At 38.1% G+C, this 86,173-nt stretch carries 79 protein-coding genes; 48 read left to right on the forward strand and 31 right to left on the reverse strand.

The window, feature by feature from the left end:
* Positions 1–679, reverse strand: a 679-nt coding sequence (locus ASG01_RS14720; protein WP_202966987.1) for a hypothetical protein, incomplete at its 3' end; no start/stop codon positions are given.
* Positions 680–944: 265 nt separating this feature from the next.
* Between ASG01_RS14720 and ASG01_RS14725 the strand changes: the two genes are divergently transcribed.
* The gene (locus ASG01_RS14725) at positions 945–1,136 is read left to right on the forward strand and encodes a hypothetical protein (RefSeq protein WP_055865377.1); all 192 of its coding nucleotides are present in this window, start codon (positions 945–947) and stop codon (positions 1,134–1,136) included.
* Between the two features lie 150 nt (positions 1,137–1,286).
* Here the strand turns inward: ASG01_RS14725 and ASG01_RS14730 are convergent, their stop codons facing one another.
* The 5 genes from ASG01_RS14730 to ASG01_RS14750 form a co-directional block, all read right to left on the reverse strand.
* Complete coding sequence (locus ASG01_RS14730) at positions 1,287–3,365, reverse strand: TonB-dependent receptor plug domain-containing protein (RefSeq protein WP_055865382.1); 2,079 nt, start codon at positions 3,363–3,365, stop codon at positions 1,287–1,289.
* 188 nt (positions 3,366–3,553) lie between these two features.
* The gene (locus ASG01_RS14735) at positions 3,554–4,000 is read right to left on the reverse strand and encodes a PepSY-like domain-containing protein (RefSeq protein WP_055865385.1); all 447 of its coding nucleotides are present in this window, start codon (positions 3,998–4,000) and stop codon (positions 3,554–3,556) included.
* Positions 3,997–4,230 (reverse strand): hypothetical protein, encoded by a 234-nt coding sequence (locus tag ASG01_RS14740; protein ID WP_055865388.1) that lies wholly within the window; start codon positions 4,228–4,230, stop codon positions 3,997–3,999. The genes ASG01_RS14735 and ASG01_RS14740 overlap by 4 nt, the downstream gene beginning before the upstream one ends.
* Before the next feature lie 52 nt (positions 4,231–4,282).
* Positions 4,283–5,164, reverse strand: coding sequence for an NAD(P)H-binding protein (locus ASG01_RS14745; protein WP_055865391.1), 882 nt, complete (start codon positions 5,162–5,164; stop codon positions 4,283–4,285).
* A gap of 2 nt (positions 5,165–5,166) precedes the next feature.
* Positions 5,167–5,610: a nuclear transport factor 2 family protein gene (locus tag ASG01_RS14750; RefSeq protein WP_055865395.1), complete on the reverse strand. Its 444-nt coding sequence runs from the start codon at positions 5,608–5,610 to the stop codon at positions 5,167–5,169.
* A 93-nt stretch (positions 5,611–5,703) separates the two neighbouring features.
* Here ASG01_RS14750 and ASG01_RS14755 point away from each other — a divergent pair, with 93 nt between their 5' ends.
* Both ASG01_RS14755 and ASG01_RS14760 read left to right on the forward strand, forming a co-directional pair.
* A complete protein-coding gene (locus tag ASG01_RS14755; RefSeq protein WP_055865399.1) occupies positions 5,704–6,117 on the forward strand; it encodes a winged helix-turn-helix transcriptional regulator in 414 nt (137 codons plus the stop codon).
* A 113-nt stretch (positions 6,118–6,230) separates the two neighbouring features.
* Positions 6,231–6,776 (forward strand): hypothetical protein, encoded by a 546-nt coding sequence (locus ASG01_RS14760; RefSeq protein ID WP_055865402.1) that lies wholly within the window; start codon positions 6,231–6,233, stop codon positions 6,774–6,776.
* A 34-nt stretch (positions 6,777–6,810) separates the two neighbouring features.
* On the opposite strand, the gene ASG01_RS14765 is transcribed toward ASG01_RS14760, so the two are convergent.
* Positions 6,811–9,180, reverse strand: a complete 2,370-nt coding sequence (locus tag ASG01_RS14765; protein ID WP_055865408.1) for an outer membrane beta-barrel family protein — start codon at positions 9,178–9,180, stop codon at positions 6,811–6,813.
* A gap of 169 nt (positions 9,181–9,349) precedes the next feature.
* On the opposite strand from ASG01_RS14765, the gene ASG01_RS14770 reads away from it, so the two are divergent.
* Entirely contained in the window at positions 9,350–10,657 is a 1,308-nt protein-coding gene (locus ASG01_RS14770) for a sensor histidine kinase (RefSeq protein ID WP_055865412.1), read from the forward strand.
* Entirely contained in the window at positions 10,647–11,327 is a 681-nt protein-coding gene (locus ASG01_RS14775; RefSeq protein WP_055865415.1) for a response regulator transcription factor, read from the forward strand. Before ASG01_RS14770 ends, ASG01_RS14775 begins: the two co-directional genes overlap by 11 nt.
* 45 nt (positions 11,328–11,372) lie before the next feature.
* Here the strand turns inward: ASG01_RS14775 and ASG01_RS14780 are convergent, their stop codons facing one another.
* Positions 11,373–11,594, reverse strand: a complete 222-nt coding sequence (locus ASG01_RS14780) for a hypothetical protein (protein ID WP_055865419.1) — start codon at positions 11,592–11,594, stop codon at positions 11,373–11,375.
* Positions 11,595–11,833: 239 nt separating this feature from the next.
* Here ASG01_RS14780 and ASG01_RS14785 point away from each other — a divergent pair, with 239 nt between their 5' ends.
* The 4 genes from ASG01_RS14785 (at position 11,834) to ASG01_RS14800 (ending at position 18,850) form a co-directional block, all read left to right on the forward strand.
* Positions 11,834–13,810, forward strand: coding sequence for a PAS domain S-box protein (locus ASG01_RS14785; protein ID WP_055865422.1), 1,977 nt, complete (start codon positions 11,834–11,836; stop codon positions 13,808–13,810).
* A gap of 907 nt (positions 13,811–14,717) precedes the next feature.
* Complete coding sequence (locus tag ASG01_RS14790) at positions 14,718–15,743, forward strand: rod shape-determining protein (protein ID WP_055865584.1); 1,026 nt, start codon at positions 14,718–14,720, stop codon at positions 15,741–15,743.
* An 862-nt stretch (positions 15,744–16,605) separates the two neighbouring features.
* Positions 16,606–18,195, forward strand: a complete 1,590-nt coding sequence (locus ASG01_RS14795; protein ID WP_131725386.1) for a hypothetical protein — start codon at positions 16,606–16,608, stop codon at positions 18,193–18,195.
* A complete protein-coding gene (locus ASG01_RS14800) occupies positions 18,188–18,850 on the forward strand; it encodes a response regulator (protein WP_055865428.1) in 663 nt (220 codons plus the stop codon). Before ASG01_RS14795 ends, ASG01_RS14800 begins: the two co-directional genes overlap by 8 nt.
* A gap of 181 nt (positions 18,851–19,031) precedes the next feature.
* Here ASG01_RS14800 and ASG01_RS14805 read toward each other — a convergent pair whose 3' ends face one another.
* The 4 genes from ASG01_RS14805 to ASG01_RS14820 all read right to left on the reverse strand — a co-directional run bounded on the left by ASG01_RS14805 (position 19,032) and on the right by ASG01_RS14820 (position 22,965).
* On the reverse strand, positions 19,032–19,325 hold the full coding sequence (locus tag ASG01_RS14805; protein WP_055865431.1) for a DUF3817 domain-containing protein: 294 nt from the start codon (positions 19,323–19,325) through the stop codon (positions 19,032–19,034).
* A gap of 324 nt (positions 19,326–19,649) precedes the next feature.
* Positions 19,650–20,195: a hypothetical protein gene (locus ASG01_RS14810; protein ID WP_082498400.1), complete on the reverse strand. Its 546-nt coding sequence runs from the start codon at positions 20,193–20,195 to the stop codon at positions 19,650–19,652.
* 13 nt (positions 20,196–20,208) lie between these two features.
* Entirely contained in the window at positions 20,209–22,290 is a 2,082-nt protein-coding gene (locus tag ASG01_RS14815; protein WP_055865436.1) for a hypothetical protein, read from the reverse strand.
* 78 nt (positions 22,291–22,368) lie between these two features.
* Positions 22,369–22,965: a hypothetical protein gene (locus tag ASG01_RS14820; RefSeq protein ID WP_055865439.1), complete on the reverse strand. Its 597-nt coding sequence runs from the start codon at positions 22,963–22,965 to the stop codon at positions 22,369–22,371.
* 574 nt (positions 22,966–23,539) lie between these two features.
* On the opposite strand from ASG01_RS14820, the gene ASG01_RS16040 reads away from it, so the two are divergent.
* Positions 23,540–23,689, forward strand: coding sequence for a hypothetical protein (locus ASG01_RS16040; RefSeq protein ID WP_157844205.1), 150 nt, complete (start codon positions 23,540–23,542; stop codon positions 23,687–23,689).
* A gap of 273 nt (positions 23,690–23,962) precedes the next feature.
* Here the strand turns inward: ASG01_RS16040 and ASG01_RS15795 are convergent, their stop codons facing one another.
* Positions 23,963–26,104, reverse strand: a complete 2,142-nt coding sequence (locus tag ASG01_RS15795) for an ATP-binding protein (protein WP_082498397.1) — start codon at positions 26,102–26,104, stop codon at positions 23,963–23,965.
* 130 nt (positions 26,105–26,234) lie between these two features.
* On the opposite strand from ASG01_RS15795, the gene ASG01_RS14835 reads away from it, so the two are divergent.
* Positions 26,235–26,729 carry a DUF4385 domain-containing protein gene (locus ASG01_RS14835; RefSeq protein ID WP_055865447.1) on the forward strand — a complete coding sequence of 165 codons (495 nt, stop codon included), beginning with the start codon at positions 26,235–26,237 and terminating at the stop codon, positions 26,727–26,729.
* A 265-nt stretch (positions 26,730–26,994) separates the two neighbouring features.
* Here the strand turns inward: ASG01_RS14835 and ASG01_RS14840 are convergent, their stop codons facing one another.
* Positions 26,995–27,387, reverse strand: coding sequence for a Crp/Fnr family transcriptional regulator (locus ASG01_RS14840; RefSeq protein WP_055865450.1), 393 nt, complete (start codon positions 27,385–27,387; stop codon positions 26,995–26,997).
* The gene (locus ASG01_RS14845; RefSeq protein WP_055865453.1) at positions 27,388–27,591 is read right to left on the reverse strand and encodes a cyclic nucleotide-binding domain-containing protein; all 204 of its coding nucleotides are present in this window, start codon (positions 27,589–27,591) and stop codon (positions 27,388–27,390) included. It lies immediately after the preceding gene.
* Positions 27,592–27,834: 243 nt separating this feature from the next.
* Here ASG01_RS14845 and ASG01_RS16045 point away from each other — a divergent pair, with 243 nt between their 5' ends.
* Complete coding sequence (locus ASG01_RS16045; RefSeq protein WP_157844206.1) at positions 27,835–28,002, forward strand: hypothetical protein; 168 nt, start codon at positions 27,835–27,837, stop codon at positions 28,000–28,002.
* A gap of 89 nt (positions 28,003–28,091) precedes the next feature.
* Here the strand turns inward: ASG01_RS16045 and ASG01_RS14850 are convergent, their stop codons facing one another.
* The gene (locus tag ASG01_RS14850; RefSeq protein WP_055865457.1) at positions 28,092–28,319 is read right to left on the reverse strand and encodes a hypothetical protein; all 228 of its coding nucleotides are present in this window, start codon (positions 28,317–28,319) and stop codon (positions 28,092–28,094) included.
* Between the two features lie 39 nt (positions 28,320–28,358).
* Positions 28,359–28,904, reverse strand: a complete 546-nt coding sequence (locus ASG01_RS14855) for a ferritin-like domain-containing protein (protein ID WP_055865586.1) — start codon at positions 28,902–28,904, stop codon at positions 28,359–28,361.
* A gap of 245 nt (positions 28,905–29,149) precedes the next feature.
* On the opposite strand from ASG01_RS14855, the gene ASG01_RS14860 reads away from it, so the two are divergent.
* The 9 genes from ASG01_RS14860 to ASG01_RS14900 all read left to right on the forward strand — a co-directional run bounded on the left by ASG01_RS14860 (position 29,150) and on the right by ASG01_RS14900 (position 38,117).
* Positions 29,150–30,010 (forward strand): ROK family protein, encoded by an 861-nt coding sequence (locus ASG01_RS14860; RefSeq protein WP_055865459.1) that lies wholly within the window; start codon positions 29,150–29,152, stop codon positions 30,008–30,010.
* A 26-nt stretch (positions 30,011–30,036) separates the two neighbouring features.
* A complete protein-coding gene (locus ASG01_RS14865) occupies positions 30,037–30,537 on the forward strand; it encodes a phosphoheptose isomerase (protein ID WP_055865462.1) in 501 nt (166 codons plus the stop codon).
* Positions 30,538–30,726: 189 nt separating this feature from the next.
* On the forward strand, positions 30,727–30,987 hold the full coding sequence (locus tag ASG01_RS14870; protein ID WP_055865464.1) for a SemiSWEET transporter: 261 nt from the start codon (positions 30,727–30,729) through the stop codon (positions 30,985–30,987).
* Between the two features lie 116 nt (positions 30,988–31,103).
* The gene (gene egtD / locus ASG01_RS14875) at positions 31,104–32,084 is read left to right on the forward strand and encodes an L-histidine N(alpha)-methyltransferase (RefSeq protein ID WP_055865467.1); all 981 of its coding nucleotides are present in this window, start codon (positions 31,104–31,106) and stop codon (positions 32,082–32,084) included.
* 17 nt (positions 32,085–32,101) lie between these two features.
* Complete coding sequence (gene egtB, locus ASG01_RS14880; RefSeq protein WP_055865470.1) at positions 32,102–33,280, forward strand: ergothioneine biosynthesis protein EgtB; 1,179 nt, start codon at positions 32,102–32,104, stop codon at positions 33,278–33,280.
* Positions 33,281–33,306: 26 nt separating this feature from the next.
* On the forward strand, positions 33,307–34,464 hold the full coding sequence (locus tag ASG01_RS14885) for a MalY/PatB family protein (protein ID WP_055865472.1): 1,158 nt from the start codon (positions 33,307–33,309) through the stop codon (positions 34,462–34,464).
* 172 nt (positions 34,465–34,636) lie between these two features.
* On the forward strand, positions 34,637–34,855 hold the full coding sequence (locus ASG01_RS14890) for a hypothetical protein (RefSeq protein ID WP_055865475.1): 219 nt from the start codon (positions 34,637–34,639) through the stop codon (positions 34,853–34,855).
* 122 nt (positions 34,856–34,977) lie between these two features.
* A complete protein-coding gene (locus tag ASG01_RS14895) occupies positions 34,978–37,305 on the forward strand; it encodes a TonB-dependent receptor domain-containing protein (RefSeq protein ID WP_082498398.1) in 2,328 nt (775 codons plus the stop codon).
* 2 nt (positions 37,306–37,307) lie between these two features.
* On the forward strand, positions 37,308–38,117 hold the full coding sequence (locus ASG01_RS14900; RefSeq protein WP_055865478.1) for a DUF4249 domain-containing protein: 810 nt from the start codon (positions 37,308–37,310) through the stop codon (positions 38,115–38,117).
* A gap of 1 nt (position 38,118) precedes the next feature.
* Here the strand turns inward: ASG01_RS14900 and ASG01_RS14905 are convergent, their stop codons facing one another.
* Together ASG01_RS14905 and ASG01_RS14910 are read right to left on the reverse strand one after the other, a co-directional pair.
* A complete protein-coding gene (locus ASG01_RS14905) occupies positions 38,119–39,420 on the reverse strand; it encodes a helix-hairpin-helix domain-containing protein (protein ID WP_055865480.1) in 1,302 nt (433 codons plus the stop codon).
* A gap of 217 nt (positions 39,421–39,637) precedes the next feature.
* A complete protein-coding gene (locus ASG01_RS14910) occupies positions 39,638–39,982 on the reverse strand; it encodes a MerR family transcriptional regulator (protein ID WP_055865484.1) in 345 nt (114 codons plus the stop codon).
* A gap of 81 nt (positions 39,983–40,063) precedes the next feature.
* Between ASG01_RS14910 and ASG01_RS14915 the strand changes: the two genes are divergently transcribed.
* Entirely contained in the window at positions 40,064–40,960 is an 897-nt protein-coding gene (locus tag ASG01_RS14915) for an SMP-30/gluconolactonase/LRE family protein (protein WP_117613470.1), read from the forward strand.
* Positions 40,961–41,016: 56 nt separating this feature from the next.
* Here the strand turns inward: ASG01_RS14915 and ASG01_RS14920 are convergent, their stop codons facing one another.
* Complete coding sequence (locus tag ASG01_RS14920) at positions 41,017–42,324, reverse strand: DEAD/DEAH box helicase (protein WP_055865486.1); 1,308 nt, start codon at positions 42,322–42,324, stop codon at positions 41,017–41,019.
* A 260-nt stretch (positions 42,325–42,584) separates the two neighbouring features.
* Between ASG01_RS14920 and ASG01_RS14925 the strand changes: the two genes are divergently transcribed.
* From ASG01_RS14925 to ASG01_RS14945, 5 genes are all read left to right on the forward strand, one after another.
* Complete coding sequence (locus ASG01_RS14925; RefSeq protein WP_055865489.1) at positions 42,585–43,007, forward strand: PaaI family thioesterase; 423 nt, start codon at positions 42,585–42,587, stop codon at positions 43,005–43,007.
* A gap of 68 nt (positions 43,008–43,075) precedes the next feature.
* Positions 43,076–43,414 (forward strand): phage holin family protein, encoded by a 339-nt coding sequence (locus ASG01_RS14930; RefSeq protein WP_055865491.1) that lies wholly within the window; start codon positions 43,076–43,078, stop codon positions 43,412–43,414.
* Between the two features lie 210 nt (positions 43,415–43,624).
* Complete coding sequence (locus ASG01_RS14935) at positions 43,625–45,619, forward strand: S9 family peptidase (RefSeq protein WP_055865494.1); 1,995 nt, start codon at positions 43,625–43,627, stop codon at positions 45,617–45,619.
* A 166-nt stretch (positions 45,620–45,785) separates the two neighbouring features.
* Positions 45,786–46,274, forward strand: coding sequence for a DNA-deoxyinosine glycosylase (locus tag ASG01_RS14940; RefSeq protein WP_055865496.1), 489 nt, complete (start codon positions 45,786–45,788; stop codon positions 46,272–46,274).
* Positions 46,271–46,939: a hypothetical protein gene (locus ASG01_RS14945; RefSeq protein WP_055865499.1), complete on the forward strand. Its 669-nt coding sequence runs from the start codon at positions 46,271–46,273 to the stop codon at positions 46,937–46,939. The genes ASG01_RS14940 and ASG01_RS14945 overlap by 4 nt, the downstream gene beginning before the upstream one ends.
* A 41-nt stretch (positions 46,940–46,980) precedes the next feature.
* Here ASG01_RS14945 and ASG01_RS14950 read toward each other — a convergent pair whose 3' ends face one another.
* On the reverse strand, positions 46,981–47,673 hold the full coding sequence (locus ASG01_RS14950) for an AIM24 family protein (RefSeq protein ID WP_055865502.1): 693 nt from the start codon (positions 47,671–47,673) through the stop codon (positions 46,981–46,983).
* A 194-nt stretch (positions 47,674–47,867) separates the two neighbouring features.
* Between ASG01_RS14950 and queA the strand changes: the two genes are divergently transcribed.
* From queA to ASG01_RS14975, 4 genes are all read left to right on the forward strand, one after another.
* Complete coding sequence (queA, locus tag ASG01_RS14955; protein WP_055865505.1) at positions 47,868–48,917, forward strand: tRNA preQ1(34) S-adenosylmethionine ribosyltransferase-isomerase QueA; 1,050 nt, start codon at positions 47,868–47,870, stop codon at positions 48,915–48,917.
* Positions 48,918–49,358: 441 nt separating this feature from the next.
* Positions 49,359–50,393, forward strand: coding sequence for a 23S rRNA (adenine(2503)-C(2))-methyltransferase RlmN (gene rlmN / locus ASG01_RS14965; RefSeq protein WP_055865507.1), 1,035 nt, complete (start codon positions 49,359–49,361; stop codon positions 50,391–50,393).
* Between the two features lie 37 nt (positions 50,394–50,430).
* The gene (locus ASG01_RS14970; protein ID WP_055865511.1) at positions 50,431–51,309 is read left to right on the forward strand and encodes a hypothetical protein; all 879 of its coding nucleotides are present in this window, start codon (positions 50,431–50,433) and stop codon (positions 51,307–51,309) included.
* A gap of 71 nt (positions 51,310–51,380) precedes the next feature.
* Positions 51,381–52,358: a polyprenyl synthetase family protein gene (locus ASG01_RS14975; protein ID WP_055865514.1), complete on the forward strand. Its 978-nt coding sequence runs from the start codon at positions 51,381–51,383 to the stop codon at positions 52,356–52,358.
* Here ASG01_RS14975 and ASG01_RS14980 read toward each other — a convergent pair.
* Positions 52,355–52,651 carry a hypothetical protein gene (locus tag ASG01_RS14980; protein ID WP_055865518.1) on the reverse strand — a complete coding sequence of 99 codons (297 nt, stop codon included), beginning with the start codon at positions 52,649–52,651 and terminating at the stop codon, positions 52,355–52,357. The two genes, ASG01_RS14975 and ASG01_RS14980, sit on opposite strands and share 4 nt — an antisense overlap.
* 139 nt (positions 52,652–52,790) lie before the next feature.
* Between ASG01_RS14980 and ASG01_RS14985 the strand changes: the two genes are divergently transcribed.
* Together ASG01_RS14985 and ASG01_RS14990 are read left to right on the forward strand one after the other, a co-directional pair.
* Positions 52,791–55,223: a transketolase C-terminal domain-containing protein gene (locus tag ASG01_RS14985; protein ID WP_055865522.1), complete on the forward strand. Its 2,433-nt coding sequence runs from the start codon at positions 52,791–52,793 to the stop codon at positions 55,221–55,223.
* A gap of 132 nt (positions 55,224–55,355) precedes the next feature.
* A complete protein-coding gene (locus ASG01_RS14990) occupies positions 55,356–55,697 on the forward strand; it encodes a hypothetical protein (RefSeq protein ID WP_055865523.1) in 342 nt (113 codons plus the stop codon).
* Here the strand turns inward: ASG01_RS14990 and ASG01_RS14995 are convergent.
* Positions 55,694–56,083, reverse strand: coding sequence for a winged helix-turn-helix transcriptional regulator (locus ASG01_RS14995; RefSeq protein ID WP_055865527.1), 390 nt, complete (start codon positions 56,081–56,083; stop codon positions 55,694–55,696). The two genes, ASG01_RS14990 and ASG01_RS14995, sit on opposite strands and share 4 nt — an antisense overlap.
* Positions 56,084–56,218: 135 nt before the next feature.
* Here ASG01_RS14995 and ASG01_RS15000 point away from each other — a divergent pair, with 135 nt between their 5' ends.
* The 14 genes from ASG01_RS15000 to ASG01_RS15065 all read left to right on the forward strand — a co-directional run bounded on the left by ASG01_RS15000 (position 56,219) and on the right by ASG01_RS15065 (position 80,601).
* Entirely contained in the window at positions 56,219–57,280 is a 1,062-nt protein-coding gene (locus ASG01_RS15000; RefSeq protein WP_055865530.1) for an NADH:flavin oxidoreductase, read from the forward strand.
* A gap of 187 nt (positions 57,281–57,467) precedes the next feature.
* The gene (locus ASG01_RS15005; protein WP_055865533.1) at positions 57,468–57,986 is read left to right on the forward strand and encodes an RNA polymerase sigma factor; all 519 of its coding nucleotides are present in this window, start codon (positions 57,468–57,470) and stop codon (positions 57,984–57,986) included.
* Between the two features lie 12 nt (positions 57,987–57,998).
* Positions 57,999–60,554 carry a vWA domain-containing protein gene (locus ASG01_RS15010; RefSeq protein ID WP_055865535.1) on the forward strand — a complete coding sequence of 852 codons (2,556 nt, stop codon included), beginning with the start codon at positions 57,999–58,001 and terminating at the stop codon, positions 60,552–60,554.
* A gap of 67 nt (positions 60,555–60,621) precedes the next feature.
* Positions 60,622–63,390, forward strand: coding sequence for a hypothetical protein (locus tag ASG01_RS15015; protein ID WP_055865538.1), 2,769 nt, complete (start codon positions 60,622–60,624; stop codon positions 63,388–63,390).
* A 3-nt stretch (positions 63,391–63,393) separates the two neighbouring features.
* A complete protein-coding gene (locus tag ASG01_RS15020) occupies positions 63,394–67,902 on the forward strand; it encodes a TonB-dependent receptor plug domain-containing protein (protein ID WP_055865541.1) in 4,509 nt (1,502 codons plus the stop codon).
* Between the two features lie 359 nt (positions 67,903–68,261).
* A complete protein-coding gene (locus ASG01_RS15025) occupies positions 68,262–68,765 on the forward strand; it encodes a GbsR/MarR family transcriptional regulator (RefSeq protein WP_055865544.1) in 504 nt (167 codons plus the stop codon).
* 583 nt (positions 68,766–69,348) lie between these two features.
* The gene (locus ASG01_RS15030) at positions 69,349–70,161 is read left to right on the forward strand and encodes a DCC1-like thiol-disulfide oxidoreductase family protein (RefSeq protein ID WP_131725388.1); all 813 of its coding nucleotides are present in this window, start codon (positions 69,349–69,351) and stop codon (positions 70,159–70,161) included.
* Positions 70,162–70,244: 83 nt separating this feature from the next.
* Positions 70,245–70,703, forward strand: a complete 459-nt coding sequence (locus tag ASG01_RS15035; protein WP_055865596.1) for an SRPBCC family protein — start codon at positions 70,245–70,247, stop codon at positions 70,701–70,703.
* Between the two features lie 20 nt (positions 70,704–70,723).
* Positions 70,724–71,626, forward strand: a complete 903-nt coding sequence (locus tag ASG01_RS15040) for a TIGR01777 family oxidoreductase (protein ID WP_117613472.1) — start codon at positions 70,724–70,726, stop codon at positions 71,624–71,626.
* A gap of 317 nt (positions 71,627–71,943) precedes the next feature.
* Entirely contained in the window at positions 71,944–73,386 is a 1,443-nt protein-coding gene (locus ASG01_RS15045; RefSeq protein WP_082498399.1) for an alpha-L-fucosidase, read from the forward strand.
* The gene (locus ASG01_RS15050; protein ID WP_055865552.1) at positions 73,386–76,043 is read left to right on the forward strand and encodes a glycoside hydrolase family 3 N-terminal domain-containing protein; all 2,658 of its coding nucleotides are present in this window, start codon (positions 73,386–73,388) and stop codon (positions 76,041–76,043) included. The genes ASG01_RS15045 and ASG01_RS15050 overlap by 1 nt, the downstream gene beginning before the upstream one ends.
* 107 nt (positions 76,044–76,150) lie before the next feature.
* On the forward strand, positions 76,151–77,461 hold the full coding sequence (locus ASG01_RS15055) for a PQQ-dependent sugar dehydrogenase (protein ID WP_055865555.1): 1,311 nt from the start codon (positions 76,151–76,153) through the stop codon (positions 77,459–77,461).
* Between the two features lie 85 nt (positions 77,462–77,546).
* Positions 77,547–78,935, forward strand: coding sequence for a dihydrolipoyl dehydrogenase (lpdA, locus tag ASG01_RS15060; RefSeq protein WP_055865558.1), 1,389 nt, complete (start codon positions 77,547–77,549; stop codon positions 78,933–78,935).
* A 112-nt stretch (positions 78,936–79,047) separates the two neighbouring features.
* Positions 79,048–80,601 (forward strand): membrane dipeptidase, encoded by a 1,554-nt coding sequence (locus ASG01_RS15065; RefSeq protein ID WP_055865559.1) that lies wholly within the window; start codon positions 79,048–79,050, stop codon positions 80,599–80,601.
* Between the two features lie 382 nt (positions 80,602–80,983).
* On the opposite strand, the gene ASG01_RS15070 is transcribed toward ASG01_RS15065, so the two are convergent.
* The 8 genes from ASG01_RS15070 to ASG01_RS15105 all read right to left on the reverse strand — a co-directional run bounded on the left by ASG01_RS15070 (position 80,984) and on the right by ASG01_RS15105 (position 85,365).
* Positions 80,984–81,676, reverse strand: a complete 693-nt coding sequence (locus ASG01_RS15070) for a hypothetical protein (protein ID WP_131725389.1) — start codon at positions 81,674–81,676, stop codon at positions 80,984–80,986.
* Between the two features lie 165 nt (positions 81,677–81,841).
* A complete protein-coding gene (locus tag ASG01_RS15075) occupies positions 81,842–82,099 on the reverse strand; it encodes a hypothetical protein (protein ID WP_055865566.1) in 258 nt (85 codons plus the stop codon).
* A 7-nt stretch (positions 82,100–82,106) separates the two neighbouring features.
* Positions 82,107–82,400, reverse strand: coding sequence for a hypothetical protein (locus tag ASG01_RS15080; RefSeq protein WP_131725390.1), 294 nt, complete (start codon positions 82,398–82,400; stop codon positions 82,107–82,109).
* 147 nt (positions 82,401–82,547) lie between these two features.
* Positions 82,548–82,922: a hypothetical protein gene (locus ASG01_RS15085; protein WP_055865572.1), complete on the reverse strand. Its 375-nt coding sequence runs from the start codon at positions 82,920–82,922 to the stop codon at positions 82,548–82,550.
* Positions 82,915–83,172 carry a hypothetical protein gene (locus tag ASG01_RS15090; protein ID WP_055865600.1) on the reverse strand — a complete coding sequence of 86 codons (258 nt, stop codon included), beginning with the start codon at positions 83,170–83,172 and terminating at the stop codon, positions 82,915–82,917. The genes ASG01_RS15085 and ASG01_RS15090 overlap by 8 nt, the downstream gene beginning before the upstream one ends.
* 153 nt (positions 83,173–83,325) lie before the next feature.
* The gene (locus tag ASG01_RS15095) at positions 83,326–84,120 is read right to left on the reverse strand and encodes a hypothetical protein (protein ID WP_055865575.1); all 795 of its coding nucleotides are present in this window, start codon (positions 84,118–84,120) and stop codon (positions 83,326–83,328) included.
* Between the two features lie 143 nt (positions 84,121–84,263).
* Positions 84,264–84,743 (reverse strand): CPCC family cysteine-rich protein, encoded by a 480-nt coding sequence (locus tag ASG01_RS15100; RefSeq protein WP_055865578.1) that lies wholly within the window; start codon positions 84,741–84,743, stop codon positions 84,264–84,266.
* A 178-nt stretch (positions 84,744–84,921) separates the two neighbouring features.
* Positions 84,922–85,365 carry a hypothetical protein gene (locus ASG01_RS15105; protein ID WP_131725391.1) on the reverse strand — a complete coding sequence of 148 codons (444 nt, stop codon included), beginning with the start codon at positions 85,363–85,365 and terminating at the stop codon, positions 84,922–84,924.
* Positions 85,366–85,625: 260 nt separating this feature from the next.
* On the opposite strand from ASG01_RS15105, the gene ASG01_RS15110 reads away from it, so the two are divergent.
* Positions 85,626–86,173, forward strand: a 548-nt coding sequence (locus ASG01_RS15110) for a tyrosine-type recombinase/integrase (RefSeq protein WP_157844207.1), incomplete at its 3' end; no start/stop codon positions are given.

The raw sequence follows: 86,173 nt of genomic DNA on the forward strand, positions 1-86,173 counted from the left end.
AGCAAATTCCTACGAAGGTTGTTGGCCCGACATTGGAAAGGGATAAACCRTTGGTTGAGGTTCCTTCYGTTAAAGTTACCGTTCCGTTTGCTGTAGATGTTGAAGTAACCGGATTGTATGTTGAGGCAGCAAGTCCGACAATGTACACTTCGGTTCCTGCCGGCAATGCTGTGCCGCTGATCCATCTGATGGTGGACTCCGTGCCGCCGGTTGTCTGCCAGCCTGCCGAGGAATACCCACGGTCTGTAAAACCGATGGCGGTTCCTGCCGATGTGGGTGTAAGTAACACAAAGGAAAATATATCTCCYGTGGTTCCGGACAGTGGCGAAGAATCATAAGAGGTGAAGATCAGATCGCCTGCTGCGAGCGAGGTCTGTGCGGATGCTGCCGCTCCCGTAAAGAGCAGTGCCGAAGCGACTGCCATCTGACCGGTGAGCCGTCTGGCTAAACTGAGTTTAGCCAGACCGATGGCGGTTCCTGCCGATGTGGGTGTAAGTAACACAAAGGAAAATATATCTCCYGTGGTTCCGGACAGTGGCGAAGAATCATAAGAGGTGAAGATCAGATCGCCTGCTGCGAGCGAGGTCTGTGCGGATGCTGCCGCTCCCGTAAAGAGCAGTGCCGAAGCGACTGCCATCTGACCGGTAAGCCGTCTGGCTAAACTGTAGAATTTTTTCATCTTGTCATTTTTATTTAAGTTATTTATTAAAGGGAAAGAAGTTTCTGTCAGAATAAACACACAATCAAATCCGGTTTGCATCCGGTTTTTTAAAGATTTATCTGAATGTAAATAATCACTGAAAAATCATCTCACTAAAAGATGATCCTCAGATCGGGCATAGCTTCGGGATTGTATGTTTATGAAAATGTGTTTTTTAAGCGTTAAGGGAATACTACAAATCTACACTTATTTTTAAATCAACGGTAAGTTATTTATAAATGGAATGCTGCCACAGTATTTTTCATACATCGCACCTGTTTTTCAATTACCGCAGAAGGGTGGAAATGCTGCTTTTTCTATGTACCAATATGACGAAGCGATCAATTCCTTAACATGGAATTATTTTAAAATAGAGACTTTAGAACGTTATGTTGAAAACTTCGCAACGACCGAGCTGCATTTGCTTATCTGCTGATCAATTATGGCTTTGGCGAGACCGCCGGAAGTAAAGAAAAAGTCCGCCGTAGAGAATCAATTAAGCTGATTTAATTTGCTTTGATCAATCTGTATAAATGATTTTGGAGGTTTTCATTTCTAATAAAGCAAGTTATTATATAGTGAAGAATTAAAAAGTCGCGGCAGGTGACGTGTTATTGTTCAGTTTTTTTTCAATCTGTGTCTTTTTACCTTTTGAGAAATCATAGCTTACACCGAGGACAAGCATCGATTTGTTATTCAGAATCCGTCGGTCCGAAGTGTAGTTGACAAGACTCTCCGGCAAACTTTTGTTGCGGTATTCTGCCGGCATACCAATCCAGTACATACCGGTGGTGAATGTCCATTCTTTGAGTTTGTAACCGACAAAAGCGTGGTTGGCGTTTTCATTTGTTCTCAGAAAAGCTCCGTCCAGTTTATATACCGGAATATTGAACTGATACTGTACCGAAAAAGATTTGTATTCGGAAGTCAGCGTGAATTCATTTTCTATATAATTATTTTTTATATGAGTTCCCGATTTGGTTCTCAGGTTTTCCGAAGTCGGGGTAAGCGCAGCTTTTATAACCAACAAGCTGTTGCCTAAAGGTTTATACGATCCTGAAACCTGAAGGCCATAGCGCTGAGAATTTCCTGCATTTTCATACGTCAGTGCGTATCCGCCAAGGGTATTATCGAGAATATAATATTGATTGAAAGCCCCGTCGGTATACGTGTAAAAAGCATTTGCATTAAAATCAAAATGTTTATTATTAAAAGAATAGATTAAATTATTACTCAATTGTTTTGCAGTTGTAAGATAGGGATTTCCGCGCTGAACAATATTTGGGGCGATCTGTGTCACATTACTGCTCAACGCTGCAGAACCGGGATTTATCGGTTTGTAGCTACCGGTAAACCGCAGGTTCTGATTGTTTTTTACTGCATAACTGAGGATCACTTTCGGACTGAAAACCCATTCGTTTTCGATATTTTCTGCACTTTTGTTGTGTATGTTCGTCATTCCTGCGCCAAGCCTGTACATCAGTTTATTGATCTTCCCGGAATATTCTGTATACAGATACTGCTCAAGATAATTGACGGTGTACTGAGAATAGCCTTCGAGATTAATCAGATCATTGGAAATTCCGGTGTTCGAAATACGGTAGCCGGAAGACAGCCTGCCTTTTTTAAAATTGTGGATATGCGCAATTTCCCCAACCATTCCCGTTTGCTTCGCCTGCAGATTCAGATCATTATTATAAACCAGTGCGCCTGAAGTAATGATCCGTTCCTGCGCCAGTTCAGAAGTATTCGTTTTGAATTGAGAGGCTACAAGATTTACAGTCAGCTCATCATTTTTACCGATATTTTTAGAATAATAAAGATCCACAGTTGGCTTTGCATATTCTGAATTTCCGTTTTTAAACAGGGTGTGATTCTCCGAAATATCATTAATTTTAAAAATACTGCTGCCTAAGCCTTTATAAAAGCTGGAAAATACATTCACATTTACTTTTGCCTGAAAGGCATAACGGTCAGCAACGGCATGGGTGTACCGCAGGCTGATATTCTGGAACGCGTATCCAAAATGATCTCTGCGCTGTTCCTCAGAACGGTAACGCGAACTGTCTAAACGGTAATCATAGGTGCTGCTGACCTGGCGGTTATCGTAATCCCTGTATTCTAAAGAATATTCCACTCCAAAATCGTTTTTCCCACGCGTGTAATTTCCGTAAGCCGAAGCGTTAACAAATCCTGTGGTGAAAGCGGCCGAAGTATCGCTTCCAAATACGTAGCCGGTTTCAGGATTTCTGGTTACCAGATTGACTACCTGATCAGCTCTCGTGGCCCATCTTGCCGGAGGAACGTCGAAATATTCAACACGCACCACTTCTGATGGCTGAACGCTTCTTACCTGCATATCTGTGGATTCAATTCCGTTAATTAAAAAAAGCGTGGTACCGCCTTTTGTGCTTCTGATGGTGTTGGAGACTGGGTCTAACTGTAATTCGGGAAGTGATTTGATTAAATCTTTGGCGTATCGGGCTTTTTCGATGGCTTCCTTATCAAATGTATATACCGATTTATCTGAGTACTGTTTCTTTTTCTGCGATTTTAAAATCACTTCTTCTATATCTTTTGTCTGTGTAGCAGAGTCGGTTTTTGATTGTTGGGAAAATATCAATGTGATGCATAGTACGCCCGCCAGTCCTAAAAATTTTTTCATAGATGTTTTGCTCTGTTTTTAAAACATTCCGGTGGTGATTTTCATTACCTGCCATTTTCAACATTCCTATAGACTGACAAGACAAAAATAGTTTATGATACAAAAAAGCCTCAAAATATCCGGAAAGCGACTTCCAATATTTTGAGGCAAATATTTCAGACAGTAAACTGTCAGGATAATGGCAGTTTTTAATCCATTCTTTTTTCCAATACTCTTCCCTGAGCATCAAAAGCCACTTTCCATTCCTGGGTACCGTTTTTCAGTTCGGTTCTGTACGTCACCTTTTTGCCTTCGGTAATTTTCTTTGCATCATCCACGCTGTAGCCGGCGAATGATTTGCTGATGGATGCCGAAACCGTTTTAGGAAGATTACTGTTTGCGATTTCCTCTTCATGTTTCATAAGTCTGCCGTCTTTTGAGAAATATGCGGTATGATCATCACCCAAAGCGCCGGTTTCAAAATCGACTTCATAAAGATTTCCCTTCATTTCCCATTCTGCATCAGATGCTTTGGGAAACATTTTCTGGAAGCTGCTGCGAACCGCTGCCGGAACATTGTCTGACTGAATATCCTGCGCAGAAAGCTGACTGAAAGACAGCGCTACAATGCTGCATGCTAAAACTAATTTTTTCATAATGTACTGTATGTTTGGTTTATTAATAATGCCGGAAGTTTTGGAGAATTAAGATCTATGAACTTTACAGAAGCCTCCTCTACAGATTCTATTCCCATAATATAACCTGTATCAGGTAACAAATACATAACCAAACTTACAGTACTGCAGTACCATTTTATTTCAACCGTTAAAACCTCCAGTGAAACCTGATGAGCAAGACTTAAGTAAACGGTTTCGGCTTTTAGCATATTTTTATCTTCTATTTTGTACCGAAAAATCAATTCAATTGTCCAAAATATATTATAAAAGCGGCAACAGTTTCTTCGCTACAAATTCTTCAAAAGTCGTAGGAGTTTTGGCTTCCGGTGTTCGCGGTGTTGCGTATGCACCATCGGGATCGCCCAAAGCGGCATAAAGTTCTGTCAATTCCTGCTGTTTGGTGCCTACTATTCCCCAAGAATTAAACATTTCTCTGAGATTTCCCGCTGACTGTTTTTCGTAGCGAATCGGTTTATTTAATGAAGCAGTTAAGCGCGCAGCGATTTCTTTCGGTGTGATATTTTCAGGTCCCATCAGATTCAGTTTCCATTTTCCCGCCCACGTCTCATCCAGTAAATACCGCGCAGCTGCGTCACCAATATCATCGGTGCTGATAAAAGGAATGTCGTGATCTTCACTATAAGGAAAGCTGAATTTCCCCTTGGTTTTTATTTCTTCCGCCTGGAGCAGAAAGTTTTCCATAAAATATCCAGGTCTCAAGGCTAATACACTGGCTTGAAGCTGATCAAAAGCGACTTCCATAGATGCGCAATAGCTTACCGTACCCAGATTCGGAGCTGTTGTCGCACCAAGAGACGAAATTAAAACCACCTTCTTAATTTTATTTTCTTTTACGGCAGCAACGCCAGCTTCAGTGACTTTCTGATACCATTCTTTAAGACTTTCGGTATTCGCAACGGGCGGAACCAGCAGAAATAAAGCATCAACATCTCTGGTTGCAGCGATCATCTGTTCCGGACTGCTGATATCAGCGACCACCGGAACTGAATTTTTTAATTTTAAACTTTTGAGCTTTTCCAGATTCTGTCCCAACAAAACAGCGGTTGTTTTGCCTGCCGTAATTTTTTCGGCGACTCTTTTACCGATATTTCCGGTCGCGGCGGCGATTGCTATTTTCTTCATAATTAATTGGTTATTGTGTTGTCGATGATATGATGAGCGTCTTCTTTATTCATTAATCTTTGGAGCACAGGAAGAACATTCCAAAACTCGCGGTACAGACTGAACTTTCCATTGGTCAACCGGAAATTGACAACGTATTCCTGCCGATATACCAAGCCGGTTTGGGGAACTGTGGTTTCTGCCTGAAACTCGCCCCAATACCAGTTTTCTTCCTGAAGAGCATACACCTTCAAATCATTAAAAACGATCTCCGGCATCTGCAATAGTATAGTATTGAGATGATTTTTATAATCCTCCATGTTGAGTTCGTGCTGAATTCCTAAAGATTTGGCGTAAGGATATTCTACGGTTGCATCGGGCGTAAACAGAGATAAAACATTTTCTGTATTCTGATTAAATGCAGCGAGCAGATTCTCCATGATTTGAACTCCTTCATTATTTTTCATTCGGTATTTATTTTATGTTCAGCAAAGCTAGATTCAATTGTATACATTTGCAAGTAGGCACCCGAAAGTGGTGTAGGCACTTAAAAGTTAGAAATGGAGAAAACATTAACAGAAGGCAAAAAAAAGAATTTAAATTATCTGAAATTGCAGGAAGCACTTCATTTAAAATCAAATTTAGATGAAAGCTGCATTTTAAATCAGTCTCTTTCTCTGATTGCCAATAAATGGACGCTGCTCGTTCTAATGGCACTGATGCAGGGTACCAAAAGAAACAGTGAACTGCAGCGCCAGATTAACGGCATTTCGCCGAAAATGCTGACCCAGACTTTAAAAACTTTGATCGGTTACGGAATGGTCACCCGAAAAGCCTATCCAGAAGTTCCGCCAAGAGTGGAGTATGATCTTACAGAATTTGGCAGGAGCACCGCCGATCCACTGATGGCTCTACTGAACTGGTCTGTAAGCTGGGAAGATCAACTGACAAAACTGTATGAGGAAAGTCTGTAATTATGGTTTCGGTGTATGTTTAAAATTTTTATTAATCTCTATTAATCTCAAAATATCACCGCTATGAAGAATTTCAACACAACTAAAATTTCTTTACATTGCAAAAAAAATTAATGAAAGTTCTGTTGTTTTTAATGTTCGGGGTTTTTGCTTTTGCTCAAAATTCTGCCAGAGATACATTGATGTTAAACGGTTCGCAGCCAGCCACCATTCTGAAAATTAATCAGCACAAAGTCACTGTCTTAAAAAAGTCACCATCCGAATCACCTTATACGTTGCAGAAAGACGGCTCTTTTGTTTTTAACGGAAATCCGAAAGTGACCATTTCGGTTAGTAAAAGCAAGAAGGGAAGTCCAAGACAGTATCTCGAGCATATTTTTCAGACAACCGAACTCGAAAATGGTGAGTCAAAATCGGTTGCGCCGCGTGAAGAATATCCGTTTTATACGAGGATGAGTAAAAAAGGAAATCTATTGATTTTTGACACGTTATACGCAATGAAAGATGAACTGTTAGCCGTACAATGCACCTTTTCAACTCAGTCACCAAAAGACGAATATAAGTTGAGCCAGGATATCAGTGATTTTCTGTGGAACAGCATTTTAATTTCCGAGAATTTTTATGCGAAGGAACTTAAGCAAGAGCCAGGTAAAAAGTAAAAAGAGCAGTAAGCAATAAGCAGTAAGCATTACATTACAGTCGATTCTGTTCGTCGGTTTTGTTTCCTGATTTTGCATCTTTTACTTTCTGGTTTCCGAAGTTGTAGCGTAAGGTGAAAACAAAATTCCGGGAGTCGCGGTAGTCTTTAAAAAACTGATTCTGATCGGCATAGCGCGTGGAAATCGTATTGCGGTCGGTGCGGAAAATGTCATTCAGTACCAGTGCCGCTTCAAGACGGTTGTTCAGCATTTTTTTATTAATAATCAGCGTGGTGCGCTGCGAAGCACTGATGTCAAAAGATCCCTGAATGGTTTTCGAATTGTACACATACGAAAGATTGAGATCCCATGTTTTCGCTTTGTCGAGGGTAATCTGCGTCGAAATATTGGTGTTGTAAAAGAATACTGAATTTCTGTACAGCATCTGATCGGTCCCGAAAAAGTAATTCTCCTGAAATTCGCCCATCCCGAAGAAATTGATCTTCCACGAAGGCAATAGCGTAAACACTTTTGATACGTTAATGCCCAGGTTTTTATTGTGGTCGATATTGGTGAAACGGTAGACGGTCTCGAAGGTTTCAGGATTCTGCAACGAGATTTCCATTGAAGGATCTTTGGTGTAGCTGGCATAGGTTTCAAAATTCCAGTTTTTTACGGTGCAGCTGAGGCTCAGGTTGTGAATAATGGCAGACTTCAGCGCTGCATCGCCCTGAAAATAAGAATAGAGATTATAGTAAGATTTTGATGGATTCAGGAAACTGTAATTCGGCCGTTCGATCCGCTTTCCGTAGGAAAAACCGAGCTGCTGACCGTCTTCAAAACTGTACATCAGAAAAAGCGTAGGAAAGAGTCCGGTGCGCAATGTTTTACTGCTTATTTCGGGATTGTCAGAACCTGAATTAATGGATGTCGTTTCAGATCGCAGACCTGCTTTGGTTTCCCATTTTTTCCATTTGTAAGAGGTAGAAATGTAGGCGGCGGCGATATTTTCAAGATAATTAAAACCGTTGCTTTTTGCCGGAACAGGCTGCAGATTGCCGGTAATTTCCTCAAAGAAACCAAGCGTATTTACGTTTTTTACGGTGCTGTATTTCAGTCCGCTTTCGATAATTAAATCCTTATTTGTGTAGCGGTAATCAGCCTGCGCAGAATAAAGCGAAATATCCTGAATATTCCGGCTGGCAAAGCGGTCGTGGTTCTGAGGCTGATTTTTAAAATTGAGCAGCGTTTTCACATCCTGATTTTCTCTGAAATGCCGGATGCTCGTATTTTGAGTAAAAGTAAGATTGCTGCGCTTCCATTTTTTATCGTACGCAGCAAATGCATTGATGCTGTTATTATATGTGAGACGTTCGTTAGAAGTCAGAAAACAGGATTCTACATTTTGGGTTTCGGTGTTGTAAATATTGGTGGGAACGCTGTACTGGCCGAAATTTTTGGGTGCGTTGCTGCCGTCAAAACCAAACTGTACCGATGACAGACTGTCGATTTCATACCGCCCGGAAAAAGTGTAGACGTGCTGCTCGCGCGAATTGGTTTTCCGAACCAAATCACTTTCCCAGCGTGTTTTCTGCTGATAAAAAGTCACGACATCAAAATTGTAGCGTACAAAATCACCCGCCGAAAAACTGTAATTAGACGTCAGCTGCCATTTTTTATTGTTATATGACTGTGCAAAACCGGCCAGTCCGCGCGCATAAGTCGCCTGTGTGTACCGTGAAGAAAGACGTGCTTTGTAGCCGGAAAGTACATTCTTTTTCATCCTGATATTGATCACCGCGCCGCCCTGAGCGTCATATTTTGCTGGCGGATTGGTGATTACTTCAACGGAAGAAACATTATTTCCTTCCGTATTTTCAAGCAGCTGTTTCAGCTGTTCGCCGGTCATCAGCGTTCTTTTGTCATTGATGGTCACGACGATTTGGGTGCTTCCGCGAACGCTGAGTTCGTCATTTTTAAGCAAAACACCGGGTGTGTTTTTCAGAATATCCCAGGCAGAAAGATTCTGCAGCGGTGTATTTTCGATGTTAAATTCGAGGCGGTCGATTTTCTTTTTTAAAACAGGTTTTGAAGCTTTTAAATTGACGGTTTCAATTGTCATTAAAGAATCTTTATGCAGAAAGATCTGTAAGGGTTCGGCATTTTCAGCGTCTGTAAAAAGCTCAAGATATTTTTCTTTGCTGATTTTTAAAGCTATCGGCCAGGAAGCAATGCTGTCTATTTTAAAATTTCCCTGGTCATCTGACTGCACTTTCTTTTTCAAAGAAATGATTTCGATTTCTGCTCCGGAAACTGCTTGCTGATTTTTATTCTTGACAGTTCCGTGTAAAGTCTGCTGCGCGCAAACCAGCGTTGGAACGCTGCTGATGATTACTGCAAGGAATATTGCGGGTCGAATTTTCATTTTCTTATTTTTCTTCAAAATTGAGTGTAAAGGCCAGTATGTTTTGTTAATGAAGGGTTAATGAGCGGTTAACGGTCTTTGCGCATCAAAAATCATTGTATTTTTGAATCACAGTTGGAATTAAACAGTTTCGCAAAGCTTTTACACTGACTGATTTTAAAAATTTCTGATGAAAGAAAATAGAAATTTTACCGTGACTGCATATTCTGTCAGCCTGCTTTTTCTGCTGGTTTTGCAGGGATATCTGCTGTACAATTCTTACCGGCTGGAAGAAAAAGATCTGAACCGCCAGGCAAAAATCATTGCCGAGAAAACGCATCTGATGATGGAAAATTCGGAGATTGCGGCGCGTGAAGATTTACTGGTGGCTGATTTCGAGCGTCTGCAAAACGGCGCGACCGTCGAGCGTGAACGACTCGTGCATCCCGAAAAATTTAATGTGCAGAAACTTAAGCACAGCGAGCAGCTTGAAAATATTCTAAAAAGGAATCTCGTCGATTCTCCGTTCCGGATTGCCATGAAAAACGAAATCTATTCCATTTACGATCAAAATACGCAGCGTGAACTTCTGCCCAAAGGATCGTCGATCGTTCTTTTTCAGAGCACGGAACCAATGAAAAATCCGCTGATCCTGCAGGAAGGTACGTGGTCTAGCCGCCACAGCAGGCACGACAGCGAACTGAATACCGACGAGCATAATTTCTACATGGTGCAGTCGAAATCGACCTACGAAGTGGTGAATCTGAATCTGCTCGTCCTGCGGAAAATTCTTCCGCTGATTGCGGTGAGTATGCTGATCATCGCGCTTCTGATTATTCTTTTCAGGAACAGTGTGCGAAATCTAAACCGTCAGCAGCAAAAAGTAAGGGAACTTCACACCACGATCGATTCGATTGCGCATGAGCTCAATACACCGATAACTACGCTGAAATTTTCGGTTGCGGCAAAGCCAAATGATCCTTCAAAACCGGTTTTGGAACGGCAGATTAAAAGACTGGAACAGATCGTATCTTCGATTCACGGTTCTTCTGCCGATGATATTTTACTGACAAAAGAAGATGCTGAATTTTACTTTGATGAACTTAAAAAGCGCTTTGATCATCTCCATTTTAAAATCAATCTCCATCTGAATCATCCGCAAAAACTCATGCTGCACGACTTTAAACTGATCATCGACAACCTCACCGATAACTCATCGAAATACGGTGCCCATCAGCTTTTAATCAATATTGAATCTGAAGAAAAAGCGCTGAAAATGGACGTTTCGGATGACGGCATCGGTATTCCCGCATCGGAAATGAAATCTGTTTTTGAACGCTATTACCGTGTTACACGTAAAACGCATCAACACGTCACCGGATTGGGGATGGGACTGTATCTGGTGCGAAAAACCGTCGAAAAATATCAGGGAAAAACAGAATTCATGCAGAAAGAAAGAGGCGTTCAACTCCATATTTTGATTCCGAATGAAGCATAAAATCTTACTGGCAGAAGATGATGCGGATCTCGGCCCGGTTTTGAAACAGTATCTGGAACTCTCCGATTTTGAAGTCGATCTGGTTCCACATCCGCAAAAAATTCTTGATCATCTGGAAACCGTCTCGCAATATCATCTGGTGATTCTTGATGTGATGATGCCTGAAGTTGACGGCTTTGAACTTTCGAAACAGATCCGTAAAAAAAGCCCTGTTCCTTTCCTGTTTTTAACTGCAAAAGGGCAGAGTATCGACCGGATTCTTGGTTTAAAACTCGGTGCAGAAGATTATATTACGAAACCCTGCGAACCTGAAGAATTGATTCTGCGCATCCATAATATTCTGAAAAGGCAACAACCGACCGAAACCGAATCTATTTCGATTGGTCTCTACCGATTCGTTCCGTCGCAATTGAGTTTAACATTTGAAAATGAGAATTTTACCTTAACAGAAAAAGAATCTGAGCTACTGCTTCTGCTTTCAAAAAACAATCATCAGATCGTCAACCGCAAAGAAATTCTCGAAACGCTTTGGGGAGAAAATGATTACTTTCTGGGCCGCAGTCTCGACGTTTTTATGACGAGGTTGAGAAAATATCTAAAGCATGATAACCGGATCAAATTTGAGTCGGTGCGGGGAATCGGTTTTCGGGTGGAAATCCCAAAGATTTAAGAAAATAACAGATTTTATCTTGTGTAGGCTTGTATTTTTGCGGGATTACTTCGGCCGCATGATCTCATACTCGGTAACGTCCATCTTTTTTTCATCTTTTTCCACTCTTTTCTGCAACTGTTCAACATTGCGCTGCATCTCGCTCTGTTCGCTTGCGGAATTTTTATTTTGCGCTTTGCACGATGTCAATAAAAATACTGAAGTGAGAAAGATGGAAAATTTATATTGATTAAGCATGATAACTTTATTAAAAGATTCTAACTGCATTTCAAAAGTATTGTAAAAAAGCGTAATCTAAAACTCCGAACATCAGAAAATGCTTTCAGATTTTAAGAATGGAATTCATTTATCATCAATTTTTTTCTGAAAACAGTTGTGCCTGCTGGTTTTAAATCAGCCGTTTAAAATTTAAGAATAAAATACTTTTAAATTATTCAACGGAAAGACTTTCTTGAGGTACCTCATTAATTTCAGTTCACAGACTTTTTCCTAATTTTGTCAGGTCAATGAATACTCCAGAAACTACATCAAAAAACCTTTTCAGTCAGGATTTAATTATCCAGGCATTAGCATCGTCACCATCGCCGACTGCCATTTATTCGGGGGAAGAAATGGTCATTCATTTTGCCAATGCCGGGATGCTGGCTTTATGGGGCAAAGATTCGTCAGTGATTGGCAAACCTTTGATAGAAGCGATACCGGAACTTGAAGGACAGCCATTTTTAGAATTGCTGCATGAAGTATGGCGTACCGGAGAAACGTATTCTGTACATGAAGCTCCGGCAAAACTCGTGAAACAGGGCGTAGAAACTCTTGATTATTTCGATTATGAATACCGCGCCCTGACCGACAATCAGAACAAAACCTGGTGCATCCTCAATACGGCACTCGAAGTGACTTCGCGCCGTGAATTTATACTTGAGATAAAAGAAAAAGAGGAGCGGGAAGATGAGCTGAAAGAGGAAATGGCCGCAACCCTCGAAGAATTAACGGCGAGTAATGAAGAACTCAGCGAAATTATCCATCAGCTCGATCAAAGCAGGGAATACATACGCGCGATTATCGAGCAGGCGCCGGTAGGAATTGCCATGCTGAAGGGACCTGAGCATATTATAGAAATCGCCAATCCGGCAATTCTTAAAATCTGGGGACATGCCGAAAAAGAAGTTATCGGACTGCCCAATGAAGTTGCACGGCCGGAACTGCGTGATCAGCCTGTTACAGAATGGCTGAAAGAAGTTTACCAAACGGGAACGCAAAAAACCAATACTGAACTTACCGTCCGGTTAAAACACAAAAACGGTTTAAGAGAAGCCATCGTAAACTCTGTTTATCAGCCTATTTTCTCTGACCGTGGTGATATTACCGGAATTCTGATGATTATTGAAGAAATCACAGAGCAGGTTCTTGCCAGAAGGAAAAACGAAAATGACCAGCAAATGCTTGCTCTGGCCATTGATGCTGGAGAACTCGCGACGTTTTATTATCAGCCGGAAACCAATCTCTTTTCCGGAAATAATCTTCTGAAAAGCTGGTTTGGACTGTCTTCAGAAGAACAGCTGGATTTGTCGGTTGCCCTGGAAGGGATTCTGCCGGAAGACAGAGATCGTGTAAGTACCGCTATCGCCAAGTCTCTTGAAAAAGATTCTGACGGTCATTATTTTATTGAATATAAAATTCAGAATAAATCAGACGGAAAGGTCAGACTTCTTCAGGCAAATGGAAGGATTTTTTATGATAATACGGGACATCCGCAGAGTTTAAACGGAACTTTACGCGATATTACCGAACAGAAAAAAGAACAGGAACGCAAGAATGATTTTATGGGGGTTGTAAGTCACGAACTTAAAACGCCGCTTACGTCCCTCAAAGCATATATTCAGTTGCTGCAACGTCTTCCGGAAGATAAAAGGCTTGCCAAACAGGAAGATTTGCTGGAAAAATGCCTGAAGCAGGCGGATTATATGAACAGTATGATTTCCGGGTTTCTGAATGTTTCGAGACTCGATTCCGGGCAGCTTCATATTGATAAAAAGCCTTTCGATCTTCAAACTCTATTTTCTGAAATTGAAGATGAAGTTTTGCTGTCGAATCCTGCGCATCAGTTTGTTTTCAAAGGATCGGGAAGCATTTTTATTAATGCAGACCGGGACAAAATATCTCAGGTTCTTCATAATCTCATTGGCAACGCTGTAAAATACTCACCTTTCGACACCTCAGTTACTGTTGAATATATTGCTTTAGATCATAACCAAATACAGATCAGCGTTCACGATAAAGGCATCGGTATCTCTGAAAAAGATCAGAAACTGATTTTCGACCGCTACTACCGCGTGCAGGACATCAGTGTAAAATCGATATCCGGTTTTGGGATCGGACTGTATCTGTGTAAAGAAATTATCGAACTTCACAAAGGATCGGTCAGCGTATTCAGTTCTAAAGATGATGGAACGGTGTTTTCTTTTATGCTGCCTATAGGATGACGAGATGAATTTATAGAAAACACGGGAAGGTTATAGATGCCGTTTTTACATTTCTGTTTAGTATTCTTAAAGAAAAGCCTTCCGATAAGATACCGATTGATCACAACGCTTAAGGATTAAAGTTATATAGCTTCAGAATAAAGATGTGTAAAGTGATATAAAACCTCATTTGTCTGTTGGAGCTATAAATTATAAATAATTTTCTTTAGAGCAGAAAAAATCTTTATTTTTTATCGAAATACCGGTCAGGATTCCCGAAATAAGACTGCCTGTAGATTTGATAAAAACATTTTATCACCTACCACATTGATGCTCTATCCATACACTATCTATGCTTTACCTATGCTTCATCCCTACCGATGCTATCCATTATTGGTATCTGAATGCGCTTAGATACGGTTTTTTTTCTCGTTTTAAACAATTATTCTGACAAATCCGCCGATAATTCCAGATTATTCTTTGATTAAAAAATTTTAATTAAACCTGCTTAAAAATACTGATTAAGCATAATTGCTTTCCTCTTTATTGCTGAAAATCTACTTGTTTAATCCCCAAAAATGTCAGTCAACCTCCAAATTTGACCGCTGATTTAAGTGAACAATCCACTTCCATTTTCGCGATAATTAAATAAGATATGAAGAAATTAAGAAATGTCAAAAGTTAATTTTTGATAAAATGAATACACAATAAAGAAAATAAGCATCTGGCTATCCTGTCGGATCTATCATTCCCGATTCTATTCTGAAGTGAAATATCAGTACAAAGCATTTGTTATTCTCCCATTTAAACTACATTGTATAATATACTATCATTACTTTAACGTATGTTTAACAATACATCGGTCTTTTCCAATCTAAAGCGGGCAATTAATAGACGTACATTTACCACCTTATACAACTGAATGATGATGGGGATATACGATATGTTTACGGAAGAGATTGCTATTGATCTGGGGACGGCCAATACCCTGATTATTCATAACAATAAAATAGTAATTGATGAGCCTTCAATTGTTGCTATTGACCGTATTACCGGAAAAGCTATTGCCGTAGGAACGCAGGCAAAACTGATGCAGGGAAAAACACATGAAGACATCAAGGTAATCAGACCTCTGAAAGATGGTGTTATTGCCGACTTCCATGCGTCAGAGCATATGATCAAAGAATTTATCAGGCGAATTAGTGAGATCAAAGGAAAATTCATCCGGCCGGCTCTCAGGATTGTTATCTGTATTCCTTCCGGAATTACGGAGGTTGAAAGAAGGGCGGTGCGTGATTCTGCACAAAAGGTAAATGCCAAAGAAGTCATTTTGATCTATGAGCCAATGGCTGCAGCCATCGGGGCAGGTATCGATGTAGAAAGTCCTGTAGGAAATATGATTGTCGATATCGGTGGCGGAACGACCGAGATTGCCGTCATTGCCCTTGGCGGAATTGTTGTTGACAGATCGCTGAAGATCGCCGGTGATGTTTTTACGCACGATATTTCCTATTTTATCAGATCGCAGCATAATCTTGATATTGGGGAACGGACTGCCGAAAGGATAAAACTGGAAGTAGGATCAGCTCTGGAAGAACTGGATTTTCCGCTGGAAGATATACCGGTTCAGGGCAAAGATCTCCTTACCGGTAAACCCAAGGAAATTATGATCAGTTATAAAGAGGTATTCAGAGCGCTTGATAAATCTATTATGAGGATTGAGGATGCCATCCTGGAAACGCTTTCCATTACGCCTCCAGAACTTGCCACGGATATTTATACAACAGGGATTTTTCTTGCGGGTGGCGGTGCACTGCTCAACGGTCTGGCAGAAAGAATTCATAAAAAAACAAGTCTGCCGGTTTTTGTCGCGGAAGATCCGCTTCGGGCAGTAGTCCGCGGAACCGGTATCGCGCTCAAAAATCTCAATAAATTCAGATTTTTAATGAAGTAATACTATTCGTGACAAGAAGGTGCTGGCGCTACGGCAGAGTGCCTGATACGGTAATGCACCAAAATCGTATAGATTGAGAGGAAATGAGTTTAACCTCAAAGGATTTGCGAGTGCCTTGTTTACTCCACTTTCTGGCTTAGATTAAAACCAAAAGGAAAAATCTCAACAGGTTTTGAAGAATAATTTTCCGCAGATTTTTCGCCGTTCAGATAATTTCTCAAACAGAAATTTCCGGAATAAAACGTATGCTTTTATAGCTGTTGGCTAAAACATTATGACCTTCTCCAGTCTTCAAACCGATGTTTTCCGCGATTTCTTTTAGATATAAAAATATGACGTGCCTTTTTGCTCTTAAGTGCAGATTTTACAATTTTATTTTATTGACAGGAATATGTTTTACCGTTGTTTTCGAACGCGATCAAACATTTAGTGCCTTCCAAAGTATAAGAATCAATTTCTTCCGTCCCATCACTACCGTCAATATAAATGGCTGATTTTCCCAAATTCTGTGCTTCCGTATTCCGCATTCATTAATCGTTGCTGCAAATATAACAACATGTTGTGAATATATTGGGTTCAATTTAAAAATCACTGAATGAGCCCAAAAAACACAATTTATGTAAAAAGAAAACATAATAATAACGCCTCAGTACTTTCTGTACCTTTAAATCTAACAGTTTTGATACAGTATAGTCTCTTTTCTGTAAAAGCATATTCTGTCCAGAGATCTTTCCGTGCTCTCAAAAAAATAAAAACAACCACTCCGAATACTGAGGGGTTTTCTTACTTTAGTGAAATGTTAAAATATTTTATCTTTTTATTTCTTGCAATTTGTTCCTGTAAACACGGGGAGATAACAGATGTGAATATATCGACAGGCGATAAGTTCTACAAAGAAGGTGAAGCGTTGCTTTTAAAGGATCAAGTGGATTCCTATAAAATGTTTCAGGAAGCAATTACCTACTACAAAAAAAGTCAGGATTCGTCTAATATTTCAAAAAGTTTAATCTATCAGTCGATCGCTCAAAAATATTCCGGGGATATAAACGGCGCTGAAATCACCTTGGTTGAAGCATTAAAAATGATGAAGGAAAATGATGAGAATTTATATTCTGTTTACGGAACTCTGGGGGATTTGAAATATGATCAGAAAGAATATTCCGAAGCTACAATCTGGTATGATAAAGCACTGAAGAGCGTTCAGGATGAAGGGGGTTACAGATATAATATTTTAAATAATATGGCAGCGGCAGCATTCCGGCAAAAAAAATATCATGTGGCTTTACAGATTTTGGAGAATCTCGATAAGCAGGAAATTGAAGATATCATATTGAAATACCGTATCAAGGAGAATATTGAATATGTAAGGTGGCTGAGTGACAATGATTATCCTGCAGAAGATCAGATTCTAAAACTTTTGCAGTTGAAGATAGAAAGTGATGATAGCTGGGGCATGAATGCAAGTTATGCACATTTGGCAGAGATTAATCAGGTCAAAAATCCCGAACAGTCTCTGTACTACGCGCGGCAAATGTTAGAAACAGCTCAAAAAAATAAAAGTCCGGACGACAGACTGGAGGCAATGTCGAAGATAATGCTTGTTGGTAATTCATCTCAGTTTAAAGATTTGTTTAAAGAATATGCAAAGCTCTCCGACAGCATTCAGAACAGCAGAAATAATTATAAAACTAAATTTGCTTACATAAAGTACAATACCAAAAAGAAAGAGTTTGAAAACCAGGAACTTCAGGCTGAAAATAAAATTGAAAGACTAAAGACTGTTATTGGAGTTGGCGTACTTTCAGGTATGCTGATTGCCGGTGTTTTTTGGTATAAAAGAAGGAAAAGGAGATTAGAACAGGAAAAGAAGCTTGAAGTTAAAAATACAGAATTAAAATATTCTAAAAACGTACACGACGTAGTGGCGAACGGGCTGTATCATCTGATGGTGGATATCGAAAACAATTCCGATTTAAGCAGAGGGAAAATTCTCAATGATCTGGAAAAAATGTATGAAGAATCGCGGGATATTTCTCATGAAAATCTTTCTGAATCTGATTTCTATGAACGTTTCGGAAGAATGATCAACTCTTATTCATCTGCTGAACAAAAAGTTATTCCTATAAAATATTCAGAAGAAGTATGGGAAGATATTCCTCAGAGTTTAAAATCGGAGCTGTTTTATGTGATCAGAGAAATCCTGATAAATATGAAAAAACACAGTGGTGCACAACTGGTGATTTTAAAATTTGAACGAGATAATCATTCTCTTCAGATAACCTATACAGATAATGGAAAAGGAATTGAAAATTTAGACACTCAAAAAGGATCGGGAATACGGAATACGGAAAACCGTATTGGAGCATTGAATGGAGAGATTATTTTTGAACAAAATCCAAATGGCGGATTGATTATTAAAATAACTGTTCCAACAGATACATACTATGTTTAAAAAAATCCTTATCGCAGAAGATCACGAAGTAAGAAATCTGGGCGTTCTAAAAGCACTTACAGAATTGCAGATTGAAAATTTCGAGTTTGTAAGTTATTGTGACGAAGCTTTACATAAATTATTAACAGCTGATGCAGAAGGGCAAGCGTATGACCTTCTTATTACAGATCTTTCATTTGATAAAGATCATTTCAGACAGGAATTAACATCCGGACAGGAGTTGATTCGTGAAGTTAGGAAGAGTCATCCAAAGCTGAAGATTATCGTTTTTTCAATTGAAAAAAAGCCAAAAGTTATTGATGACCTTTTTAAGAATTTATTGATTAACGGATTCGTAAGTAAGGGGAGAAATGATTCGAAGGAACTGCGAAACACCATCAAAAAAGTTTTTGAAGGTGAAACAGTAATTCCTCAGGAAATTTTAAATTCCATTCGAAATACGCCTTTTCATATCACTGAAAATGATGAATTACTTTTGAGTTTGCTTGCCAAAGGTTTCAGCCAAAGCGAAATCGAAAGTCATTTTAAACAGAACAAAATCAGTCCCAACAGTAAAAGTTCTATTGAAAAGAGGCTTAATGAGCTTCGTGATATTTTTAATGCAAAAAATAATATTGAACTCATCGTTATATGCAAAGATCTCGGAATACTATAATTTCAGTTAAATATTCTTTCCAAGACCTTTGACTTAATTGAAGGTTTTTTGTTTATCATTTCTGTACTGCTGCTTTTATGAAGGTGATACTTATGAATTATTTACCTGATAAAATAATACGATTATATTGATTATTTGATGTAAATTTTAAACTTCTAAAATGTCAATTTACAATCTGAAATCAAAGTTTAGAATCCGGATATTCTTCTTTCAGCTGCTTATCCAAAATGAAAGGAATAATGGGAAGTACGGAAGCAATCATATAGATCGCAATTCTTTTTAAAGTCCAGCGGTATTTGATCGCGGCGGCAATTAGTACGACTGCAAAAACGAGAAACAGCACACCATGAATCCAGCCGAAATATTTTACCGCATGCGGAAAACTGAAAAAGTATTTCAGTGGCATGGCGATTCCCAGGAGAATCAAATATGAGATTCCTTCTGTGACGGCGATTTTCCGGTAGAGGCTGATCATTTTTTAGCGATTTTAAAGAGAGGTTTTGTATTGGCAATGATATGGCTTTACGGCGAATAAGGCAAGAGCCATTCATTCTGAGTTTCTTTCAACAGGACATACCAGTATAACTGACTGATGCAATATTGTAAACTGCAGATGCAGAAATATAACCTCCAGATATTTCAGCATAAACTACAGACGAAAGAATATTAAATGCGGATGCAAGGTTTAAAAAAAAGCGCGCAGAAACTTCATCCACTAGTTATTTACAATATTAACCGTATTAACAAAAAAAACCACTTCGAAATGAAGTGGTTTTTCTATATAAAAAAATGTGATGAGTTAAGGCTTTGTCCAGAACGACCATTCGCTGCCGTTATATACTGCGAGTTGGTTCGTAGAAGTTACGTAAACCATCATTCCTGCACTCGGGTTGACGATCGCAGTGTGTGATGCGACTCTTGGCAGCACCATCGCTTTGTTGGTATCAGACAATACCAAAATTCCGGGCGTCGTGTCTGCGGATGCATTAGTTCCGATAACTGCTTTGGCAGAAGTGATTTCTGTATTGGCATCTGCAACGCCTACGGTGGAAGCAGGTGTTTTTGCACCCAAAGAGAGATCAAACCACGTTGTCGTATTGTTTCGGTATTTTATTTTCTTGTCTGAAGAATCAAAGATGATGGTTCCTGCAACAGGTGAAATTACCGAAGCAGCTGAAGTAGTGTATGGAAGTACCATGCCTCTTGTTCCGCCTGTAGCATCTCCCAATTCAAGGGAAACACTGCTATTTGCCGGTGAAAGCGTAGCGGCAGATTTGCCGATTGTAATTTGTGCGAATGACACTGATGAAATCAGAATGCCTGCCGCGATGATATATTTTTTCATTGTCTTTCTGCTTTTAGTTGTTAAAATCATCACAAGTCTGTTTCGTATAACAGCTCCAAGTGGTTCCGTCATAAATTTTCAGACAGTTTACGGTTGTATCATAAGCCATCATTCCGATTACCGGCGTCAGCGCATTAATCTGTACGGTTGTTAACCTGTTGACAACAAAACCTTTCGTCTTGGCATCAAGCGCTGTGTACGCTCCGTTTATTTTCGCCGGCCAGTTTCCGTTTTGTGATCCTGCACGGCCCAGAGCCGTAATTCCGTGGTTGGTAGAAAGGGTAGTTCCTGCAGTTGTTGCCGGTCTGAAACAACGTGTACAGTCTAAATCCTGAACTGCATTATTTCTTGAGTTTCCTATTCCCTGACCTACATCAGCAGAACCATCCGTCGCATCTACTGCTCCGGCAATTCCGTTGGTATTGTTAACTGCATTATTTAACAGTGAAGGTACACCCTTTGCAAGCGGTGTTGTGCTGACAACCTGTGCAGGGGTTCCTGCAGTAAAGCCGTCGCCCAATACTTTGATCTGACCTCTGTAAATGTAGTTTGGATCTGTGGTCGGTAAAGTCAGACGGTGAATCTGGCTCACTGATACTCTTTCAGATCCTTCAATAGCATCCGGACAACCATCTCCATCTGCATCTACTTCGTAATTATCAGGCAAATTATTTGAGTTTGAATCAACCACACAGTTGGTACTGTAAACCCCAAAGATAAAACCATGCTGATCTGCACCACCTACTAGATTCATTGTAAACGAACTTGTTGTTCTAGGTATGAAATAAAAGGTATAACCCTGAGTTGTTGTAAGAGGAGTACTTGTAGATACAACCGTTCCGGTCTGGCCCGGTGTAGTGCTTGGAACACCGTTCAACAAAGAATATGTGCCTGTACTGTACACATCAGCATTACCAATCACTTCAAGAGGAACACTAAAGGTGGTAGCAATCTGATCATTTGTCGGACCTCCCAATCCTGCAATACCGATGATATATTCATAATCATTACCTGGAGTCGATAATTGGGAAGCAGAGATTCCAAAATCAATCGTTAGATTTCTTGCAACACCTGGTGTCGTTCCGCCCGCAATAATATCGAGGTAAGTAGTAGGGAATGGTGCCGATGTCACGCCATTTGCTGTTATCGTGGTTGTAGGTACCGGCGGTGGCGTATAAAACTGCCAGCCGTTACCGCCACTGTTTTTTGTCACACGAACTCCTCCCAATGGTAATACTGCATTTACAGGAATCAGTGGGAAAACTGCCGTATTGGTTGTTCTGAGTAAATTCAAAGCAACTGCATCATTTACTGCTCCTGTCACAACGCTTGCGCTACAGCCTTCCGCCGTATCCGGTATACCGTCGTTGTCATCATCTAGATCGAGGATATTTGGAATTCCGTCGCCATCGGTATCACACTCCAAAATTGTAAGTACAATATTGTCAATTCCTACATCATTCCCGGAACCTCCACTTCCCTGAAGATTCACAATTTCAATATTAACCAGAGAGGAAAGTGGCGTGAAACTTAGCTGAATTCTTCTCCAAATGTCGTCATTGGCAACTCCATTATTTTGTGAAGTTGTTGTTGCGATCACTGTATTTGTTAGCGCATCCCTTACATTCAGCCTTAAACTTGGTACATCCGTCCCATTAAATAAACCTGCCATATCGATTCTAAACCGGTATTCAAGTCCAGGCGCAACACCAAGATTAGAAACTCTGTAGATCGCCTGATTAAGCGATGGTGCTGACGCCACATTTATTGCCAGATATCTTCCGTTGGTAGATCCGTCGGCCACATTTGTGTAGCCTGCATCCTTATTACCGTTAAGATCGGTTTGTATATAAGTAGCCGTTTGAGTTAATGACCTTGTAACCGTATAAAATCCGTCACCAGGATTAATTGGCTGATACTGATGTAACAGAACATTTGCATCCGTTGTGGTCGCAGTTCCTGTTCCGAAATCATTGCTGTAAATTGGCGTTCCTTCCACTTTCTGAAGGCAGGGTACTTGGGCAGAGGCAATTGTTCCCAGAAATAGGGCTGCTGCTGCGATTAAAGTTTTTATATTTATAAAATAGTTGTTCATTTTCGTAATACGATTATTTCATTAAAATTTTTTCACTTGTGTTCATTACAAAGTGTGCCGTCGTTACGGCTGTGATCTTTATGAAATAAATGCAGGCGGTGGCCTTACAGAAAATCCGGACGTAAGAAGATAATTGTGAAAGAATTGCGAAAAGTCGGGAAAGGCTTTTTCCTTATGAATTGCAAATACTATCGGATCATAAAAATTTCTTCTGATCTCAAAAGATGCGTAGGAACTGTTGTCATGAGAAACACAGTTTAGTTTTTTAAATGCATACAAAGCCGACCACGCAGCAGAATCTTTGACAGTCAGCTTATAAGCGAGGTTTACATCTTTTTTCGTCGCTACCTGTCTGGCTATTTTTATGCGGTTTTGAACTTCTCTTTTTTTGCGTGCCGCAGTTTTCAAAAGCTCTTTCTTGAGCGGTCCTGCACCAGCCGATTTTTTTGGCGTTTTTATAATGGTTGCAGAAGAACTGTTTTTACCGGCCTTTTTTTCTGTTACGGCATTTTCTAATATGATTTTCTGGGAAGACAGCTGCCTGTTAAAAGAATCATCGGTAGAAAAGATCTGCGCATTTCCCGTCAGCGTAACTACCGCAGGATTCTTAGAACCATCTGTAGGAATGTTTTGCGAATACTGAAAGGAAAATAAGAGAATGAAAATGAAATTCATAATAGATCCACAACTACCAAACTTTGGTAAAATTGATTTTTTCGGACCAGTTGTTTTCATTTGAGAGAGTAATTAAAGGCGCAAAAGTACCGCAAAGAATTTAAATCCAAAAACAACAATCGATTGAAAATATCCATCAATGCTATGGTTTGGGAGGATTTTATACGGTTTTAATCTAATCAGTGGGATGTTTTTTTTTAAGCGGTAGATTTGAGAATGTTAATAAGTGTAAAATCAAAAAGAGTATATCTTTATTATTTATAAATTGATAATCAGTTTTATTTATGATTAAATAATATTTAATTTATTTTAATATCAAAAAGAAGTTACCGTAAAGAAATTTTGTTAAACTCTAATTTGCTGTGACTTAAATCATAGATATAACAACAGTAAAATAGTTATCATGTTTCGTAATGTTAATATTGAAATGGAGTAAATATGGCAGAATGCTGTCTTTTCGCAGAAAAAAAAGTAAAAAGGATTTCTAACAAAGATTTAATCTATATGTGATGCAGGTCATATTTATAAATAATACACAATGATTATTTTTGATAATATAACAAATCACTATTGTATGATGATTGAAGAGGAATTTCTGCATTCAGCAGGCTGTCACAAGCGTTTTTTTCCTGCCGGCGAAGTGATTGAAAAGTTTGATCTGTGCAGATCAGCGTATTGGCAGATTGCAAAAGGTTATCTGAAACTTGAAGTTTCAAATAATTGAGGCGAAATCATAGCGTGCCAAACATTTGACAAAGGCTGTCATCTCGGTTTGTCGAGACTTTTTGAACAGAATCAGTTTCCATTGAAAATAACTGCTCAAGAGGATTGTGACATTCTGGTGCTGGATCTGAAACAGTTTTATCATTTAATAGAAAACCATTCCGAGTGCAGAATGAATTTCTGCAAAAATTTTATCGATAAAGTACGGCAGGATTTTTTGCGGAAAACAGATCAGGAAAAGTTTGGTTACAGTACCTATTTCGACTGCATCTGATTATTTTGCTGTGATAAAATCTTTATCCGGAATCGTAAACCAAAAACAGCTTCCCTTGCCTGGCGCGCTTTCTACGCCGATTTCTCCATTGTGCCGGCGGATAATTTCTGCCGAAATATACAGTCCGAGACCTAGACCGCTGTACGATTTGCCGCCGGGATCTGCTCGGTAATACCGGTCGAATAAAAACGGCTGAATATCTTCACTGATGCCATCGCCCTGATCGGTTACAGAAATCTTAAGGCTTTCGGGAAGTTTTTCCACATTTAAAATAATATCAGAAGCTTCCGGCGCATATTTTACGGCATTATTGACAAAATTGACAATCACCTGATCTATGCGGTGTTCGTCTGCAAAAGCTACTGCTTCTACATCTCCTTTAATAATCAGATTGTATTTTCCTTCTTCGCGGATGTGATTGCAGCTTGTATTGAGCATTTCAGAAACGTTGAAATGGTGTTTTTCAAGCTCCAGATGACCGTCGCTTACACGTTTGATATTTAATAAATCATTGATTAAAACCTCAAGCTTCTCCATACTTATAGAAGCGTTATCAATAATTTTCGGAATCATTTCGTGATTCTGTTTCAGTCTTTTCAGTAGCTGAATGCTTGTTTTTAAGCTTGTAACCGGTGTTTTCAGTTCGTGGCTGGCAATGTTTAAAAAATCATCTTTCTGGGTTTCGGCATTTTTCCGGTCGGTAATATCATGCGTTATTCCGATCATATTTTTTGGCTGATCATTCTCGTCGTATGTGGTCAAGCCGGATGCGCTGATCCAGTGTTTACTGTCATCGGGCCATAGGATCATGTATTCGGCCTGATAGAGTTTTTTGTTTTCAATGGAATCGATTACTTTATCATTAACCATCTGTTTGAACTCAGGAAGAATTTTGCTCATAAAATCCAGATAATCAAAGCGGTCTTTTTCCTTCAGGCCAAACGACCGTCTGCACTGCGCCGAAGATTCCATTTCCCCTGTCGGAATATGCAGACTGAAAGTACCCAGCTGGCCCGCATGAAGCGCGATTTCAAGCTGCTGGTTCAGATTTTCAAGGTCGTTTTTTCTGCTGATTTCGTCAGTAACATCGCTGGCAATTACGATGACAGAATTTACATTTCCGTTTTCATCTTTTAATGCTTCATAGATGACATCAAAGAATTTTTCTTCTTCGAGATGCTCTGTTTTGACATCTATTTTTACGTTTTTTTTGGTGAATGAATTTCCTGTGACAAAAATATTCCGGAAGAGCGAAAGATTTCCCTGATTGTTGTTTTGCCAGAGAATGTCAGAAAGCGATTTTCCAATAATGCTTTTCGTTTGTCCCCAAATATCCAATAACAGATCATTAGCGACTTCCACAACAAGATTTTCACCGGAAAAAATCCCAAAAGCGACGGGAGCCTTTGAGATAAATGAACGAAGTCGCGTTTCGCTTTTCTGAAGATCTTCATTTAAAGAAACCGTCAGATCAAACGATTTGCTCAACTCAAGATTTGCTTTTTTCAGCTCATCATTGGTGGTTTCCATGCTGTCATTTATCGTAGCGAGTTCTTCAATCGCTGCTTCCAGATCGAGTTGGGTTTCGTTTAAATTTTTATTGGATTCTACGAGTTTTTCAATGGTGAAGATAGAGGAGCGACGAAGTTCGATCTGTTCCATCGCAGTTTTTGCCAGACCCTGCAGAATTTTTCTTTCGGAATCACTAAAATGCCTTGGTTTTTTATCAATGATGCAGAGTGTACCGATCGTATAGCCTTCTTGCGTAATTAAAGGAGCACCGGCATAAAAACGCAGTCCGAAATCTCCAACCACATTGGGATTTGCCATAAGACAAGGTTCTTTCAAAGCATCTTCAAAAACCGTCACTTCATGATCGAGCACTGCAAGTGCGCAGAGACTTTTGCCGCGGTTTGCTTTTTTGGCATTTCCCATCCCGATGTTTGATTTGAAAATCACTTCTTCAGAATCTACCAGGGAAAGAAGTGCGACAGGAACCTGAAAAATTTGTGTGGCCAATCTTGCGATTCCGTCAAAATTTTCTTCCGAAGGTGAATCTAAAATACGGTAATAATGCAGCGCGCTCAATCTCTCAGCTTCATTTTCCGGGATGATGTTTTTGCCAAAAGTATTTTCGATCATTGTGTCTGTGTTACATTAAAGAGAGTTTTTGAATTTAAAAATTTAAAATGATAAGCCTTCAAAATCCCTTTAAATTTCTTCAGGTGCAATTTTTGTACAAAAGTACCTCATCACGCGAAATTTTTTTTCTATGAACTCACAAGAACCTCGAAAACCAAGCTATTTAAATTTTAAAAAAGATGATTATGCATGGAAGCCAGATGTTGATTACCGAAAACATCCTGAAAAATACCGCGTGGGAAGAGGAGAGCAGGGTGTACTGATCTGCGAACCTTACAAAAGTGAAATCGGAAAACACTGGCGCTTCAAAACAGAGGAAATTGCAAAGGAAAGTTCGGAAGCAATTTTTGCGATGTTTAAAAAATATGTTGAGGAAAAAGATTTTGTCGGTGCCGATATGTCGAGAAAATATCTGCAGATGGGATTTACGCGTGCGAGGCGCTATTTTAATTATAAAGGAGGAAAAAAATATGATCAGGAAAATGATTATCAGCAACTTGAGCGCGGTACCGGTGATCCTGAAAAAGCCAAAGCAGCAGCTATTTTTTTTAAAAAATGGAAGGAAGCCGAAGCACATGAAGAATACAGCGTGATGAAAAAAGAGTGGAAAAATACTTTAGGATAAGATCTGTGGCATAAGAATTGTTAAGAATTTTACCGACTATTAAAAATAATATAAGGGTACTTTATCAAAATATCTCCGGCAAAAGCTGGAGGTATTTTTTTTTTCAAATCATGTGATAAATAAAAAGCCCTCTCCGAAGAGAAGGCTAAAAACACAAATGATGAAAAAAAATTTGATTACGTTATGAACGTCTCAACAGTACAAATATACGCTGATAAATAAAGCTAAGTGTGTGCTTTGAATCATAGAAAATAAAATATATTACTTAATAGAGAATTTTTCGGTCTTTAATTCTTAAAAGTTTCTGGCGCTCCATTTTTTTGATGGTTCTTATCGTAGTTTCTACGCAAAGTCCGGTGAGCGATGCAAGCTGCTGGCGTGTGAAAGGTAATGTAAAAGAAAAAGGTTTCTCGTGGCCCTGTTCTTTTTTCAGCATCTGCAGAATTTCCTGTAATCTTTCTGATGCATTTCTGCATGAGATTTTACGCATGAGTATGGATTTGCTGTACATACTTCCGGAGATTTTTGAACTCATAAACCGGAACATCCCCGGAACTTCATCAAGCATTCGGAAAAAATTTTCTTTATTCAGTTTCAAAACTGAACATACCGTAAGCGCTTCCGCATTTACGGGATATTTCTGATCGACGAAAAGCATTCATTTTGCCAAAGGATCTCCCGCAGCGTAAATATTCTGGATAAACTCTTTGCCTTCATCATCATAATTATTCAATTTAATCTCGCCCCTGATGATTTGGTAATAATAATTTGCGGAGGTGTCTTCCTCAAAAATAAAATCACCGGGCTGGTAAAAGTTTTCGGTAGCGCCGTGTTTCCGGAGCAGTTGTTCTTGGATAAGCACAGTCGTTTTTTTTTGGTTCGGTTTAAAGGGCTTTAAGATAATTCACAAAACCGAATTATTTTAAAGTCTATTAAAGTTATGCAAATCAAATTATTAGTAAACATTACCTGGGTCATATCGTGAGTTATATCCAACAAAATAACATTTATTAACACATGTCTTTTTTCTAATGTGCGATGTGACCCGCATCATAAGAAGAAAGGGATGCAGTTCGGTATTTTTGAGTACACCTAAATATTTATTATGGAAAATACACCGAAAAAGAAGAACCGTCCCCACATTCTGGTTATCATTTTATTCTCACTTATTCCGCTCACCGTAATCACCTATTTTATTCTGCAGATCATCTTCCCAAATCTGTTTAATACCATGCCGACGGGCGAAGTGCAAGTTGTGCGGCCAGACCGATAAATAAAAAAAAGAGCAAAACATAAGTTTTGCTCTTTCTGTTTCTGCTACAAATGCAGAAAACGTTGCAATATCAACCTCATCAATTCAATTTATTTTTCAAAAATCAGCCGTCCGTCCTGCGGTTCAGAAAAACAGACAAACATACTTTCGTTCAGTCTTCTTATCGGAACCTGTACCACTTCATATTCTCCGGCCTCATTCTTCTTTTCAACGATCAGGTTGCTTCCCTGGCCGATTTCCTGTATTTTAAATTCTATGTGATAATCATCAAAATCACTTTTTACAAACTGCTCTTTTCTAAATTCTATTGTAGACATATTTCCGTTTTAATGACTGCCAGATTAAGTAATTGCTGATTATTCAGCCGCTTCAAGATTAATCTCAGAAACCGCGAGTTTGGTTAAAAGAACATCACAGTTTTTTTCTTCGGCCAGAGTTTCCTGAAGCAGTTTCATCGCTTCTTTCTCGCCCAGATGTTTGCAGTACGTCGCCATCGTGCCGTACGAAGCAATCTCATAATGTTCGACTTTTTGCGCTGCAGCAATGATTGCAGCATCAGGAACTGCTCCAGGCTCAGTTTCCTTCATGATTTCTTCGCCTTCTTTGATGAGACCTTCCATCGCTTCGCATTTTACTGCTTTTGCTTTCTCGCCCAAAGCTTCAAAAACAGATTCCAGACGTGTAATCTGTGTGTCGGTTTCGGTTTTGTGGTTGGCAATGGCTTCCTGAAGTTTTGGTGATGTGACATTTTTTTCCATCTTCACTAAAGCTTTCGAAAGATGGGTTTCTGCCCAGTATAAATCTTTGAGTCCGTCTATTAAAAATTCTCTCAAATTTTCTGCAGCATCAGACGATGCTTTTACGGTGCCTTTCGGTTCCGTTTTGTTTGTTTTGCTTTCCATTTTAATTTTTTTGGTTTGATTGTATTGCGATAGTATCAAAAATAAAGCCATTTAATTCAATTATATTTGTCTATTTGATCGATATGATTGAGATCATATTGGGTTTAAATTGGTTTTTTTGCATTTTAAAAAAATTAATATCTGTCTGTAAAAAAGTTCAGACTTTTTAAACCTAAAATCAAAGGTTATAAAGGTTGCATCCGCTTCATTTTGTACCTTCGTGGCTTACCATTAAAATCATTTTCATGCGGGAGGTAATCGGGATTGACATTGGAGGTTCACACATCACACTGGCAAAAGTTGATACAGACAAAAAAGTTCTGGATCACAGCCAGTATATCCGCCGAAACGTTGATTCTTTCGGAGCCAGAGAAGAAATTATTTCGGGCTGGGTTTCGGCGATGGAAGAGCTTATATTGGCGTCAGACAGAGATTCTGTGCTGCTGGGAATTGCGATGCCCGGACCGTTTGATTACCCGAATGGCGTTGCCAAAATGCTTCAGGGAAAATTTATCGAACTGTACGATTTCGATATTAAAACAGAACTCGCTTCAAGGCTTTCTCTTAAAAATTCTCAGATTCATTTCGTAAATGATGCTGCCGCGTTTCTCGAAGGCGAGGTTTTTTCCGGATGTGCTCAAAATAAAGATAAGGTTTTCGGAATCACGCTGGGCACCGGACTTGGAACCACATTTTACCAAAACGGCGAAGCAACCGATGAAGATCTCTGGGACACGCCTTTTCGCGAATCGATTTCTGAAGAATATCTGACGACACGCTGGTTTACCAAACGGTATCATGAACTGACAGGCAAACAGATATCCGGGACAAAAGATCTTTTTGAGGAACCGAAAAATATCCAGACGCAGATATTTGATGAATTCGGACAGTCTTTAGGAGAATTTATTGCAAAATATGTCGCTGCGTATCAACCAACTTTACTCATTCTCGGCGGAAATATCGCCAAAGCTTTTGCTGATTTTGAATCTTCGTTGAAAAAAGTTCTGGATGATAATCAGATCAAAATGCAGATTTGCCTTTCAGAAATTTTTGAGGACGCTGCCATTCTCGGCGCAGCAAGTTCTGCGATGAAAAAATCTATTTAAGCTAAAACCATTTAAACCAAAAAAATATGAATTCTGATAAACATAATATTTTCAAAAAAACTGCGGAGAAACTGGAAGAACAAGGATTTACTGTAGTAGAAAAAGATGATTCTAGGCCTTGGGGCGGCTTTTTTGTAATCGATGAAAAGCAGGCGCAACGTTTTGCTGATTTATATTTTCAGGGAATTGCTATCGATGACCTGAAAATCTCAGGAAAACTGAGCCCGAAAATTCTTTTGGTGGCGCCAAATGCGCGTTTGAGCTGGCAGTATCATCACCGACGCGCCGAAATCTGGCAGGTTGTCGACGGAACGGTAGGAATTGTGCGAAGTGAAAATGATGAGGAAGGGGAACTAAAACTGTATAAGCCAAACGATCAGGTTCGTCTTCTGCAGGGAGAGCGTCACCGTCTGATCGGATTGGAAAACTGGGGAACCGTAGCGGAAATCTGGCTGCACACCGACCCTGAAAATCCTTCCGATGAAGACGATATCGTGCGTGTGCAGGATGATTATTCAAGAAAATAATTTACAGTCTGCTTGAGAATGCGGGCCCTGCCAAAGAGTGAATGTAATCTTTTGCCAAGTTGTAGGTTCCATATTTTAAAGAAGAACAGAATGATTAGAATCATAAGAATAATCTGAGTCTTAAACTATCTTGTTAGATATTAATAAAGAAACATAATTCTTTATCACAAATATTGAAGCAGGAATTTTATGGATGAAAATATTTTAGGAACAGTCGCCGGAATTCTTACATCAATTGCCGCCATGCCGCAGCTGATCAAAGTTTTGAAGAGCAAAAATGTAGACGATTTATCCTGGCATATGATCGCGATCTTGGTTACCGGACTGTCACTTTGGGTTTGGTACGGAATGATCAAAAATGAGCTGCCGATTATCATATCAAACGGTTTTGCCGTGGCGGTGAATCTCTCGCTGCTGATCTGCTATTTTAAATTCCGGAATAATAAATAGCATTTTACCTGCATGATTCTTGAATTTCATAAATCAGGTTTTACGGTGTTTTTTTCTGCTAAAAAAGACGGCAGCAAAAAGTTTTTTTGTACTTTAGAGTACCCAAATCATTCTATATGAAATTAAAACAAGATCTTCTGCAGGATTCAGAAGTCTCTGCATCTGAGATTTTCCGAAACGATATTTTAACCGGATTGCGCAGCCAGCCAAAGAAATTATCTTCAAAATATTTTTACGATAAACACGGCGACCGCCTTTTTCAGGAAATCATGGCGATGCCCGAATATTATCTCACGCCGTGTGAGCTTGATATTTTCCAAAATAAAACTTCAGAAATCATCAGGCTGATCGCGCCGGAAAACGAACCATTTGATCTGATCGAGTTGGGCGCCGGCGACGCAATGAAATCTACTTTCCTTCTGGAAAAACTTTTAAAGGAAAACAAAGAATTCTCTTATATGCCGATTGATATTTCCGGGAATATACTTTCGGTCTTGCATGAAACTCTAAGTGAAAAACTGCCGCAGCTCGATATTCAGCTTCTGGAAGGCGATTATTTTGAAATGCTTAAAAAAGCAGAAGCCGTTTCGTCACGAAGAAAAGTGGTGCTTTTTCTGGGTGGAAACATCGGAAATATGGAGCCGCAGGAAGCGCTTGATTTCTGCAAAGCCATTTACGGTTCGCTGTCAAAAGGCGATATGCTTTTGGTTGGTTTTGATCTGAAAAAAAATCCGAGAATAATTCTTGATGCGTATAACGACGCTGCGGGAATTACCGCCTCATTCAATTTGAATCTTTTGAAAAGAATCAACCGTGAGCTGTACGCTGATTTTGATGTCAATCACTACGAGCATTATCAAACCTATAATCCGGTTGACGGCGCGTGCAGAAGTTATCTCGTAAGCCTGTATGAGCAGCAGATCATGATCGATGGCGAGGTAATTGATTTTGAAGAGAACGAACTGATTCATATGGAGATTTCGCAGAAATTCTCACACAAAGAAGTTTTGGAACTGGCAAAAAATTCAGGTTTTAAAGTTTTGGGCGAAATTTCAGACTCCAAAAACTGGTTTATCGATTCTGTCTGGAAAGTTTAATTTTAAATCAATCACACATGGAAATGCTTTCTCAAACCCAAAATAAAACGCTTCTCGATCAATATTTAAAGATCAGGCAACATTCGGTTTTCATCTGTGAACCTTTGGAAATTGAAGATTATGTGGTGCAACCGATTGTGGATGTGAGTCCGCCGAAATGGCATCTTGGCCACACGACCTGGTTTTTTGAAACCTTTATTCTGAGCCCAAATTTCCCGGATTATAAAGTTTTTGATGCGCAGTATAATTTCGTGTTCAACAGTTATTACGAAACAATTGGAGCGCGTGTAATCCGTACCGACCGAGGAAATCTGAGCAGGCCTTCTGTCGCCGATGTTTACCGTTACCGTGAATATGTGGATGAGCATATGAAGCTGTTTTTGCAGAGTCATTTTTTCACAAAGGAACTTGAAACTTTGCTTGAATTAGGTTTAAACCACGAACAGCAGCATCAGGAACTATTGCTGACTGATATCAAATATATTTTGGGTCACAATCCTTTGTTTCCGGTTTATAAAAAAAATCATTCTGAGCCGTTAAAGCCTATTTTATGTGCTGAAATGATTTCTATTCCTGAAGGCGTTTACGAGATCGGTTTTGAAGGCGAAGGTTTCTGTTTTGATAACGAATTGGGCCGACATAAAGTCTACCTGCAAAATTTTGAAATCAGCAATTCTTTGGTTACAAACGGCGAATATCTAGAATTTATGCGCGATGGCGGTTATTCAGATTTCCGACACTGGCACGCTGAAGGCTGGGATTGGGTAAAAACTTCACAGGCGAAATCTCCTTTGTACTGGCACGAAATCGAAGGTGACTGGATGCTGTATAATTTGTCCGGTCTGCAAAAAGTTGATCCTGACGAGGCGCTTTGCCATATAAGTTTTTTCGAAGCATCCGCATTTGCTTCGTGGAAAGGTTTGCGTCTTCCAACCGAAGCAGAATGGGAAATTGCAAGTGATCATTTTGACTGGGGAAGTCGCTGGGAATGGACCGGAAGTTCGTATTTGCCTTATCCCGGCTTTAAAAAAGAAGCGGGCGCTGTGGGAGAATATAACGGAAAGTTCATGGTGAATCAGACTGTTTTGCGTGGTGCGTCGGTTGCCACTCCGAAAGATCACAGCCGGAAAACGTACCGGAATTTCTTCCCGACCAACCTTCAGTGGCAATTTACCGGGCTTCGTCTCGCGAAGTAAATTTCAGCTAAAATGAGTTTTAGATAATGGATTTTAATTTTGATGAAGAGATAACCGAACGCAGCGAAGATTCACTTAAATGGAATTCCGCAGGCAAAAACGTTTTGCCGATGTGGGTTGCCGAAATGGATTTTCGGCTTCCGGAATTTTTGAAGGAGGAACTTATCAGAAAAATATCCGCCGGATCTTTCGGTTATTTTAAACTTTCTGAAGAATTTTTTAAAGCTGTCCAATTCTGGTTACAATCTCATCATCAGCTTGATGTAGAAAAAGATTTTATATTGCCCGTTCCGGGTGTGATGTCGGCGGTCTCTGCGATTATCAACACGTTTACAGAAAGTGGGGATCAGATTATTATTCAGCCACCTGTTTACAATCATTTCTTTAACACCATAAAAAATTCGGAACGTGAGATTGTAGAGAATGAGTTGATTTTAAATGGAAATCAATACGAAATTGATTTTAAAGATCTGGAGACAAAAGCATCAGATCCTAAAGCCAAAATTCTTCTCATCTGCAATCCACAAAATCCTATCGGGAAAGTCTGGCGTCGTGAAACTCTGGAAAAAATTGCAGCAATATGCGAGAAAAATGATGTGATGTTGATTTCCGATGAAATTCACGCGGATCTTTCATTTAAAAAATACACGCCTTTTTATTCTGTAGCAACAGATTTTAATATTGAATTTTTCACCGTTCATTCGCCGTGCAAGGCTTTTAATTTTCCGGGATTGCCGATCGGTTATGTTCTTTCAAATGACAATCTGCAATTTTCTGCAATAGAAAAAATGCTTGAATCGCGGGAAAATATTTCAGTAAATACTCTTTCTGTGACAGCACTTGTCGCTTCTTACAATCACGGAGAGAAATGGCTTGATAAAGTTAAAAATTACATCCACGCGAATTATTTATTTCTAAATAATTTCATTAAAAATCATCTGCCACAAATTGGAGTTTTGCCTTTAGAAGCTACTTATCTCGTCTGGCTCGACTGCCGGAAACTGAATTTAAATTCTGATGAAATCACAGAAAAGCTTTTAAAAAATCATCACTTACTGCTAAATTCAGGCTCGATGTACGGTAAATCGGGTGACGGTTTTCTTCGGATAAACATTGCCTGCACAAGAAAAAATTTAGAAACCGGACTTTCACAACTGCGCGAATTTGTTAATGATTTATCTTAACATTCACTTTAAATTTATGATAATCTGTAAATAATTATTTATGCACAGTCTAAATTGAATGGCTGTGGCAGATTTTAATGCATAAAGACGACTCCCTGTAATTTTACTTAAAATTTGGTCGAAAAATTGCATAAGACAATTTACTAATCTGCGATGTATAAAAACTAACAATATGGATATTTCTTTCTACGAATTCAGCAATCTTCCGGATGAAATTCAGTACAGTATCGTATTGGATAAAGGAAGAGTGATTACCGACAGCATTAATAACGGCTCCAGATACGTTTTGTATGAGCTTTCTACCTTTTCTGTTGAACTTATTTACAATCTAAACCGCGACAAGATTTCAGGTAAAAATATCTATCTGAACCGTGCTGCTTATGCTTTCTAAAGAACAAATATGATGTTCATAAACGGGCTGAAACAAGTCTTTTTATGAGAATCAGATGTAAACCGATGGGTAGGGAAAATTAAGTTTTATCTTTGCCCATCATTTTTTTTAATATCAATTGAATGCAATTTTATACTAAAATTTTTGCTGCGTGCGGCGTTTTTGTACTGATGTCTGCCGCAAACGCGCAAGAATTGCGAACCATCAGCGGTACCGTAAAAGATCAGAAAACGGGCGAACTGCTTTTGGGTGTTTCTGTAAAAATCGTTGAGCAACCTGCGATCAGCATTTCTGCAAACGAATACGGTTATTATTCTGTAACGCTTTCGTCGGGAGATTATACCGTAGCTGTTGATTATGCAGGATATCTTCCGTACCGGAAAAAGGTGTCGCTTCAGGATAATTTAAAATTAGATGTAATGCTTTCGCCTCAAAACGACCGGGTTGCTTCAATTGACGAAGTCGTTGTTTCTGGCGTACGTAAAGATAAAAATCTGAGTTCAGCACAGATGGGAACCGAAACTTTAAGTATAAAAAGCATTGAGAAACTTCCCGTTATTTTTGGTGAAAAAGACGTTTTGAAAACCATTCAGCTATTGCCGGGAGTGAAGAGTACCGGTGAAGGCAGCAGCGGTTTCAGCGTTCGTGGTGGTGCACCAGATCAGAATTTAATTTTGCTGGATGAAGCACCGGTTTATAATGCTTCGCATCTCCTAGGATTTTTCTCGACATTCAACAGTGATGCTTTAAAAGACGCGAGCATTATTAAAGGAAACAGTCCGGCGCAATATGGCGGGCGGCTTTCCTCGGTTTTGGATGTGCGGATGAAAGACGGCAACAATCAGGATTATAAAGTAAACGGCGGAATTGGTTTGATCAGCAGCCGACTGAGTGTAGAAGGGCCAGTGCAGAAAGAAAAATCTTCTTTCATCGTTTCCGGAAGACGTACCTACGCTGATGCTTTTCTGAAAGCGACTAAAGATCTTAAAGATTCTAAACTGTATTTTTACGATTTAAATCTGAAATCCAACTATCAGATCAACGAAAACAACCGACTGTATCTTTCGGGATATTTCGGGCGTGATGTACTCGGTTTGGGAAAAACTTTTGCAACCGACTGGGGAAATACAACCGCGACACTCCGCTGGAACAGCATTGTGAGCAGTACTTTATTTTCAAATACATCATTTATTTACAGTAACTACGATTATAACGTGAGTCTGAAAAGCAACGATAATGTTTTCGGGCTCGATTCTAAAATCCGCGACTGGAATTTCAAACAGGATTTCTCATGGTTTGCAGGAAACAATCATTCGGTGAAATTTGGCCTGCAGTCTATTTATCACAGCATTACACCTAGCACTGCTTCGGGTACAAGTCGGAGCACATATCCAAGAAACACAAGATATTCTCTGGAAAATGCGTTTTATATAAATGATGATTTTAAGGTTAATGAAAAACTGACTTTTAATTATGGTTTAAGACTTTCTGCGTTTACGGTTTTGGGAGGCGATACGTACAACATCTATGAAAACGGTCTGCTGACAGAAAGCCGTGCATTGGAAAAAGGTGATTTCGGTAAAACCTATTACAATCTGGAGCCGCGAATTACCGGAAACTACCGAATCGATGAAGTGAGTAGTGTGAAAGCGGGATATGCGAGAAACACGCAGAATCTGCATTTGCTCGGAAACAGCAGCGCAGGAAATCCGACCGATCAGTGGATTGCGAGTTCGTATACTGTAAAGCCGGAAATAGCCGATCAGATCAGCGCTGGATACAGCCGGAATTTTAATAATAATAATTACGAAATCAATACCGAAGTTTATTACAAATCGCTTCAAAACCAGATCGATTTTAAAAATGGAGCTGAAATCGTTTTTGATTCGGCAGCCGATATTGAAAGTCAGTTGCTTTTTGGTAAAGGACGTGCTTACGGTCTTGAAATTTTAGCCAAAAAGAAAAACGGAAAACTTACCGGCTGGATTTCTTACACGCTATCTAAAACCGAAAGAAAAATCGACGGCATCAACAATAATGAATGGTACAATGCGAGAATCGACCGAACGCATGATATTTCGGTGGTTGCGATGTATGATCTGAATATGAAATGGTCACTTTCAGGACTATTCGTGTACAGCACGGGGAATGCCGTGACATTCCCAACCGGAAAATATGAGTTGAACGGCCAGACGATATTCCAGTACAGCAGCCGAAATGCAGACAGAATGCCGGCGTATCACCGTCTGGATCTCAGTGCAACCTACGATCCGAAAAAAAATAAAAGGTACCAAAGTTCGTGGTCATTTGGTGTGTATAATGTATACGGCAGAGAAAATGCCTATGCGATTACGTTTGAAGACAATCCCGACAAACCTGGTACCACGCGTGCGTTACAGACCTCACTTTTCAGATTTGTACCGAATGTGACCTATAATTTTAAATTTTAAATATGAAAAAGTTTTTTTTCCTCTACATATTTTTCTTTTTGATCAACTCGTGTGAAAAGGAAATTGATCTCGATCTCGATGATATAAGCGGGGATCTTGTTATCGAAGGAAATCTTTCAGATCAAGCCGGTCCGCACACGGTAAAAATAACGCAGTCTGTTCCTTTCACGGCTCAAAATCAGTATCCGTTTGTCAGCGATGCAGTGGTTACCGTTTCTGATGATATCGGTCAGACGGAAACTTTGCAGTATGCAGGAAACGGAGAATACAAAACGGCAAACTTTACGACTTCCCCAGGGAAATTGTATACATTAAATATAAAAGCAAAGGGCAAAGAATATACGGCACAGAGCAGAATGCCACAGCCTGTAAGTTTCGACGGTCTCGATCAGGATTCTTTCTTCATCGGTGGAGAGCCCACGTATACGCTGCTTCCGCTGTTTACCGATCCGCAGGAATTTGGTAACCGGTATTTATTTAGTCTGACGATTAATAACAATCCGAAAAAAACGTTGCAGACATTTTCTGATAATTTTAATAACGGAATTCTTAATCAACGGCCATTAATTTTGCCGAATAATGACGCCAATCCAAATGATCAGAAAGTGAAAGTGGGTGATCTTATCCATGTGGAAATGCAATGCATCGACGCGTCGATTTTTACATTTTACAATGCACTTTTACAGATTTCCGGAAATGGCGGTCCCGGTGGTGGAATCACACCGACAAACCCGCCAAGCAATATTTCAAATGGTGCGCTGGGTTATTTTTCTGCACATACTTCAAGAAAGCAAAGCATTGTGATTCAGTGATTTATTTCATATACAGACGCATGCGCGTGTCGTATTCAGGTTTTTGCTTGAGCAGTTTTAAAATCTTTTCATCATCCGGATTATTGACGCGGTAAAATATAATTTTATCAGCAGAATATTTAAAGTACGGATGATTTTTAAGCCATTCTTCAGGCGCCGTTTTCAGAGAATGTCTTTCTACTTTAGAATTATCAAGAGGCGCGATTGCCAGAAGTTTCTGCACCAGATCTTTATCGATATTATAGGTGTCGAGAATCTGATTTTTATTCATAAATCCGCCCAGTTTTTTTCTGAAACCGATGATCGAACCGGCACTTCGCTCATCCAGACCAAATTCTATCAGCTGTTTAAATGTAATGGTATTTAAATCGGTTTTCGAAAAATCGGTTTGTGCATTTTTTATTTCCGGTTTCTTTTCCGCTACATTTTTATTCATGGTCGATTCATTCAGACGGATAAATGGTTTCAGCTCTTCAAACTTTTCCGGTGAAATCACGAAACAGCTTTTAATGTCATCTAAAGTTTTAAAACTTCCACGCAGATTTTTATCACGATAATTAACAATGACAGCCGCCTGCTTTTCAGAAAATCCCAGATTCATCCAGCCTTTCTGATCGAGCACATTTGGATCAAACGCTGATTGCACCGTTTTAGATTTTACAAAACTGCTTTCCTTACTGTATTTTTTGAAATCTTCAGGTGTTTTCTCTCTAAGCAAAACACTGGCTTCCATCTGTTGCCAGTCTTCGCTGCTGATAATGAAACATTCTCTGAGTTTTTCTTTGCTTACAAAACTACCGCCTAGATAATTTTTATATTTTAAAATTGCCGCTACCTGTTTTTCAGAATAACCCATTTTTTGCCAGTCGCTTTGTGAAAGCTTATCCGGATTAAATTTTCCCGGAATTCTCAGCTTACCTGATGATTCTGGATTATAATTCGCAAAACTGGTTTTTAACGTACTATTACTAAAAAGCATCAAAGGTTCGAGCTCACGGAATTTTTCATCGCTGATGACGTAGCATTTTTTGATCTGCTCTTTCGATGTAAATTCGCCACCGACTATTTCCTTATATTTTAAAATAGTCGATGACTGCTTTTCACTGAAACCCAGATTTTTCCAGCCTTCTGCGTCAAGACTGTTTGGATTAAATTCAGAAAGAGTAGGAGAATTTCCGCTTTCGGAAATGAATTTAACGGTAGAAAAATCATCGTTTTCTTTGCCTGCAATATTCTTGACAGCGAGAAGACACGCAAGCACAATTGCAAGACCTGCCATTCTTTGATAATAAATTTTTTTCATCGTTTTTAATTTTATTTAAAAGTATGAAAGAAATCTGTTATCCGTAAGAATAATACCCAAAAATTAAACTGTACGCTGTCTGTGCAGGTAAATAAAGGTGAATATGTTGAGTGTTAATGCTGCTTTTACGAAAATGTTGGTTTCAACAAAAAACGAAAAAAGTAATAAGCAGAATGAAATTATGATCATCGCTGCGAGCATTTTTTTCTTCATAATCTTATTCTTCAGGTTTGTCGGCGAGAGAATCTTTAAGTTTTAATAATTCAGCTTTTACAAACTCCAGCCTGTCGATCAACGTTACCGTTTCCGAAATTCTGCTGTTGGTGGTAAGTGCGATTTTGGCACCGTCGAGCGTGTAGCCTTTTTCCTTCACGAGATGATAAATAATCTGCAGATTTTTGATGTCTTCCGGCGTAAAATAACGGTTTCCCTTTTTGTTTTTTTTCGGTTTAATTACCGGAAATTCGCCTTCCCAATATCGGATGAGTGATGCATTCACGTCGAATGCTCTGGCCACTTCGCCAATCGAATAGTAGAGTTTATCGGGTAAATTGAGTTTCATAAAATTGCAGATTCAGGAATCTTCAAAGATAATTTTTTTTGTGCCTTAATGCAAGTCTGGCCGTCGGTTGTATCTTTGCGCATGATGAAATTTAAACCGTTGATGACCGCTGTTGGTTTGGTTTTGGTTGCCATACAGTGCAAAACCATCAATAGCCAGACTATGATATTTGAAAATGAAGAACCGAAGCTGGTTTCCGATCAGTTTAAATTTACGGAAGGTCCGTCGGCAGATTCTGAAGGCAATGTGTATTTTACCGATCAGCCGAATGATAAAATTTATGTTTGGGACTGGAAAACCAATGCTGTGACAGAATTTATGAATAAAACCGGCCGAGCCAACGGAACTTATTTTGATAAAGAAAACCGTTTGCTGACGTGCTCAGATGAGAAAGGTGAAATCTGGCGGATTTCAAAAGATCAGTCTGTGGAAGTTCTGATGCAGGGTTTTAAAGGAAAAAGATTGAATGGCCCGAATGACTTGTGGCTCGATCAGTTTGGCGGAATTTATTTTACTGATCCTTTGTACAGACGCGATTATTGGGTTGATTTTAAAGAAGAAATTCCGGAAAAAGATCTCTATTACCGTTTTAAAAATGGCGAAGTCATTAAAATTGAAACCTTCAAAGCGCCCAACGGTATTATCGGAAGCATTAAACAGAAAAAACTCTATGTTTCGGATATCGACGGCAAGAAAACCTATGTTTACGATATTCTAGGTGAAGGAAAACTTTCTGAAAAAAAACTGTTTTGCGAAATGGGAAGCGATGGAATGACGCTTGACGAACATGGAAATCTTTACTTAACAGGTGATGGTATAACTGTTTTTAATGCCAAAGGTGAGAAAATAAAACACATCAATATTCCGGAAGAATGGACTGGTAATGTGACTTTCGGTGGAGAAAAAGGAAATATTCTTTTTATCACCGCCTCCAAATCAGTATACACGGTAAAAACGAATACAAAGAGAATGAAATAAATTTCAGACTGAGATTCATTATCAGTCTAAAGACGATATCTTAGCCTTGTTTTTATTTAATAAGCCACTTCCATTTTCACTTTCTTGCCTTTCAGCTTTTCGGTGCTTAATTTTTTCAGTAAATCTTTGACTTTTTTTCTTGAAACAGCAACGTAAGAAGTTGTGTCTTTTACTTCAATAAGACCTAAATCTTCTTTTTCCAGTTCACCTTTTTTGATTAAATATCCTACGATATCCACTTTGTTTACCTTGTCTTTTTTTCCGGCGCTGATGTAAACGGTTTGGAAAGGGGAGTTTTCCGGGACTTTAGAAAATTCAGTCACCGATTCTTCAGGCGTGTCTTTTTTGATGAACGGAAATTTTTCTTCAGCCGTCATAATGAGATAAACCGAACCTTTCGCATTCATTCTTGCGGTTCGTCCGTTCCGGTGGATAAAAGCATCTTCGGTGGTCGGCAGCTGATAATGAACGATCGATTCAACTTCCGGAACATCAAGACCTCTCGCCGCCAAATCAGTTGTGATTAAAACCTTCGCCGTATCGTTTCTGAATTTCAGCAGTGCACGCTCTCTTTCATCCTGTTCCATCCCGCCGTGAAAGGTCTCTCTGTCGATTCCTTTTTCACCTAAAAGATCAGAAATGCGGTCAACAGCTTCTCTGTGATTGCAGAAAATCAGTGTTCTTTTATTTCCTATTTTACAGATCAGATGAAATAAAGTATCCAGTTTTTCTTCAGAAGTCGTCATTACTTTTCTCAACTGAATATCAGGTTTATTTTCACCTAATTTCAGGAAATCAACAATTTTTTCATCTTTCAGACCTGTGAATTTCGGTATTTCGTTCATCGATGTCGCCGAAGTCAGAATTCTCTGGTAAAGATTGTACATGTTTTCGATAATATATTCCATATCATCATGAAAACCAAGCTCTAAAGCTTTGTCAAACTCATCAAGAACGAGATTTTTAATGGTCTTCACATCAAGATTTTTATTTATCATGTGGTATGCGATTCTTCCCGGAGTCCCGATCAATACAGCAGGAGCTTCCTTAAGATTGTTCATTTCAATCTTTTTATCGTGACCACCATAGCAAACCGTTACTTTAAAATCTGTTCCCATCGATTTGAAAACCTGCTCAATCTGCAGAGCCAGTTCTCTTGCCGGAACCACAATTAAAGCCTGAATTCCTGTCGCTTCTTTCTTCAGATTTCTTAGAACGGGAAACAGAAAAGCCAGTGTTTTCCCAGAACCGGTAGGAGAAAGTAAAACAACATCTGTATTGTTTTCCGTTGTTTTATAAGTAGATTTCTGCATCTGATTCATATCCTGAATCTGCAGTTTTTTGTAGATCGCTTCCAATTCCATGCGGCAAAGGTAGGAGATTTAGAGGAAAATTTGTTCTCACTTAATGATTAAGCAATCGTAACCTCATACTAAACTGAAGTAAAGTACTGAAAGATAGTGAATTGTACTTGATTCGCTGTTCGTAATGATTGATTTTCTTATCATAGCTGTTGGTTTCAGTATCAGAAAAAACCGGGGACTGCACACTACATTTTTCTGTCATTCTAATTATTTTAAAGAAATTTGCAGAACCAACAACCAAACACTAAAATCCACATTCCATGTCTCCCGAAAAAAGAAAACTCGTCACCGACAGCTTCGCAAAATCTGAAACACTGCAATTCTACAAAGCAGAAATCGTTTCCATGGAAAAAGATTTTATCTCCATTAAAGTTCCGAAAATGCAGCTGATGACACGCACTGCAGGAATGTTCAACGGGGCGATGATTGCCTCACTGGTCGATGCTTCATCGGGTTATGCCGCGGTCACGCATTACGAAAACGACTGTTATGTAGTGACGGTCGAACTGAAAGTAAATTATCTGCGGCCTGCAGTTGGCGAAGCATTGCTGTCAAAATCTTACGTCATTAAAGGCGGAAAAAAGATCAGCACCATCCGCACAGAAATCTATACCGTTAATAACGAAAATCAGGAGGAAACCCATGTTGCGACCTCGCTGGTAACGATGATGAGAATTAAATAAAACATGAGATATTCCATTTTCTTTCTGGAATATCTTTTGTACACAGATCAATCTAAAAATAATAAACTATGAATCTTATTTTCCGACTTCTCATCACCGCAATTGTCGCGATTTTATTAACCAGAATTCTTTCAGGAGTACACTTTGACAGTTTCGGAACGGCAATCATTTTTGCCATCGTCCTGTCGCTTCTGAATTTAATCGTAAAACCTGTGCTAAGCCTTTTTGGTTTGCCTTTAACGATCATCACGCTGGGATTTTTCTCGCTCGTCATTAATGCTTTGATTATTCTGCTTGCCGATTATTTTATCGACAGCATGCAGGTAGACGGCTTCTGGTGGGCATTTATCTTCAGTATTCTACTGTCTTTCATCACGTCGCTCGCAAACTCTATGTTGAATGACTGATCATACACACCATTATAAAACAAAATTGCCAATCGTGAAGACTGGCAATTTTTTTTGTGATAAATCTTTTATTATCTAATTCTAAACAAGATTTTAGAAGTCATCATAGCGTTGAAATGTAATCGTATTTACATAAATTTGAATTTCTTAAATTATCAACAGCAGAGTTTTAGTATTAAACTCCGAAACTTTACCGTAAAGCAAAACAATATGAAACTAAAATACAGCCTGCTCGCTTTGGCAGCGCCTTTTGTAATGAATGCACAACAACTGATGACACCCGAGATTCTCTGGACTTTAAAAAAAGTGGGAGTTCAGGCGGTTTCTCCAGACCAGTCTTCACTGATTTATAAAGTCGGACAGGTTGATCTTAAAACCGAGAAAACAAAGAACGAAAGTTTTTTTCTTAATGTGTCGAATAACCAGACTTCTAAAATTGATTTGGGTAAAAAATCACTTATTCAGTGGGATAAAAACGGCTTATATGCGCAGGAAGGCGACAAGATTTTCCTGTCAAAAGACAGCGGGAAAACATGGACAGAATTTTACACGATCGGTGAAGCTGATAACATCGTAATTTCTCCGGACGGAAAGAAAATTGCCTTCAGCAAACAGGTTTTGGTGGAAAAAATAATGGGAAAAGACAAATATTCCGACACTCCCAAAACAACTGCACAGATTTATACAGATTTGAATCACAGACACTGGGATTACTTTAATGAAGGAAAATACAATCACGTTTTTGTGGTAAACACCTCTTCAAACGTTGATTCTGCGAAAGATTTACTGGAAGGAAAAATGTGGGATTCTCCGCAGCGACCATTCGGTGGCGCGGAAGATTTTATTTTCAGTCCGGATTCTGCTCAGCTTTTATACGTTACAAAACCAAAAAGTGGAAAAGAATATTCTACAAGCACCAACACCGATATTTTTGCGTATGATTTGGCCTCAGGAACGACTAAAAATTTAACTGAAACCAATAAAGGTTATGATCTAAATCCAAAATTCAGTCCGGATGGGAAATCTTTGGTTTGGCAAAGTATGGAGCGCGACGGTTTTGAAGCAGATAAAAACGACATTAAACTGATGGACTGGAAGTCTGGTAAAACTTCAAATCTTACAAAGGCGTGGGACGAATCTGTGACAGGAGATGTTTTCTGGAGCGGCGATTCAAAATCGATTTATTTTACAGCGGCTTTCAGAGGAACAAAACAGCTTTTTTCTTTAAATCCTAAAGATTCAAAAGTTCAGCAGATTACCAAAGGTGATTTTGATGTGAATGAAATTTTTGCAGACCAGAAATCTTCATTATTAGTTTCGAAAACAGACATCAACCACGCATCAGAAATTTTTTCGGTTAACCTTAAAAATGGAGAATTAAAGCAGATTACCGAAGCCAATAAAGAGATGTATTCTAAATTGACTTTAGGGAAATCGGAACTGAAAATGGTAAAAACAACCGACGGAAAAGAAATGGGCGTGTGGTTTCATTATCCGCCCGACTTTGATCCGAATAAAAAATATCCCACTTTAGTCTATTGTCAGGGCGGTCCGCAATCTGCTTTAACGCAATTTTTCAGCACCAGATGGAATTTTGCTTTAATGGCTGCCAACGGCTACATCGTTGTTGCACCAAACCGCCGCGGAATGCCGGGTTGGGGAACACAATGGAACGAAGCAATCTCGAAGGACTGGGGCGGGCAGCCGATTAAAGATTATTTGTCGGCAACAGATTTCGCAAAAACATTACCGTATGTTGATGGTGAAAGAGTGGCTGCAGTTGGCGCGAGCTACGGTGGTTACAGCGTTTTCATGCTGGCTGGAGTTCACAACAACAGATTCAAAACGTTCATCGCGCACGACGGATTGTTTGATATGAAATCGTGGTATTTAACAACCGAAGAACTTTGGTTTGCCAACTGGGATTTGGGTTCACCGTGGGAAAAGCCTTTGCCCAAAGCGTATACTGATTTTAATCCGAGCAATTTTGTAGATAAATGGAACAAACCTATTATGATTTTTCAGGGTGGAATTGATTACAGAGTTCCGTACGAACAGGGTCAGGAAGCTTTTCAGGCTGCTAAGCTGAGAGGTTTGAAATCAAAATTTGTGTATTTCCCGAACGAAAACCATTGGGTTCTTCAACCTCAGAACGGTTTGGTTTGGCAGAGAGAATTTTTTGACTGGCTGAAAGAAACTTTGTAAAAATTCCCCTCCATTGGAGGGGTGGCAAAAATTTGAAAAATTTTTGACGGAGTGGTTAATAAAAACGACAGATTATCAGAATAATTTATCACTAAAAGCGGGCAGCAGTCCGCTTTTTTATTGCTTTAAACTGACTTTTTTTAAGCAAAATCTTTATCTTTAAATCATGGAAAACAGGATTTCATCTTTCCCGCCGATTATTGACAGCGATTCTAAAATTCTGATTTTAGGTTCAATTCCCGGCGGAAAATCCTTGGAAAAACAGCAGTATTACGCACATCCACAGAATAAATTCTGGAAAATTATTTTTAAAATTTTTAATGAAGAATTTACAGATGACTACATTGAAAAAATTAATATTTTAAAAAATCATCATATTGCACTTTGGGACGTCATCGATTCCTGCGAGCGGAAGGGAAGCTTGGATTCTGAAATCAAAAACGAAGAAGCAAACCAGATCGAAGAACTTTTAGATAAGCATACAAATATTAAAGCCATCTTTTGCAACGGCGGAAAATCATTTAAAAATGCACAAAAAATTTTAGGAAAAGACTCTAAAATTCCGGTATTTTTACTGCCGTCTACGAGTCCGCTACACACGATTTCTTTTGAAAGAAAACTGGAGGATTGGAGAATAATTAAAAAATATTTATGAAAAAATTACTGACCACTTTTTTACTGCTTTACAGCCTGGCGATTTTCTCACAGACGTATCATTTTGATTATTATCTCTACTACAAAAGCGAATTGACCCGAAACCATAATACCGATACAAGGGATTATCAGTTCCTAGTAGATTCAAAAGCTCACGCATACGAAATGAAATTTCGATATGAAAACAAAAAAACAACGGCAACGATTGTGGATTATGATAAAGAAATCACACATTTCTTCAATGTGAAAAACATATCCTTTCCTTTGAAGAATGAACATTTTGAGTATTTGTATTCTGTAAAAATACAAAGTGTGAAAAAACAGTTTGAGGAAGATTTTAACCGCAGATTTTTTTCATCAGAGCTGATTTCGCAACAAGATGGTTTGTTCGAGTATTCAATTAAGGAATTTAGAAATAAAAGAATGAAAAATCCTTCCTCAAAAGCAAGGGTAGAATTTGCAAAATTTGATGCCGACCTTTCTTCTTTTGTTTTGAATAAACTTTTTGATTACCAAGAGATTTATAAAAAGCTTGATTTTAAAGAAAATTATATTGTAAAAAGCGCTACAAATAAATTCGATGGTGCGGTAGTGAGTTACAAACTGGAAGCGGTCGAACCGCAAAATCTTGACTTAATTATTTCTAAGGATCAATTAAAATTTTAATAAAAAGCAGGAGATTATCCTGCTTTTCTTTTATCTTTTTCCTATTTAGCCACCACATAAATCTCTTCATACGGCTGTATCAAAACCCAGCCGTTTCCAGAAAATTTCATCTGAAATTCTTCACCGCTTCCGCGTCCCATGAGACTTTTAAAAGAAACATTGGTTTTCAGATCCGGACTGAGATTTCCAGACCAAGCAACCGTGGCATTGGGATCTGTAAAAACCGGTGTATCGGGCGTTACCATTAAGGTAAGCGGCTCGCCATGCGTGGTGATCGCAATGTGACCTGTCCCGGAAAGTTTTACCTGAAAAAGACCGCCGGACATCATTCCTGCAATGCTTTTAAGCATCGTGATGTCGCTTTTAATGCTTTGTTCGTGCGCTAGAACATCGTTTCCGTTCACAAAAAGCGTTTCGTTATTCAGATAGAGAATTCTTACTTTTTTGCCGGAATCGGCCACATACAATTTTCCGGTTCCCTCGGCTTTCATCAACCGTGAACCTTCGCCGCTGATTGCCTTTTTAATTAAATTTCCGATTCCGCCGGAGAGCATTCCCTGTCTTTCGAAGTTGATGTTTCCTACATAACCGACCATACTTCCGGTTTTTGTCCAGACCGCCTGACTGTTGAGGTTGATTTCTAAAAGTGCCGGTTTTTCAAGTTCAAAATAATCTCTTTCTAATGGATTTTCTTTGGTTTCTTTTACAAATTCTTCTAAAGAATATTTACTCATAGCAATTGTTTTGTCATCCCGAAAATACTGTTATTATCTTTCTTTTGTATGACTTTAAAATTAACTTTTGTAAAGTTGTAGAAAGCAGCACATTAAAACTTAGCACTTGACAAAGGCTTTTCTATGTCGTATATTTGCAACTCTAAAAATTACATTCCGTAGTTTTTATAATTTTTAAACCGTAATTTAAAAAAATGAAGACATCTGATTTCAATTTTGACCTTCCTGAAGAACTTTTGGCAGAACATCCTTCCGAGCATCGCGACGAAGCGAGACTGATGGTTCTTGACAGAAAGACGCAAACCATAGAACATAAATTATTCAAAGACGTTGTCGATTATTTCGACGAGAAGGATCTTTTCATCTTCAACAATACCAAGGTTTTTCCGGCGCGTTTGTACGGAAATAAAGAAAAAACAGGGGCGAAAATTGAGGTTTTCCTTTTGAGAGAACTAGATAAAGAAACACGTGTTTGGGATGTTTTGGTGGATCCGGCAAGAAAAATCAGAATCGGTAATAAACTGTTTTTCACAGAAGACGAGTCTTTGGTGGCTGAGGTTATTGACAATACGACTTCAAGAGGAAGAACATTGAGATTCCTTTTTGACGGTTCGTATGAAGAATTCAGATCAAAACTGAAAGATTTGGGCGAAACACCGCTTCCAAAATATATTAAAAGAGAAGTTGAGCCGGAAGATGCCGAAAGATATCAGACGATTTATGCGAAAATAGAAGGCGCCGTTGCGGCACCGACGGCTGGTCTGCATTTCTCAAAACATCTGATGAAAAGACTGGAAATAAAAGGGATCGATTTTGCTGAAGTGACACTGCACGTAGGTTTGGGAACTTTTAACCCAATCGAAGTGGAAGATCTTTCAAAGCATAAAATGGAATCTGAAGAGATCATCATCGATGCGAAAAATGCTGAAATCATCAATAAAGCCGTGGAAGAAAACAGACGCGTTTGCGCTGTGGGAACTACGACTATGAGAGCGATTGAGACTTCTGTTTCTTCAAACAAGAAGATTTCAGAATTCCGTGGCTGGACTAATAAATTTATCTATCCGCCGCATGATTTCGGAGTTGCCAATACAATGATTACCAATTTCCATACGCCAAAATCGACGCTTCTGATGATGATTGCCGCTTTTGCAGGAAAAGATTTTATTATGCATGCGTACGAAGAAGCGGTGAAAGAAAAATACAAATTCTACTCGTACGGCGACGCGATGCTGATTATATAATATTATAAGTAAAAACAGCCAGGTTAAAAGTAAAAGTTTCAAAATAAAACGGAACGGTTTACTTTTCATGACATTTACTTTCGGAGTCAATTGTCTGAAGTTTTTAAGAAAACTTCCAAATGATTCTGAAAGTAAATTAATACGATTCTAGGATCAGAAAATCAGCAACCTCTGTCGGCGCACATTATGAAGAATAGCAGGCAGGATCATCAAAGGCGGATTTTAAAAATAAAGTATAAATTGCTTTGAGAGAAGCTCGTAAGAGTAATTATTGGCTTCTTGTTCTTAAAGATTTAGACAGTTTTGATTCTGACGATTTTAATATTTTGCTTAGAGAAAGCAGTGAACTGAAAAATATTTTAGCCGCGATTGTTAACAATACAAAATGTAAACTTTTAATTTAGTCCTGGACTTGTTTCTTTTACCTTGACTCTTACATAAATGAAAGACATCCGCACTTTATCACTCGATCAGCTTAAAGATTATTTTGCATCTTTGGGCGAAAAACCCTTCCGGGCGAAGCAGGTTTACGATTGGCTGTGGAGTAAAAATCTCCACTCGATTGATGAGATGACAAATCTTTCAAAAACCCTTCGCGACCGCATTTCTGAAGAGTACGTGATTAATCCGGTTTCTGTAGATCTGCTTCAGAAAAGCAAAGACGGAACCATTAAAAACGGCGTAAAACTACACGATGGATTGCTCGTAGAATCTGTTTTAATTCCAACAGAATCAAGAACGACGGCTTGCGTTTCTTCGCAGGTTGGATGTTCATTAAACTGCGAATTTTGTGCTACCGCAAGGTTGAAAAGGATGCGGAATCTTGAAGTTGCAGAGATTGTAGATCAGGTCGCTTTGATCGACAGCCAGAGCAAAATGTATTTCGACAGACCGCTTTCCAATATCGTGTTTATGGGAATGGGCGAGCCGATGATGAATTACAAAAACGTCGTTGAAGCCATCCGAAAAATCACCCAGCCGGAAGGTTTAGGCATGTCGGCGCGCAGAATCACGGTTTCCACCTCTGGAATTCCAAAGATGATCAAAATGCTTGCTGATGAAGAGCTTAAAGTAAAACTGGCGCTCTCCTTACATTCTGCGATCGAGAAAAAACGGAACGAAATTATGCCGTTTTCGGATAAATTTCCACTGACTGATATCATGGAGTCCCTTCAATACTGGTACAAAAAAACCGGCTCAGTAATTACTTTTGAATACTGCGTGTGGAAGGATATTAATGACGGCGATGAAGATATTAAAGCGTTAATAAAATTCTGTAAACAGATTCCTTCTAAAGTGAATCTGATCCAGTACAACCCAATCGGTGACGGAAAATACGACCAATGCAACAAGCAGGCAGAGGAAAACTATGTCCGCCAACTTGAACACGCCGGAATCACAGTTTTGATTCGTCGCAGCCGTGGCGGAGACATTGATGCCGCATGCGGTCAGCTTGCCAACAAAACTGCGGAATAGATTCTCTCTTCAACGGCAAAATTCAAAAATATATATTTTGAAAAAACTACTTCTCTCTCTTGCGATTGCACTTTCGGTGGGGTTTCACGCGCAGAAAAGCGAAATTTTTAAGCTAAAAAAATTTAGGATTGCTGTTCTAAATGATACCATAAAAGAAAGTTCGGGACTCAATTTTTTCGGAAATGATCTTTTTACTTTTAACGACAGTGGAAATCCCGCTGAACTTTTTAAAATCGATCCAAAATCGGGAAAGATTTTAAAAACTTTTAAAGCAAATGCCGAAAACACCGACTGGGAAGCGCTTGCCAACGATGGACAAAACTTTTTCATTGGAGATTTTGGCAACAATGCCGGAAAAAGAACTGATTTAAAAATTTATAAAATTCCTTACGCCGATGGAATTTTAGACAATACTAAGGTTCAGATCTTGCCTTTTTATTATCCCGAACAGAAAGATTTTAACCCACAAAAGATCTCGACAGATTTTGATCTGGAATCGATGATTTATTTGCATGGAAAAATTCACATTTTCACTAAAGAATGGACTTCAAAGACGACAGCGCACTATATTTTAGATCCGGCAAACAGTGAGAATCAGGCAGCGCAAAAGGTTGAAAGTTTTCAGACAAATTTTCTGGTAACCGATGCTTCCTACTTTAATGGAAAACTGTATGTCGTTGGTTACACAAAAAAGACCGAGGTTTTTTTGGATGTTTTTGATGAAACCGAACCCGGAATTTTCTTTAAAAACAGACCTAAACAATTTTATCTGGGAAGTGCACTCGGCGTCGGTCAGATCGAAGGAATCGCGGTAAACGGAAACGGAATTTATATTTCTTCGGAGAAATTTGTCAATCCGGTTAAGAAAACAGCGCCTTATTTATACTTCATTCCGCACGGAAAACTCAAACTGTGATTATTCGTTTAAATCGTACGAAAACGAGTATCTTTGTGTGCAACATATTCAATTATCAGTAAACACCGATTGTGGCAAACATTGTAGAAGAAATCAAGCGTCCCATTAATGAAGAAATAAAACTTTTTGAGCAGAAGTTTTACGAATCAATGCAGAGCCGGGTGGCTTTGCTGGATAAAGTGACGCGCTTCATTGTGACCACAAAAGGTAAGCAGATGCGACCCATGTTTGTGTTTCTCTGCGCAAAACTCATCGGCGAAGTGAATGCCAAAACGTATCGTGGTGCCTCGATGATTGAGCTGATTCATACAGCAACTTTAGTTCATGATGACGTTGTGGATGAAAGTTTTAAAAGACGTAATTTTTTCAGCATCAATGCTTTATGGAAGAACAAAATTGCAGTTTTGGTGGGAGATTTTCTTCTTTCCAAAGCGGTTTTACTTTCTACTGACCATAAAGATTACGATTTGCTTACAGTGATTTCGAGAACGATCAGAGAAATGTCTGAAGGCGAACTTCTGCAGCTTGAAAAGGCCAGAAAACTTGATATTACAGAAGAGGTTTATTTTGAAATCATCCGTCAGAAAACAGCGACGCTGATCGCGGCCTGCTGTGAAATCGGGGCGTTGTCAAATAATGCAGATGAAGATCTTGCGAAAAAAATGTATGATTTCGGAACTTTTACCGGAATGGCTTTTCAGATAAAAGATGATCTTTTTGATTATTTAAGTTCGAATGTGATCGGGAAGCCGGTTGGTATTGACATCAAAGAAAAAAAGATGACTTTACCGCTTATTTATAGTTTGCGGACGGCACGCGAAGATCAGCGGAAATATTATTTTAATACGATAAAACGCTACAATACCGATCAGAAAAGGGTAAAAGAGCTTATTGAGTTTGTGAAAACTTCCGGTGGACTGGATTATGCCATTACGGTGATGAAAGATTTTCAGCAGAAAGCCAAAAATATTCTGGACGAATTCCCAGATTCTGAGGTGAAAAAATCGCTGCACATGATGCTCGATTATGTGATTGAAAGAAAGTTTTAGTCAATTACATTTGTTGTAATAATAATCACGGCAAGCACGATACAACACAACGCGGCTAGAAATAAATAATCGGCTACATTTTCAAATTTTTTCTCGATAATTTTTGTTTTTGATCTGATCGCCATAAATGAAAAGAGGCAACTGCATGCGAATAAAACTCCTGAAATTGCAGAAAATTCATCCAAAGAAGTATGCTGACTCGCATTGCTCACTTTTAATGAGGTGATAATCAATAACGAGAAACCCAGCAAACTGCTGCTGGCGTTGAGAATGTGTGGTGATTTTCTTTTCATAAAAATTCTATTTCCTTTAAATTCGCGGTAAAAATAACGATTGCGATTTTGCTAAAAAACATTATTGAAAATTAAAATTAATCTAAAAATTGTATATTAGCAAAATTACTTCAACTTATAAAACTGACGACATTCAGCTATGCAGACAACTTATATAGAAACGCAGCAGATCTCATTTCAAGACTTTAAAAGCCAAATACTTGAAGATTATAAACTTGGTAGAATCTCGCGCGAAATGTCTTATCTTGGAAGACGTGAAGTGCTTACGGGAAAGGCAAAATTCGGTATTTTCGGGGATGGTAAAGAGCTTCCGCAGCTTGCAATGGCAAAAGTTTTCAGAAACGGAGATTTCCGTTCTGGATATTACCGCGATCAGACTTTTTCTCTGGCCATCGATGCGCTTTCGGTAGAAAGTTTTTTTGCGCAGTTGTACGCCGATACAAGCGTTGAGCGTGAGCCAGCGTCTGCGGGAAGACAGATGAACGGTCACTTTGCGACAAGAAGTTTAAACGAAGACGGCAGCTGGAAAGATCTTACGGCGCAGAAAAACATTTCTTCGGATATCTCTCCGACTGCAGGACAGATGCCAAGATTATTAGGTTTGGCTCAGGCTTCAAAAATCTATAAATCGGTGAAGTTTGAAGGTTCAGAAAAATTCTCAGACAGCGGAAATGAAGTGGCGTTTGGAACGATAGGTGATGCTTCTACAGCAGAAGGTCATTTTTGGGAAACTTTAAACGCTGCATGTGCGCTTCAGGTTCCGATGATTGTTTCGATTTGGGATGATGGCTACGGAATTTCGGTTCCGACGATGAAACAGCGCGCAAAAGCTGATATCTCTGAGATGTTGAGCGGTTTTCAGAGAAAGGAAGGTGAGTTTCAGGGTTGTGAAATTATTCAGGTGAAAGCCTGGGATTATCCGGCTTTACTGGATGCATACGCAAAAGCAGAACATTTTGCAAGAACAGAATCAGTTCCTGTCGTGGTTCATGTTATTGAAGTGACTCAGCCTCAGGGACATTCAACTTCTGGTTCGCACGAAAGATATAAAAATGAAGACCGTCTGGCTTGGGAATCAGATTTTGACGGATTGGTAAAATTTAAAGAATGGGTTTTAAATTATTCCATCGAAATTGAAGGTAAAGAAGAGATTATTGCAACTTCGGAAGAGCTTGAAGCTATTGAAGAGGAAGCGAAAAAAAGCGTAAAGGCCGGACAGAAAACTGCCTGGGAAAACTATCAGAATACCATTACACAGCTGACGAAATCAGTTTTGCCATTAGTAGAAAATCTGAAAAGCCAAAGCGCAGCTATTGAAACGGAAATTGCAACGTTTAACAAACTGGTTTCTAAAGCGAAAAAAGATATTTTCCATTTGGTGAGAAAATCTCTGCTTGCTACAAGAGGTACAAATTCTTCGGAGAGAAGTCAGTTGATGCAGAAATACAATGAGATTTTTGAGGTTGAAAAAGATAATTACTCGTCTCACCTGTATTCTCAGTCTCAATGGAAAGCTGAAAATGTAAAAGAAATTAAACCGGTTTATTCTGATTCTTCTGAAGATGTTGACGGCAGAGTGGTGATCAGAAATAATTTTGACAAAATATTTACAAAATATCCTGAAACTTTGGTTTTTGGTGAAGATGCCGGAAATATCGGTGACGTAAACCAGGGTCTTGAAGGCATGCAGGAAAAATACGGTGAACTTCGTATTGCTGATACCGGAATCCGTGAAGCAACCATTCTCGGACAGGGAATTGGGATGGCAATGAGAGGTTTGAGACCGATTGCTGAAATTCAGTATTTAGATTATATTCTGTACTGTTTGCAGGGAATGAGCGATGATTTGGCAACCGTTCAGTACAGAACTAAAGGCGGTCAGAAAGCTCCTGTAATCATCAGAACAAGAGGTCATAGACTCGAAGGAGTTTGGCATTCAGGTTCGCCAATGGCAGGAATTCTGAATCTGTCTAAAGGGATTTTGGTTTTGGTACCGAGAAACCTGACGATCGCAGCCGGATTTTATAATACAATGCTTCAGAGTGACGATCCAGCCGTGATTGTTGAATGTCTGAACGGATATCGTTTAAAGGAAAAACAACCGGATAACTTGGGTGAATTCACGGTTCCTGTCGGGAAAATTGAAGTGACAAAAGAAGGAAAAGACGTGACTTTGGTAACGTACGGATCGACCTGGAGAATTGTTATGGAAGCAGCAAACGAACTGGAAAAATTGGGAATTTCAGCAGAAGTTATCGACGTGCAGTCGTTAATTCCTTTTGATTTAACGCACGAAATTGCAGAATCTGTGAAGAAAACCAACAGATTGGTGGTTATTGATGAAGACGTAGAAGGTGGAACTTCGGCTTTTATTTTACAGCAGATTATAGAAAAACAAAAGGCGTTCAGATTCTTAGATTCTGATCCGTTGACGATTGCTGCAAACGACCACAGACCAGCGTATGCAAGCGACGGAGATTATTTCTCTAAGCCATCTGCAGACGATATGGTGGAGAAAATTTATGCTTTATTTAATGAAACAAATCCTCAGAAATATCCAGCGATATACTAATAGGAATTTTGATAAAATTGAAACCGCTTTCTTTGGAGAGCGGTTTTTTTGAGGTGTTACTTTTAATCAAATAGAAATTGTAATTTTGATTTCATTTTTTTATTATGTCATCATATATCAAAAAGAGAAACCATGAAATTTATTTTTATTCATCTGCTTTTTCTACTAATTATTAGTTGTAAAGAAGAAAAAAAAGAAGTTTTGTCAGCTGACCATGAAGCTCCTTTAGGTTGGATATATCTTAATATGTATGATGATAAAAGTTTTGAATTTATTTCTCGAGGAATGATGAGAGATGAAGATGTGTACAAGGGAAATTACGAATTAAAAAATGACACTATTTATTTTAAATATTACGATTCCATTCCGAAAGCTGGCTCAAAAGCTATCATTCAGAAGGGTTATGTGAGTTATATTAATGGAAGTTACCCCGAAAGTGTTGGGATTAAACTTTATAAGTTACAGAAAAATTAAACAATAGCCTTCCCAAGTTTATTTCCTTCCAAAACACTTTTACATTCATCTATTTTCTTCGCATCATACACATGGTATTTCGTCTCCCATTCTTCAAGCTGATATAAAATCGGCAAAAGCGCCAAACCTTTCTCGGTCAGCGAATATTCGACTCTAGGCGGAAGTTCTTTAAATTCTTCACGAATAATCAAACCGTCGATGTGCATTTCTCTTAACTGATCGGTCAGTACTTTTCTTGAGATCACATTGATCCGCACGGCGAGTTCGCCAAAACGCAGTTTCCGGTCTTTAATAACCAGCACAATAATAGGTTTCCATTTGCTCCCAAGTGCCGACATCGCCTTGCCAAGCGGACAGCTGTATTTCATGAGTTCGGTTTTCTTCATATCTAAAAATTTTCTGTTACTTTCCAGTAACCGATAAAAGTTACTGATAGGTTACCACTTTTTGAACTGCGAAGATACAAAAACGAACTATTATTAGTTACTTTGTGTAACAATTAAAGTAAATAAAAAATTCTCATGAATACAGAAAGTTTATTCGCACCCTTCAAATACAAAAATTTAGAACTGAAAAACAGATTTGTAATGGCTCCGATGACAAGAGCACAGTCTGATAATGGCGTTCCCACCCAGCAAATCACAGATTATTATGCAAGAAGAGCAGAATCGGAAGTGGGTTTGATCATTTCTGAAGGAACGGTGATCAACCGTCCGGCTTCAAAAAATCTGCAGAATATCCCGGATTTTTACGGAACGGAAGCTTTAAAAGGCTGGAAAAATGTGATCGATGCAGTTCACGAAAATGGAGGAAAGATGGGACCTCAGATCTGGCATGTTGGAGATACGAGAAGTTCGGAAGATTATCCTTTGGTAGAGATGGAAAAAGCCTCTACAATGACCTTGGAAGATATTCAGGATACGGTTGCACAGTTTGCAGCATCAGCGAAATCGGCTAAAGATTTAGGTTTTGACGTTCTGGAAATTCACGGTGCTCACGGCTATCTGATTGACCAGTTTTTCTGGGAAGTAACCAATACAAGAACCGATGAATACGGAGGAAAGACACTTAAAGAAAGAAGCAAATTCGCTGTCGATGTTGTGAAGGCAATCAGAGCGGCCGTAGGCGATGATTTCACGATTATTATCCGTCTTTCTCAATGGAAGCAACAGGATTATAAAGCAAAATTAGCCCAGACACCTGAAGAGATGGAAGAGTGGCTATTACCTTTAAAGGATGCCGGAGTTGATATATTCCACTGTTCGCAAAGACGTTTTTGGGAAGCAGAATTTGAAGGATCAGAACTGAATTTTGCAGGTTGGGCAAAGAAAATTACAGGTCAGCCGACAATTACAGTGGGTTCTGTAGGTTTAAACGGTGATTTTATGGGCGCATTTGCAGGAGAAAATTCGGAAAAAAGTGATCTTGGAGAATTGATCAGAAGGCTGCATAATCAGGAGTTTGATCTGGTTGCCGTTGGCCGTGCTTTGCTGAGCGATCCGCAGTGGGTTCAAAAAATTAAAGAAAATAAAATGTCAGAAATTCACGATTTCTCGGCATCAAGTCTTGCAGTTTTGCATTAAATTTTATCGTTAGATTTCTTACTGGCAGACGCGGTTTTCAGATTTTCTGGAAGCCGCGTTTTGTTTTATTTTAAATGTAAATTCTCTTTTTTTAAATGAAATTAATTTCAGTTATTTTTAAAGAAAGTTTAAACTGTTTCCAACCTTTGAAAAATTTTGTGCATCTATAAAAGTATAAAGCCCGACCATGGAAAAACAATTACTGATAGAATGCCAGCGGAACGACCGCAATGCCCAGCGGAAAGTTTACGAGAAAATGGCGGGCAAGCTGTACTCAGTCTGCAAACGCTATCTGAAAAATGATGAAGACATCGAAGAAGTATTGGCCGATACGTTCTATAAAATTTTCACAAAGCTGAATCAACTTCAGAATCATGAAATTTTCGAAGCCTGGGCAAGAAAAATTGCGGTAAATGAATGTTTGCAGAAGCTTAGAAGTATGAAAGCGATTGAAATTTCTCTGGATGAAGATTTTGTGGAATCTACAGGCTCTCCAACAGACAGTATTTCGTTTGAAAAAGACATTCTGAAGCTGCTGAATTTTCTTCCTGAAGGCTGCAGAGCGATTTTCAATCTGTTTGCGATTGAAGGTTATCCTCACAAAGAAATTGCGACTATGCTTTCCATCAGCGAGGGAACATCAAAATCCCAACTCAATTTTGCGCGGAAAAAACTTCAGGAACTTCTGGTTAATCACAACATTTAAAACTTTTACACAATGGAAAACAATCACAATATAGATAAAAAATTCAATGAGGCTTCTCAGTCTGTGGAAGAACCTGCAACTTTTCCGGGTTTTGATAAGGTTTGGGCAAAAGTTGAAGAAAAATTAGATAAAAAAGAAAATAAAAAGCGAATTGTACCAATCTGGTTTCCTTACGGAATTGCGGCGAGCTTGATTATTGGTTTGGGAGCTTTTTATTTTATTGATAAAAATGATGTTTCTGAAATTAAGAAAACTGTGATGGTTCAGAATACAGTTTCGCCTAAAGAGAATTCAGACATTCAAATAATTGATAGTACGGTAAAATATAATATTGAAAAGGAATTGAGTGTTCAAAAAGAAATTCAGAAACCTGAAGTGATAGCGTATGAATCAATAATTCCTATACCTGTAATTTCTCCAATTTACCATAATGAACAACCATCGCAGCATTCAAATGCTGCAAAAGATCATATAACTTATATGGAACCAGACCATGACGGAGTTTTAGATAAAGATGATGAACATCAAAATATAAGAGAAGTTATTGTTTCGGGAGCTCTTGGGTTAAAGAAAAAAAGTGATGCAACAGTTGGAGCAAATCAGGTCATCGAAAGTACTTCGATAGTTCAAAGCGCCAATCCCAACGCGGTCGGTGCTTTGGCAGGAAGAGCGTCCGGAATTAGAATCAACAATTCAGGCAGAGGAAATGAGAGCAAAGTTGATTTAAATTATATTCAAGGTTCTAAAATCAACCAAATCGTAGGAAACGAAAAAGGCTATTTCGACAGTACGCCCTACAACAACAATGTATTAAATTCCCTCCGTGGAAAAGTTGGCGGTTTAGAAATTAACTCAGGTTTCAATCAGAATATTACAATTCGTGGATCACGGGCTTTATCAGGAGCAAACCAACCTTTGATTATTGTAAATGGCGTTCCTCAAAGTGAAAATTTTTTAAGTAAAATGGATCCCAAAAGTATTGAAAGCGTTCAGATTTTGAAAGATGCTTCTGCGACAGCTTTGTACGGAAGTCGTGCCGCCAACGGAGTTGTCGTTGTGACTACAAAAAAGCTTTCCAGAAGAGAGAAAAAAGCTTTTAAACAACTGCAGAAAGTTCAGGACAGCATCATCCGCGCAAGACAGATAACGCATCAAAATTCTGAAGAATACGATGCTTTCGTAGAAAATCCTTTTGAACTGACAAAAAATCAGTCCGTTTCTACTTTTTCGATTGATGTTGACAAAGCGGCGTATTCTAATATTCGAAGAATGATTAACCATGGAGAATATGTCAATAAAAACGCAGTGAGAATCGAGGAAATGATTAATTATTTTAAATATGATTATCCGCAGCCAAAAAACAATCAGCCGTTTTCAATCAACACAGAATACAGTGATTCTCCCTGGAATTCTAAGCATAAATTATTGAAAATAGGCTTGCAGGGCAAAGAATTACCAATGGAAAAACTGCCGAATTCAAACTTTGTTTTTCTGATCGATGTTTCAGGTTCGATGAATGAACCCAATAAATTGCCTTTACTGAAATCGTCTTTCAAAGTGCTTCTAGATCAGCTACGGCCAACCGATAAAGTAGGAATTGTAGTTTACGCCGGAAGTGCCGGAATGATTTTGCCACCGACTTCAGCTCAAGAGAAAAATAAAATTATTGAAGCTTTAGACAAACTTCAGGCAGGCGGAAGTACGGCAGGCGGACAGGGAATTGAATTAGCGTACAAACTCGCTCAGGAAAATTTCATTAAAGGTGGAAATAACCGTGTCATTATCGCAACTGACGGAGATTTCAACGTCGGAACATCTTCTACGGACGACCTTCAAACCTTGATTGAAGAGAAAAGAAACTCCGGCGTTTTTCTAACCTGTTTAGGTTTCGGAATGGGAAATTTTAAAGACAACCGTATGGAAACTTTATCCAACAAGGGCAACGGAAACTATGCGTATATCGACAATATGCAGCAAGCCAATAAATTCCTACGAAAAGAATTTGCCGGAAGCATGTATGCCATCGCCAAAGACGTTAAAATTCAGATTGAGTTTAACCCTAAATATGTAAAATCATATCGTCTGATTGGCTACGAAAACCGAAAACTTAAGAATGAAGATTTCACCAACGATAAAATTGATGCAGGAGAATTAGGAAGTGGTCACACCGTAACGGCTTTGTATGAAGTCATTCCGACAGATGTGAAATCTGAGTTTTTGCCGAAAGAATCTGATTTAAAATACACCAAAAACACAAATGATGAAAATTTTAATGATGAACTGGCAACCGTAAAATTCAGATATAAAAGACCTGATGGCGATACGAGTTCGGAAATTTTTCAGGTGGTGAAAAATTCTGATGAAAGTTTCTCGTCGGCAAGTAATGATTTTAGATTTGCTTCTGCTGTAGCTTGGTTTGGTTTGGTTTTAAGAAATTCAGATTTAATAAAAAATAAAGATTTGAAGGAGGTTGAAAAACTGGCGAAAAAAGGCAGAGGAAATGATGAGGACGGTTATAGAGCTGAATTTCTGAGACTCATTGAAGCTTACCGAAATATGATTAAATAAATCAATCCTGAAAAGAAATTTCTGCGGAGATTTCTTTTTTTTCTCTCTATTTTTAGACATATTATTCATGATGAAAAAAATCTATCTGTTTCTGCCTTTCATAGCGACAACGTTTTTGTTTGCTCAGAATTCACAGCAGTATTATTCCGGAAATTTTTTAGATAAACACAAGAAACCTAAAGCTTTTCTTAAAGTTTTTAATAAAAATACAGGTGTTTACGAGGAAACCGATGCGGAAGGTTTTGCTATTATTCCTGCACAGGTTTACGATACCTTGGTGTGGAATAATGGTAAGAATATTCAGATTGTTTACGGAGTTCAGGAACTGAAATATATTCTGGAAAGCCGTATTCCAAGAAAATCAGTTGAAGCTGTAAAATCTTTAGATTACGACAGTCTGATTACAAAACCGAAGTCAGATGAGTACAGCATTTCCAAGCCGGATTATTATCTTTCAAAAAACTCTGATTCTTACTTTTACAAAATCCGAAAACTGAAACAGAAGAACGGCGATACATTAAAAATAAAAAAGCAGGAACAGAATAAACTCAGCATCAACGGAAGTTTTAACACTTCTTTTGAGGTAAGAAACCGAAATTCTATTCCACAGACTCAAAACAGATATGTGCAGGGGAGATCTCAGAACGGAAATCTCATCTGGCGGGGTTCGGAGACCAACGAAATATTCAGCTACGGACCGGATATTTCTACACTTGCCTACAGTTTTCTGCCTTATGATTACGATGTCAACGGTCAGTTAATTCCTGTTTCAGGAGGAATGAATTCTGCGAAACCGTATGATAATTCTTTGTTTTCTACGACCGTAGGTTTTCACAATCAACTGCAGGTTAATGCTTTCATAAAATCCGAAGATTACAATGAAAAAGTCCGTCTTTCTTTGGATATGGGACAGCATAAAAATCAAACCTATTTTATCAGTCAGTATGACATCAACAATACATTTAAGGCTAAACTCAATGCGAATGTTTTGAAATTTAAAATTCAGGCACTTTTTGATTTTGATGAAACAAAAGCCACTAATACCAATCGGGCGGCACTTTTTAACCGTGCCTACCAGGAATCTCTGTTAACGCCGGTTTCGTTTTCAAATCAGCAGGGAGGTTTTCTTAATAATGGTCAGCAGAGAAGTTACAGCCAGCTGGGCGATAATCCGGAATTTCTTTTTGCGCAGAACAACAGGTATAATTTCCTTTCCAATCAGAAAAAGTACAGCTTTAATATTTCCAGAATATTTGATGAATTTAATTTTAACATCAATCAGACTTACGAAAATGACAAGTTCAGTAATTTTGATATCTACAAACCTACTACCAACGGTTTTCCAGATGGTTTGATGAATGAAAGGCTTCAGAAAAATGACCTGTACAATGCCAATATTTCTGCCAATTACTCTTTTGGCGACTATGATTTTAGAAGTACATTCAATCTGAATTTTATTTTAAATGAAAGAAAATCTGATGTTTTTCACAGTTCGCAAAACCGAAAATACCTTTACCAAAGAAGTTCGCAGGATTATATCTTTAATTACGATCTTAAATTTGATAACGGTGATTTTGAATTTGGAGTAAATCTTGGAAACTCATTTTACGTATCAAATACTTCTCTGAATAATAAATTCTGGCTTCCAAAAGCCAATGGCTATCTTCAGTTCAACAATATTTTCGACTGGAGAGGCACGCGTCTGAAATTTTTTGGTGCTTACACTACACAGAGTTCGGAACCGGATATTACCAGCTCGTTTTCATCATACGCAACCACGCAGTTTCTGGCTCAAAACGCAAGTCAGTATTTTCCGGTACGGGAGGTTGAAAGTTATAAAAATATCTCAACGGTCGATATTGCAGAATCCAAAGCAGGATTTAATTTCAATATCTACAGCAGATTCAATTTCGGAGCTGAATATTTTTCCAAAAAAATTACAAATGATCTTTTTCCGGTGTTTGAAAATGGCAGTTTGTTACTGAAAAATCTCGCAGATCACACGTACAGCGGCGTTGAACTGAATGCTTCTCACGAGAATTTCAGGATCGCAAAAGATTTAACAATGACGAACCGTGCTTCATTTTATAAATATCGGGATGTCGTTGATAAGGTTGCTTCAGGATACAATAATCTCGCTGTTGCAGGTTTTCAGGATGTTTACAAGACATTGACTGAAGGCGAGGTTTTGGGTGCTGTTGTCGGGAATTATTATGAAACGAATGCTGCCGGAAAAACCCTTATTGATGATTTTGGATTTCCGGTAGCATCAGACAGCAAAAAAATAATCGCAGATCCTACGCCGGATTTTGTGATGAAATTTACTCATACTTTCAACTATAAAATGTTCACGCTCGACATCAACTGGGAATGGAAAAAAGGCGGGCAACTTTGGAACGGAACTCAGGCTGTACTCGATTATTACGGTCGATCAAAGACCTCGGGCGATGACAGAAATCTTAAAAATTATGTTTTTTCGGGAGTTCATGCGAACGGAACTATTAATCAGACTCCGGTTGATTTCTACGATCCCAATCTATCCGTTTTTGAAAACCGCTGGACGAGATATGGTTACACAGGCGTTGCTGAAAGCTATGTGCAAAATGCAGATTATGTAAGAATCAATTCGGTTTCGCTGGGAGCAAAATTTGATGTCGGAAATTTCAGACGAAGTCTGGGAGTTTCTTTGTTTGTTAATAATATCCTGCTGTGGCAGGCCAATTCAGGTGTTGACCCAAGCCAGAATTTTTATGATCTGGACAGCGGTCGTGGTCTGGATTTTTTCAATCTTCCGTCGTACAAAAGTTTCGGATGCTTGGTTTCATTTCAATTTTAAATTATGAAAAGCAGATTTACACTTCATATTTCCTTTCTGATTCTTTTATTGAGCTTTCAATTGAATGCTCAGCAGAAATTCAGCGACTTCAAAAAAGAAAAAACGTACATTCAGACCAATCATGTTTTTTACAAACCTGGTGAGGAAATGTATTTTAAAATATATGTCGTTCAGGCTGAGAATCAACTTCCTGCAGATCAGTCCATGGTGGTGAATTTTGAGTTGACAGATCCCAGCGGAACGGTAGTTAAAAAAGATAAGTACGAAATTACAAACGGTCATGCCGAAGGTTATTATTACTTCGGAAATGACATGAAAGGTGGAATTTACAAGATCAGAGCCTACACCGACTGGATGCAGAATGAAGCAGGAAAAAATGTATTTGAAAAAGAACTTACACTTCAGAAAATTGTTTCGCCAAGAATTTTAATGAAACTTGATTTTCCTAAAAAAGGGTACGGCGCAGGCGATGAGGTTCTGGCTGATTTCTCAATGCGAAGTCTGAGCAATCTTCCGATTCCCTTTTATGAAGCGGCTTTTACGGTAATGCATCAGGGTGAAAAAATTAATGAAGGCACTTTGATTACCGATAAAGAAGGGAAATATCTGCTGAAATTTAAGCTTCCGGATGTTTTAAAATCTTCTGATGCTTTGTTGAATATTAAAGTAGACTTTGATGGTTTTACAGAATCAATTTCGAGAAATATTCCGATTGTTTTGAATAATCTGGATTTAAAATTCATGCCTGAGGGCGGAACCTTCATCAACGGAATTGAGCAGAATGTTGCTTTTAAAGTTTTGGATGAATTTGAAAAACCGGTAGATGCAGTTTTGGGAATTTACAATCAGAATCATCAGAAAATAACGGAAGTTTCAACCTTTAATTTTGGGATGGGAAGTTTTGTTTTTACTCCAAAAAAAGGAGAAATTTATTATGCAAAAGTTTTGAAACCGGAAAATATCGTTCAGATTTATCCATTACCGACAGCGAAAAATGATGGAATTGTTTTAAATCTTAAAAAAGAAAATCAAATCATCAGCTTAAGCATCAATTCAACTTCAGAAAGAAATGTTTTAATCTCAGGAAATTTTCGTGAGAAGGAGGTTTATTCTAAAAATTTAAGTTTAAAAAAAGGTTTAAATCAAATTGAAATTTCAGAAAAGGAACTTCCGATTGGGATTTGCAGATTTACGGTTTCAGAAAATAATATTCCATTGGCAGAAAGAATTGTTTTCGCCAATGAAAATAAACAAATGAAGGTGAAAGTAACTCCGGTAAAAAAGAATTATTCGCCGAGAGAAAAAGCTGTGGTCAATATTGAAACAACCGACGAAAATAACCAACCCATTCCTGCAAACCTTGCTGTAAGCGTTGTTGATGACAAATTATGGACGTATGCTGATGATAAGCAAAATCACATCCAGTCATGGCTTTTGATGGATTCTGAATTGAAAGGTAAAATTGAAAGACCACAGTTTTATTTTGATAAAAAAGAAGAGAAAGCAACGAAAAGTTTAGATTTGGTGATGCTGACGAACGGTTATCGGTATTTTGAAATGATACCGGAAGTAGTAAAATCCGGCAAATACAAATACCTTCCCGAAAAGAAAAACCCGATCTACGGAATCGTAGAAGATGAAAACAAAAAACCTGTTGCGGCAGAAGTGTACCTTTTTAGTGGTAAATCCCTTAAAAAACAAATTACATCAGACAATGGATTATTTTACTTCTCAGACCTTAATGCTGGAGAGGGAAACAGAGTGATTGCAAAGGCCTTGCAGCCAAAAAAAGAAGTGAAAATCAGATTTTTATCCTATAAACTTCAGATCAATCCTTTGGAAAAACAAATTCTGAAAAATATTGACGTTGAAGAGATTATCAAAGACGCTGAGGTTAAAGAAAAGAAGATTTCAATTTCTCAGGGAATCGAAGAAATTATAAAAACGCTTCCAAGTGTTAATAGTAATACTGAAATGAGTGTAGAAGAGGTTATTGTTGTCGGGGCAATAAATAGAAATAACAATTTAACGTCGGCAGTTCAAACTGTCTGGTCTGACGAGATAAATTCTACTAACGTAATTTCTGCAATAGCGGGAAAGGCATCTGGCGTAAGAATTACTGAATCTGCTGTTCCTGGACTTTCCTCGAACTCAATCGTTATTCGTGGAGCAGCAACAATTGGAAGTCAAAATGAACCTTTGTATATTATTGATGGTGTCGTCTCCAATTCTGCTGAACTGAAAACTTTGAATCCAAAAAACATCAACGATATTTCAATATTGAAAGACGTAGCAGCGACATCATTGTATGGAAGCAGTGGAATGTCGGGAGTTGTAATTGTAAACTCAAAAAAATATCAAAACTCTCATCTGAAGTTTGATATTACCCCAAAATCTCCATATACCATTCAAAATATTCTGCGAGACAGTCTCACAAACTACGCATACAGCCGAAATTTTGCCTATCCCGAATACAAAACCACCAATACAAGTTACCGCCATGATTACCGTGAAGCTTTATACTGGAATCCAATCGTAGAAACCGACAAAAACGGAAAAGCTCAGATAGAATTTTATCAGTCTGATGCCAATTCAGCGTTCAGAATTATGACTGAAGGAATTTCTGCAAAAGGCTTGATTGGAAGAGATGAAACCACATATTCAGCCCAAAGTTTGATTTCGATTGATGCTAAAATTCCACAATATCTCACGAGAACTGATAAATTGACAATTCCGGTAGTGATCAAAAATAATTCAGCGGAAACGAAAACTTTGACACTGAATGTCATTGTTCCGAATCATATTAAACTGATTAAAGCTGACAGTTTGATTACACTAAAACCTTTGGAATCCGGAAGATTATTTTTGACGATGCAGACGGATAAACTGATTAATTCTAATATTCAGTTCGCAGTGAAATCCGGAGAATTCAGAGAAACGGTGATTTTACCGTTGAAAGTGGATGAAAAAGGTTTTCCGCATTATTTTTCGATTGTCAACAATAAAAATGAAACTTTTAAAATTAATGTTCCTGAATATATCAACGGAAGTTTCCTTTCATCGTATTATGTGTATCAAAATTCTGCATTGCAAATGTTTGAAGATCTGGAAAGGCTGAAAAAAGAACCTTACGGCTGTTTTGAGCAGCTTTCTTCAACGGTTTATCCCAATATTTTTATCCTTGATTATTTAAAATCGACGAAAAAAATTGATGCTAATACAGAATCCACGGTCATCAGAAATCTGAGAAAAGGTTACTCGAAAATGATTTCCTATAAAAATCAGGATGGCGGCTTTTCTTATTTCGGAGGAAGCGAATCTGATGTCGCTCTGTCTGCTTTCGCCTTGCAGGAATTCAGAGATTTAAAGAAATATGTGAATGTTGATGCAAAATTGATTCAGAATCTCACTTCATTTATCTTATCTAAAAAAGGTGCAAACGGTTTATTTGAAGTGAGAAAAGGGTATGAATTTAAATCTCAGTATTCAGAATATTCGTGGTCGAGAAACATGTATGTTCTGTACGCTTTGTCGAAACTTGGATTTAAAAATGAACTGCTTCAAAACTATGACTACAGTCTGAAAAGAGTTTTGGCAACCAAAGATTCCTATCAGTTGGCATTAATGGCAAATACGGCAAAAAATTTAGATAAAACTGAGGATTATAATGCTTTGATTACCATTTTAAACCAACAGTACGAATCGAAAAATATCAAAAGCAAAACCACATTTACAGGATCCGGAGGGATTTCTGCCAATGCGGAAACGCTTTCCTTGTATATCATGGCGTTGCAAAAAAGCGAATCAGCAAATCAATTGAAAATTGCCGATGCTGCAGACGAATTAATAAACTACAACGGCTATTACGGATTTGGCTCAACTCAGGCAACCGCCTTGGCTTTGGAATCACTCTCCGGTTTCTTTACCAAAAATGAAAAACTGTTCGGAACCGATAAACCGACCGTTAAAGTAAATGGCGCTGTTGTTTCAGACAAAAATATCAGCTTTTCAACTGCATTCAGGAAAGGAGACAATGACCTTACTGTTGAATACCGGAGCAAAAAAGGTTTACCGTTTAAGTTAGATTACCAATACTACACTTTAGAACCTCCGAAAAGCGGGGATATTCCGGTAAGTTTAGATATTCAGCTAAAATCTGAACTTTCAAAAGTGGGAGAGACCAACAGAATGACAGTCACTGTAAAAAATAAAATCAACGGTGATTTACCTATGACCACCGCAAAAATCGGAATTCCTGCAGGTCTGACTCTACAAAACGCTTTGTTGAAAGATATGGTCGATAAAAAGCAGGTTTCTTATTACGAAATATTTGATAACTATCTGGTTTTGTATTGGGAGCACTTTGATGCGAATGAAACGAAAACAATTAATTTAGATTTAAAAGTAGAATTTGCCGGAGAATACACAGGGAAAGCAAGTAATGTCTATCTTTATTACATGCCGGAAGCCAAGTTTTGGATGGAGGGGATTAAAGCGAAGATTGAACCGTAAAAAATATTTTTTTGAATCAATAGGAGAGGGCTTCAGCCCGCTTTCTCTATTACAATCCGCAATGGCTTTAGCCAAAAATTTAAATAGCCAATCATTGTTATCAAAAATTACGTTTAGAATTTCCAATTGGCTATAATCTGTCATGACTGAGAACTTTATATTTCTCTGTTAAGTTTACGCCCTGGTATAACTTATAAAACAATCAAAATTTTAGATTTTTTGTATCACTTTGCGTTAAATTAAGCATAAACGAAAGTAATTTTCACAAGTAAAAAAATTATTCTAAAACAAACTTTCAAAAATTATTGAAAATTCAAAAACTATTATTATATTTGTAATAGAAATTAAATAAAAGTAAAATGAAACTTTCAGAAGCCAAAGAAAAATACATTCAGACTTGGGGAACATTCGCAACGAGTTGGGGAATCAACCGGACGATGGCGCAAGTCCACGCTTTGCTTCTGGCCAACGGAAAACCACTTTCCACCGATGAGGTGATGGAGCTTTTGGAAATTTCAAGGGGCAACGCCAATATGAACCTCCGTGCGTTGATGGATTGGGGAATTGTGAAAAAAGAATTCATCAAAGGCGACAGAAAAGAATATTTCATTGCGGAAAAAGATGTTTGGTTTCTGTTTAAACAAATCACAAAAGAACGTAGGAAACGTGAAATAGAACCTGTCGTAGCATTTTTGGAAGAACTGAAAAATATTGAAGACAATGATTCTGCTGAAGCTAAAGAATTTATCAAACTGATGGAAGATTTCAGCAATGTCACCAGCAAAATCAACAATATTATGGATCTTGCGATTAAAAGTGATGATCACTGGCTGGTCGGAAAGATTACCAATTTACTAAAATAGAAAGGATATCAAAATCCTTTTTTATTTCTATCAAACTTTCAAAAATTACTGAAAATATAATAATTAAAAGATGATTTTATGAAATCGAATGTATTGAAAACAGAAGCTGTAATTCAAACATTAATAAGCTTAGCAGGTCTTATTTATTGTTTAATTCAATATATAAGTGAGGGTGATAAAGGAGCTATTTTTATAGCGCTTTTCTTCATCGGAATTTCAAATCTCCTAGGGTTTTTGATCAGAATCTGTACTGTTGCCAGCATATTTCACAGATATTATTTTTTTGGAGTTCTAACATTTTTCTTCATAGTGATTTTAGTAATTAGGCTTACGGCATATTCTGATAATAATTTTAGTATATATTTCACCTTTGTTGCAGGCTCATTACTTAATATTTATTACGTCTTGTACGGGTTATATGTCAGTAAAAAATGTCAGTAGAAATACATATCCTTTTTTATTTCAAATAAACTTTCGAAACTATTCTAAATAGTATAATCATGAAAAATTTAATCATTCATCTGTTCCTCATTTTTTACTTCGGAGGAAAAACGAAAAGACAGTTATTTTAAAAACTAAAAAGATGAAAACACTTAAAAACCACACCCTTATCTACGACAACGAATGCCCAATGTGTAATATCTATTCACAACGTTTCATAAAATCAGGAATGTTGGACGGTAGTGGAAGAGAAGCTTTTACAGAACTGAGTTTTAAAAATAAAAATCTTATCGATTTCAACCGTGCAAAAAACGAAATCGCATTGGTTGATCACACTAAAAATAAAGTCATTTACGGTTTAGACAGTTTGCTTATCATTATCGGAACTTCATTTCCATTATTAGAGAAAATAGCTAGAATAAAACCATTATACTGGTTTTTCAAAAAGCTATATTCTTTCATCTCTTACAACCGAAAACAGATCATTCCTTCCGCTAACGGAAGTTCGGCTGCAGCATGTATTCCGGATTTCAATTTAAAATACAGATTGGCTTATATCGGTTTTGTTGTGCTGTTTTCTTCTTATGTTTTAAGTATTTTTACTTCTAAATCAGGCTTAGATATAAACCCGAATTTCACACGTGAATTTGCCATTTGTTTAGGTCAGATTATCTGGCAAACTTTATTTTTAAAGCTTTATTTAAAAGGGAAACTTTGGGATTATCTGGGAAATATGATGACGGTTTCTTTGATTGGAACATTACTTTTAATTCCGGGTTTATTTTTAAATCTCAATTCAATATCACCAATAATTTATTTCGGAATTGTCGTTGTTATCATGTTTTTAGAACATTTGAGAAGATGTAAAATCTTACAATTAAATCTCCTTCCGACCATTTCTTGGATGATTTTCAGAATGACAGTTTTAGGAATAATTATTTGGTTAAATTATTAAAAAAATGGAGAGAGAAACCCAACGGGACGATTTACAACAGGATAGGATGTAATCCTGTCACCATAAAAACAAACATAAATAAAATGTCCAAAATTCATTTAACCACGATCATCAATGCCGACATACAAACGGTTTTCGATCTGTCAAGAGACATCGGTCTCCACGAAAAATCTACGTACAAAACAGGCGAAAAAGCAATTGCCGGAAGAACTTCCGGGTTGATTGAATTGGGTGAAACGGTAACCTGGAAAGCAAAACATTTAGGATTTTTGCAAACCCACACCTCACAAATTACTGCGATGATAAAGCCATATCATTTTACAGATATCATGATGAAAGGAACTTTTAAATCTTTTAAGCATCAGCATCTATTCAGACAGGAAGGCAAAAAAACGGTGATGACCGATGTTTTAGAATTCGAATCTCCGTTTGGAATCATCGGAAAAATTTTCAATACATTATTTCTGAAAAACTATATGCAGAACTTTTTGCTCGCAAGAAACAGTCTGATCAAGTCGACTGCTGAGCGATGTATAATTTAAAACAAACAAATACCACCCAAATGAAAATAATCATCGCTGCCGGAACCGGATTCCTAGGGAAAAACCTTGAAAAATATTTTACCGATCAAGGAAATGAAGTTTATATTTTAACAAGAAATCCGAAACGTAAAAACGAAATTCGTTGGGATGCCAAAACTCTGGGCGACTGGAAAAATTCGCTTGAAAACGCGGATGTTTTAATTAATCTCACAGGAAAATCAGTCGATTGTCGATATACCGAGAAAAACAAAAAGGAAATTTACGCTTCAAGAATCGACAGTACAAAAGTTCTTCAACAAGCTGTTGATCAATGTGTCAATAAACCGAAAGTTTGGTTAAATTCAAGTTCAGCAACAATTTACACTCACTCAGAAACACAATTAAACACAGAAGAAAACGGAATTATTGGCGACGATTTTTCAATGAATATCTGTAAAAGCTGGGAGAAAGAATTTTTTACTTTTAATAGTGAAAATATGCGAAAAGTGGCATTACGGACTTCAATCGTTTTAGGAAATAACGGCGGCGCTTTTCCCAAATTAAGATTGATCACAAAATTAGGCTTAGGCGGAAAACAGGGACGAGGAAACCAAAACGTAAGCTGGATTCACATCGACGATTTCTGCAAAGCGATCGAACATATTATTGATCACGAAAATATGTCTGGAGTAATCAATGTAACTGCTCCCAATCCTTTACCCAACGAAGAATTTATGCGAAATCTGAGAAAAGAAATGAAAATTCCATTTGGCTTAAATGCGCCAGTGTGGCAACTGGAAATCGCATCAATTTTTCTCGGAACAGAAACCGAACTGTTGTTAAAAAGCCGAAATGTTTATCCTGAAAAACTCCTCCAGAACGGTTTTACATTCAAGTATCCGACTGTAGAAATGGCTTTCCATGAATTGATTAATCCTTTTTAATACAAACAACGGTGTTTGTGCTCTCCTGCAATTCCATTTTATTTAAAACAGGGTTGTTTGTAATAAAAAAGATTTCCGGTTGATTACAAACAACGGTGTTTGTCCTCTCCGGGAATTCCATTTTATTCAAAACAGATTGTTTGTAATAAAAAAGATTTCCGTTGTATTACAAACAAGGTTGTTTGCCCTTTCCGGCAAAATTTTTAATTTAATTCTTTCAAACCTTAACATCAGTTTATTCTAAATCTGCCAAGTTTTACACCTTTTGTGGTAGAAGATTTCCCGTGAAAGAGTAATTTAGCGAAAACTTAATACCAATGTCCTTTAAGATAAAAGCTAAAACACTCTTTCTTTCCTCACTGTTCATTTCCCTGACCTATTTTTCACAGGCTCACAACGTTTCCGACGGTTATCAAAAGCCAACTGATCCGCTTGTTATTCAGAATCTTGAAGACTGGCAGGATTTAAAATTCGGACTGTTTATGCATTGGGGAACCTACAGCCAGTGGGGAATTGTCGAAAGCTGGAGCCTTTGCCCGGAAGACGAATCGTGGACACAACGCAAACCCGAGCACGGAAAATCATACAACGAATACGTAGAAAACTACGAAAATCTTCAGAAAACTTTTAATCCGATTGAGTTTAATCCACACAAATGGGCAGATGCAACTAAGAAAGCGGGAATGAAATATGTGGTTTTCACTACCAAGCACCACGATGGTTTTGCCATGTTTGATACTAAAGAATCAGACTATAAAGTAACTTCTTCAAAAACACCTTTTTCAAAAAATCCGAAAGCGGATGTGACGAAAGAGATTTTTAATACCTTCAGAAAAGATGGTTTTAAAATCGGCGCCTATTTTTCAAAACCTGATTGGCATTCTGACGATTACTGGTGGCCGTATTTTCCACCGAAAGACAGAAATGTAAACTACGATCCAAAAAAATATCCTGAAAAATGGAACAGTTTCAAAAATTTTACATTAAATCAACTCAATGAAATCACTTCAAACTACGGAAAAATCGATATACTTTGGTTAGACGGAGGTTGGGTTCGTCCATTCAATACGATCGATCCAAAAGTAGAATGGCAAAGAACCATCAAGGTTGAACAGGATATTGACATGGACAAAATCGGAACAATGGCCCGAAAAAATCAGCCCGGAATTATCATCGTAGACCGCACCGTTCCCGGAAAATGGGAAAATTATGTAACGCCCGAACAGGCTGTTCCTGAACACGCACTTTCAATCCCTTGGGAGAGTTGTATCACGATGGGAGATTCGTTTTCGTATGTTCCGAATGACAATTATAAATCTTCTCAGAAAATCATTGAAACTTTAGTGAAAATAATTTCCAGAGGCGGAAATTACCTGATGAATATTGCTCCCGGACCGAATGGCGATTACGATGCCGTCGTTTATGAAAGATTGAAAGAAATCTCAGGCTGGATGGATCATAATAAATCTGCGGTTTTTACAACAAGAACAGTTGCACCTTATCACGACGGAAATTTTTATTATACCCAAAGCAAAGACGGTAAAACGCTGAATGTTTTTCATCTGGATGAAAAAGCAAAATATCAGTCTCCATCAACTTTAAGCTTTGCTATTCCTGAAAGTTTTAAACCAAAATCATTAAAAGTTTTAGGTTTAAAAAATAAAATTCAATGGAAAAAAACAGGCAATTCAATTGAAATTCAATTGCCCGAAGACCGTGAAAAATTGAACTATGCAACTGTAATTCAAATAACGCAATAATGAGGTTTAAATTAAAATTAATTGGAATTTCATTACTGAGTTCGGTATTCATTTCAGCTCAAAAACCTTTATACAAAGATCCGAAACAACCAATTGAAGCCAGAGTTCAGGATCTGCTGAAACGCATGACGCCCGAAGAAAAATTCTGGCAGTGTTTCATGATTCCCGGTGATTTGGATAATGTTCCGAAAGGTCAATATTCGCACGGAATTTTCGGTTTGCAGGTGAGCGCAGGAAATCAAGGCGGTGGAGTTGCCGGACAGTTGTTGAAGTACAATGCGAATGAAGGTGCAGAAAGATTAGCAAAAAAGATCAATGCCATTCAAAAATATTTTGTTGAAGAATCAAGACTGGGAATTCCGATTATCCCTTTTGATGAGGCTTTACACGGATTGATGCGGGAAGGAGCAACGGCTTTTCCACAGGCGATTGGTTTGTCGGCGACGTTCAATCCTGAACTGATGAAAGAAGTTTCGACGGCTATTGCCAAAGAATCGAGATTAAGAGGAATCCGTCAGATCTTGACGCCGGTTGTGAACTTGGCGAGTGATGTTCGATGGGGAAGGACAGAAGAAACGTATGGCGAAGATCCGCTTTTGACTTCTGTGATGGGTGTGAATTTTGTCAGTTCATTTGAAAATCAGGGAATCATTACCACTCCAAAACATTTTTTAGCCAATGTTGGTGAGGGTGGAAGAGATTCCTATCCAATTCACTGGAGTAAAAGATATTTGGAGGAAACGCATTTGATTCCTTTTCAAAAAGCTTTCACGCAGGGCAAAAGCCGTTCGGTGATGACTTCATATAATTTGTTGGATGGACGACCTTCAACCGCAAATCATTGGTTATTGACCGAAAAATTAAAAAAAGACTGGAATTTTAAAGGTTTTGTCATCAGTGATGCGAGTGCGGTTGGTGGTGCAAATGTTCTCCATTTTACGGCAAAAGATTATGACGATGCTTCTGCACAGTCGATGAACGCAGGTCTTGATGTGATTTTCCAGACAGAATATCAACATTATAAACTGTTTATTCCACCATTTTTGGATGGAAGAATTTCACAGGAAAGAATTGATGATGCGGTATCCAGGGTTTTAAGAGCGAAATTTGAGCTGGGTTTGTTTGAAAATCCTTACGTTTCTGATGCAGCTATTTCTGAATTAAAGAAATTAAATCACAAACCACTAGCCGAAAAAACAGCCATCGAATCTTTTGTTTTGCTTCAGAATAATAATCAGACGCTCCCGATTTCCAATAATGTGAAAAGGATTTTAGTTGTTGGAACTGATGCTGTTGATGCGAGATTAGGCGGTTATTCCGGGCCGGGTAATAAGAAAGTGAGCATTTTGGATGGAATTAAAAACTTTGTCAGGAATAAAAATGTTGAGATTACGTATTCTAAAGGAATTGACTGGAATTTGAAGAATTTTACAACAATTCCCACAGAATTTTTATCTTCAGAAAATCAGAAAGGTTTGAAAGGAAATTATTTTTCCAATTCAGATTTGAAAGGAAATCCCGCGTTTGAAAAACAGGATGAGCAGGTCAATTTCAAATGGACTTTATATTCTCCAAATCCTGAAAAACTGCAGCCCGACAATTACAGCGTTCGCTGGACAGGTAAACTGGAAGCTCCGAATTCCGGTAAATATCAGCTAGGTTTGAGAGGAAACGACGGTTTCAGATTGTATTTAAATGGAAAATTGATAATCGACAATTGGGAAAAGTTGAGTTATTCAACCAAAACTGTTGAGGTAGATTTTGTGAAAGGTCAAAAGTCTGATATCGTTGTTGAATTCCATGAAAACAGAGGTGAGGCGAATATCGAACTGATCTGGAATTATGGTTTAAATAATTATAAAAAAGATTTTAATGATGCTTTAAGATTAGCTCAAAATGCAGACTACATCATCGTTACAGCAGGAATTCATGAAGGTGAATTTCAGGACCGCTCGTCATTAAGTTTGCCAGGAAATCAGGAAAAATTTATTCATGAAGTATCAAAATTAAATAAACCGACAACTGTTGTTTTAGTCGGCGGCTCTGCAATAAAAACGACCGATTGGAAAGATAAAGTCGGAGCCATTTTGGATATTTGGTATCCAGGAGAAGAAGGTGGAAATGCGGTTGCAAAAGTACTTTTCGGAGCAGAAAATCCTTCAGGGAAATTGCCGGTCACTTTTCCTATGGAAGAAGGTCAGTTGCCTTTGACGTACAATCATCATCCGACAGGACGAGGAAATGATTATTATGATTTGAGTGGTGAGCCGTTGTATCCGTTTGGTTTTGGATTGAGTTACACAAGTTTCGAAATTTCTGATTTACATTTAAATAAATTAAAATTTAAAGAAAACGAGACTGTCATTGCAAAAGTAAAAGTTAAAAATACAGGTTCGAAAGAAGGAAGTGAAGTCGTTCAGCTGTATGTAAAAGATATGCTGGCTTCGGTTTCAAGACCGATTTTAGAATTGAAAGGCTTTCAAAAAGTATATTTAGAGGCTGGCGAAACCAAAGAAATTTCAATTGAAGTTCCGGTAAAAGAATTACGGTTTTTAGATGAAAAAATGAACTGGATTGTAGAAAAGGGAACTTACAGAATTATGATTGGAAATTCATCCAAAAACCTGCCTTTGAAACAGAATATGGAGGTGGAATAAGAGTTAGATAAAATTTCATTTTTAAAGATACAAAACCGGTTTCTTTAGGGAACGGTTTTTGCAAATTTTGCGTCAGAATATATCTAACACATCACATCTTATATTTTATGAAAAAATATCTTTTACCAGCCGTCGCTGTACTGTTTTTCAGCTGTAAAGAAAATAAAAATCAGACTGCTGCAGAAGCTGACGTAGTTACCAAAACCGATACTTTAAAACTTCCTTCGCCGGATGAAAAAGCTTCTAAAAATAAATTCAGCAACATTATCGGCTGGCCTGAAGGAAAGACTCCGGTTGCGCCCGCGGGATTTACGGTGACGCGTTTTGCTGAAAATATTAAAAGTCCGCGAAATATGATTCAGGCGCCAAATGGAGATATTTTTGTAGTGCTTTCAAACTCTGAGAGAACAGCTACAGAAAAAATTAAAAATGATATCAGCGGAAAAAGTGATGCAGAAGTAGGAGGAAAATCTGCGAACCGTATTTTACTGTACCGCGATGCCAACAATGACGGCGTGCCGGAAACATCATCCGTTTTTCTTGATAATCTGAATCAGCCGTACGGAATGCTGATTATTAAAGATAAGTTTTACGTTGCCAATACCGACGGACTTTGGATGTACCCTTACAAAAACGGAGATCTCAAAATCACGCAGCCTGGCAAGAAAATCTTAAATCTCCCGGCCGGCGGTTACAATAATCACTGGACGAGAAATTTAATTGCCAATAAAGATCAGTCTAAGATTTATATTTCTGTAGGTTCCGGAAGTAATGTCGGCGAAAACGGTATGGATAAAGAAGTTCGCCGTGCCGATATTTTAGAAGTAAATCCTGACGGAACTGGCGAGATCATTTATGCTGCAGGTTTGAGAAACCCTGTTGGGATGAGCTGGAATCCGATTACCGGAGAACTTTGGACTGTTGTGAATGAAAGAGATGAACTGGGCGATGAGCTTGTTCCGGATTATTTAACAAGTGTAAAAAGAGGTGCTTTTTATGGCTGGCCATATGCTTATTTTGGAAAGAACGAAGATCCCAGAAGAAAAGGGGAGAAACCAGATTTGGTAGCAAAAACAATTGTCCCGGATGTTCCGCTTGGTGCCCACACCGCATCGTTAGGTTTAGATTTTTATCGTGGAAATCAGTTTCCGGAAGAGTATAAAAACGGTGCGTTCATCGGTCAGCACGGATCCTGGAACCGCTCAGAATTGTCAGGGTATCAGGTTGCTTTTGTTCCATTTAAAAATGGAAAAGCAGCAGGTTCACATAAACCGTTTCTTACAGGATTTATTGCAGATCTTAAAAAAGGAGATGTTTACGGAAGACCTGTTGGCGTTTTGCAAACGAAAGACGGCTCGTTGCTGGTTGCAGATGATGCTTCAGGAATTGTGTGGCGCGTCTCGTACACAAAAAAGTAAACACTTTCTAACAGCAGCCTTACAGGGCTGCTTTTTCATTTTAAAACCAATTATTTTCCTTAAATTCGCATAAAATTTTATACGAATGAACTACGATATTATTGTGATCGGAAGCGGACCTGGTGGATATGTCACTGCGATCAGAGCGGCACAGCTGGGCTTTAAAACTGCCATTATTGAGAAAGAAAGTTTGGGCGGAATCTGCTTAAACTGGGGATGTATTCCTACGAAAGCTTTGCTGAAGTCTGCTCAGGTTTTTCATTACATCAATCACGCGGAAGATTACGGTTTAAATAAAGTGGAAGCTGGTTTTGAGTTTCCAAACGTGATCCAGAGAAGCCGTGGTGTGGCTTCAAAAATGAGCAAGGGCATCGAGTTTCTGATGAAGAAAAACAAAATCGATGTGATTTTCGGTACGGCGAAAGTTCAGAAAGATAAAAAGGTAACCGTTACTGATAAAGACGGAAAAAATACAGAATACGCAGGGCAGCATATCATCATTGCGACGGGTGCAAGATCACGCGAATTGCCGAATCTTCCACAGGACGGCAAAAAAGTAATAGGTTACAGACAGGCAATGACGCTACCAGAGCAGCCAAAATCTTTAATTGTTGTCGGTTCTGGCGCCATAGGTGTAGAGTTTGCCGACTTCTACAATACGATGGGAACCAAAGTGACAATTGTAGAGTTTTTACCTACAATCGTTCCGGTTGAAGATGAGGAAATTTCAAAACATCTGGAAAAATCGTTAAAGAAAACCGGCATCGAAATCATGACCAATGCTTCAGTAGAAAGTGTCGACACGAGCGGTGAAGGGGTAAAAGCTACCGTGAAAACGGCAAAAGGAAACATCGTTCTTGAAGCAGATATTTTACTTTCTGCGGTAGGAATTGCTGCCAATATCGAAAATATTGGTTTGGAGGAAGTTGGAATCAAAACTGATAAAGGAAGAGTTTTGGTCAATGAATGGTATGAAACTTCAGTTCCCGGATATTATGCAATCGGAGATTTAATCCCGACTCAGGCTTTGGCACACGTTGCTTCTGCGGAAGGCATTACCTGTGTAGAAAAAATTAAAGGAATGCACGTTGAGAAAATCGACTATGGCAATATTCCCGGCTGTACGTACTGTCATCCTGAAGTTGCTTCTGTCGGTCTTACCGAAAAGCAGGCTAAAGAAAAAGGTTACGAAATCAAAGTTGGTAAATTCCCTCTTTCTGCCAGCGGAAAAGCAACAGCAAACGGAAATACCGACGGATTTGTGAAAGTAATTTTTGATGCTAAATATGGTGAATGGTTAGGCTGTCACATGATTGGTGAAGGCGTTACCGATATGGTTGCCGAAGCAGTTGTAGCAAGAAAACTGGAAACCACAGGTCATGAAATCATCAAATCGATTCACCCGCACCCAACGGTTTCAGAGGCGATTATGGAAGCTGCGGCAGCGGCTTATGGTGAGGTGATTCATATATAATAAAAAAATTAATTAAGATTTTAACTTAATTCATATTATTCAAAACCACAGAAATTCTCTGTGGTTTTTTTGTGGAAAATCTCTACCTTAGTTATCACCAAAAACTAAAATCATGAGATATTTCGACTTCCACTGTCATCCTGTTTTGAAGCAGCTTTTCAACGATGAACCCAACATCGATTCTTTTATTTACAAAAATGATGTTGCTGCGATCCCGCGTGCTTGCTCAGATTTGCCGAATATCATCCAATCGCAGACGCATCCTGCGCAGCTTGCCGAGTTTAATGATGAAGTAATCGTAGGTGCTGTGTTGTACAGTGTCGAAAAGTTTGTCGCCAAAACCGTGATTCCGCTTCGGAAATATCTTAAAAAATCATCTCAGTACAAACTTTCAGAAAGCCTTCTGAAGGATATTGATGATAATAAAAACAAACCTTTCAGCGATTTTTTAATGCAAAGAACGTTGCAGAAATATCTGGAAGCGACATCATCTTATCATATTTTAACGAAAGAAAATCTGAAAAATCCTTTACCGAAAAATAAAGTCAATGTTTTTTTTACGATTGAAGGCTGCCACAGTTTGGTAGATTCTACGAATTTTGTGGATGAAATGCACCGCTACGATCCCGCAGAAGTGCTTTCAAATCTGGATAAAGTGCAGCAGAAAGTAAAAATTCTCGCCATAAATCTCACGCATCTTCAGCAGTCGAGTCTCTGCAATCAGGCTTTTGGGATGCAGGTTGCCGATTCTACGGCGTTTTTTCCTTCAGGAAACGGAATGCAGAATGACGGCAGAAAAGTTATACAGGGATTTTTTGACCGCAAGATATGTCTTGATGTAAAACATATGAGCTACAAATCGCGCAAAGACGTCATGACTGAGATCGACGCTAAAAAATTCACCAGTGTTCAACCTTTGGTGTGTACGCACGCAGGTTTTACCGGAATGTCCTTCAAAGACTGGGCAGGAAATATTCAGCTTAAAAAACCGCTTTCAGGTGCTGTTTATTTAGAAATCACCAAAAAATGCAGCGATAAAACCGCGACTTTTAATGCTTCTACCATTAATCTTTTTGATGAAGAAATCGTCTGGATCGTGAAAAACGGTGGCGTGATCGGACTTTCTATGGACAGACGAATTCTGGGTTATGTGGATAAATTTGATGACGATCCGACCGGAATTTCAGGAACCGAAAGGATTGTCGACAAAGAATTTTTTTCAAAAACCGAATGGCTTTCGTTCAATATTAAAGATTCAGAAATCGGGAAATTGATTAAGGATGACGACCGACTCACGATGGAAATTTTAGAGGAAAAAACAGAGCTTGCGATGGATGCGCGCGACGAATATTTTTACGATCATATTCTCAATCACATCCGTCATTATTTTCAGGTGTGTGTTGATGCCGGCATTCCTTTGCTTACGGCGCAGAAGCAGATCGTCATCGGCACCGATTTCGACGGACTCATCAATCCTTTCATCAATATGCCAACCGTAGAACGCATGAAAAATGTGCGCACCTACATCAGCATGAATCTCAAATATTACCTGAACGATCTCCCTGAAGCCAAAAAATGGGCCGCCGAACTGAACACCGACACGTTTATGGAAGATCTTTTCTATTCGAATGGGCTTAGGTTTGTGAAGAAGCGGTTTGAAGTGTGAAAGATAAATAAAAGTTCTTTGCAAATTCTTCTGGTACCGGAATCTCGTTCGTGCCGTTCAAAAGAGCTTGTAGTCAAGGTCGGTCTGTAAATTAACTCAAAATAGCCATCTCAGAATCGACTGTATACAATTTTTCTCCAACAGGTATCCGACTAACTTCTCATTTCGGTAACGTTTTTTCACAGCCTGACGAAAAAGTATTGGCGAAGTGCTGGCTTAATTTAACTGAAAGTTTAATTCAGACCAATCGTAGCTAATATTTTTTCAATGGAAATAAGTTAAACAAAAATGTGGAATTGGAAAATATTGGCGGATAAAAATGTATAGAAGTTCAACTTTGAACTAAACCCCGCATTTTGCCAATACAATGTTAGCTGCAGTATCATTTTTTATTCAATATTTCATCTTCTAAATTACTCCATCCACTCCAAACACAATTTTCATTTCTAATTTCTTTAGTTTCATTATTAAAATTTATTGAGTAGTTCTCTATAGTTGTACATAAACCATCACTCGGAATAGCATAGAGTTGAGATTCAAATTTTATAAGATTTTCAAGTTGTTTTTTATCAATTTGCTTTTCTACATTTTTATGTAGAATGAAATAATTTTCATTCTTATTTGAAATTTTTATTGAGTCAGATATTTGATGGAAGCATCCTTGAGAATTATATTTAATTTCCACAGAATTATTTTTCAAATTCTTTATTATTGATTTGTTAGAATATTTTTCAAAAGCAAATTCATCAGGAAAAATCGCAATTGTATCAATTTTCTTTTTATTTTCTATTTGAAATTGTTTTTTAGTTTTTTCTCCAAACAAATTATAAAATTCAAACTCATAGTTTCCTTTCTCTATACTATCTAATTTTATTGGACTGTCCAAGAAAAGACCATCTTTGTTAATGATTTTCTTAAAGAATATTCCATTTTTATAAATGACTAATTCACTTAAAGGAAGATTTCCACTATTCTTATTTGCATTATCGATTTTTACTACCAATTTGGAGTATTTGTATTCTTTACAACCAATTAGGAGCAAAAATATTGATAAAAATAAAATTTTCACTTTCATTGTGAATCGAGTTGTTGTGATATTGCAGCTAACGTTTCGGGGCTTGGCGATGGCGGGCATTTCGAAGCAGAAACCTTCAACTAAAATACAAATTTCTACCGAAGTACAAAACGTGAATTGATGACGTTCCGCCCGCTATTGCCAAACCCTTGTTATGCGACGTTTTTATTTTTCACGATCAAACGCAAAATTGGGATTTACTTTATAAGTATAATCATCTTCATTCATATCAAGAAAGCCAATTTTTACTAAATCTTTTAATAAATTTGATAGCAGTTCGCTTTTCTCACTATTTGACCAATAAAACCGTTTGTATTTTGGAAAATTATCTTCGGGTATCAATTCTAAACATAATGCTATTTCGTGCATTGCAATATCCACATCTGTCCAATCTTTCATTCTTTCCAATAATTTCTGTTTCATAATAATTTCATTTAGCGTTATTTAGGAATTTAATTCCACCAATTCTATTTTCGGTTAAAATATCTAAGATTAATGTCCCATAAATTTTACTTTCTAAAACTAAATTTTCTTGGAATTTCCATTCTGAATTCGGTTTATTTGGAATTTTTGTATCTACGAAATAAATGGATGCTTTACTTTCCCGATTTCCGTCTTTAATTTGTTCTGTAAAACTCATTAATTCTGTTGCAGTTGAAATTTTATTCTCCAAAATATTTAAAAGTTCTAATTTAAGATTTTCTTTTGTGGGACGGTTTCTCATAAAATGGCACATAACGTTTCGGGGCTTTGCGATGGTGGGGCAATCGAAGCAAAAATCTTCAATTTTGTACAAATGTTGAACCGAAGAACTACCGTTGAACTTTGCAGTTTCGCCCCACTATTGCAAAACCCTTGTTATAGCCAGTTTTTATTGTTTCGTTATTTGTAAATGTCCCCATTTAATCACATTAAACTCGATTTTTCTAATTTTAGCATTTTCATCTTTATTATATATCAACTCTATGAAACTTTCATCTTTGTCATAGTATAATAACCAAGGTGATAAGAGTTTGTCTGTTAAACTTATTGCTAAATGATTTACTTTGTCTGTGCGATTTTCAATTAAGGTTGTTTTTAATTCTATTTTATATGAATTGTCGAATTTGTGGTATTTTTCAATAGTCAAAATTTCCCAATCATTACCTAATTCACTTTGTAACAACTCAGATAATTTCTCAGCTTTTATTTTTTTTGTTTGATTTTCAGTTACAATTGTCAGGAAAATATTCTTTAATTCACTCATATATTTTTGCTCCTTTAAAAATGTCCGCAAAGGTTGACCAATTTGGTTTGTCTGCTTTTATATTTAGTTTCATATTGTCGTAATGACCTTGAATATCTTCTGTATAAACACTTAGAGCTTCCAAAAAGTCAGGTAAAGTTTTATTCTCCCAGCTTTTAGGATTGTCAAAAAAGTCCTTGCGTAGTAAGTCAAGAAATTTAATGAAAGTTTGTCTGTCAGTTACTTTAAAGTCGTTAAGTGTTTTGTTCATAAAATTGGCTATAACGTTTCGGGGCTTTGCGATGGTGGGGCAATCGAAGCACAAATCTTCAATTTTGCACAAAAGTTGAACCGAAGAATAAACGTTGAACTTTGCAGTTTCGCCCCACTATTGCAAAACCCTTGTTATATGCTGTGCTTGTTGTCATTCGCTTGTTGGTAATAATTTGTCTATTAAATATTGTTTCCATTTTTCGCCTGTAAATTCACAATTTCCGCTATTGATTTTAGCATTTGGAAAGTTGGCAAGAACTATTGTTAAGTCGTTCCAAACATATTTCAACTCTTCGTCCTTGTTTTCAAAACTCAAACTCAGTTTTCCGTTTTCTATTTTTAAATGCTTAAGAAAAATGCCTTCTTGTGTTGAGTTAATTCTGTCGGCAAGTTGTATGTAATAACCTTGATAGTCTGGATACGGAATTTGTTCTGGTAGTCTTTCGTCACCTGCGTAATAACGAAACAAAATTTCGTGTCCGTATTTACTTAATTTCTCTTTCCAAAATTCAGGTCTTGGAATTTCTGAAAGGTCAGTTGTCAAATACATTTCTGTCTCGCTTGCCCAAGGCTTAAAAGTCGTTTTTATTAATTCTTGTTCTTCAATTTCAAAACTGTCCGCTACAAGTCGAAAAGTCGCAGGAGTTGAGAAATCTAAGCAAATACCATTTTCAACTTCACTTGCTTCAATACATTCGATGTAATTGTCGTCACAGACATTTACCACATCTTTGTCAAAAGTCCATTCATGAATTTTATTTGGAATGACTTTGAAAGGTAAAATGTGTCTTTCAGAATTTGCCTTATAGTTCGCTTTCACATTATAACCAACAATAATTTCAAGTGGATTTTCCTTAATTGCCAATACGTGTCCGTCTTCAAAATAGAAGTTGTCGGACAACCATTTGTCAAGGTCGTTGAATGTTTGTATAGTCGTTTTTAGCATAGCATATAACGGTTTGCAGCTTGGCGAAGTGGCGGAAATCGAAGCACCAATCTTCAATTTTGTACAAAAGTTGAACCGAAGAACTACCGTTGAACTTTGCCGTTTCGCCCCACTATTGCAAAACCCTTGTTAGCGGTTCGGCTTTATTTGCTGAATAGTTTTTCAATTCCATAAACTTTATTTTTCGTCAATAAGTCAAGTATTTCATTTTGTAATTTAATTATTTCATTTGTGGAATTGTTTTGGTTGATGAAATTGTCAAGTTTAATAAAACTGTTTTTTAATTTTTCTATTAAATTGTTGTCATTAAATTTTGTGTTCAATAATTTACTTTTAGCTTCTTGAAAAATTAATCGTCCTTCTTTTAATGTCATATGGTTTGGTCCGCTTTCTTCATTTTCTTCAAAGTCATCAATTCCATCGTCTTCCCAAAAGCAAATGCCACAAATATCAAATGCATTTCTTTCGTCCAATGTCAAATAACCGCAAACTGGGCAAGAGTTTTTTAAAACTTCAGCGCTATTTACATCTGTTCTTTGTAAACCAATTTTTAGGTCAAAATTTTTCTGAAAAAAGTCTCGTCGTACTTTAATATTGTCAATATGTTCTTTAGGTTCTTTCATTTCGGTGTCGTCTTTTAAGCTGACCGCTAACGTTTTCGGGCTTTGCGTTCGGGCGGGTTTCGGAGCACAAAACTGTCAACCAGCACTACACTTGAATAGAAGCACAAAGCTCCAAGTTTGCACGTCACCCCGCCTGACGCAAAACCCGTGTTATGGGCTGGGCTTTTGTCGTCTGGTTTCATTTGAAAAGTTGTTTTACGTTGTCAGTTAATTCAAGATGTTCGTTATTGTCATCTGAACCAAATAATTTCTGCCAAAATGTTTTTGGTTTTGCTTCAGCTTTAACAACAACGAATAACTCTTGTCCTTCAAGTGATTTCGGGTAAATTACTCTGGTCGCCCAATTTGTCGAGGCGAAAAGTCCAGGTGCTATTTCGCAATTAAGTTTTTCTCCTAACTGTTTCCAAAACTGTTCGTGGTCAAGTGCAAGTGTCGGTGCTTGCCACCATTGGTCAAGAGTGTCAGCAAATACAAAAAACCAGTCGTCTGCCAATGGTCCAGCCGAGGTTGTATATTCTCCTATAAACTTGATTTTATCAATGTCAAGTATCCACATATTTTGTGGGTCTTGCTCATAAATTACTTTGTCGTCCTTAATTGTTAGTTTATTTGTAGGTGTCATTTTGATTGTTGTGTGTTGTCTTAGCCTTGCCCATAACACCCAAATATACGCATTGCGCCAATCGAAATATATCATGTTGCGCCTATTCTTTTATATATTTTATTTAAGATTCTGTTTGTTAGTTGATTAAATATTGAATATTTTTGGATAAACGCAATGATATGATGAATGNATGTTGCGCCTATTCTTTTATATATTTTATTTAAGATTCTGTTTGTTAGTTGATTAAATATTGAATATTTTTGGATAAACGCAATGATATGATGAATGAAAATCTGACAGATCAATTCATAATGATCCTCCGAATGCAGAGATATGCCGACAAAAGCATTAAAAACTACGCTTCGCATCTCAGCTATTTTCTTAAATTATCTTCCAAACATAAACCGGAAGATATAACCCAACAGCAACTTGAAGATTTTATTGTCTGGCTTGCTTCGCATCTCAGCTATTTTCTTAAATTATCTTCCAAACATAAACCGGAAGATATAACCCAACAGCAACTTGAAGATTTTATTGTCTGGCTTGTCGAAAAGAAGAAGATAGGGCAATCGTATCAAAAAGCAATGATCGCCACCATTACCAAATTTTATAAGGAAATCTTCAACCGCCAAATCAGTTTAAAACACCTCTATCCCAAACGCAAAGAACATAAATTACCGAAATTTCTTACCCGTGAAGAGGTGAAACAGGTATTGGATGCTACGGAGAATTTAAAACATAAAGCTATTCTTACCACAATATATTCGTGCGGTCTGCGTCTTAGTGAGGTGTTGGAATTGCAGATCTCTGATATCAAAACTAAAGA

The organism is Chryseobacterium sp. Leaf180 (genome assembly GCF_001424585.1).
Taxonomy (GTDB): Bacteria; Bacteroidota; Bacteroidia; order Flavobacteriales; family Weeksellaceae; genus Chryseobacterium.

Bases quoted from the DNA above. Each gene is read 5' to 3' on its own strand.
- ASG01_RS14775 (WP_055865415.1), top strand. From the start codon at position 10,647: ATGAAGCATAAAATCTTACTGGCAGAAGATGATGCGGATCTCGGCCCG.
- ASG01_RS14900 (WP_055865478.1), top strand. From the start codon at position 37,308: ATGAAAAAGTTTTTTTTCCTCTACATATTTTTCTTTTTGATCAACTCG.
- ASG01_RS14935 (WP_055865494.1), top strand. From the start codon at position 43,625: ATGAAACTAAAATACAGCCTGCTCGCTTTGGCAGCGCCTTTTGTAATG.
- ASG01_RS14785 (WP_055865422.1), top strand. From the start codon at position 11,834: ATGAATACTCCAGAAACTACATCAAAAAACCTTTTCAGTCAGGATTTA.
- ASG01_RS14770 (WP_055865412.1), top strand. From the start codon at position 9,350: ATGAAAGAAAATAGAAATTTTACCGTGACTGCATATTCTGTCAGCCTG.
- ASG01_RS15055 (WP_055865555.1), top strand. From the start codon at position 76,151: ATGAAAAAATATCTTTTACCAGCCGTCGCTGTACTGTTTTTCAGCTGT.
- egtD (WP_055865467.1), top strand. From the start codon at position 31,104: ATGAAATTAAAACAAGATCTTCTGCAGGATTCAGAAGTCTCTGCATCT.
- ASG01_RS14980 (WP_055865518.1), bottom strand. From the start codon at position 52,651: ATGAAAAGAAAATCACCACACATTCTCAACGCCAGCAGCAGTTTGCTG.
- ASG01_RS14730 (WP_055865382.1), bottom strand. From the start codon at position 3,365: ATGAAAAAATTTTTAGGACTGGCGGGCGTACTATGCATCACATTGATA.
- ASG01_RS15080 (WP_131725390.1), bottom strand. From the start codon at position 82,400: ATGAGAAACCGTCCCACAAAAGAAAATCTTAAATTAGAACTTTTAAAT.
- ASG01_RS14995 (WP_055865527.1), bottom strand. From the start codon at position 56,083: ATGAAGAAAACCGAACTCATGAAATACAGCTGTCCGCTTGGCAAGGCG.
- ASG01_RS14930 (WP_055865491.1), top strand. From the start codon at position 43,076: ATGAATCTTATTTTCCGACTTCTCATCACCGCAATTGTCGCGATTTTA.
- ASG01_RS14920 (WP_055865486.1), bottom strand. From the start codon at position 42,324: ATGGAATTGGAAGCGATCTACAAAAAACTGCAGATTCAGGATATGAAT.
- lpdA (WP_055865558.1), top strand. From the start codon at position 77,547: ATGAACTACGATATTATTGTGATCGGAAGCGGACCTGGTGGATATGTC.
- ASG01_RS15025 (WP_055865544.1), top strand. From the start codon at position 68,262: ATGAAACTTTCAGAAGCCAAAGAAAAATACATTCAGACTTGGGGAACA.
- ASG01_RS15050 (WP_055865552.1), top strand. From the start codon at position 73,386: ATGAGGTTTAAATTAAAATTAATTGGAATTTCATTACTGAGTTCGGTA.
- ASG01_RS15085 (WP_055865572.1), bottom strand. From the start codon at position 82,922: ATGAGTGAATTAAAGAATATTTTCCTGACAATTGTAACTGAAAATCAA.
- ASG01_RS15045 (WP_082498399.1), top strand. From the start codon at position 71,944: ATGTCCTTTAAGATAAAAGCTAAAACACTCTTTCTTTCCTCACTGTTC.
- ASG01_RS14905 (WP_055865480.1), bottom strand. From the start codon at position 39,420: ATGAAAAAAATTTATTATCAAAGAATGGCAGGTCTTGCAATTGTGCTT.
- ASG01_RS14725 (WP_055865377.1), top strand. From the start codon at position 945: ATGCTGCCACAGTATTTTTCATACATCGCACCTGTTTTTCAATTACCG.
- ASG01_RS14925 (WP_055865489.1), top strand. From the start codon at position 42,585: ATGTCTCCCGAAAAAAGAAAACTCGTCACCGACAGCTTCGCAAAATCT.
- ASG01_RS15070 (WP_131725389.1), bottom strand. From the start codon at position 81,676: ATGAAAGTGAAAATTTTATTTTTATCAATATTTTTGCTCCTAATTGGT.
- queA (WP_055865505.1), top strand. From the start codon at position 47,868: ATGAAGACATCTGATTTCAATTTTGACCTTCCTGAAGAACTTTTGGCA.
- ASG01_RS15035 (WP_055865596.1), top strand. From the start codon at position 70,245: ATGTCCAAAATTCATTTAACCACGATCATCAATGCCGACATACAAACG.
- ASG01_RS14820 (WP_055865439.1), bottom strand. From the start codon at position 22,965: ATGAATTTCATTTTCATTCTCTTATTTTCCTTTCAGTATTCGCAAAAC.
- ASG01_RS14760 (WP_055865402.1), top strand. From the start codon at position 6,231: ATGAAAGTTCTGTTGTTTTTAATGTTCGGGGTTTTTGCTTTTGCTCAA.
- ASG01_RS14855 (WP_055865586.1), bottom strand. From the start codon at position 28,904: ATGGAAAGCAAAACAAACAAAACGGAACCGAAAGGCACCGTAAAAGCA.
- ASG01_RS14850 (WP_055865457.1), bottom strand. From the start codon at position 28,319: ATGTCTACAATAGAATTTAGAAAAGAGCAGTTTGTAAAAAGTGATTTT.
- rlmN (WP_055865507.1), top strand. From the start codon at position 49,359: ATGAAAGACATCCGCACTTTATCACTCGATCAGCTTAAAGATTATTTT.
- ASG01_RS14800 (WP_055865428.1), top strand. From the start codon at position 18,188: ATGTTTAAAAAAATCCTTATCGCAGAAGATCACGAAGTAAGAAATCTG.
- ASG01_RS14805 (WP_055865431.1), bottom strand. From the start codon at position 19,325: ATGATCAGCCTCTACCGGAAAATCGCCGTCACAGAAGGAATCTCATAT.
- ASG01_RS14790 (WP_055865584.1), top strand. From the start codon at position 14,718: ATGGGGATATACGATATGTTTACGGAAGAGATTGCTATTGATCTGGGG.
- ASG01_RS14910 (WP_055865484.1), bottom strand. From the start codon at position 39,982: ATGAAACTCAATTTACCCGATAAACTCTACTATTCGATTGGCGAAGTG.
- ASG01_RS14890 (WP_055865475.1), top strand. From the start codon at position 34,637: ATGGATATTTCTTTCTACGAATTCAGCAATCTTCCGGATGAAATTCAG.
- ASG01_RS14990 (WP_055865523.1), top strand. From the start codon at position 55,356: ATGAAATTTATTTTTATTCATCTGCTTTTTCTACTAATTATTAGTTGT.
- ASG01_RS14745 (WP_055865391.1), bottom strand. From the start codon at position 5,164: ATGAAGAAAATAGCAATCGCCGCCGCGACCGGAAATATCGGTAAAAGA.
- ASG01_RS14755 (WP_055865399.1), top strand. From the start codon at position 5,704: ATGGAGAAAACATTAACAGAAGGCAAAAAAAAGAATTTAAATTATCTG.
- ASG01_RS15005 (WP_055865533.1), top strand. From the start codon at position 57,468: ATGGAAAAACAATTACTGATAGAATGCCAGCGGAACGACCGCAATGCC.
- ASG01_RS15795 (WP_082498397.1), bottom strand. From the start codon at position 26,104: ATGATCGAAAATACTTTTGGCAAAAACATCATCCCGGAAAATGAAGCT.
- ASG01_RS15065 (WP_055865559.1), top strand. From the start codon at position 79,048: ATGAGATATTTCGACTTCCACTGTCATCCTGTTTTGAAGCAGCTTTTC.
- ASG01_RS15090 (WP_055865600.1), bottom strand. From the start codon at position 83,172: ATGAACAAAACACTTAACGACTTTAAAGTAACTGACAGACAAACTTTC.
- ASG01_RS14765 (WP_055865408.1), bottom strand. From the start codon at position 9,180: ATGAAAATTCGACCCGCAATATTCCTTGCAGTAATCATCAGCAGCGTT.
- ASG01_RS14895 (WP_082498398.1), top strand. From the start codon at position 34,978: ATGCAATTTTATACTAAAATTTTTGCTGCGTGCGGCGTTTTTGTACTG.
- ASG01_RS16045 (WP_157844206.1), top strand. From the start codon at position 27,835: ATGGAAAATACACCGAAAAAGAAGAACCGTCCCCACATTCTGGTTATC.
- ASG01_RS14740 (WP_055865388.1), bottom strand. From the start codon at position 4,230: ATGCTAAAAGCCGAAACCGTTTACTTAAGTCTTGCTCATCAGGTTTCA.
- ASG01_RS15020 (WP_055865541.1), top strand. From the start codon at position 63,394: ATGAAAAGCAGATTTACACTTCATATTTCCTTTCTGATTCTTTTATTG.
- ASG01_RS15105 (WP_131725391.1), bottom strand. From the start codon at position 85,365: ATGACACCTACAAATAAACTAACAATTAAGGACGACAAAGTAATTTAT.
- ASG01_RS14815 (WP_055865436.1), bottom strand. From the start codon at position 22,290: ATGAACAACTATTTTATAAATATAAAAACTTTAATCGCAGCAGCAGCC.
- ASG01_RS14945 (WP_055865499.1), top strand. From the start codon at position 46,271: ATGAAAAAATTACTGACCACTTTTTTACTGCTTTACAGCCTGGCGATT.
- ASG01_RS14735 (WP_055865385.1), bottom strand. From the start codon at position 4,000: ATGAAAAAATTAGTTTTAGCATGCAGCATTGTAGCGCTGTCTTTCAGT.
- ASG01_RS14865 (WP_055865462.1), top strand. From the start codon at position 30,037: ATGAATTCTGATAAACATAATATTTTCAAAAAAACTGCGGAGAAACTG.
- ASG01_RS14860 (WP_055865459.1), top strand. From the start codon at position 29,150: ATGCGGGAGGTAATCGGGATTGACATTGGAGGTTCACACATCACACTG.
- ASG01_RS15015 (WP_055865538.1), top strand. From the start codon at position 60,622: ATGATGAAAAAAATCTATCTGTTTCTGCCTTTCATAGCGACAACGTTT.
- ASG01_RS15030 (WP_131725388.1), top strand. From the start codon at position 69,349: ATGAAAACACTTAAAAACCACACCCTTATCTACGACAACGAATGCCCA.
- ASG01_RS14870 (WP_055865464.1), top strand. From the start codon at position 30,727: ATGGATGAAAATATTTTAGGAACAGTCGCCGGAATTCTTACATCAATT.
- ASG01_RS15075 (WP_055865566.1), bottom strand. From the start codon at position 82,099: ATGAAACAGAAATTATTGGAAAGAATGAAAGATTGGACAGATGTGGAT.
- ASG01_RS14950 (WP_055865502.1), bottom strand. From the start codon at position 47,673: ATGAGTAAATATTCTTTAGAAGAATTTGTAAAAGAAACCAAAGAAAAT.
- ASG01_RS14985 (WP_055865522.1), top strand. From the start codon at position 52,791: ATGCAGACAACTTATATAGAAACGCAGCAGATCTCATTTCAAGACTTT.
- ASG01_RS14835 (WP_055865447.1), top strand. From the start codon at position 26,235: ATGAACTCACAAGAACCTCGAAAACCAAGCTATTTAAATTTTAAAAAA.
- ASG01_RS15100 (WP_055865578.1), bottom strand. From the start codon at position 84,743: ATGAAAGAACCTAAAGAACATATTGACAATATTAAAGTACGACGAGAC.
- egtB (WP_055865470.1), top strand. From the start codon at position 32,102: ATGGAAATGCTTTCTCAAACCCAAAATAAAACGCTTCTCGATCAATAT.
- ASG01_RS15040 (WP_117613472.1), top strand. From the start codon at position 70,724: ATGAAAATAATCATCGCTGCCGGAACCGGATTCCTAGGGAAAAACCTT.
- ASG01_RS14915 (WP_117613470.1), top strand. From the start codon at position 40,064: ATGATGAAATTTAAACCGTTGATGACCGCTGTTGGTTTGGTTTTGGTT.
- ASG01_RS14885 (WP_055865472.1), top strand. From the start codon at position 33,307: ATGGATTTTAATTTTGATGAAGAGATAACCGAACGCAGCGAAGATTCA.
- ASG01_RS14840 (WP_055865450.1), bottom strand. From the start codon at position 27,387: ATGCTTTTCGTCGATCAGAAATATCCCGTAAATGCGGAAGCGCTTACG.
- ASG01_RS15000 (WP_055865530.1), top strand. From the start codon at position 56,219: ATGAATACAGAAAGTTTATTCGCACCCTTCAAATACAAAAATTTAGAA.
- ASG01_RS15095 (WP_055865575.1), bottom strand. From the start codon at position 84,120: ATGCTAAAAACGACTATACAAACATTCAACGACCTTGACAAATGGTTG.
- ASG01_RS15010 (WP_055865535.1), top strand. From the start codon at position 57,999: ATGGAAAACAATCACAATATAGATAAAAAATTCAATGAGGCTTCTCAG.
- ASG01_RS16040 (WP_157844205.1), top strand. From the start codon at position 23,540: ATGATGATTGAAGAGGAATTTCTGCATTCAGCAGGCTGTCACAAGCGT.
- ASG01_RS14940 (WP_055865496.1), top strand. From the start codon at position 45,786: ATGGAAAACAGGATTTCATCTTTCCCGCCGATTATTGACAGCGATTCT.
- ASG01_RS14780 (WP_055865419.1), bottom strand. From the start codon at position 11,594: ATGCAGTTAGAATCTTTTAATAAAGTTATCATGCTTAATCAATATAAA.
- ASG01_RS14810 (WP_082498400.1), bottom strand. From the start codon at position 20,195: ATGAAAAAATATATCATCGCGGCAGGCATTCTGATTTCATCAGTGTCA.
- ASG01_RS14750 (WP_055865395.1), bottom strand. From the start codon at position 5,610: ATGAAAAATAATGAAGGAGTTCAAATCATGGAGAATCTGCTCGCTGCA.